Origin of the sequence: Roseibium sp., assembly GCF_051016195.1 — a bacterium.
Lineage (GTDB): Bacteria > Pseudomonadota > Alphaproteobacteria > Rhizobiales > Stappiaceae > Roseibium.
Genome location: NZ_CP134616.1, coordinates 344365 through 459707, shown reverse-complemented (window position 1 = coordinate 459707; position 115343 = coordinate 344365). Strand labels below are relative to the sequence as shown.

Annotated in this window: 95 protein-coding genes and 1 pseudogene (2 of these 96 only partly in view); 57 read left to right on the top strand and 39 right to left on the bottom strand. The window is 56.8% G+C overall.

Annotated features, from left to right (window positions below):
• The 10 genes from RDA78_RS02085 to RDA78_RS02040 all read right to left on the bottom strand — a co-directional run.
• Positions 1-1695, bottom strand: partial view of a molybdopterin oxidoreductase family protein gene (locus RDA78_RS02085; RefSeq protein WP_434053718.1) — the 5' portion only. The gene continues 1122 nt to the left of window position 1, outside the view; the window shows 1695 of its 2817 coding nt (coding positions 1-1695); its start codon is at positions 1693-1695; the stop codon falls past the left edge of the window.
• Complete coding sequence (pta, locus tag RDA78_RS02080; protein WP_434053717.1) at positions 1692-2720, bottom strand: phosphate acetyltransferase; 1029 nt, start codon at positions 2718-2720, stop codon at positions 1692-1694. Before pta ends, RDA78_RS02085 begins: the two co-directional genes overlap by 4 nt.
• Positions 2721-2924: 204 nt before the next feature.
• Positions 2925-4703 carry a sulfoacetaldehyde acetyltransferase gene (gene xsc, locus RDA78_RS02075; protein ID WP_434053716.1) on the bottom strand — a complete coding sequence of 593 codons (1779 nt, stop codon included), beginning with the start codon at positions 4701-4703 and terminating at the stop codon, positions 2925-2927.
• 270 nt (positions 4704-4973) lie between these two features.
• A complete protein-coding gene (locus tag RDA78_RS02070) occupies positions 4974-7415 on the bottom strand; it encodes a GcvT family protein (RefSeq protein WP_434053715.1) in 2442 nt (813 codons plus the stop codon).
• Positions 7416-7454: 39 nt separating this feature from the next.
• Entirely contained in the window at positions 7455-9005 is a 1551-nt protein-coding gene (locus tag RDA78_RS02065; protein ID WP_434053714.1) for a trimethylamine methyltransferase family protein, read from the bottom strand.
• A gap of 52 nt (positions 9006-9057) precedes the next feature.
• Positions 9058-11499: a GcvT family protein gene (locus RDA78_RS02060; RefSeq protein WP_434053713.1), complete on the bottom strand. Its 2442-nt coding sequence runs from the start codon at positions 11497-11499 to the stop codon at positions 9058-9060.
• Positions 11500-11524: 25 nt separating this feature from the next.
• A complete protein-coding gene (locus RDA78_RS02055; protein WP_434053712.1) occupies positions 11525-12079 on the bottom strand; it encodes a helix-turn-helix domain-containing protein in 555 nt (184 codons plus the stop codon).
• Positions 12080-12224: 145 nt separating this feature from the next.
• Positions 12225-13694, bottom strand: coding sequence for a PLP-dependent aminotransferase family protein (locus tag RDA78_RS02050; RefSeq protein ID WP_434053711.1), 1470 nt, complete (start codon positions 13692-13694; stop codon positions 12225-12227).
• 494 nt (positions 13695-14188) lie between these two features.
• Positions 14189-15151, bottom strand: coding sequence for an IS5 family transposase (locus RDA78_RS02045; RefSeq protein WP_434052359.1), 963 nt, complete (start codon positions 15149-15151; stop codon positions 14189-14191).
• Between the two features lie 373 nt (positions 15152-15524).
• Entirely contained in the window at positions 15525-16904 is a 1380-nt protein-coding gene (locus RDA78_RS02040; protein ID WP_434053710.1) for an aspartate aminotransferase family protein, read from the bottom strand.
• A 319-nt stretch (positions 16905-17223) separates the two neighbouring features.
• On the opposite strand from RDA78_RS02040, the gene RDA78_RS02035 reads away from it, so the two are divergent.
• From RDA78_RS02035 to RDA78_RS02020, 4 genes are all read left to right on the top strand, one after another.
• The gene (locus tag RDA78_RS02035; protein ID WP_434053709.1) at positions 17224-18225 is read left to right on the top strand and encodes a taurine ABC transporter substrate-binding protein; all 1002 of its coding nucleotides are present in this window, start codon (positions 17224-17226) and stop codon (positions 18223-18225) included.
• An 82-nt stretch (positions 18226-18307) separates the two neighbouring features.
• Positions 18308-19114 (top strand): taurine ABC transporter ATP-binding protein, encoded by an 807-nt coding sequence (locus tag RDA78_RS02030; protein ID WP_306141326.1) that lies wholly within the window; start codon positions 18308-18310, stop codon positions 19112-19114.
• Positions 19111-20373, top strand: a complete 1263-nt coding sequence (locus RDA78_RS02025; RefSeq protein ID WP_434053708.1) for an ABC transporter permease subunit — start codon at positions 19111-19113, stop codon at positions 20371-20373. Before RDA78_RS02030 ends, RDA78_RS02025 begins: the two co-directional genes overlap by 4 nt.
• A gap of 439 nt (positions 20374-20812) precedes the next feature.
• Complete coding sequence (locus RDA78_RS02020; RefSeq protein ID WP_434053707.1) at positions 20813-21034, top strand: hypothetical protein; 222 nt, start codon at positions 20813-20815, stop codon at positions 21032-21034.
• Between the two features lie 115 nt (positions 21035-21149).
• Here RDA78_RS02020 and RDA78_RS02015 read toward each other — a convergent pair whose 3' ends face one another.
• The 3 genes from RDA78_RS02015 to RDA78_RS02005 all read right to left on the bottom strand — a co-directional run bounded on the left by RDA78_RS02015 (position 21150) and on the right by RDA78_RS02005 (position 23767).
• Positions 21150-21842: a glycosyltransferase gene (locus RDA78_RS02015; protein WP_434053706.1), complete on the bottom strand. Its 693-nt coding sequence runs from the start codon at positions 21840-21842 to the stop codon at positions 21150-21152.
• 183 nt (positions 21843-22025) lie between these two features.
• A complete protein-coding gene (locus RDA78_RS02010; protein WP_434053705.1) occupies positions 22026-22796 on the bottom strand; it encodes a class I SAM-dependent methyltransferase in 771 nt (256 codons plus the stop codon).
• A 272-nt stretch (positions 22797-23068) separates the two neighbouring features.
• On the bottom strand, positions 23069-23767 hold the full coding sequence (locus RDA78_RS02005; protein ID WP_434053704.1) for a hypothetical protein: 699 nt from the start codon (positions 23765-23767) through the stop codon (positions 23069-23071).
• A gap of 266 nt (positions 23768-24033) precedes the next feature.
• Between RDA78_RS02005 and RDA78_RS02000 the strand changes: the two genes are divergently transcribed.
• From RDA78_RS02000 to RDA78_RS01955, 10 genes are all read left to right on the top strand, one after another.
• Positions 24034-25689 carry a B12-binding domain-containing radical SAM protein gene (locus tag RDA78_RS02000; protein WP_434053703.1) on the top strand — a complete coding sequence of 552 codons (1656 nt, stop codon included), beginning with the start codon at positions 24034-24036 and terminating at the stop codon, positions 25687-25689.
• Positions 25690-26183: 494 nt separating this feature from the next.
• Entirely contained in the window at positions 26184-26918 is a 735-nt protein-coding gene (gene nanR / locus RDA78_RS01995; RefSeq protein ID WP_434053702.1) for a transcriptional regulator NanR, read from the top strand.
• A 143-nt stretch (positions 26919-27061) separates the two neighbouring features.
• Entirely contained in the window at positions 27062-28987 is a 1926-nt protein-coding gene (locus tag RDA78_RS01990; protein WP_434053701.1) for a hypothetical protein, read from the top strand.
• Positions 28984-30258, top strand: coding sequence for a ribulose-bisphosphate carboxylase large subunit family protein (locus tag RDA78_RS01985; RefSeq protein WP_434053700.1), 1275 nt, complete (start codon positions 28984-28986; stop codon positions 30256-30258). Before RDA78_RS01990 ends, RDA78_RS01985 begins: the two co-directional genes overlap by 4 nt.
• Positions 30255-31631 (top strand): four-carbon acid sugar kinase family protein, encoded by a 1377-nt coding sequence (locus RDA78_RS01980; RefSeq protein ID WP_434053699.1) that lies wholly within the window; start codon positions 30255-30257, stop codon positions 31629-31631. The genes RDA78_RS01985 and RDA78_RS01980 overlap by 4 nt, the downstream gene beginning before the upstream one ends.
• A gap of 9 nt (positions 31632-31640) precedes the next feature.
• Positions 31641-32492 (top strand): phosphogluconate dehydrogenase C-terminal domain-containing protein, encoded by an 852-nt coding sequence (locus RDA78_RS01975; protein ID WP_434053698.1) that lies wholly within the window; start codon positions 31641-31643, stop codon positions 32490-32492.
• A gap of 26 nt (positions 32493-32518) precedes the next feature.
• A complete protein-coding gene (locus tag RDA78_RS01970; RefSeq protein WP_434053697.1) occupies positions 32519-33973 on the top strand; it encodes an ABC transporter substrate-binding protein in 1455 nt (484 codons plus the stop codon).
• A gap of 55 nt (positions 33974-34028) precedes the next feature.
• Positions 34029-34925, top strand: a complete 897-nt coding sequence (locus tag RDA78_RS01965) for a carbohydrate ABC transporter permease (protein ID WP_434053696.1) — start codon at positions 34029-34031, stop codon at positions 34923-34925.
• A gap of 29 nt (positions 34926-34954) precedes the next feature.
• Positions 34955-35749 (top strand): carbohydrate ABC transporter permease, encoded by a 795-nt coding sequence (locus tag RDA78_RS01960; protein WP_434053695.1) that lies wholly within the window; start codon positions 34955-34957, stop codon positions 35747-35749.
• 4 nt (positions 35750-35753) lie between these two features.
• Complete coding sequence (locus tag RDA78_RS01955) at positions 35754-36833, top strand: ABC transporter ATP-binding protein (RefSeq protein ID WP_434053694.1); 1080 nt, start codon at positions 35754-35756, stop codon at positions 36831-36833.
• Between the two features lie 130 nt (positions 36834-36963).
• Here the strand turns inward: RDA78_RS01955 and RDA78_RS01950 are convergent, their stop codons facing one another.
• The 9 genes from RDA78_RS01950 to RDA78_RS01910 all read right to left on the bottom strand — a co-directional run bounded on the left by RDA78_RS01950 (position 36964) and on the right by RDA78_RS01910 (position 46562).
• Positions 36964-38079, bottom strand: coding sequence for a Gfo/Idh/MocA family protein (locus tag RDA78_RS01950; protein WP_434053693.1), 1116 nt, complete (start codon positions 38077-38079; stop codon positions 36964-36966).
• Positions 38076-39152, bottom strand: a complete 1077-nt coding sequence (locus RDA78_RS01945; RefSeq protein WP_434053692.1) for a Gfo/Idh/MocA family protein — start codon at positions 39150-39152, stop codon at positions 38076-38078. The genes RDA78_RS01950 and RDA78_RS01945 overlap by 4 nt, the downstream gene beginning before the upstream one ends.
• Before the next feature lie 12 nt (positions 39153-39164).
• Positions 39165-40172: an ABC transporter permease gene (locus RDA78_RS01940; protein WP_434053691.1), complete on the bottom strand. Its 1008-nt coding sequence runs from the start codon at positions 40170-40172 to the stop codon at positions 39165-39167.
• The gene (locus RDA78_RS01935) at positions 40169-41107 is read right to left on the bottom strand and encodes an ABC transporter permease (protein ID WP_434053690.1); all 939 of its coding nucleotides are present in this window, start codon (positions 41105-41107) and stop codon (positions 40169-40171) included. Before RDA78_RS01935 ends, RDA78_RS01940 begins: the two co-directional genes overlap by 4 nt.
• Complete coding sequence (locus RDA78_RS01930; RefSeq protein WP_434053689.1) at positions 41104-42588, bottom strand: sugar ABC transporter ATP-binding protein; 1485 nt, start codon at positions 42586-42588, stop codon at positions 41104-41106. The genes RDA78_RS01935 and RDA78_RS01930 overlap by 4 nt, the downstream gene beginning before the upstream one ends.
• A 70-nt stretch (positions 42589-42658) precedes the next feature.
• The gene (locus RDA78_RS01925) at positions 42659-43687 is read right to left on the bottom strand and encodes an ABC transporter substrate-binding protein (protein ID WP_434053688.1); all 1029 of its coding nucleotides are present in this window, start codon (positions 43685-43687) and stop codon (positions 42659-42661) included.
• Between the two features lie 55 nt (positions 43688-43742).
• Positions 43743-44657 carry a sugar phosphate isomerase/epimerase family protein gene (locus RDA78_RS01920; protein ID WP_434053687.1) on the bottom strand — a complete coding sequence of 305 codons (915 nt, stop codon included), beginning with the start codon at positions 44655-44657 and terminating at the stop codon, positions 43743-43745.
• A gap of 10 nt (positions 44658-44667) precedes the next feature.
• Positions 44668-45822, bottom strand: a complete 1155-nt coding sequence (locus RDA78_RS01915; RefSeq protein WP_434053686.1) for a Gfo/Idh/MocA family protein — start codon at positions 45820-45822, stop codon at positions 44668-44670.
• A gap of 11 nt (positions 45823-45833) precedes the next feature.
• Positions 45834-46562: an SDR family NAD(P)-dependent oxidoreductase gene (locus RDA78_RS01910; protein ID WP_434053685.1), complete on the bottom strand. Its 729-nt coding sequence runs from the start codon at positions 46560-46562 to the stop codon at positions 45834-45836.
• Between the two features lie 197 nt (positions 46563-46759).
• Here RDA78_RS01910 and RDA78_RS01905 point away from each other — a divergent pair, with 197 nt between their 5' ends.
• Entirely contained in the window at positions 46760-47788 is a 1029-nt protein-coding gene (locus RDA78_RS01905) for a LacI family DNA-binding transcriptional regulator (protein ID WP_434053684.1), read from the top strand.
• A gap of 6 nt (positions 47789-47794) precedes the next feature.
• Here RDA78_RS01905 and RDA78_RS01900 read toward each other — a convergent pair whose 3' ends face one another.
• Positions 47795-48574 carry an oxidoreductase gene (locus RDA78_RS01900; RefSeq protein ID WP_434053683.1) on the bottom strand — a complete coding sequence of 260 codons (780 nt, stop codon included), beginning with the start codon at positions 48572-48574 and terminating at the stop codon, positions 47795-47797.
• Positions 48571-49608: a LacI family DNA-binding transcriptional regulator gene (locus RDA78_RS01895; RefSeq protein WP_434053682.1), complete on the bottom strand. Its 1038-nt coding sequence runs from the start codon at positions 49606-49608 to the stop codon at positions 48571-48573. The genes RDA78_RS01900 and RDA78_RS01895 overlap by 4 nt, the downstream gene beginning before the upstream one ends.
• A gap of 369 nt (positions 49609-49977) precedes the next feature.
• Between RDA78_RS01895 and RDA78_RS01890 the strand changes: the two genes are divergently transcribed.
• From RDA78_RS01890 to RDA78_RS01870, 5 genes are all read left to right on the top strand, one after another.
• Positions 49978-51114 (top strand): fatty acid desaturase family protein, encoded by a 1137-nt coding sequence (locus RDA78_RS01890; RefSeq protein WP_434056088.1) that lies wholly within the window; start codon positions 49978-49980, stop codon positions 51112-51114.
• Positions 51115-51426, top strand: a complete 312-nt coding sequence (locus tag RDA78_RS01885) for a Rieske 2Fe-2S domain-containing protein (protein ID WP_434053681.1) — start codon at positions 51115-51117, stop codon at positions 51424-51426. It abuts the gene before it with no gap.
• Positions 51427-51650: 224 nt separating this feature from the next.
• On the top strand, positions 51651-52703 hold the full coding sequence (locus RDA78_RS01880) for a hypothetical protein (RefSeq protein WP_434053680.1): 1053 nt from the start codon (positions 51651-51653) through the stop codon (positions 52701-52703).
• Between the two features lie 56 nt (positions 52704-52759).
• Positions 52760-53161 carry a hypothetical protein gene (locus RDA78_RS01875; protein ID WP_434053679.1) on the top strand — a complete coding sequence of 134 codons (402 nt, stop codon included), beginning with the start codon at positions 52760-52762 and terminating at the stop codon, positions 53159-53161.
• A gap of 513 nt (positions 53162-53674) precedes the next feature.
• Positions 53675-54760 carry a sugar transferase gene (locus tag RDA78_RS01870; protein WP_434053678.1) on the top strand — a complete coding sequence of 362 codons (1086 nt, stop codon included), beginning with the start codon at positions 53675-53677 and terminating at the stop codon, positions 54758-54760.
• A 305-nt stretch (positions 54761-55065) separates the two neighbouring features.
• Here RDA78_RS01870 and RDA78_RS01865 read toward each other — a convergent pair whose 3' ends face one another.
• Both RDA78_RS01865 and RDA78_RS01860 read right to left on the bottom strand, forming a co-directional pair.
• Positions 55066-55746 carry a metallophosphoesterase family protein gene (locus RDA78_RS01865; RefSeq protein WP_434053677.1) on the bottom strand — a complete coding sequence of 227 codons (681 nt, stop codon included), beginning with the start codon at positions 55744-55746 and terminating at the stop codon, positions 55066-55068.
• A 447-nt stretch (positions 55747-56193) separates the two neighbouring features.
• Positions 56194-56640 (bottom strand): hypothetical protein, encoded by a 447-nt coding sequence (locus RDA78_RS01860; RefSeq protein ID WP_434053676.1) that lies wholly within the window; start codon positions 56638-56640, stop codon positions 56194-56196.
• 237 nt (positions 56641-56877) lie between these two features.
• On the opposite strand from RDA78_RS01860, the gene RDA78_RS01855 reads away from it, so the two are divergent.
• Entirely contained in the window at positions 56878-58263 is a 1386-nt protein-coding gene (locus tag RDA78_RS01855) for a polysaccharide biosynthesis/export family protein (RefSeq protein WP_434053675.1), read from the top strand.
• Between the two features lie 475 nt (positions 58264-58738).
• Positions 58739-61036, top strand: a complete 2298-nt coding sequence (locus RDA78_RS01850; RefSeq protein WP_434053674.1) for a polysaccharide biosynthesis tyrosine autokinase — start codon at positions 58739-58741, stop codon at positions 61034-61036.
• 121 nt (positions 61037-61157) lie between these two features.
• On the opposite strand, the gene RDA78_RS01845 is transcribed toward RDA78_RS01850, so the two are convergent.
• Entirely contained in the window at positions 61158-61337 is a 180-nt protein-coding gene (locus tag RDA78_RS01845) for a hypothetical protein (RefSeq protein WP_434053673.1), read from the bottom strand.
• 1367 nt (positions 61338-62704) lie between these two features.
• Between RDA78_RS01845 and RDA78_RS01840 the strand changes: the two genes are divergently transcribed.
• The 11 genes from RDA78_RS01840 to RDA78_RS01790 all read left to right on the top strand — a co-directional run bounded on the left by RDA78_RS01840 (position 62705) and on the right by RDA78_RS01790 (position 74507).
• A complete protein-coding gene (locus RDA78_RS01840; protein WP_434053672.1) occupies positions 62705-63787 on the top strand; it encodes a glycosyltransferase family 2 protein in 1083 nt (360 codons plus the stop codon).
• The gene (locus RDA78_RS01835) at positions 63784-64932 is read left to right on the top strand and encodes a glycosyltransferase family 4 protein (protein WP_434053671.1); all 1149 of its coding nucleotides are present in this window, start codon (positions 63784-63786) and stop codon (positions 64930-64932) included. The genes RDA78_RS01840 and RDA78_RS01835 overlap by 4 nt, the downstream gene beginning before the upstream one ends.
• Positions 64933-64945: 13 nt before the next feature.
• Positions 64946-66205 carry a hypothetical protein gene (locus RDA78_RS01830; RefSeq protein ID WP_434053670.1) on the top strand — a complete coding sequence of 420 codons (1260 nt, stop codon included), beginning with the start codon at positions 64946-64948 and terminating at the stop codon, positions 66203-66205.
• Positions 66198-67223 carry a glycosyltransferase family 2 protein gene (locus RDA78_RS01825; RefSeq protein WP_434053669.1) on the top strand — a complete coding sequence of 342 codons (1026 nt, stop codon included), beginning with the start codon at positions 66198-66200 and terminating at the stop codon, positions 67221-67223. The genes RDA78_RS01830 and RDA78_RS01825 overlap by 8 nt, the downstream gene beginning before the upstream one ends.
• Before the next feature lie 65 nt (positions 67224-67288).
• A complete protein-coding gene (locus RDA78_RS01820) occupies positions 67289-68743 on the top strand; it encodes an oligosaccharide flippase family protein (protein ID WP_434053668.1) in 1455 nt (484 codons plus the stop codon).
• On the top strand, positions 68740-69771 hold the full coding sequence (locus RDA78_RS01815; RefSeq protein WP_434053667.1) for a glycosyltransferase family 2 protein: 1032 nt from the start codon (positions 68740-68742) through the stop codon (positions 69769-69771). The genes RDA78_RS01820 and RDA78_RS01815 overlap by 4 nt, the downstream gene beginning before the upstream one ends.
• A gap of 21 nt (positions 69772-69792) precedes the next feature.
• On the top strand, positions 69793-70653 hold the full coding sequence (locus RDA78_RS01810) for a hypothetical protein (protein ID WP_434053666.1): 861 nt from the start codon (positions 69793-69795) through the stop codon (positions 70651-70653).
• Between the two features lie 97 nt (positions 70654-70750).
• Positions 70751-71446, top strand: a complete 696-nt coding sequence (locus tag RDA78_RS01805; protein WP_434053665.1) for a class I SAM-dependent methyltransferase — start codon at positions 70751-70753, stop codon at positions 71444-71446.
• Between the two features lie 233 nt (positions 71447-71679).
• Positions 71680-72474, top strand: a complete 795-nt coding sequence (locus RDA78_RS01800; protein WP_434053664.1) for a hypothetical protein — start codon at positions 71680-71682, stop codon at positions 72472-72474.
• Between the two features lie 246 nt (positions 72475-72720).
• Positions 72721-73395 (top strand): hypothetical protein, encoded by a 675-nt coding sequence (locus RDA78_RS01795; protein WP_434053663.1) that lies wholly within the window; start codon positions 72721-72723, stop codon positions 73393-73395.
• 722 nt (positions 73396-74117) lie between these two features.
• The gene (locus RDA78_RS01790; protein ID WP_434053662.1) at positions 74118-74507 is read left to right on the top strand and encodes a hypothetical protein; all 390 of its coding nucleotides are present in this window, start codon (positions 74118-74120) and stop codon (positions 74505-74507) included.
• A 63-nt stretch (positions 74508-74570) separates the two neighbouring features.
• Here the strand turns inward: RDA78_RS01790 and RDA78_RS01785 are convergent, their stop codons facing one another.
• The gene (locus tag RDA78_RS01785; RefSeq protein ID WP_434053661.1) at positions 74571-79679 is read right to left on the bottom strand and encodes a RecQ family ATP-dependent DNA helicase; all 5109 of its coding nucleotides are present in this window, start codon (positions 79677-79679) and stop codon (positions 74571-74573) included.
• Positions 79680-80747: 1068 nt separating this feature from the next.
• On the opposite strand from RDA78_RS01785, the gene RDA78_RS01780 reads away from it, so the two are divergent.
• The 5 genes and pseudogenes from RDA78_RS01780 (at position 80748) to RDA78_RS01760 (ending at position 85278) form a co-directional block, all read left to right on the top strand.
• Positions 80748-81626: a helix-turn-helix transcriptional regulator gene (locus RDA78_RS01780; protein WP_434053660.1), complete on the top strand. Its 879-nt coding sequence runs from the start codon at positions 80748-80750 to the stop codon at positions 81624-81626.
• Between the two features lie 88 nt (positions 81627-81714).
• Positions 81715-83922: pseudogene (locus tag RDA78_RS01775) on the top strand (xanthine dehydrogenase family protein molybdopterin-binding subunit); the annotation flags it as partial.
• A gap of 55 nt (positions 83923-83977) precedes the next feature.
• Complete coding sequence (locus RDA78_RS01770) at positions 83978-84223, top strand: hypothetical protein (protein WP_434056087.1); 246 nt, start codon at positions 83978-83980, stop codon at positions 84221-84223.
• 3 nt (positions 84224-84226) lie between these two features.
• Positions 84227-84925 (top strand): ABC transporter ATP-binding protein, encoded by a 699-nt coding sequence (locus RDA78_RS01765; protein WP_434053659.1) that lies wholly within the window; start codon positions 84227-84229, stop codon positions 84923-84925.
• Positions 84926-84996: 71 nt separating this feature from the next.
• A complete protein-coding gene (locus RDA78_RS01760) occupies positions 84997-85278 on the top strand; it encodes a helix-turn-helix domain-containing protein (RefSeq protein ID WP_434053658.1) in 282 nt (93 codons plus the stop codon).
• 344 nt (positions 85279-85622) lie between these two features.
• On the opposite strand, the gene RDA78_RS01755 is transcribed toward RDA78_RS01760, so the two are convergent.
• The 7 genes from RDA78_RS01755 to RDA78_RS01725 form a co-directional block, all read right to left on the bottom strand.
• Positions 85623-86273 carry a GntR family transcriptional regulator gene (locus tag RDA78_RS01755; RefSeq protein WP_434053657.1) on the bottom strand — a complete coding sequence of 217 codons (651 nt, stop codon included), beginning with the start codon at positions 86271-86273 and terminating at the stop codon, positions 85623-85625.
• Between the two features lie 190 nt (positions 86274-86463).
• Positions 86464-87279 (bottom strand): NAD-dependent epimerase/dehydratase family protein, encoded by an 816-nt coding sequence (locus RDA78_RS01750; RefSeq protein ID WP_434053656.1) that lies wholly within the window; start codon positions 87277-87279, stop codon positions 86464-86466.
• Entirely contained in the window at positions 87276-88139 is an 864-nt protein-coding gene (locus tag RDA78_RS01745) for a hypothetical protein (protein WP_434053655.1), read from the bottom strand. The genes RDA78_RS01750 and RDA78_RS01745 overlap by 4 nt, the downstream gene beginning before the upstream one ends.
• Positions 88140-88207: 68 nt before the next feature.
• Entirely contained in the window at positions 88208-89203 is a 996-nt protein-coding gene (locus RDA78_RS01740) for a substrate-binding domain-containing protein (RefSeq protein ID WP_434053654.1), read from the bottom strand.
• Between the two features lie 39 nt (positions 89204-89242).
• Positions 89243-90232: an ABC transporter permease gene (locus RDA78_RS01735; RefSeq protein ID WP_434053653.1), complete on the bottom strand. Its 990-nt coding sequence runs from the start codon at positions 90230-90232 to the stop codon at positions 89243-89245.
• Complete coding sequence (locus tag RDA78_RS01730; RefSeq protein WP_434053652.1) at positions 90229-91770, bottom strand: sugar ABC transporter ATP-binding protein; 1542 nt, start codon at positions 91768-91770, stop codon at positions 90229-90231. Before RDA78_RS01730 ends, RDA78_RS01735 begins: the two co-directional genes overlap by 4 nt.
• The gene (locus tag RDA78_RS01725; protein WP_434053651.1) at positions 91767-92465 is read right to left on the bottom strand and encodes a GntR family transcriptional regulator; all 699 of its coding nucleotides are present in this window, start codon (positions 92463-92465) and stop codon (positions 91767-91769) included. The genes RDA78_RS01730 and RDA78_RS01725 overlap by 4 nt, the downstream gene beginning before the upstream one ends.
• A 124-nt stretch (positions 92466-92589) precedes the next feature.
• Between RDA78_RS01725 and RDA78_RS01720 the strand changes: the two genes are divergently transcribed.
• The 12 genes from RDA78_RS01720 (at position 92590) to RDA78_RS01665 (ending at position 102918) form a co-directional block, all read left to right on the top strand.
• Positions 92590-93459, top strand: coding sequence for an SMP-30/gluconolactonase/LRE family protein (locus tag RDA78_RS01720; protein WP_434053650.1), 870 nt, complete (start codon positions 92590-92592; stop codon positions 93457-93459).
• A 29-nt stretch (positions 93460-93488) separates the two neighbouring features.
• The gene (locus RDA78_RS01715; protein WP_434053649.1) at positions 93489-94526 is read left to right on the top strand and encodes a sugar ABC transporter substrate-binding protein; all 1038 of its coding nucleotides are present in this window, start codon (positions 93489-93491) and stop codon (positions 94524-94526) included.
• Between the two features lie 85 nt (positions 94527-94611).
• Positions 94612-96147: a sugar ABC transporter ATP-binding protein gene (locus RDA78_RS01710; RefSeq protein WP_434053648.1), complete on the top strand. Its 1536-nt coding sequence runs from the start codon at positions 94612-94614 to the stop codon at positions 96145-96147.
• The gene (locus RDA78_RS01705) at positions 96144-97130 is read left to right on the top strand and encodes an ABC transporter permease (protein ID WP_434053647.1); all 987 of its coding nucleotides are present in this window, start codon (positions 96144-96146) and stop codon (positions 97128-97130) included. Before RDA78_RS01710 ends, RDA78_RS01705 begins: the two co-directional genes overlap by 4 nt.
• 3 nt (positions 97131-97133) lie before the next feature.
• Positions 97134-97922 carry an SDR family NAD(P)-dependent oxidoreductase gene (locus RDA78_RS01700; protein WP_434053646.1) on the top strand — a complete coding sequence of 263 codons (789 nt, stop codon included), beginning with the start codon at positions 97134-97136 and terminating at the stop codon, positions 97920-97922.
• Positions 97923-97947: 25 nt separating this feature from the next.
• A complete protein-coding gene (locus RDA78_RS01695) occupies positions 97948-98442 on the top strand; it encodes a lactoylglutathione lyase family protein (protein WP_434053645.1) in 495 nt (164 codons plus the stop codon).
• Positions 98435-99463, top strand: coding sequence for a C-terminal binding protein (locus RDA78_RS01690; protein WP_434053644.1), 1029 nt, complete (start codon positions 98435-98437; stop codon positions 99461-99463). The genes RDA78_RS01695 and RDA78_RS01690 overlap by 8 nt, the downstream gene beginning before the upstream one ends.
• Positions 99464-99479: 16 nt before the next feature.
• Positions 99480-100151: an RraA family protein gene (locus tag RDA78_RS01685; RefSeq protein ID WP_434053643.1), complete on the top strand. Its 672-nt coding sequence runs from the start codon at positions 99480-99482 to the stop codon at positions 100149-100151.
• Positions 100132-101052 carry a 2-dehydro-3-deoxygalactonokinase gene (locus tag RDA78_RS01680; protein ID WP_434053642.1) on the top strand — a complete coding sequence of 307 codons (921 nt, stop codon included), beginning with the start codon at positions 100132-100134 and terminating at the stop codon, positions 101050-101052. The genes RDA78_RS01685 and RDA78_RS01680 overlap by 20 nt, the downstream gene beginning before the upstream one ends.
• Positions 101049-101681 (top strand): 2-dehydro-3-deoxy-6-phosphogalactonate aldolase, encoded by a 633-nt coding sequence (locus RDA78_RS01675; protein ID WP_434053641.1) that lies wholly within the window; start codon positions 101049-101051, stop codon positions 101679-101681. The genes RDA78_RS01680 and RDA78_RS01675 overlap by 4 nt, the downstream gene beginning before the upstream one ends.
• The gene (locus tag RDA78_RS01670) at positions 101678-102382 is read left to right on the top strand and encodes an SDR family NAD(P)-dependent oxidoreductase (RefSeq protein ID WP_434053640.1); all 705 of its coding nucleotides are present in this window, start codon (positions 101678-101680) and stop codon (positions 102380-102382) included. The genes RDA78_RS01675 and RDA78_RS01670 overlap by 4 nt, the downstream gene beginning before the upstream one ends.
• Positions 102383-102393: 11 nt before the next feature.
• Positions 102394-102918: a 2,4'-dihydroxyacetophenone dioxygenase family protein gene (locus RDA78_RS01665; RefSeq protein ID WP_434053639.1), complete on the top strand. Its 525-nt coding sequence runs from the start codon at positions 102394-102396 to the stop codon at positions 102916-102918.
• 33 nt (positions 102919-102951) lie between these two features.
• Here RDA78_RS01665 and RDA78_RS01660 read toward each other — a convergent pair whose 3' ends face one another.
• Together RDA78_RS01660 and RDA78_RS01655 are read right to left on the bottom strand one after the other, a co-directional pair.
• On the bottom strand, positions 102952-104139 hold the full coding sequence (locus RDA78_RS01660; RefSeq protein ID WP_434053638.1) for an alpha-hydroxy acid oxidase: 1188 nt from the start codon (positions 104137-104139) through the stop codon (positions 102952-102954).
• 235 nt (positions 104140-104374) lie between these two features.
• Entirely contained in the window at positions 104375-105052 is a 678-nt protein-coding gene (locus RDA78_RS01655) for a GntR family transcriptional regulator (protein WP_434053637.1), read from the bottom strand.
• A 133-nt stretch (positions 105053-105185) separates the two neighbouring features.
• Between RDA78_RS01655 and RDA78_RS01650 the strand changes: the two genes are divergently transcribed.
• The 4 genes from RDA78_RS01650 (at position 105186) to RDA78_RS01635 (ending at position 109154) form a co-directional block, all read left to right on the top strand.
• Positions 105186-106178, top strand: coding sequence for a TRAP transporter substrate-binding protein (locus tag RDA78_RS01650; RefSeq protein ID WP_434053636.1), 993 nt, complete (start codon positions 105186-105188; stop codon positions 106176-106178).
• 77 nt (positions 106179-106255) lie between these two features.
• Positions 106256-106750 carry a TRAP transporter small permease gene (locus tag RDA78_RS01645; RefSeq protein ID WP_434053635.1) on the top strand — a complete coding sequence of 165 codons (495 nt, stop codon included), beginning with the start codon at positions 106256-106258 and terminating at the stop codon, positions 106748-106750.
• 2 nt (positions 106751-106752) lie between these two features.
• Complete coding sequence (locus RDA78_RS01640; RefSeq protein WP_434053634.1) at positions 106753-108036, top strand: TRAP transporter large permease; 1284 nt, start codon at positions 106753-106755, stop codon at positions 108034-108036.
• Between the two features lie 950 nt (positions 108037-108986).
• The gene (locus RDA78_RS01635; protein ID WP_434053633.1) at positions 108987-109154 is read left to right on the top strand and encodes a hypothetical protein; all 168 of its coding nucleotides are present in this window, start codon (positions 108987-108989) and stop codon (positions 109152-109154) included.
• Between the two features lie 145 nt (positions 109155-109299).
• Here the strand turns inward: RDA78_RS01635 and RDA78_RS01630 are convergent, their stop codons facing one another.
• Entirely contained in the window at positions 109300-110355 is a 1056-nt protein-coding gene (locus RDA78_RS01630) for an MORN repeat-containing protein (protein ID WP_434053632.1), read from the bottom strand.
• Positions 110356-110750: 395 nt separating this feature from the next.
• Between RDA78_RS01630 and RDA78_RS01625 the strand changes: the two genes are divergently transcribed.
• The 3 genes from RDA78_RS01625 (at position 110751) to RDA78_RS01615 (ending at position 114472) form a co-directional block, all read left to right on the top strand.
• The gene (locus RDA78_RS01625; RefSeq protein ID WP_434053631.1) at positions 110751-111554 is read left to right on the top strand and encodes a hypothetical protein; all 804 of its coding nucleotides are present in this window, start codon (positions 110751-110753) and stop codon (positions 111552-111554) included.
• A 282-nt stretch (positions 111555-111836) separates the two neighbouring features.
• Entirely contained in the window at positions 111837-113225 is a 1389-nt protein-coding gene (locus RDA78_RS01620; RefSeq protein ID WP_434053630.1) for a hypothetical protein, read from the top strand.
• A 257-nt stretch (positions 113226-113482) separates the two neighbouring features.
• Positions 113483-114472 carry a hypothetical protein gene (locus tag RDA78_RS01615; protein WP_434053629.1) on the top strand — a complete coding sequence of 330 codons (990 nt, stop codon included), beginning with the start codon at positions 113483-113485 and terminating at the stop codon, positions 114470-114472.
• An 846-nt stretch (positions 114473-115318) separates the two neighbouring features.
• On the opposite strand, the gene RDA78_RS01610 is transcribed toward RDA78_RS01615, so the two are convergent.
• Positions 115319-115343, bottom strand: partial view of an IS91 family transposase gene (locus RDA78_RS01610; protein WP_434053115.1) — the end only. It continues 1166 nt past the right edge of the window; 25 of the gene's 1191 nt are visible here — the last part of the coding sequence; its start codon lies beyond the right edge, outside the window; its stop codon occupies positions 115319-115321.

The following is a 115343-nucleotide window of genomic DNA, read 5'->3' as shown; positions in this document are numbered from 1 at the left end:
ATAGGTCGTGTCGGGCAGGATCAGGTCGGCATAGGCCACCATTTCCGATGAGTAGGCGTCGGAATAAATGATCCTCGGGATGACATAGTCGCCGTTTTCGTCCTTGTCCGTCAGCATGTCCATGACGCCGCGTGTGTTCATGGATGAGTTCCAGGCCATGTTGGCCATGTAGAGGAACAGGGTGTCGATCTTGTAGGGATCGCCTGCATGGGCGTTGGAGATCACCATGTGCATCAGCCCGTGGGCCGAAAGCGGGTTCTCCCAGGTGAACGCCTTGTCGATCCGCGCCGGTGTTCCGTCCTCCTTCAGTGCCAGGTCGGCGGGACTGCGGACGAAGCCGAGATGCGGTCCGTCCAGGGGGCAGTCAGGCTTTGAATGGCAATGCGGTGTCGGGTGGGCTTCGACGGGTTTCGGATAGGGGGGCTTGAAACGGAAACCGCCGGGAACCTCCACCGTTCCGAGCAGGATCTGCAGAACATGCAGCGCGCGGCAGGTCTGAAACCCGTTGGAATGCGCGGAGATACCGCGCATGGCGTGGAAACTGACCGGGCGGCCGAGCATCTTCTCGTGGCGCGTGCCGCGGAAATCGGTCCAGGGCTGGTCCAGTTCGAAAGCCTCGTCGAAGGCGACACGGGCAAGCTCAGCGGCAATCGCCCGAATGCGGCCCGGGCGCACACCGCATTGTTCTGAAACGGCTTCCGGGCTGTGCTCATCGGAAAGAAAGCGATCGGCAAGGTGCTGAAAGACGGTCTTGTGCGTGACGCCATCCATGTCGACCTGGGCTGCCAGATCCGGTTTGACGCCCTGCTTGTCGAAAGGCTGCAATGTCCCGCTTGTCCGGTCGATGACCAGCGGTTTGCCGTCATCGTTGCGGATCAGCAATCCTTCGTCGGACGAGCCGGGGGTCGCGTTGACCAGGCACGATGCGTTCGTGAACTGGGCAAGGTACGAAAGATCGACCTTCCCGGCCTTCAGCAGGACGTGGATCAGGGAGGCGATGAACAGACCGTCCGTGCCCGGAGTTATGCCGACCCATTCATCGGCGATCGCGTTGTAGCCGGAGCGGATCGGGTTGACGCCGATCACCTTGCCGCCGCGTGCCTTGAGCTTGCCGAGGCCCATCTTGATGGGATTGGAATCATGATCTTCCGCGACGCCGAAGATCATGAACAGCTTGGTGTGATCCCAGTCCGGCTGACCGAATTCCCAGAACGCACCGCCCATCGTGTAGATGCCCGCGGTCGCCATGTTGACCGAACAGAAGCCGCCATGGGCCGCGTAGTTGGGAGTGCCGAAATTCTGCGCCCAGAAACTGGTGAAACTCTGCGACTGGTCGCGCCCGGTGAAGAAGGCGAGCTTTTCCGGGGCCGATTTACGCACGGGCTCGAGCCAGGACGTTGCCAGCTCCAGCGCCTCGTCCCACGAGATCTCCTCGAATTCTCCCGAACCGCGGGGACCGGTTCTTTTGAGCGGTGCGCGCAGGCGAGACGGCGCATTGACCTGCATGATGCCGGAGGACCCCTTGGCGCACAGGACGCCCTTGTTCACCGGATGATCCCGGTTGCCCTCGATATAGGCGACTTTCCCGTCCTTGAGATGCACATTGATGCCGCAGCGGCAGGCGCACATGTAACAGGTTGTCTTGCGGATCTCGTCGGATACTTTTGGCGATGTATCGACAACGGGAGCCGTCATGCCGGCTTCCCCCCGGCCTTGGCGACGGTATCCTTGTGAACTGACTGTGCGGTCGTGACTGCGATCATGTGAAGAATGTCCTCCGAACTGCACCCGCGCGACAAATCGTTTGCCGGATGCGAGAGACCTTGCAGAATCGGCCCGATAGCTTTCGCTCCCCCGATTCTCTGTGCGATCTTGTACCCGATATTTCCTGCGTCAAGATTTGGAAAGATAAAAACGTTCGCGTTACCTTCAATTGGTGAATCCGCTGCTTTCGATTGAGCAACTTCAGGTACGAACGCTGCGTCGAATTGCAATTCGCCGTCAATGAGAAGGCCCGGGTCTGCCTCACGCGCGAGCATCGTTGCCTGTTGAACCTTCGAAACCGCGTGATGTTTCGCGCTTCCCCGCGTCGAAAACGACAGCATGGCAATTCTGGCCGTCTCGTTGGTCAACTCCTGGAAAGACTGCGCGGACGCACGCGCGATTTCGCACAGTTCCTCCGCGGTTGGATCGACGACCAGTCCGGCATCGGAAAAAATACATGCGCCTTTTCGCGCATGGTGGTCTTCGCAAAAGAGGAACAGGAAGAAACTTGAAACCAGCTTTGCGCCGTCCGCAACGCCAATCACCTGGATCGCGGTCTTGATGATCTCCGCGGACGAAAGCACTGCCCCGCCAATGCAGCCGTCCGCATGTCCGGCCTTCACCAGCAGCGCTGCATAGACATGCGGCGTGAGCGCCTGCTGCATTGCCTTGTCCGGGTCCACGCCCTTGTGCTTGCGCATCGAGTGGTAAAGCCCGGCGAGTTCTTCCGTCAAGGGCGACGTCGCAGGGCGATGGATGTCCAGGCCCTCAATCGAGTCGAACAGCGCGGATTGGTCGTCTTCCGGTTCAGTTTCGCAAACCAGAATAATCCGGGCGATACCCTGCTTGCGCGCATCAACCGCTGCCTGGATGACCCGGGGGTCCGCGCCTTCGCTCAGAACGATCGTCTTGTCTGACCGGGCGGCGTTCCGCAGGATTTCTTCCAAAGGTTTCATCGGACCTTGCTTTCCTGGCACTGGCTGATCGGCCTGACCGCCGAAAGTGCCGTCCAGCAAGGACAGCCGGCGAGGTCCTGGACCGATGGGCTGGTGCCGCCGCCAATCCGGCGGATCGGGCGGCGGCACCGGTTCAAACGATTTGCGTGCGGTCCTGCCGGACGGGACGTCCTGCGGAAACCAGCGGCAAACCGGTACGGACGCTTAAACGCCCGTCTGAGGACGCATGTCCGATGCGGAGATCCCGGCGACGGCGACAGGTTTTTTCATTGCGTCGCGACGGAACGGATCGCCGAGTTCCTGGTTGATCAGAACCTCGAGCAGCGTGGTCTTGCCATGGTTCATCTGGTCGTCGATGGCCTTGTCGAGCATCTGCGTCAACTCGTCCATCGTTCGGGCCTGGACACCCTGGAGACCACAGGCTTTGGCGATTTCGGCATAACTGACCTGTTCGTCGAGCTCGGTGCCGACAAAGTTGTCGTCGTACCAGAGGGTCGAATTGCGCTTTTCCGCACCCCACTGATAGTTGCGGAACACCACCATGGTGATCGGCGGCCATTCCTTGCGCCCGATTGCCGTCAGTTCCGTAACCGCGATGCCGAAGGCACCATCACCGGCAAATCCGACAACGGGTGTGTCCGGGCAACCGATCTTGGCACCGACGATTGCCGGCAGACCGTAGCCGCAAGGACCGAACAGGCCCGGCGCTAGGTACTTGCGGCCGGTTTCGAAGCTCGGATAGGCATTGCCGATCGCGCAGTTGTTGCCGATGTCTGAGCTGATAATCGCTTCCTTCGGCAGGGCTGCCTGGATGGCACGCCACGCCTTGCGCGGGCTCAGCCACTCCGGCTTGGCCGCACGTGCGCGCTCGTTCCAGTTGGTGCCCGGATCATCGTCTTCGTGATCCATGGACGAGAGCTGCTGCGCCCAACGGGATTTCGTCTGCGCAATCGTGTGAACGCGGTCGTCACGGCCGCTGTTGCCGGCGCTCGGCGACAGCCTCTCAAGCAGAGTTTCTGCAACTTTCTTGGCGTCTCCGACCACCCCGACGCTGACGGGCTTGGTCAGTCCGATCCGGTCCGGATTGATATCGACCTGGATGATCTTGGCGTCCTTCGGCCAATAATCGATGCCATAGCCCGGCAGGGTCGAGAACGGATTGAGCCGTGTGCCGAGCGCCAGAACCACGTCCGCCTTGGAAATCAGTTCCATGCCGGCCTTGGAGCCATTGTAACCGAGCGGACCGGCAAACAGCCGGTGCGAGCCCGGGAAGGCATCATTGTGCTGGTAGCCGCAGCATACAGGTGCATCGAGACGTTCGGCGAGGTCCATGGAGGCCTCGATCGCGCCGCCGATGACGACGCCGGCACCGTTGAGGATCACCGGGAATTTGGCGCTGCTCAGAAGATCCGCAGCTTCCTGGATCGCGCTGTCGCCGCCGGAGGGGCGCTCGAACTCGACAATCGCAGGCAGGTTGATATCGATGACCTGCGTCCAGAAATCGCGCGGCATGTTGATCTGTGCCGGAGCGCTGGCGCGCTTGGCCTGCAGGATCACCCGGTTCAGGACTTCGGCGACGCGCGTCGGGTCGCGGACTTCTTCCTGGTAGGCGACCATGTCCTTGAACAGGGCCATCTGTTCGACTTCCTGGAAACCGCCTTGTCCAAGCGTCTTGTTGGCAGCCTGTGGCGTGACCAGAAGCAGCGGCGTGTGGTTCCAGTAGGCGGTCTTGACGGCAGTGACGAAGTTCGTGATCCCGGGTCCGTTCTGCGCGATCATCATGCTGACTTTGCCGGTGGAACGCGTGTAGCCATCGGCCATCATGCCGCCGGATCCCTCGTGGGCACAGTCCCAGAACTTGATGCCGGCATCCGGAAACAGATCGGAGATTGGCATGAATGCGGAGCCGATAATGCCAAACGCGTGCTCAATTCCGTGCGTCTGAAGCACTTTGACGAATGCTTCTTCAGTCGTCATTTTCATGTCGAATACTCCCGTAAATTCAAGAAAACCGTGTCTCGCAGATGATGCGTTGAGACCAGATTTAACTCGACTTGTTACTGCACACTTAGGGCCAGTTTGTAAGACGCAATAAGACCAGATTACGCCAAAGCCGTTCCCGGACGATGCAGTTTTATTGTTAACGGATTTAAAAAATTGAGACAATAGGTCTCAAAAAATTAAATTATGGTCGATCTATTCTCTTTTCCAGGGTCTGGAAGCCGGGCAAAAAGAGCTTCGGGACACGGAAATCTAGACCTTCACCCGCTCCGATTTCGGGTCATAGAGCGGTTTCAGCGACGCCTCCGCCTTCACACGTGTCCCGGCAACCTCGATTTCGTAAGTGGAGCTGAGCGCCTGCTCGGCGGTTTCGCCGGGGCAGGGCACGTAACCCAGGCCGACGGCGCCACCGAGCGTGTGTCCGTAGTTGCCGCTGCTCAGGAAGCCGACGACGTCGCCGTTCCTCAAGATCGGCTCGGCGTGATAGAGCAGCGGATCCGGGTCGCTCAGGCGGAACTGGATGAGCCGTTTGTCGAGCCCGGCCTCGCGTTTGCGCAGAACCGCATCCCGGCCGATGAAGTCCGGCTTGTCCCGCTTGACCGCGAAACCGAGCCCGGCTTCCAGGACGTGATCCTCACAGGTGATGTCGTGGCCGAAATGCCGGAAGCCCTTTTCGATCCGGCACGAATCCATCATGTGCATGCCGCACAGTTTCGCATCGAGACCCTGTCCTGCTTCGTGCAGAACCTCGAAGACGTGGCCGGCCATGTCCGATGAGATGTAGAGTTCCCAGCCGAGTTCTCCGACATAGGTGACCCTGTGCGCACGCGCCAGCCCCATGCCGATTTCGATTTCCTGGGCCGTGCCGAACGGGTTTGTCGCGTTGCTGAAGTCGTTGGGTGAGACCTGCTGCAGCAGCGCACGGGAATTCGGCCCCATCACCGCAAGCACGGCTTCGCCTGCCGTGACATCGGTGATCACGACCCGGCGGTCGCCGACATGGCGCCTGAGCCAGGTTTCGTCCGCCAGCCGCGTCGCGGCGGGCGTCACCATCAGGTAGGCCGTTTCCGACACCCGCGTGATGGTCACGTCGGCTTCTATGCCGCCGCGATCATTGAGCAACTGCGTGTAGACGATCTTGCCGACCGGAACGCAATAGTCGCCGCCGCCGACATGGTTCAGGAAGGCCTCGGCGTCCGGACCTTCAATCCGGATCTTGCCGAAGGACGACATGTCGTAGATGCCGACATTCTCGCGAACCGCCTTGTGTTCGCGCGCCGCGTTTTCGAACCAGTTCTGGCGCTTCCAGGTGTACTGGTATTCGCGTTCCTGGCCCTCATCGGCAAACCAGTTGGCGCGCTCCCAGCCGGCAAGCTCGCCGAAAACCGCTCCGTTCGCCTTCAGGTGTTCGTGGAACGGCGTTCTGCGCACGCCTCTTGCCGTCGCCTTCTGGCGGTAAGGAAAATGGTCAGCGTACAAAAGACCGAGAGTTTCCTTCGAGCGCTCGAACAGATAGTGCCGGTTGCCCTGGAACGGCTGCATCCGCGAGATGTCGACGTCACCCAGGTCAAAAGGTTTCTCGCCTGTATCCATCCATTCGGCGAGCGCCATTCCTGCGCCTCCGGCGGACTGGATACCGATGGAGTTGAAACCTGCGGCGACCCAGAAATTGTCGAGTTCGGGCGCAAGGCCGAGATGGTAGGCATCGTCAGGCGTGAAGCTTTCCGGGCCGTTGAAGAAGGTGTGAATCCCGGTTTCGGCCAGAAGCGGCAGCCGATTCACGGCGGCCTCGAGGATCGGTTCGAAATGATCGAAGTCTTCCGGCAGCTGATCGAACTCGAAATCGTCCGGGATGCCGTTCATCCCCCAGGGTTTGGCATTGGGCTCGAACGCGCCGAGCAGGATCTTGCCGGCGTCTTCCTTGTAATAGGCGCACTCATCGGGCACCCGCAGCACCGGCAGCTGGGTCAGGCCGGGGACATTTTCGGTGACGATGTAGAAGTGCTCGCATGCATGAAGCGGCACGTTGACGCCGGCCATGCGGCCGAGTTCGTGGCCCCACATTCCGGCGCAATTGACCACATGATCGCATTCGATGGTGCCGGTACCCTCCGCGGTCTGCCACTCCACGCCGGTGATCCGTTGTCCGGACTTCACAAGCCCGGTGACCTTCACCCGTTCCATGACCTTGGCACCGCCCATGCGTGCGCCTTTTGCCAGCGCGAGGGCGATGTTTGCCGGATCGCCCTGGCCGTCCAGCGGCAGGTAGACACCGGCGACCACATCCTCGGTGTTCAGGTGCTCGTAGCGTGCCTTGACCTCGTCCGGCGAGATTTCCTCGACCTCGACACCGAACGCGCGCGCCATCGAGGCCTGCCGGAAAATTTCTTCCTTGCGCTCTTCTGTCAGGGCCACGGTGATCGATCCGCACCGCCGGAAACCGGTGGCAACCTCCGTCTCCGCTTCGAGGCTGCCGTAAAGCTCCTGGCTGTACTTGGCCAGACGCGTCATGTTCTCCGTCGCCCGCAGCTGCGCGATCAGCCCGGCGGCATGCCAGGTTGTTCCCGAAGTCAGCTGCTTCCGCTCAAGCAGGACAACGTCGGTCCAGCCTTTCTTGGTCAGGTGATAGGCGACGGAACATCCGACCACGCCTCCACCGATGACAACGACGCGGGCTTTTGATGGAGGTGTCACTTTTAACTCTTTCCGTTTGGTTCGCGTAAATGTTGGTTTTCAGGGTCTGGCAAGTTCTGCCAGCGACTGCGCGGCACGCAGCGCTGCGTCGGTGGCGTCATCGAAGGTGTGCCCGTCCGCCGACAGGATCTGGCGAATTTTTTCCTGGGCACTGTCGAGCAGCATCGGCCGGCCGCGCTCTTCCCATTCCTTCGGGCTCGTTCGATCGGCAAGATCGGGATAGATGTATTCGCTCTGCATCAACTCAAGCGTCTGGTCGTGGCCGAGATAGTGCCCCGGGCCATCAAGGACGACGGAGCGGATGACATCGATGTCGACGAATTCGTCCTTGACCTCGATCCCGCGCACGCAGCGAAGGACCTGACCGAGCATGTCATTGCCGAGCACCAGCGATTCCTTGCAGAAGCCCAGCAGCGAGGCATGCATGCCGACAGCTTCATAGACCATGTTCAGGCCGGAAAGCCCCGCCATGACATTGCTGATGCCCTGTTCCCACCCGGCCTGCATGTCGGGAAGCTTGCTGTCGGCAATGCCCGCCGCGGCACCTCCCGGAAGACCGTAGTAGTGATGCATCTGGGCGCAGGCGGAACTCAGCAGAGCCTGTTCACCGCTGCCGCCGGACATGGCCCCGGTGCGCAGGTCGCTGACGAAGGGCCAGGTCCCGAACATTGCCGTATGACCGGGTTTGATCGCGTTGACGTAGACCACCCCGGCAAGGCACTCGGCGACTGCCTGAACCACTGCCGTTGCGATCGGCGCGGGCGCGGTTGCCCCGGCCTGGCCGGCAGACAGAAGCAGGACAGGCATACCGGCGTGGATGCAGGCTTCCATCACTTCGCAGCTCTCTTCCGCGAATGTGAGCGGCGGGACCACGAAACAGTTGCTGTTTGAGACGAAGGGGCGTTCGCGCCAGGCGTCCTCACCTCCCGCCATCAGGTGCAAAAGCTCCAGTGCCGGAGCCACGTTGGCAGCTTCCGTGAACGATGTGCCGATGTGTTTCGTTGTTCCGGCGCAGGCGGCATAAACCGTGTTCACATCGAGATCGCGCGGGGTCTCGAACTCGCGGCAGACAACGGGCCGCTGGAAGAAGTGAACATTGTCCAGCTGCTGCACCAGGCGGGCGATGTCGTACATGTCCTGTACATTCGGATTGCGGTAGTCCCCCGATTTGGGGTCAACGATATGAACGGCGGCGCCTGCAGTGCCGAAGTGCACGTTCTTGCCCGACAGGTGCAGATCGAATTTCGGATCCCGCGCTTTCAGGGTGATGTCACGGGCAGCTTTGGCCAGCATGTCCTCGACCAGCGCGCGCGGAAAGCGGATCCGTCCGTCATCACCCTCGATTGCCCCGGCACCCGTCAGGATGGCTCTTCCTGAGGGGGGCGCGGACGCGAAGCCGATGACTTCAAGCGCCTGCAGTGCGGCCTCATGAATGCGCAGGACGTCAGTTTCCTTCAGTACCTGGTAGAAACCGCCGGGCATGCCCGGCCGTACCGGCCGGACCGCCTCGTCCAGGGGCCGCGAACGGGCCGCTGTGCGGGCCGAACGGCCCCCGGCGCGACGGCGTTGTTTCACTTCAGCTCCGCTCATGCAATCTCCTCCCATCTATGTCGGCAGGTTTCGCTTTGTATTCATCAATTTGTCAGGCTCGAAGGCGCGCGTTTTCGGGGTCCCACAGCGGCTGATCCGCCTGCACGACCGCTTTGTGCTTCTGGCCGTAGATTTCGAGTTCGAGCTCGGTTCCGGGCGCATCCAGTCCCGCTCGGACCACCCCGAGCGCAATGCTGGCGTTGACCCGGTAGCCCCAGTCGCAGGACGTGATTTCCCCGACGATTTCGCCGTCCTTCAACAAGCTGGACATGTATGGCGCATCATGGTCACCCGCGTTCACGACAAGGGTGACGAAACCCTTTGAAGACCCTTGCTGCTTCTCGATCATGAGCGGTTGCTTGCCCGGGAAGTCCTGCGGCTTGTCGAGTTTGACAAAGCGTCCCAGCCCGCTTTCGAACATGGAATAGTCGCTCGAAAGATCACCCTTCCAGGTTCGGTAACCCTTTTCGATCCGCATGGCATTGAGCGCGAACATGCCGAACGGTTTCGCGCCTGCTTCCAATATGGCGGCATAGATCGCGGGCATGTCGTCCATCGATGCATGCACCTCCCAGCCGAGTTCGCCGGTGAAGGAGACACGCACCAGCATGGCGGGCTTGCCTGCGACGGTCGTCTGCTGATGGGTCAGCCAGCCAAGCGACAGATCCGCGTCCGTCAGCCCCTGGAACAGATCGCGGGATTTCGGCCCGGCCACGATCAGCGTCGTCATCTCGGCTGTGCGGTCCGTGAGCGTCAGTCCCTCAGGCAGGTCCGACATCAGGAGATCGCGATCGTGCCATTGTGCGACGGCGGCCGTGATCAGCGTAAAGTCATCTTCGTCGTGGCGGATCAGGGACATTTCGGTCAGGACGCGCCCGCGATGGTCCGGGAAATAGCCCAGATTCAGGCGGCCGGCCTTGGGCAGCCCGCCCGCAATCTTGCCGCGCAGCCATTCGGCGGCGCCTTCTCCGGTCAGGCTGAAACGGGAAAAGCCGCACAGGTCGAGCACACCGACGCCATCGCGAACGGCTTCGCATTCTTCCTTGATGCGTGGCTGCCACGGACCTGACCGCGACCAGGTCTGTGTCGCTTCCTCGGAAGTATCGTCGCCTTCCTTGGCGAACCAGTTGGCGCGTTCCCAGCCGTTGAATGCTCCCATCTGCCCGCCAAGCTCGACGATTTTCGCATGATTGGGAGACAGTTTGCGGTCCCGGCCGGCAGGCCAGCTGTGATGCGGGAAGTGCATTGCGTATTCGTGGCCATAGACTTCCATGGCCTTGTCAATGCAGTACTGCTGGTCCGTGTAGTCGGTGTAGCGCCGGGGGTCGACAGCCCACATGTCCCATTCGGTGCAGCCGTGCATGATCCATTCGGCTGCGACCTTGCCGGCCCCGCCGCCCTGGGCGATGCCGAAGGTGAAGGTATGCGCCTCGAAGGCGTTCGGAACGCCTGGCATCGGGCCGATCATCGGAAGGCCGTCCGGCGCATAGGGAATTGGGCCGTTGATGTTGCGGCTGACGCCCTGGGTGCCGAGCAGCGGCACGCGCGCCATTGCGTCTTCGATGTACCATTCCAGCCGGTCCAGATCGTCGGGATAGAGCTGGAAGCTGAAATCGTCGGGCATCGGGTCGTCGGCGCGGGTCCAGGCGGACTGGCAGTTGCGTTCATAGGGACCAAGGTTGAAGCCGGTTGTTTCCTGGCGCAGGTAATAGGATGTGTCGACATCCCTGAGCAGGGGCAGCTTGCGTCCGTGCTTTTCGCTCCACGCAGCGACTTCGGGAACCGGTTCCGTCAGGAAGTACTGGTGGCTCATGACGGCAAGCGGCACCTTCCGCCCGCCGAAGGGCAGGAACCACTCGCCGACCCGTTCGGCATAGTAGCCGGCAGCGTTGACCACGTATTCGCAGCGGATGTCGCCTTTTTCGGTGTGCACGATCCATTCGCCGTTTTCGCGGCTGACACCGGTTGCGGGGGTGAAGCGCAGGATCTTGCCGCCGTGCGACCGCGCCCCCTTGGCAAGGGCCTGGGTCACCTGTGCCGGATCGATATCCCCGTCGAGCGGATCCCAGAGACCGCCTTCGAGATCGTGGATTTCCAGGAACGGATACCGTTCCTGCATCTGCTGGGGTGTGCACATTTCCATGTCCACACCCATGTGCCGGCCCATGCCGGCCACATATTCAAATTCCCTCATCCGCTCTTGCGTGTGTGCAAGGCGGAGCGAGCCGCTGACATGATAGTTGAGCGGATAGTCGACTTCTTCGGCCAGACCCCGGTAAAGCTCCAGCGAATAGCGCTGGATGTTCATAATGCCGAAACTGGCGGAAAAGGTCGGGCAGTTGCCCGCCGCGTGCCAGGTGGAACCGGCGGTGAGTTCGTTCTTCTCCAGAAGCACGCAGTCGGACCAGCCGCCTTTTGCCAGATGATAAAGGGTGGACACTCCGACGACGCCGCCACCGATAATGACAACACGGGCTGTAGTGGGAACTGACATTCTTCAGCTTTCCTCTTGAAAAGGTTCAGTAGACCGGTGGGGAAATCACCCAGACGGCGACTGCGGGTTCCGAGTAGGGGTTGGCCCAACGATAGGATGCGTTGCGGATCCGGAAACTGTCTCCGGTGGTCACGGTGAAAGAATCGTCATCCAGCCAGATGTCCAGCTTGCCCGAGATCATGTAGGCAAGCTCCTGCGTGGGGCGTGAAATGGGGCTCTTCCGGCTTGAGCCGGGTTGAAACGTCGAATGGATCATTTCGAAATCGTCGGTGAGATCCGGAGACACCAGCGCCTCGACAAGGCCCGCATCCCGTTCCCCGATGATGCGCCGGGCGGACGACCGCACGATCCGTCCCTTTTCGGCATCGGGTGCATCGGCGCTGCCGAAAAAGATGGACAGCGGCACCTCGAAAATGTCGGCGATCCGGCGGAGATCGGACAGGCGCGGTGTCGAGATGTCGCGCTCGATCTGGGACAGCCAGCCGACGGACCGCCCAAGCCTCTGGGCCAGGTCCTCCAGTGTCATTTTCCGTGTTGTGCGAAGGGCTCTGAGATCCTCGCCCAGGCTGCTCATTTCCATTCCGGCAATCCGCTTGTGAAAATTTCAGGGATAATTTCATTCCGGATTATGAAAAAATCAACAAAATTTTCACGCGCCGATGAACTTTTTCATTCGCGGCGAAACGGGTGTGCGTTTTCTGGCGTTCTGGCGGGTGCAAAATGTCTCAGGCGGTGGCTTCGTTCATTCTATTGGCGATGTGCGAAATACCGTCGGGAATCCGGGCCGAAGCGATCGAGGAATAAGCCAGCCGGTAGTGCCCCTGCTGTTCTTCGCCTTGCGCGAAGAAGGCGCGTCCGGCCTCGATCAGGACACCGTCCTCGCGAAGCTGCATGGCCAGTTTGGAACTGTCCACGCCTTCCCCTGCCTTCATCCAGAAGGAAGACCCTCCGAACGTGCCCTGACCGATCTGGGCAAGGCCGTTCTCCTGCAGGCTCTGCTCCATGATCGATCGGCGTTTGCGGTAGATGCGGCCCATGCGCGCGATCTGTGCATCATAGTGCCCGAGAGAGAGGAAATAGGCGGCCGTGCGCTGGATGAGCCCGGGCGGGTGCCGCAGGACAAGCGAGCGCAAGGCACGCGCTTCGCGGATGAACGGCTCGGACGCGACCAGGTAGCCGAGCCTCAGTCCCGGAAACAGGGATTTCGAGAAAGAACCGACATAGATGACCGACCCCGTCGGATCGAGCGATTTCAGTGCAGGCGAAGGCGACTTCAGGAACGAGATCTCGAACTCGTAATCGTCCTCCACGATTATGAAGCCACGGCGCGCGGCGAGATCCAGAAGCCGCTCGCGCCGCGACACCGGCATCGTCGCATTGGTCGGGCAATGGTGGCTTGGCGTGGTGAAAACGACGTCGGCGTCCTCGGGCAGGTCTTCCGGCGGCATGCCTGCGGCATCGACATCCACCGCCACCGTGTTGCAGCGGGTCTGGCTCAAAATCTGGCGGAGCCCGGGATAGCAGGGGTTCTCGATGGCGGCGGTGCGCCTTTGGGTCAAAAGGATCTGTGCGGTGATCCAGAGCGCATGCTGCGCGCCCATCGTGATCAGGATTTCCTCCGGCCGCGCGGTGATCGCGCGCCTGGGCAGGATCTGACGCAGGATGAACTCGACCAGCATGGGATCATCACGCTCGTAATAGTCGGTCGCCAGTGTGTCGAAGTCTTTCCGCCCGACGGCCTTGAGCGCACAGTTTCGCCAGTTGTGATGATCGAACAGTCTCGAATCCGACTGTCCGTAGATGAACGGGTACTTGTAGTCTCGCCAGTTGTCGGGCCGCACGAGCGGCACGTGTTCGGAAAACCTTTGGCCGATGGTTTTCGACCAGTCCACCTGCGCCTTGTCTGACTGGTCCGGCAGCGAAAATTTCGGCCGGCTCGGAGCTGTCTGCGCAACGAAATAGCCGGACCGGCCCCTGGAAACGAGATACTCGTTCGATACCAACTCAGTGTAGGCGATTGTCACCGTAATCCTGGCAACGCCCAGATGCTCTGCCAGCTTGCGCGAGGACGGCATCTTCTCCCCCGGCAGGCAGCGTCCCGACAGGATCGCCTCCACGACCAGCCGCTGAATCTGCTGTTGAAGGGACGTTTCATTGTCTGGCCGGAGAAAGAACGTCTCTGCCGGAATCGCCATATCTGGCCCTAATTTTCGTTGTGCTTGGACCTATAGCATAGCCGTCAGGAGGTTTTTGGCAATTCCCGTTGAGAAGGCCAAAGCGGCAAGCGAAGGCGTCGCCCAGGACGCAGCGAAGATCCGGGGGCTGCTCGTTCGCAGAGACTGTCTGGTGAATTCTGGCATTTGACCAGCCGCGAACCCGGTCACCTCTCCCCGCGGGATAAGGCGGCCAGCAAGACATCTGCGCCGTCCCGGACTTGATCCGGGACCTGCCGGGCACCTGTCATGTGGCCCCGGCTCAGGGCCGGGGCGGCAATACGCGCGCCCTGTCCTTCCTCGGTGCTGAGAGATTTGCTTCACGCCCTGAACCACCGGCAAACTCAATCACCTCTCCCGACGGAGACCTTTGCATAACGTCTTTGAGGCGTTGGACTTGATCTGTTTTGGTTGATTTTGCGGGTTTTGTTGATGATCGTCTGAAGGACGAGGTGTTTTTCATGTTGTTGTGAGCGTTAGGCGCTCAGCTTAGCCGCTTTTTTGAGGTTGAAGGCGATACAGAGCAGGCGGAACTGAGTTGCGTTGCGCTTCAATCCGACATAGCCCACACGCTCGTATCCATAACTTCGTTTGAGCGTTCCAAATACGCGCTCCACGGCAGCGCGAATGGGAGCTATCAGAGCATTGCGCCGCTGCTGCCAGTATGGCAGAGCCGCTTGATATCGATGGTTCCGGTGCATCACACGGTCCTTGATGCCAGCTGCCTTGAGCCTGGCGCGGCGCTCTTTGTGCTCATAAGCCTTGTCCGCATACACAGCCTGTTCGTCGCCACAGACAAGATCGTCAGCCACCTCGCTTTCGGAGGTTTTCGCCGGGGTCAGAATGGCCTGGCGAATGACGCCTGATCCTTGATCGACGGCAACATGAGCCTTGTAGCCAAAATGGGAACGCCCGTTCTTGCGCGTCCAGTCCGCGTCCGGATCGTGAGAGGATTTGCCTCCCATGCCTGCCTCTCGACCCGGGCGGCGTGCCTGAGCCGAAACCAGTGTGGCATCCAGCAATGTTCCTTCTTTCAGAACCATGCCCTTGGCTTCCAGTTGACCCAAAACCTCCTCAAATAAAGCTGTATCAAGCTCGTGACGACACAGTGCCGTGCGGAAGCGGCTGATGGTCGAGTGATCCGGCGTGCCATCTTCCAACGACAGACCCACAAATCGACGATAAGACAGCGTGTCAGACAAGACCTCTTCCAAACGCACATCAGACAAACCGTACCATTGCTGCAGCAACAGCGCCTTGACCATCGTCAGAGGACGATAGCTCGGACGCCCTTCACCAGCGCTGTAAAGCACGCGCACAAGACGATCCAAAGGCTCCCAATCAATCGCCGCGTCGATTGCATCCAGACGCTGATTGCGACCTAGGCCCGGATCCAAAAAACCGTCGCCAAACCCAAGCTGACCACTCGATCGATGCATCAACGCCTCCCGACTCAAATTCAACTCAGTGAATCACAAAATCAGCAGGTTATGCAAAGGTCTCCCAAGGGAGAGGTCGGCCTGAAAGGCCGGGTGAGGGGTCAGAGCTGTCAATTTTGCCCGGAGGTTTGCTCCCTCTCCCTGACCCTCTCCCAGGGGGAGAGGGAACCCGGTGAAGCGCCGAACCCGTCTCCAGACCTCCGGACGCTCTCAAAACGGGAATGAGACATCTACGCCGTCCCGGACCTGATCCGGGACCTGCCGGGCACCTGTCATGTGACCCCGGCTCAGGGCCGGGGGAGGCGCGGGCATTCATCGCCTGCTGCAGTCCGCCCCGGCCGCATTGATGCAAGAGCGGGGCGGAATTCTGCCGTCAGCCGAAGACGCGCGTCAGCGCACCGTCGATCGCATCGCTGATGTGGTCGATGTCGTTTTCGCTGGCGATCAGTGCGGGCGACAGGCAGATAACGTTGTTGAGGCCGGGTACGGCGCGGTTGCTGATGCCGATGATGACGCCTTGCGCCATGCAGTCTGCCGCGACGGCCTGCATCTGCTTTTCGGCAACAGGTTCGCACGTCGCGCGGTCTGCAACCAGTTCCGCCCCGCAGAAGAGACCCTTGCCGCGCACATCGCCGACGACCCGGTGCTTCTCCATCAGGCCGTTGAGGTTCGACATCAGCCGGTCGCCCATCCGCGTGGTGTTGTCCAGAAGGCCCTCGTCTTCGATGATGCGCATGTTTTCAAGCGCTGCAGCCGGTCCTGCGGTGCAGCCGCCGAAGGTGGAGATGTCGCGGAAGAAACTCATCGGATCGGAAGCATCGTCCTTGAACATGTCAAACACCTCTTCCGTGGTGACCATGCAGGCGATCGCCGCGTAGCCCGATGCGACGCCCTTGGCCATCGTCACGAAATCCGGCTTGATGCCGTAGTGCTGATAACCGAACCAGGTGCCCGTGCGCCCGACACCACAGACCACTTCGTCGATATGCAGCAGGATGTCGTACTTCTTGCAGATCTCCTGCACCCGGTCCCAGTAGCCTTCCGGCGGCGTGATGACGCCGCCGCCCGCCGTTACCGGCTCCAGGCAGAGCGCACCGACAGTGTCGGGTCCTTCGCGCAGGATGACTTCCTCGATGGCGTCCGCAGCGCGTTCGCCGTAGTTGTCGACATCCCACTGGGCGCGGTATTCGCAGCAATGGGGAACCTCAACGAAACCAGGCGTGTAGGGACCGTACTGCGCGTTCCGCTCCTGCTGCCCACCGGCCGAAATCGCCGTGATCGATGACCCGTGATAGTCACGCTCGCGATAGAGGATCTTGTGTTTCTTGCCGCCGTAGCGCTTGTGCGCGATCTGGCGGACCATCTTGAAGGCCTTTTCGTTGGCCTCGGTACCCGAATTGGTGAAATAGACCCGGCTCATGCCCGGCATCTTTGAAATCAGACGTTCGGAAAACAGCGCACCGGGAATCGAGCCTGCGGAGTTCGCGAAATAGTTCAGCTTCACCAGCTGATCGCGAATGGCATCGGCAATGCTTTCACGCCCGTAACCGACATTGACGGTCCACACCCCGCCGGACACCGCGTCGAGATGTTCCTTGCCGGTCGCGTCCCACAGCTTCATGCCCTTGCCTTCGACCATGATCTTGGGATCGATCGTCTCCAGCGCCTTGTGCTGGAGCAGATGATGCCAGACGTGATTGCGGTCGGCCTCGATGATTTCGCTCAGATCATTCGGTGAAGCAGCGACGTTCATGGCGATGTCCTTTCAAAGCTGCGGGTCATGGACGCGGAGTGGGTGAATTCGTTTCGGACTGCGCAAGCGATTTTTTGTGCGCCTGCTCACAATTCAAGCAGTCCGTTGCATCAATTGTTTTCAGTCAACACGGCCCGGCGGGGACATATAGGGCCAGATAAAGATATACAATAGATCCAGATAAGTGTTTCTATTGTAACCGGGCCGTTCTGTCGTAACCATTTTCGCCATGCAGGCAAGCCGATATTCGAGGAGAGCGGCACGAGACAGGAAAATCTGCGCGTCTGTAATGTATCGAGGGAACAGTGAGAAAAAATCAATGACCTACAGATCAAAACTTTTAGGCACATTCGCAGCTCTGGCGTTCATGAGCGGATTGCCGGCAAATTCATCCGCCGAGGAGCTGACCGTGGCTTACTTCCTGGAGTGGCCGATGCCGTTCCAGTATGCCAAGGAAAAGGGCCTTTACGAAAAAGAACTCGGGGTTCCGATCAACTGGGTGTCGTTTGACACCGGTACGGCGATGTCCGCCGCGATGGCGTCCGGCGACGTGCAGATCGCCGTTAGCCAGGGTGTACCGCCCTTCGTGGTTGCAGCTTCGGCCGGCCAGGACATCATCCTGACGGATATCGCGGTGAGCTACTCCGAAAACGACAATTGCGTCGTGGCCGAAGCGCTGGAGATCGACAAGAACAATGCCAAGGAGCTGGAAGGCAAGCAGGTCGGCGTTCCGATTGGAACCGCGGCCCACTACGGCTTCCTGTCCCAGATGAAGCATTTCGGCGTCGACATCACGACGATGGAAATCGTCGACATGGCACCTGCAGACGGTGCGGCCGCATTTGCACAGGGCAGCCTCGACATGGTGTGCGGCTGGGGTGGTGCGCTTCGCCGGATGGTGGAACACGGTAACGTGCTTCTGACCGGGGCGGAAAAGGAAGAACTCGGGATTCTCGTGTTCGACGGCATCAGTGTGCCGTCCGATTTCGCGGCAGAAGACAGCGAAATGCTGACCAAGTTCCTGAAAGTGACCGCTGAAGCGAACGCCATGTGGAACAAGGGCGAGAACAAGGACGAGATGATCGAAGTCATCGCCAAGGACGCGGGCATGGACGTGGATGCAACTGCTGCGACGCTGGCCACCTTCACGTTCCCGAACGTTGAAGATAAGCTGAGCGACAAGTGGATGGGCGGAAACGTCCAGACCTTCATGCTCGGCGTGGCGGATGTCTTCCAGGAAGCCGGCTCGATCCCGCAGGCGCTCGACAGCTATGTCGACACCGTGGATTCCAGCTATCTGGCAGCCACCAACACCGAGTAAGATCACATCCCTGCAAGACGCGGGGCGGCCGATTCTGGCCGTCCCGCATTCCCTCCTTTCAAGCTGCAGGAGATGACAGGCAATGGACGGCCTCCATATCGAAAATCTCTCCATGCGTTTCGACCTTCCCAACGGAACACATGTACAAGCGCTCAAGGATGTTTCCATTGAGCTGAAGACCGGCGAAATCATGTCGGTCCTGGGGCCGTCGGGTTGCGGCAAGACCACTCTCTTGAACATCGTTGCGGGTTTTCTGGCGCCGACCGGCGGGCAGGTGCGCATGAACGGCCACGTCGTGACCGGACCGAATGCCGAACGCGGCATGGTGTTTCAGAAGGGTGCTCTGTTCGAGTGGATGAACGTGCGCAAGAATGTCGAGTTCGGGCCGCGCATGAAATCCACACCCAAGCGCGAGCGCGACCAGATCGTCGACCATCTGCTCGAAACCGTCGGTTTGCAGGACTTCAAGGAAAAGGCGGTCTACGAGTTGTCTGGCGGCATGCAGCAGCGTGTGGCCCTGGCGCGTTGCCTCGCCAACGACCCCGATGTCATCCTGATGGACGAACCGCTCGGTGCACTCGACGCCCTGACACGTGAGAAGATGCAGGGGCTTGTTCTGAAGCTCTGGAAGGAAACCGGCAAGACCGTCATTCTCATCACGCATTCCGTGGAAGAAGCGCTGCTTCTGGGCGAGCGGTTGCTCGTCATGGCGCCGCGGCCCGGGCGCATTCATAAGGAATACCGCCTGCCATTTGCGGATCGCGGTGTCGAGGCAGACCTCCGCGAAGTCAAGAAAAGCGATGGTTTCGGGGAGACGCGCGAAGAGATCCTCTCGATGATCTGGGAAATGGAAGAGGAAATCATGGGCCGATCGGAGACAGCAGCATGACCGGATCAGTTGTCTTCCTCGCATATGCCGGCCTGTTTCTCGCCAGCTACTTTCTGGTGAGCTACCTCAGCAGCATCATGCAACGCGGTCAGGATTTCACCAGTCTGAAAACCGTTACCTTCGGTGACGAAAGCGCAATCCGCCCGAACCGGGCCGCGTCCGTCATTTCGGTCCTCGTGATCTTTTTCATCTGGGGCGCATTCACCGGATCGAAACTCGTGCCGTTTCATGTTCCAGGGCCATTTACCGGGGAAACAAGCTTCACCTATTCCGTGACGAATGATGCGGGTGAGACCGGCGAGGCCACGGTGGACGTCATCGTTCATGAGCCGGGTGCGAAAATTGACGACCCGGAAGTCGCAACGAGCGATGGTCTTGCCCAGAACGATTCCGGGACTGTCGGCGCCTGGCGGTCCGTTCTGTTGCGCGTCACACGCAACGACGGCGAAGGCGCTCGTGTCACGGCGGTCGACGGGCAGGCGATCGAACCCGGACAGACGGTCTCCGTCTCAAACGGGACGGTCAGCATGACGCCGAAGGGATCGTTGAATTTCGAACCCGACAAGGGCCTTCAGATGGAGCCGATCTGGATGCCGTCTCCGGAGGCCGTTGTCAGCCGCTTCAGCGAAATCGCTTCCGAGGGCTACCAGAACTTCACGCTCTGGGAACACCTTGGCTGGTCGCTGCTCCGCGTGGTTGGAGGCTTCATCGCCGGGGCCATAATCGGCATTCCCCTCGGATATGCCATGGGGCTTTCCAGCTGGGTGCGCGGGTGGTTCGACCCGATCGTCGAATTCATGCGTCCCGTTCCGCCGCTGGCGCTGATCCCGCTTGTCATCATCTGGTTCGGCATCTGGGAAACCGGCAAGATCGTGCTTCTGTTCCTGGCCGCGCTCTGGATCATGACCATTGCGGCACGGGCAGGCGTGTCGGGCGTAAACATCAGCAAGGTGCATGCTGCCTTCTCGCTTGGTGCCAACAAGCGTCAGATCCTGCGCTACGTCATCGTCCCCAACTCGCTGCCCGAGATCTTCACCGGTGCGCGTGTTGCCATGGGCGTCTGCTGGGGAACGGTGGTTGCGGCCGAACTCGTTGCGGCTCAAAAGGGCGCGGGAATGATGATCATTGCGGCGTCGAAATTCCAGCTGACCGACATCGTCATCATGGGGATCATCCTCATCGGCATCGTCGGCTACAGCATCGACATCCTGATGCGCATGGCCGAGCGGGTGCTCGTGCCCTGGAAGGGCCGGGCCTGACGTCACTCTGACGTGTTACCGGGGCGCGGCATGGGCCGCGCCTCGACTGCTTTTCACCGTCTTCCCGATGATACAGCGAGCGAGACTTGCTTTCGTTTACTGTTGAATTTGACATGGTTAAAAAGACGTAGCGGAGCTTGGTGAAGTGTATCAATTTGAAATTTTTAGTGTATTTAAGTATATTGTGAATGTAGGCATTGGCGAGTTTTGATGTCTACTTGAAAAATTTTGCGTCGATTCTGATCGGCGCCCACAAAATTAAATCGTGCTTAGTATTTGTAGGCAGGCGTGGATCTGTTCAATTGCCTGATCCGTCGAGCGGTTTCACCTGATCGCAACATTGGGTTTGCCGAATTGGCTTGGAATCTCGACAGTCGGCCGTTTTATTTTGTTTGGAGGCGAGATCGTGAAACATGCTGCTCCGGGAGATAAACATTTCATGCTGCGACAGGACCTGGTGAACGTTCTTCGCAGACATCAGGAAGTTCTTTGCCCGGCCGAACTGCTGGCCGTCTCAAGCCAACTTGTGGGCAACCTGATCGCCCTTCAGGACGAAACACGGATGTCGCCTGATCTTGCGATGGAAATCGTTCTGCAAAACATCGAAGAGGGCAACCGCACCGCCGTCGCCGATCTTCAGGCGCGAACGACCGCCGCGTGATGCGCCGGCCAATCATCCCCTCGCAGGCGTACCGGCTTCACACTTGGGGCGGTTCAGCCACCGCTTGTCTGTGGCCGGACAAACAACAGGGTATCCTTGAAAGGCAGAAAGGCCGTCAGTCGAACGGACCATCTATGACTTGCTGCAGGGAATAGTTTGCAAGAAGTTTCTCCCTGTGCCACTCCGCTGCCATCGGCGTGTTGGCATATTCGTGAAAACAGGGTGTTCCCAGGGTGAAATGCAAGAGTTTTGCGTCCGGGTTCGGGCCGAATTCGTCCGGCAGCCAGTTCCACTCGATCGGCAATTCGCCAATCAGGTCGTCCGACAGCCATGTGAACCGATGCAACTGGGCGCCTGTCGCTTCCATGACATAATCCGGTGTGACCATCCGGTTGGCGGGATGAGCGCAGTTCCACAGAACCACGCTGGACCAGTTCTTCCTCGGGTAATCCTCGTTCTTGGAACCGAGATATTTGGTGTGCTGCCTGGTCTTGTAATCGTGATGCACGCACATCACGGCCTTGGTCTCATCGCGCATGGCGAAAAGCTTGGCAATGTCGTCCCGCACGATCATGTCGCCGTCCAGGAACAGCGCCCAGCCATTGTAGTTCATGAGGTGTGGAATCAGGAAACGCGTATAGATGAAGTGATTGGATCCGTCGGTGTGGGTTTCCTGGTAGGTTTTCAGATTGTTGAGGGAAATCGGTGAAATCGCCAGCATGTCGCTGGAAAGACGCGTGAGGCTGTTCGCGCATACGTGAAATGCCACTGCTTCCCTTGGATCATAACCGACAAATATATTTAGCATCTTGCGCAACCCTCGAATCTGAATTTCGTCGCAAATTATTTTCAAAAACCTGAATAAGCAATACCAGATAGACCGTCCATCGCAGTATCGCGCGAATATCGAAACCAAGGGACGCTGTGCTCTTTCCGGCAACGGTATGGCCGGCTTGAGAGGGTGGTCGACCATGCCCCGAGTGCCGGATGCTCAAACGCCCTTCGAGCTGTGGGGTGCGGGACGCCAGTTTCTGAAAAACCTTAGCAGACGTTTAAGGGAAGGTCTGGAGTCGGCTTCGACGAGCAACCTGGTCTTTTCTGCTCCCCTGGCGTAGCACTCGGCGGTGATATTCCGGTCCGGCTCTCCGTCGACACGGAACAAGAACCCGTCTGCATTGTTGTGTGTCACCAGCCGGCAGCCAAGGCTCGCCATGAGGCCAATGAGCGAGTCATGGGTGAAGTAGTATTTGTGGGATATGTGAAAGTGCTGCAGCCATTGTCTTGCGCGCTGCCGGTCGATGATAGGCGTTGCGACAAAAAGCAGTCCGTTTTCCGCACAGCAGTCCCGAATGAGGTCCGCCATTTGAGCGCCCGGATCGATCATGTGCTCGATCACATGCGACACAACAACGAGATCGTACTTCCGTGTCTCGTCGTACGGCAGGATGCCCTGGGTAAAGGCAAACCGGCTGTATTCATCCTCGACTTCATGCAGAAACACGGTTTTGCCCTGTGCAAGAAGATCGATTGTCTTGCCGCCGGCACCACCGCCGAAATCGAGCACCGTGTCGAAATCCTCGCCAAGGCCGCCAAGATAAGGCGCAAGCGACTTCGCTTTCTGATTGGCAAAAAGTGTCTCCGGTGTCCTGGCCTCGCGCTTCACCTTGCCATAGACGGCGCTGTAGTAATGGGCGGCGGTTTCATCCGTAAAGTATGGATTGGCCCTGAGCGTGCCACAATCGGAACACGCAACGATCGGCATGAAATTCTTGTGCCGGGAGACCGTGGAAACAACAAATGACTTTGTGCTTCCGCAGGAGCATTTTGTGAAGCGGAAATCAAAGTTTTCAATTTCAGGAAACTCATCGAATACTTCTCTATATTTGTGACGACTGTCGTTGAAATCGAAAAGCACGAAAATGACCCGGGACTTAATGTATAGTTTAAATTGGCTTAAAGTCGGCAGGATAGCCTGTCAAGAGATCCTCGGCATTGATCACCGGCAAGCCCGGCTCGAACATGGTGTGGAGAAAATCAGCCGCGGGCGTCGACGCCAAAAATTCTGCGCTTGGTCGCTTTGCCGGAGTGCAGCAGCCTGTTGAAGACGTAATGTTTCACCCGCTTTTCCGCGAAGCGTGCGCAATAGGCGGCGGACCCTGTCAGACTGCGGCGCGCCGGCGGGCCATTCGAAGAATGGGAGACAAGGGCACCGTTCGCGATCAGATCGGCGAACCACCTCTTTTCCGCGTCCCAGTCGTGTGTGTGCTGTTTGCCCTGATGCGTGAAGCCGAACAGGTGCAGCTCAGTCCCCGTGAGGCTGTCCAGGAATTCCGCGACGATGGCCGCGCCGGTGGTCGGATTGCTTTTCAGAAACGGATCGTACTTCTCCAGCTGCTTGCGGGCCTTCTCGTTCGGCTCGAGTCCCAGGTAGTACGCTTTGCATTCCCGGTCGAAGAGCCAGTCGACCTGCCCGTTTGTTTCCGTGTCGTTGACCCAGACCTCCTTGGCCCGATGCAGGGCGACCGGATTGATTCGCTTGCTCATGTAGACCCGGGCACGATTAAGCAGGAGGATGTCGACCCTTTGCCCGGCAGCGCCGCAGGCACGTGCGCCGTTGAACCGCAAGACAAGATCGGCTTCGTCGATCTTGGGTGCGTCGAGGGCCGTGACCGGTCCGTTACCGACAATCGCAAGGGTCTTTGGTCTTGTTGCCAGGAGGCTGCTGCTGATCATTGCTGTCCCGAACCGCTGCGGCGCGGCGTGTGTTGCCGTCAAGTGAGCGTGCCTTATCGGGCAGAAACTCGGAGAGCACAAGTTCTGCCGGTCACGTTCCTGAAAGGGCCGGTTCAACCGGAGTCCCGTTTTGCGGCCTCGTGAAAATGGTGCTAATGAGTATGTGCAGGTGACCTGAGATATCGCGCCATTTAATCCTGCGCCGCGTTGGACTTGTTGCAGGTATCCACTGAGAGGCTTCAAGGCGCTGGAGGTTGAGGGCAATAATGAAAAAACCTGTAAATGCGCTGTTGGTGCACCCCAAGTTCAATGCGAATTCGTTCTGGAACTACAGCGTAGCCTGCGAAATAGTTGACGCCAAATACCCCGCATCTCCGCTTGGATTGATCACTGTCGCCGCCATGTTGCCGGCTCACTGGACCCCGCGCCTGGTTGATCGTAACTGCGAAACGCTCACCGACGAAGACATCGATTGGGCCGACATTGTCATGATCGGATCGATGTTGCCGCAGCAACTGGACGCCCTGCAGACTGTGAAATTGGCGCAATCGCGCGGCAAGAAGGTCGTCATGGGTGGTCCGGACCCAACGTCAAGCCCGGATTGCTATGACATCGCCGACTTCCTGGTGATGGGTGAAGTCGAGGAAATCATGGACGATTTCATCGAGGCGTTTGAACGCGGTGATGAAAGCGGCCGGTTCAAAGCGGAACTGTTCAAGATAGACGTCACCAAGACGCCGATGCCACGCTTCGATCTCCTGAAAATGGAAAACTATCTCCACATAGGCGTTCAGTATTCGCGTGGCTGTCCGTTCACTTGTGAGTTTTGCGATATCATTGAACTTTATGGTCGGCGTCCGCGGATGAAGACCAATGAGCAAATGCTGAGCGAACTTCAGGCGCTCTATGACTCCGGCTATCGCGGTCATGTCGACTTCGTCGACGACAACCTGATTGGAAACAAGAAGGCGGTGAAGCTGTTCCTGCCGGAGCTGATCAGATGGCAAAAGGAGCGGAATTTTCCGTTTGAGTTTTCTACGGAAGCTTCGATCAATCTCTCCGACGATCGAAAGTTGCTGGACCTCATGTCCGAGGCCGCCTTCTTTGTCGTCTTCGTCGGCATTGAAAGCTCTGATGAGGAGACGCTCGCGGCGGCGCGCAAGAAGCAAAACACCCGGCGCTCCATTCCGGACAGTATCGACGACATTTACAGAGCCGGCATATCGGTCGTCGCGGGTTTCATTATCGGATTTGATACCGAAAAGGGCAGCGTTTACGGACCAACGACGCAACTGATCCATGACACCAAGATCGCCGTCAGCATGGCGGGTCTCCTGTATGCTCTCAACAATACCCAGTTGTCACGTCGGCTGAGTGAGGAACAGCGCCTCTATTCCGAAAGCCACGTCATGCTGGAAGACGCTACCGAGGCTGGTGTTGGCGATCAGTGTACCGCTGGCCTCAACTTCGATACGCTTCGGCCAAGACGCGACATCCTGCAAGACTACCGCGATATCATCGAAACCATATATGCGCAGGATGCGTTTGTTGATCGCGTCAAGCGCATGGCCGAGACACTCGAATACAATCACCCCCACAGAATGAATTGGGGCGTAATGAAAAAAGATGCGGTCCAGTTCTCCAAACTTGCCTGGCGGGTGACCACACAGCACCCCGAAATGCGCGGCAGCTTCTGGTCCATGATCTGGTACTTCCTGCGCAAGCAACCGCGCAGCCTCAAAATGGTTGTGCTGTTCATGACGCTTTACGTTCACCTTGGAACATTCTCCCGGTATGTGGTGAAGGAAATCGATCGCCAGATTGCCGTGCTCGACCGCAACGCAGCGCTTGGTGATGATGCGCTGAGCGACCGTGAACTCATGCACGGTCACTTTGACGGTGCGCTGGACGCAGCGCAGTAGGAACCCCGGCAAACATGCGCGGTCTGATCCGAAAGCCTGAGAAACGTCTTTAGCGGGTCCCGTTCCTCCACGCTGCTACACCAAGGCCATGCAGTTGCGTCTTGAGACGTTTCATTGCTGGTCGCGCCGGTTGCCCATGGGGTGGTCGTTCCGGGCAGGACCGGTGGCGCACGACCGCAAAGCGCGGCATTCTCGTCAAGATCACCCTCTTGCCTTTGCCTGCGTGTTTCCTCAGACAGTTTCACACTCCGCTTGTGAACGAAGCCGCCGCGCTTTGAACGACACGTTCTGACCAGAGGTGTTTTGACTGCGAATACCGCCTGGCGCACATAAGAAAGAAGTCTTTCAGTGTCTCCATAGTCTTCAGGGCGCTCCGGCCGGTCTGTCTGTGAACCCCGTTATGGGTTTTGGCGGCATGGTTTTCCTTGAATTTGGGTCCATCTATTGCGAGCGCTCTCTTGCAAAATCTGGCCAATTCGGCAAAAAGAGATGTAATGAGTACACCAACTACACCCATCAAGCGGCGGAAGCTTTCCGATGACGTTCAGGACCGGTTGCTGGAGATCATCCGCGGTCCTGACTATGCACCAGGTGATCTGCTGCCTTCCGAAAGGGAGTTGATGCGCGCCTATTCCGTCGGCCGTCCCGCCATCAGGGAGGCGATGCAAAATCTTGCGCGCATGGGGCTCATCGAAATCCGGCACGGCGAGCGGCCCAAGGTCGCAGAACCTTCACTGAACAAGACGGTCGACCAGTTGGGCGACACGATGCGGCACTTGTTGCGGCACTCGCCAGCGGATCTTGCGCATCTGAAAGAGGCGCGTATCGTTTTCGAGATACAAATGGCCCGGATTGCTGCGGAGAAAAGGCATCCGGATGACATTTCGAAGCTGGTGCAAATAGTTGATAAACAGGAGCAATCAAGCAGTGAATCTGACTTGTTCCTGGAGTGTGACGGTGCCTTTCACCGGGCTATCGCCGAGATATCCGGCAATCCGATTTTTTCGTCGCTGAGTGAAGCAATGTTTGGATGGCTTGCGCATTTCCACATTGATCTGGTTCGCAAGCCCGGGCTGGAAAAACTGACGATCAAGGAGCATCGGGACATCATAGAGGCGATTGCGGATCGCGATGAAGTGCGGGCGGCCAAGGCAATGACCGATCATCTCAATCGCGCCAATGCTCTATACCATCGCAGCCACGACGATTTCTCCGATCAATCCGAATAACGGTGCCGGGGCGTTCTGGCAAGTCTCTTCCTCACAGTCAATCGTAGTCAACGCCAGCGCCCTGCAAGGTTGCTGCCGCGATATTGACGCTTTTCTCAAACTGGTATAATCATTAACCCATAAGAAGAAATTGGGAGGGTGGCATGCAAGGCGATACAGCCCGCATAGCCTTGTTCGGAACGGTCGACCGTGCGGACACCGCACGGAGGGTTGCCGTGGGGGACCTCTCGTTTCTCATCGATGGTGACGCCATTCGGTGCATGTCCTGGAAGGGCGTGGAAGTCATACGTGCCTTGAGCTGGCCCGCGCGGGACGAAAACTGGATCACGCTGCCGCAGATCGTCAGGTCTTCCAGTCTTGATGCAAATGAACACGAAGCGCTCCTGCGCCTGGAATTCGAGGTCGCCGAGGGCGCATTGAGTTGCCTGTTGACTGTGGCCTTTTCAGCGGCAGGTTCCGTCGAGGCGGATCTGACGATGAACGCCAAGCGGGACTTCGACACCAATCGCACAGGCTTCACGCTGCTTCACCCGATTGAGGGCGTTGCCGGTGAAAGCCTTGCCATCGTTCACTCCGACGGCAGTCGGCAGCAAACGAAGTTCCCGCGTTTCATTTCGCCGTCCCAGCCGGCGTTCGACATTTCGGGCCTCAGTTATGCGTTGAATGGGACTGCCGTCGACATCGCCTTCGATGGTGAAATCTTCGAAATGGAGGACCAGCGCAACTGGACGGATGCATCCTTCAAGACCTACTGCCGCCCGCTCGTCTTTCCATTCACCTATCGGATCGGCGGGGGCGAGACCGTTCGCCAGTCGATCCGGATATCGTTTTCGGGGGATGGCCCCGGCGCTGCGTCGTCGGATACCGCGCGCGTCACCTTTGAACCGGACGGAACCATGCCCAAGATAGCGCTTGCGGCGGAACCTGGCTGGCTCCCTGTGATTGATCGCCGTCGGGCACTGGAAAAAACCGGCATAGGCGCAATTCAGGTGAGGGTCGGCCCGTCAATCGACACTGCCTTTCTCGAACAGGCCGCACGGACAAGCCGGCACCTCGAGACAGAATTCGATCTTGAAGTCGTCGTTCCGGAAGGCACGGATCCGCAAGTTCATTTCAGTCAGATCAGGGCCCTGCTGGACGGCTTGGGAATTGAGCCGGTCCGGGTGTTGTCCGTGGCCGAACCATATCTGAAAAGTCATCAGCCAACCGGCCCGTGGCCGGACGGACCCCGCCCGGACGATTGCGTCAAGGCTGCGCGGAAGGTCTTCGGTTCGGCACTGATCGGCGGTGGAGCGCTCACGAACTTCACGGAATTCAACCGCTGTCCGCCCCGGCCGGAATTGTGCGATTTCATCGGTCACGGAATGACCGCAATTGTGCATGCCGCAGACGATCGCTCGGTCTGCGAGACGATCGAGGCGCTTTCGCACGTGTTTGAAAGCGCAATCAACATGGCTGCGGGGAGACCATACCGGCTCAGTCTTGCAACGATTGGCATGCGCTCCAATCCATACGGTGCTGATGTTGCCGAAAACCCAGGTCAGGTGCGCCAGACCATGGCCCGGTTTGATCCGCGCCAACAGGGAATTTTTGCAGCCGCGTTTGCGGTCGGCGTACTGAACGCAACACAAGGATATCCCGTGGAGAGCTTGGCGCTTGCAGCGCCTGCGGGCCCGTTCGGCATCATTGCGCAAAAGCTTCCGGTGGAGAGCGCCTATTTTGATGCGCACACGGATGCTCTCGTTTACCCGATCTTCCACGTTGTCCGCATGGCGGCGCGCATGGGCAGTCGTCAGAGGCAGGGCGTCCACGGTTTGCCGCGGGGACTTCGTGCGGTTGCGGCCGGCACGCGCAGTGACTGGGACATGATGATTGCCAATCTCGGTGATCGGTCCGCGTCTGTGCGGTTGCCCTCCAGCGCCGGTGTGCGAAGACTTGACCCGTCATCCTTCGATGAAGCCGTACGCGACCCCGATTGGCTGACCAATGCCAAACCCGTCCATACCGATGAATGCGAGGTCGAGCCCTATACCGTTCTGTTTGCCTCCGCAGCGGGAGCAAGAGCGTGACCGGCAATCCGGAAATCGCGTCCGTCGAACGCATAGAAGCGGACTATCGGATTGAAACCGCCGTTGACCCGGAGGCCGCAGTAGACGTGATGGCAGGGGAGCAGTCTTCCGGGACCTTTCTCTCCGTGCCCGGTGAAACCGCGGAGTTGAAAGAGCGGTCTGCCGCGAGGGTCGAAAAGCTTGAATTGATCGAATGCGACGGTCAGCCTTCCTTGCCGGGTTCCGCAAGAGGCGATGGAGTGGTCCGGCGTGCCCTCGTTACCTTGTCCTGGCCGCTCGACAACATCGGTCCATCGCTTCCGAACCTGATGGCAACCGTAGCCGGCAACCTATTCGAGCTCAAGCAGTTTTCAGGATTGCGGATAACCGACCTCCGCCTGCCCTGGGCCTTTGCCGATAGGTACTCCGGACCGAAATTCGGCATCGAAGGAACGCGCCGCCTTAGCGGGGTCCACGACCGGCCGTTGATCGGCACGATCATCAAACCGAGTATTGGCCTTGATGTCGCGGCGACGGCTGATCTGACGCGCACCCTGTGTGATGCGGGTATCGACTTTATCAAGGACGATGAGTTGCAGTCCGACGGCCGCGTGTGTCCTTTCGATGCGCGCGCCGAAGCGGTGCTCCGGCATGTTAACGAGACCGCTGAGCGGACCGCACGGAAACCGATGTTCGCCCTGAACGTCACCGGCGAGCTTGACGAAATGCGCCGGCGGCATGACAGAACCCTTGCGTTGGGCGGCACCTGCATAATGGTCAGCCTCAACGCCATCGGTCTGGTCGGGCTGATTGAGTTGGCAAAACACAGTCAGTTGCCGATTCATGCGCACCGCAATGGCTGGGGCTACCTTTCCCGGCATCCCATGCTCGGCTGGTCCTATGTGGCCTGGCAGAAAATCTGGCGGCTCGCCGGTGCCGACCATATGCATGTCAACGGTCTGGACAACAAGTTCTGCGAGGAAAACGAGAGCGTGATCCGGTCGGCGAAGACCTGCCTCACGCCGATTTTCCACGAAAAACCGTGTGTGGCGATGCCGGTTTTTTCCTCGGGCCAATCCGCGAAGCAGGCGCCTGCTACGTTCGCCGCGCTGAACTCGCCGGATCTAATCTACGCAGCGGGTGGTGGCATCATGGGCCACCCGGACGGACCGGCAGCAGGTGTCGCAAGCCTCAGACAGGCCTGGCAGGCCGCGATGGAAGGCACGTCCTTAACGGACTTTGCGCCTGGTCGCCCGGAACTCGCAAAGGCCCTGGGGACCTATTCGGCATGACCGCTCAAGCGAAAGCGCAATTGCCCGAAGGCACGCTCGTCTCCTGGTACGGTGACGACTTTACCGGTGCAGCGGCTGTCATGGAGGTGCTGACATTCTCCGGTCTTCCAGCGGTTCTGTTTCTCGACATTCCGACTGCACCCCTGTTGCAACGGTTCAAGGGGTATCGCGGTGTCGGCATCGCGGGCGCGGCCCGTTCCTATCCGCCGGACTGGATGGAGACCAATCTGCCGGCTGCCTTTGCAGCAATGGCGACCACCAATGCGCCGATCAACCACTACAAAATCTGTTCCACCCTTGATTCCTCGCCGTTCGTCGGTTCCGTCGGGCGCGCGGTTGAACTCGCCGGACCCGTGCTTGGTGGTACCTGGCATCCGCTCGTCGTGGCTGCGCCGCAGATCGGACGCTACCAGGCATTTGGCAACCTGTTCGCGCGCGCAGGGAAGAGCACGTTCAGGCTCGACCGGCATCCGACAATGAGCAAGCACCCTGTCACACCGATGCACGAGGCGGATGTTCGCCTGCATCTGCGGCAGCAAACCCAGATTCCGATCGGTCTTGTCGACATCGAGGCAGTCAGTTCCCGAACCGGACAATCCACCTTTGAGGAAGAGCGCGCCAAGGGAAAAGTGCTACTCGCCATAGACGTGCTGGACGAGAGATCCCTGATCGAAGCAGGACGCCTAATCTGGAAAAACCGCGGCGAAAAATTGCTCGCGGTCGGCTCCCAGGGGGTCGAATATGCGCTCACCGCCTATTGGCAGGACCGCGGCCTCCTCGCTGCCGGCGAGTTGAGAGAAAGGCTGGAGCCGGTGGACAGGCTCGTGGCGGTTTCCGGTTCCTGTTCTCCGGTGACAGCCGATCAGATTTCAAACGCGACTGAAAATGGCTTTACCGGATTGCGCATGGACCCGGCCTGCGCTGTTGAAACGCTCGCCTGGGAAAATGAGCTTGCAAGAGTGTCTGATGAAGCGCTTGGCGCAATCTGCGCGGGCAAGGATCCACTCATTTATACGGCTCTGGGTCCTGAAGATCCCGCAACGGTCTCATTTTTTGAGGCTGTTACGGCTTCCGGCCGGTCTTTGCAGGACATCAATGCTGCGGTCGGTTCCGGCCTCGGAACGCTCCTGCGCAGGCTGATGGAACGGACAGGCACACGACGCGCTGTGATTGCCGGAGGCGATACTTCCAGCCATGCAACGAAAGAACTTGGGGTGTGCGCGCTGACTGCGCTTTCCCTCATTACACCCGGTGCATCGATCTGCGCGGCCCACCCGGCAGATCCTTCGAACGCGACATTCGAAATTGCGCTGAAGGGCGGGCAGATGGGTGAGCGCGATTATTTCAGCCAGGTGAAAAATGGCGGGATATAGGAGGAAAAGATGACACGTATTGCGTTGCTGGGCGCTGGCGGAAAAATGGGCGTCAGACTGGCGAAAAACCTGCGTAGCTCGGATTACTTGGTCGACCATGTGGAAATATCCCCCGAGGGCAGGGACCGGCTCCGGCAGGAGGTCGGTGTCGATTGCGTCGAACTGGAATCGGCGATCGCCAGCGCCGGAATTGTCATCCTTGCTGTGCCTGACCGGCTCATCGGGAGCGTGGCTGGCCAGATCATCGACAAGGTCGCGCCGGGGACCGCGCTGATGGTCCTGGACGCGGCTGCACCGCATGCCGGCGAGATGCCTGACCGTGATGACGTGACCATTTTCATATCGCATCCCTGTCACCCCTCATTGTTCGGTTTCGAGACGGATCCGAATGCGCAACGGGATTTTTTTGGCGGCGTCCACGCCGTCCAGCACATCGTCTGCGCGCTTATGCGGGGCCCGGAGGCGCATTATCAAATGTGCGAGGCGGTCGCACGGACGATCTATGCGCCGGTAGACCGCTCACACCGGTGCTCGGTCGAGCATCTGGCGACACTGGAACCGGCGCTTTCCGAAACGATCGGCGCGACGCTGGCACTCGCCCTGCGCGATGCCGTCGACGAGGCGGTGCGGCGCGGCATCCCTGAGCAGGCGGCCATGGATTTCATGCTGGGCCACCTCAACATCGAACTCGCAATCGCTTTCGGCGTTTTTCCCGAAGGTAAGTTTTCCGATGGCGCGTTGCTTGCCATCGAGAAGGCCAAACCACTCATTTTCAAGGAGGGTTGGCTGGACCGCATTTTCGACCCGGACGCGGTGAAAGCGTCTGTGAAGGAGATTTGCGATCCGCAAGAGGCGGCCTGAAACGCCGTAAGCAAATGGAGGAGACAATGAAAAGCATCTTGATAGCGCGAAGGGCGTTTCTGGCCAGCGCAGCCGGAGCGGTTGCGATACTCGCAGGCAGTGTACCGGCAGCCGCGCAAAGCGCGGCGGACAGGGCCGTTGAGGCGGCCAAGCAGTATTCGGGAACGACGATCAACGTTCTCTACGAGGCCGGGCTTCAGCCCCTGGACCCAAAAACGTTCACCGGACCTCTTTGGGAGGAACTGACCGGCATCAAGGTCAATGTCATCGAGTCGCCGCTGCCGGAGATATTCACCAAGACAATGCAGGCGCATCGGGCTGGTTCCGGCGCCTATGATGTCCTGAACGTCGTGCCGAACCAGATGCCGGATCTTGCCCTTGCCGGTGTGCTCGAACCGCTTGACGATTTTGTCGAGAAATACGGATTTGCAGACGAATTGCAAATGATTGCACCCGTTTACCGGGACAATCAGATGAAGGTTGAAGGCAAGATCTACGGCTTCCCTGATGATGGTGATACGCTGATCCTCTACTATCGCAAGGACCTGTTCGAAGACCCTGAGACTATGGCGGAATTCAAAGCCAGATACGGCTATGATCTCGGCCCGCCGCAGACCTGGGAACAGTTTGGCGAGATCGGTCAGTTCATGACGGACAAATATGCGCCCGAAGTCTACGGTGCCGGGTTGCTGCGCCAGCCGGGCAACGCCCAGTACATGTTCCAGGAGCGCTTCCGCACGGAAGGCGGCAAGTTCTTCGATGAAGAGACGATGAAAGCCACCGTCAACAGCGAAGCAGGGCTCAAGGTCTTCAACCAGATGCTGGAGGAAAACAAATGGATGCCTGCCGGTGTTGAGCAGTGGGGCTTTATCGAGGCGTTCAACGCGTTTCTCGCCGGTGACATCGCGATGACAGTCTCCTGGCCGCCCGTCGGCCGCTGGGCTGCCGGCTATGGCAAGGGAACGGAAGCACTCTCGTGGATCCCGGAAACAAAAGTCGCGGACAAGATCGGCTATGCACTGCCGCCGGGCAACAATCCGGAACTGGCTGTCGGGTTTTCGCTCAGCGTGGCCTCCGGCAGCAAGAACAAGGAAGCCGCCTACCTCTTCATCCAGTGGATGAACAGCGAGGACATCAGCATCCAGCGCGTACAGCTGCCCTTTGCCCTGCGCGATCCCTTCCGGGACAGCCACTTTACAAGCGAAGAATACCGCTCCCGGTGGTCGAACGCGGACGAGTATCTCGATACGCTGAAAGCCGGCGCTGAATCCGGTTTGCTTGATCTTTCGCTGCTCCAGACGGATCGTTACGAGGAAGGCATTCGTCAGGCGATCTCCCGTCTGTGGGGTGGAGACGATCCGCAGACAATCCTCGATGATCTCGTAGGTCAGTGGGATGAACTGACGGAGCGCATTGGCGCTGAAAAGCAGCGCCGGGTGTATGTCGACTGGGCAAGCAAGCCGAATGCATACCCCAACTGAGACAAAAAACCGGGCCGCTCCTCAGCGGCCCGGGCATTTGGGAGGAAAAGCGTTCATGGACAAGGTGCCTGCGGCTATCAGCGTCGGCCAGGGCCAGCGGACCTTCAAGTACCTGTTGATTGCACCGGCGATCCTGCTGCTGCTGCTGATCGGTTTGTATCCGTTTATAAAACTCCTAGTCGTCAGCTTTCAGAACATCACCATGTTCGACGACATCCGGACCTTTCAGGGGTTCATTCACTATCAGCGGCTGTTCGAGGATGCGCGCCTTTGGGAATCGCTGTTGCACACGGTCCTGTTCACGATTGTGGCGCTGCCGATCGAACTTGTTCTGGGATACTTGCTGGCGCTGCTTTTCCTTCAGAAACTTCCTTTCAAGCAGTTTCTCGTCGCGACCATCTTGCTGCCAACGGTGATCGCGCCGATCGTCGCCGGTTCGACCTGGCGGCTGATGCTGGATCAGCGGTTCGGGCCGATCAACCAGATCATCAGCTGGCTCGCGGGCGGCGAGGTCAAACTCTTGTGGACGGTCGATCCGCTTCTCGTCTGGCCCGCAATCCTGATTGCCGAGATATGGCAATGGACACCGTTCATGTTCCTGATCCTGCTGGCGGCACTTTCCAATGTCGACCAGGAGCAACTCGAAGCCGCCGAGATAGATGGAGCGTCGCGTTGGATGACCTTCAGGAAGATCATCCTGCCGGCCATCGCGCCTGTCATGTTCATCGCGGTTCTTATCCGCGCTCTCGATCTGTTCCGCGTCTTCGACGTGATCTGGACGATGACACAGGGCGGACCGGGCACGCGGACGGAGACAATCTCCATTTATGCCTACCAGACGGCATTCCGTGAATTCGAAATCAGCTATTCGGCGGCCATTGCGTTTCTGGTCATCTTCCTGCTGACAATTGTCGTCGTGGCAGCGTTGCGCCGCGTGGAGGTGGCACGATGAGGCGTTGGGACAGGGGGTGGCGGCTTTTTTTGCGTACAGCCATCGCTGTAGTCGCAGCCATCATTTTCATTTTTCCGATCTATTGGCTGGCTGCAATCTCGATAAAGTCGCCGGAAGAGATTTTTGCATACCCGCCGGTCTGGATTCCGGAGGGCTTCGATCTCTCCAGTTATGTGACATTGTTCCGCGACGGGGACGCCTGGGCGGTCTGGCACAGTCTCGTGACGGCCGGCGTTTCGACCCTGCTTGCGATGCTGTTCGGCACACTCGCGGCCTATTCGATCGTTCGTTACAGAACCGGTGGTGACAATCTGGCAATCTGGATCATATCGCAGCGAATGATCCCTCCGATCTGCATCGCTTTTCCTGTCTTTCTTCTGTTCGTCAGCTGGCAGATCGTCGACACCTATACCGGGCTGATCCTGCTCTACACGGCCTTCAACATCCCATATGTCACCTGGATGATGCGCGGGTACCTACAGGAAATTCCGCTGGAACTCGAACAGAGCGCAATGGTCGACGGCCTGTCGCGCTGGGCCGTACTGTGGAAGGTCGTCATGCCCATGGCGCGCGGGGGATTGTTCGCGACCGCCGTCTTCACGTTCATTTTCGCCTGGAACGAGTTTCTGTTTGCGCTCGTTCTAACGGGATCGGAAGTCGTCACCTATACCGTGAAGGTGACCGGCTATTTCGGTTCGCAATCGACCTTCTGGTCGAAAATAGGGGCCATGAGCATGTTGGGCGTTTTGCCGATGATTTTCGTTGTTGGGACCATGCAGCGCTTCATCGTCCGGGGCATCTCCATGGGCGCAGTCAAAGGATAGCGGAATGTCGGATCTCACCATCAGCCAGATCAACAAGTTCTACGGTACGGTCCATGCCGTCAGAGACATTACCCTGCACGTTCCCGAGGGCGAGTTCGTTGTGCTCGTCGGACCATCCGGCTGCGGCAAGAGCACGTTGCTCAGAAGCATCGCGGGTCTTGAGGAAATCTCATCCGGCGAAATGGTTTTGCGCAACAGGTCCATCGCCGGTCTTGCGCCGCGCGAGCGCAACATCGCCATGGTTTTCCAGAGCTATGCTCTTTACCCCTATCTCAATGTATTCGAGAACATCGCCTTCGGACTTCGGGCCCGAAAGGCTGCGCAGTCCGAGATAGACCGACAGGTCAACTGGGCTGCCGAGCTGCTTGATATCGGGGACTATCTCTCACGGTTTCCGCGCGAGCTGTCCGGCGGTCAGCGCCAGCGGGTGGCCATTGGGCGGGCCATCGTGCGTGATGCGGATCTTTATCTTTTCGACGAACCGCTTTCCAACCTCGATGCCAAGCTGCGCGACGGAATGCGCGAGGAAATCAAGCGTCTGCACACACAACTTGGAAAGACGTTCATCTATGTCACGCATGACCAGATCGAAGCGATGACCCTTGCTGACAGGATTGTTCTCCTGCGCGGCGGAACCATCGAGCAGCAGGGTTCCCCTCTTGAACTGTTCGAAAAGCCCGCCAACACCTTTGTCGCCGGTTTCCTCGGCTCGCCAACCATGAATTTCCTGCCGGTTTCAGTGGCTGGTGGCCGCCTGCATCTCCCGGACGGGCAGACCATGAATTTCGACTTGGCGCAGCAGGGGCATCCCGCTCTGAAAGAGGGAAAGTATCTCTGGGGTGTGCGGCCCGAGCACTTCTCGCGCAGCAACGATCCTGCGCAATCGTTCCAGGCAGCGATCGAGGTTGTTCAGCCGACCGGGTCGCGGACCTATGGCAGTTTTTCACAAGGCGGCTCGCACGTGGTCGCCGAACTGGACGCCCACGCGGTGGATCTGGCGAACAAGACCGTCGGTCTTTCCGTTGCTATGGAACGCACGGCGTTTTTCGACACCGGTTCAAGCAGGACGATCAGTCCGGTATGACTTGAGGGCGCCGCAAAAACCGGGACACATAGGCCCGGTTCCAATGACCCGTCAACCAATCCCGGCCACCCTGCAAACGTGGGCGTTGCATTCGAGCCGGCCGGCACCCGCTCAAGCAGCGGGCAGGCCGTCAGCCGTCCAGGCTCCGTACGGCACCGACGCGGATTTCCCGCCCGGTCTTTCTTGATTGGATTGCCGCAAAGACGAGCGCGAGGGAGTGCAGGTTCCTGCGTGCGGAAACCGAGGGTTCGCCGCCATCTTCGATCGCACGGAGCAGGTCGCCCATGGCACCCCGGAAACCATCGTTGAACCAGGTACCTTCCAGAACCGGGCGCGCGACACCCTGTTCCGTTGTCAGCGTAACCGTCTGCCGGCCAAGGTCGGCGCCGGTCGAGACAAGACTGCCGATCCGCCCGCCGACATAGGTGGTGTCCCGAGGTCCGTGAGGGATGCCGCCGTCGAATATCAGACTGGCCTGCCCGCCCTCCAGCCGCACTTGCGCCTGGGCCATCAGCGGCACCTCGTTTGCCTGTCCGCGTGCATGTGCAGCACCCGCAAAAACGCTTTCGGCGCGGTCGCCGACGAGAGACGACAGGAAGTCGAACCAGTGAATTCCGAAATCAAAGAGGATCAGGTCTTCGATCCTGTCGAACGGCGTGCCTGCGGTCCAGCCATGGTTCCAGTGGATCGCGCTGTGAACCGACAGGATCTCCCCGATCAGCCCGAGAGCGCAGGCATTGCGCACCCAGGCCATATGCGGCGACCAGCGTCCATTCTGGTTCACGGCGAGCTGAAGTCCGCGTTCATCTGCAAGATCGACCAGGCGTTCTCCGGTATCGAGATCGGTGACGAAGGGTTTCTGGGAGAGAACGTGTTTTCCCGACTTCAGCGCCGCTTCGATCACGGGCGCGCGTATTTCGGTTGGCAGGGTGATGTCGACAATGTCTATGTCATCCGCTTCCAGCAGTGACTGCCAGTCGTCCTCGATGCGCGCGCCGCCGTAAAATTCCGCCGCTTTCGCTTCGGCCTTTTCGCGGCTTCGGTTCCAGAACGCCGCCACTTCCCAACCGGCTGTCCGATAGGCCTGGAGATGGGTTCCTGAAATGCCCCCGGTTCCGATCATGCCAATACGCGGCCGGTAGGTTTTTGGCATCGGCGGGCGATAAGGCACCTCCGGCGCGGCCATGTCGGGCAGCGCATCCGATTTCAGGGCATAGGTGTCGCTGTCGGCCGCATCCTTGCTCATGGCAGCAGCGCCAATGTGCGCTTTTGGGACGCCGACGCCACTGCCGTGTCCACGATCCGCTGAGCAGTGAGGCAAAGGGCAGGGGCCAGCGGTCCGGCAACCGGCTCGCCGCGCCGAATGCAGCCGATCACGTACTGGATTGCGTTTTGCTGTCCTTCAGGTAACGGATCGACGGCGACCTCATGACACTCAGGCTGTGCCCGTGTCTGGACGCTGACGTGAGCGGCATAGTCCGGAGAGGAAATCGTGCCGTCAGTTCCCACAAACACAAACCCGCAGGTGGGTTGAGGCTGCGTCGTCCACGGGTCGGTGAACGTTCCCCAGCGCGTTTCCATCTTTGACAGCCCGCGGGCATAGCGGCAAATGGCGATGGCATGCTGGTCGACCTCGATGCCGGGTGTCTCGTCCACCGTGCACGTTACCTCCAAGGGGGCCTCGCCGCCCATGTACCAGGTGCCGAGCGTCGCGCCATAGCCAAGATAGTCCAACAGTGCCCCGCCTCCGGAGGCCTTTTTGTACCACCACGACCCCGGTTTCTGCCGCTCGACCTCCTCAGGGCTGACCTCGACCTTGTCGGCCAGATGATACAGCGGACCGCGATTGCCGTCATAAAAATGGACTTCGCGCAGCTCTCCTATCAGGCCCTCGTCGATCAGTCTTTTCGCCGTGACGTGGCTTTCCACCCAGCGCAGCGGCCAGTTGATTATGAGCTGCCGGCCCGTCGGCTCCATGGCCGCGATCATGCGCCGCGCGTCGTCAGTCGACGCAGCGAACGGCTTTTCGACAAACACGTGAAGGTCATGCGGCGCGAGTTTCTCGGTCATTTCAGCGTGGCGTGCCGTTTCCGCGCACAGCAGGGCCATGTCGTAAGGACCGGCGGCCATACAGTCATCAAAGTCTGCGAACACGCAGGCGTCGGAAATGCCGAATGTGTCGATCGCGGTCTGCATCTTTTCGCAATCGGGATCGAAGATGGCGGCAATCTCCGCTTCAGGATGCTCATGCACCATCCGCAGAAGATCGCCCATGTGCATGTGGTCGAAACTGATTCCCGCAACACGAAAACGCGACATGTAACTGTCCTCCTATCGGCTGCCGGTAATCCTGACATAGATTGCGGTCACGGCAAGAATGATCGCTCCGAACAATACGGTCCGTGCGCCTTCGGGCATCTGCATGAGGGTCAGCATCGTATCGAGCACGCGAATGATGAGCGCCCCGACGATGGCTCCGGCAAAGCTCCCTCGCCCGCCGAAAATGGAAGTGCCTCCGATCACGGCGGCAGCCACGGACGGCAGCAGAAGCGGGTTCGCGAGGCTGAGCGAGGTCTGGCGTATCATGCCGAGATAGAGCAGTCCCGCCATTGCCGCGATCAGGCCCGAAAGCACGTAAAGCGCGACATAGACCTGCCACGCTCGCACCCCAGACAACTTGGCGGCATTCTCGTTGGAGCCAAGCGCGAACAGCAACCTGCCGAACCCGGTGAAGCGCAAAACCCAGAAGATGAACAGCGCAAACGGGACGAACAGGAATAGCCCGTTCGGCATTGACAGCGTGCGCCCGGTTCCCAGCCACGAAAGGAAGGCGGGTATCTCGGAGCCGGCGTTGATCACGAGACGCTGATAGACCTGCAGGCACCCGGTGGCGATCAGTCCTGTTCCAAGCGTCATGATCAGCGGGTGCACGCGGACCAGGCCAACACCGATGCCGTTGACGAGCCCGACGACAAGTCCGGTGGACAGGGCGACCAGGACCGCGGGCGTGACACCCCAGATCGAGCTCAGTGTCGCGCAAACAAACGCCGCGACAGTCGCTATTATGCCTGCCGACAGGTCAATCCCCGCAGTCAGCATTGTCAGCACCTGGCAGGCGGCGAGCATCGCGAGCGGTATCGCGAACTTGATCAGATTGCCCACCCAGAAGGCAGAGATCAGACCGTCTCGGCCGGCGCGGAAGGGGGTCACGATGCCCGGCCGCATGAATTCCAGCGTCGCGATCAGAAGAAACAGGAATGCCAGCAGCGGTATGACGGGATTGTCTCGCAGGTAACGCCCGAGGCGGACCAGGGGCGGATCGGTTGTCGCCATGCTCATTTTCTGCCCCTCCGCAAGGTCACGGCCGTGCCCAGCATCACGACACAGACCATGATCGTGCCTTCAATGATGGTCGTGACGTTCGGATCGACAGCCAGAAGTGTCAGGATCGTGCGAACGATCCGCAAGATGAGGACAGCGATGATCGGGCCCAGCAGTCCGCCGCGCCCTCCGCCAAGAACAACACCGCCAAGGACGACGGCAGCGACCGACGCCATCAGGTAAGGTCCGGGGACGGGTTCGCCTATCCCGGTGAGAGATGCCAAGCTGAGGCCGCCGAAAGCGCAAAACACACCACAGACACCATAAGCGGCGATCCTGGTGCGGCCAACGTCGACCCCGGAACGGAAAGCCGCCAGTTCATTCGACCCGGTTGCGTAAATCGAAATCCCCAACCGTGAGCGCCGGAGCGGCATCCACACGAGGGCGACGCAGGCAGCAATGATCACGAGCGCATTTGGCAACCCGGGGACGACGCTGCCGCGAATGCTTGCTTGCAGCCAGGCGGAAGTTGATCCCCCCGGCGTTTCGAGGATCAGCAGCGCGACCCCTTCCCAGACAAAGAGCATTGCGAGTGTCACGACGATGTCCGGGACACGCGTTACCACGATCAGGCCGCCGTTGATCAGTCCCATCGCCAGCCCAAGCGCGAGCACGATCATGATGGCCGGCACGCCGGACATCTTTTCCATCAGGACGGCGGCAGTGACTGCGCAGACGGCCATCATCGAAGCAACCGACAGATCTATGCCGCCGACGATGACCACGACGGCCATGCCCGCTGTGGCGAAGGCGAAAGGCAATGCCGCGCGCGCGATGCTTTCAAGCCCCGACGCACCGAAGGACGGCTGGATCAGCTTTGTGATCACCAGCAGGACCACGAGCAGGGCGACCAGCCCGGCGACCCATGCATGCCTTCTTAAGAGTTCGTTCACGCCGCCCCCTCTTGAGCGCTAAGTCCGTAGGCGGCATGCAGGAGCGTCTGATCATCGGCATCTGCCGCGTCGATCACATCGACGACTCGTCCGTTGAAGATGACCACGGCGCGGTCGCATGCCAGCGCAATTTCCTCAAGCTCGGAAGTGTAGAAAAGGACCGAGGCACCCTGTTGGGCAAGTTCCCGGACCAGGGGGTAGATCTGGCGTTTTGTGCGCACGTCGATGCCGCGGGTCGGGTCGAACAGCAGCAGCGTTTCGACACCGGTGGCCAGCCATCGCCCGATGGTCACTTTCTGCTGATTTCCTCCCGACAGCCTCTGAACCTCTCCCTGGGCGCGCGTATCGATCTGCAGTCTTTCGATCGCATGAGCGACGCGATCCCTTTCACGCCGGAGCTTGAGATTGCCCCAGTTGCCGATCCGGGCGGAGAAGGGCAGGGCGATGTTTTCGCGAACCGACCTTTGGGCGAGCAGGGCTTCTGCGCGGTCGCCCGGAACGAACTTCACACCAGCGGCGATGGCATCGGCAGGGTGGCGAAAGCCGGCGGATTTTCCATTCACCTCGATTGCGCCCGAGGACGGCGGCACGAAGCCGGCGAGGCACTCGAAAAGTTCGTCCTGCCCCTGACCTTCGAGCGCCACCACACCCAGCACTTCTCCGGGAAACAGGTCGAACGTGATGTTGCTTACCTTGGGTGCTATCGCGAGTTCGCGGACCCTGATGCGCGGCGTCTCCCCCTTGCCGGCGTGCGTCTCAATGACTTCGCGGGCGCCAAGATCCAGTTTTTGCCCCAGCATCAGTTCCACGGCGCGTTGTTCGACTCCGCTTTCGATCTTGAGGTCGCCGACTGTTTTCCCGTCGCGCAACACCGAGGCCCGGTCGCACAATTCCGAAATTTCACTGAAGCGATGGGACACGTAAATCACGCCCATGCCCTTGTCGGCCTGCTCCCGGGTCACTTTCAGCACCCTTTCGACCAGATCGGTCGGCAAGGCTGCCGTCATCTCGTCCAGGAGAAGCACGTCGGGTTCGCTCGCGAGCGCGCGCGCCAAATCCAGGATGCGAAGAGTTGCGAGCGGCAGGTCGCCGATCATGTCCGACAATGCGAGGTCTGCGACACCAAGTTCGCCAACCCATCGCATGAATGGATCGACAGGCGTATCCGTCAGGCGCAGGTTGTCGGCAACATGCAGATCGGGGATCAGCGAGGGTTCCTGATAGACCGGGACGAGACCCGAGCGCCGGGCTTCGGCAGGACTTCCAACCCGTGCTTCCTTTCCGCGTATCAGCACCATGCCCGTGTCGGGTCGAAGCGCCCCGGTGATGATTTTGACAAAGGTTGACTTGCCTGCTCCATTCGCTCCCATCAACGCGACGATCTCGCCTTCGGAAACGCACAGGCTGGCATCGGTCAGCGCCCTGACGGCGCCGAAGTTTTTCGCGATGCCGGTCGCATCAAGTAACTGGGTTCCGCTCATGCGCGCTCAAGAATCGGTGTTGGGGAAGGCCCCGCCCAGGGAATTGGGCGGGGTGTTCGGAACGCGGGTATCAGCTGTCGCCGGGTCCTTTGCAGGCGATGATCTGATCCATCGTGTAGTCGGTCCAGCCCGGTACGGAGACCGAAACCGGCCACTCGGGGTCAAGGTTCGGGTTTTGCGCCGCAGTGATCGTGGCACGGCCTTCATCGGACGCGTTTTCCCAAAGGACCGGATTCACCAGCACCGTCTTTTCAGCCGGGGGGTTGCCGTTCAGAATGTCGACTGCAAGCGCTATGCCCGCGCCTCCAACGGAGCCGGGGTTTGTCACAGCAGCACCCGTCAAACCATCCACTTCGGTCAGATACTGGACGAAGCCGGCATTGTCCGCGCCGACGATCGGCACCAGCGGCGCGCCGGACTCGACAAAGGCGTCCACAATCACGTTGTCAATGCCGGAGGTCCAGACACCGTCGAACGGAATGCCGGTGGCCAGGAAGTCGAACATCTGCTGCTTGCCCTGGTCCTGTTGCCAGCCGGTGAAAACCTCGTGCACCACATTGATGTCGGGATGTTCGGCGACGGCACGCTTGAAACCGTTGTCGCGGTCCGTATCGGCCGAGACACCGGCTATTCCGCGCATGTAGACGACGTCACCCTTGCCGCCCAGTTGCTCGAACAGCCACTTCGCGCCGAGATAGGCGTATTCCTCCTGGTTGTTGGACAGGATATACGCACCGTCGGCGGTAACACCGGCGTCAACGGCAACCACCACGATACCCTTTTCCATGGCCGCATTCAGTGCCGAGTTCAGGGCGTCGGGGTTTGAAGGGTTCAGAACGATCGCGTCGACGCCTGCCTCGATCAGGTTGTTGATGTCCTCAAGCTGACCGGCGGAGTCTGTATTGCGATGCGCCACGATCAGGTTGGAGACATCCTCTTCCACAAGCGCTTGTGCGCGCATGGCGCAAATCATTTCCTCGCGCCAGCCGTTGCCCTGAACGGTGTTTGATACGCCGATGGTGTAGTCGGCCGCGAATGCGGCCGGAGCCATCGTCGCTGCGATGGCCAGGGCCGCCGCACCTGCGAGCAGTTTCTTCATTTCCAGTTCCTCCCATGTGAACGGTCGTGTGAATTTGACGGGGCGCTTCGCCCTTCTATTTGATGAACGGTTGCAGAACGTCTCGCGCCAGAAGAAACCCGCGCTTGACCTTGTCATCCGTACCTTCGAACAGCCGGTCCTCATGTTCAATGATTACCGGACCATCATATCCGGCCCGATAGAGGCCGGAAAAGAAGTTCGACCAGTCGACATCGCCGAGCCCGCACAGGCGCGGCACCTGCCAGCCCATCCCGGCCGACATGATACCGTTTTCGTAAAGTCCGTCATGATCCACCATCAGGTCCTTGGCATGGACGTGGGCAATATGCGGACCGAACTCCTTGATAAACCGCGTCTGGTCGATGAATTGCCAGATCAGGTGCGAGGGGTCGAAATTCATTCCGACCGCGTCGCCCCATTGCTCGAAGATCCGGCGCCAGATCCTCGGTGAATATGCGATGTTGTGGCCGCCCGGCCACTCGTCATAGCTGAAGATCATGGGGCAGTTTTCGAAACAGAGCCGCACGCCTGCATTCCGGGCGTGCTCCACAATCGGCGTGAAGATCCCGATTGCCCGCTCCCAGTTGTCATCGATGGTCAGGGTTCTGTCACCGCCGACAAACGTGTTGACGACCGGCACGCCCATGAGGCCCGCTGCGGTGATGACTTTCTTCAGATGCCCGATCACCTCATCGCGGTGCTCGGCGTCGGCGTGGAGCGGATTTGGGTAATAGCCAAGGCCCGAAATTGCCAGCCCATGTCCATCCAGACTGTCGCGGATCTCCTTCGCCTGATTGACATCCAGTCCATCCACGTTGATGTGGCTGGTTCCGGCATAACGCCGCTGTTCGCCGCCGGATGACGGCCAGCAGGCGATTTCAAGGGCGGAGAAGCCGTTCGCGCCGGACCAGGCCGCGACGTCCATCAGGTCAACGGATTCGAATGGTGCAGTCAGCAGTCCGAGTTTCATTGCAGTTCCCTCAAATCTCGTCCAGATCCACCCAGCGCCCCTGCCGTGCCGATTTCACAACAGCGTCGCAAAAGCGCATTTCGTAGTGACCGTCGTCGAACGTGGCCCAGGTGCTGTCCGCTTTCCGGCTTCCCGTCGCAACATCGGAATAAACAGCGCGGAAAAACGCGAAGAAACTGTCGGCAAACCCCTCGACATGGCCGGGCGGCAGCGACGCGGCGCGTGTCCCCGCCTCGTTCATCAAGGTGAAGTCGCGCATCAGGGTCTGGTTGGGCGCATCCCGGTGGCCGACAAACAGGTGGTCGGGCGTCTCGCTGTCCCAGGCCGCGCTGGCGGTACTTCCGGCAATGTCCCAGTGCAGGGAGTTCTTGCGGCCGATATTGATCTGCGAAGTGGTGACCACACCTCTGGCACCGTTTTCGTAGCGGATAATGATCGCGGATGCGTCGTCGGTATCAATCGGCACCGTTTCTGTTGCGCCTTCTGCGCTTGAAAACGTCTCCACCGGGCCGCTCGGGCGCTGACGCTCAGGCAGGAACGTCACAAGATCGGCGAACACGGCGCTCGCCTTCATCCCGGTGATGAAGCTCGTCAGGTCCACCCAGTGTGTTCCGATGTCGCCGACGGACCTGAGAGCACCGCCGATCTCGGATTGCAGGCGCCAGTTCCAGTCGGTCGCCTTGGCCAGCCAGTCCTGGTGATAGTGCCCGGTCACGAAACGAATATCGCCGAGATCGCCCGCTCCCACCATTGCGTGCGCCTGCTGGTTCAGCGGATAGAACCTGATGTTGTAACAGACCGCGCAGACCTTTCCCGATGCCTTGGCCAGTTCGGCCATTTTTGCCGATTGTTCGCTTGTCATGGCCAGCGGCTTTTCGCAGATCACATGTTTGCCTGCAGCGATCACGGCCTTGACCTGGGGGTAGTGCAACTGGTTCGGCGAGGTCACGTGAACGACATCAACGCTCTCGTCCGACAGCAGCTCGTCGAGGGAACCATAGGCCTTTTCAACGCCGATTTCGCCTGCACGCGCAGCGCCGCGCGCGGGTGTAGACCCCAGCACGCCGGCAACCCGGACCCCCAGGCGGCGCAATGTCTGCACGTGGACCGTGCCGATGAACCCGGTGCCAATGACCGCCGCCGCGATTTGGGAAAACTCAGTCATCTCGCGTCTCCTCAGACAACGGAATAGCCTCCGTCCACCGGAATGCACGTGCCGGTCATGAATGCCGCCTCGTCCGACGCCAGGAACAGGGTCAGTCCGGCAATGTCATCCGGTTGTCCCCAACGTCCCATCGGCGTGCGTGCTTCAATCGCCTTGGTAAAGGCCGGATCCTGCCGGGCACGTGCGGATTGCTCGGTCACGATGAAACCGGGCGCGATTGCGTTCACGCGAATACCGTCAGGGGCCCAGGCAATGGCCAGCGATTTGGTCAGTTGCTCGACGCCCGCTTTTGAAGACCCGTAAGCCGGGTTTCGCGGCGATCCGAACCTTGCATACATGGAGGCAATGTTGATGACGCGGCTCCGGCGCTTTGACAGCGCGTCGTGCAGTGCCTTTGCGCAACGCATCGAGCCCACAAGGTTCACGTTGAGCACGTGCTGGAAAAATTCTGCGTCCATCTCTTCGCCGCGTCTGGTGATCGCGGCGCAATTTACCAGAACGTCGACCTCGGACCTGTCGATGGCGAACCCGTCGACAGCCGCGGTATCGGTCACGTCGAGCCGCGAATAGGTGAAACGCGCGGCATCTTCGGGCAGGCAGGCCGGCTCCGCGCCGGTGATCTCGACAATGGCGCCGGCGTCCTGAAAGGCGCGGGCAATGGACGCGCCAATTCCTCCGCGGCTCGCCCCGATCACGATGACACGGGCTCCGGAGAAGTCGAAATTTGCCGACGTGTTCACTGGTCCCTCATGCTTTTCGTTCCGCCGCGAGTTGTGAGCATCGCATCCTCCATAAGCGCAAAAAGCGCCTTGAAATCGATTTCATATGGGTGAAAAAACCTCCATTGAGCCCTTTTCTAATCATGAAATCGATTTCATAATCGACAAAACAAAAGAATAGTGTCAACCAAAAAATTGACGGATGGCGAATAGAGAGCATGATTCAGAAGCCTGCGACGATACAGGACATTGCCCGGGTTGCCGGCGTTTCCCCAACGACGGTGAGCCGGGTTCTGACAAACCCCGCCCTGGTCAGTGAACGCACCCGGGAAGCGGTTCGCAATGCCATTCAGAGCACCGGTTATCGCGTGAACCAGGCCGCCAGAAACCTGCGTCTTCAGCGGGCGAATGCCGTCCTGGTCCTGGTGCCGAACCTGGGCAAGCCGTTCTATTCGGGCATCCTGGCGGGCATCAGTGAGGGGTTTGCCGAAACGGACTTTTCCGTTTTGATCACCGACACGGAAACCAATCCGCTGCAGGACACGACGCTTGCGGAGAATTTCCTCGATGGCAGGATCGACGGGGCTGTGGTGCTCGACGGACGCCTTTCTGCATCGGCACTGAAGGCGTGCACGGATGCGGGGGCGGGCGAGCGGATCGTGTTCTTGTGCGAGTGGATCGCCGGTCAGCATTTTCCTGTTATCACGAGCGACAATGCCGAGGGTGCACGGCTGGCGATCCGGCATCTGCATGCACTCGGCCACCGGAAGATCGCGCATGTAACCGGTCCCGATGGCAACGTTCTGACGATCGCACGCCGCGAAGCAATGCTGGCGGAACGCGACCGGCTCGACCTTCCCGCGCCGGCGGACTGGATCATCAGGGGCGACTTCTCGGTGGAATCCGGCTACGCAGCCGCGGCCCGCATCGTCGAGATGAACAATCGTCCGACCGCCGTATTCTGTTCGGCCGACATGGTTGCTTTCGGCCTGATCGCGGGCCTGACGGAGAAGGGCTTGCGCATCCCGGAGGACATCTCGGTTGTCGGGTTCGACGATATCGAGATGTCCGGATACTCCGTGCCGGCCTTGACCACCATCCGGCAGGACCGTCAGCGCATGGGGCTGCGTGCCGCGAAGGTGTTGCTGGACCGGCTCGGTCAGAAAGACAGGGATGATGCGGCCGAAACACCGGTTCCGGTGGAACTGATCGTGCGCGCAAGCACCGCGCTGCCTCCCAGGGCGTGACCGGCCTTACGCTGGCGCGCCCACGACGGATTGCTCGAAATCGAGATTGACACCCGTCATCGGCGCCGATTCCGGAGACAGCAGGTAAACCGCGAGCCTGGCGGTTTCCTCGGCGTCTAGCAGCCGGCCCAGCGGACGCGTGGATGCCGCCTTCGCCGCCCAATTTTCACCGCCGCCGAGAATGTTCGCCTGCATGTTGTGTTCCGCCTCGGTCAACACCCAGCCCAGATTGATGCCGTTGACACGGATACCGTCGGCAAGGTGGGCATTGGCCGCGTTCTTGGTCAGGGTTTGCAACGCACCCTTGGACGCGGAATAGATCGCAAGATCCTGCGCCCCGCAGTGGGCGTTCATCGACTGGATGTTCACGATGACGCCCTCACTCGCGCGCGAGCGCATGTCCCTGATTGCCTGTTGCAGCAGCAGGAATGGGGCCCGTGTATTGACGGCGAAGACTTTGTCGAAGGTTTCTGAGGTGCCATCCATGAAACTGGCTCGGGTCGTGACACCGGCGGCATTGACCAGTCCGTCAATCCGCCCGAAAGCGGCCCGCGCCTCGGCAGCGATCTCGACCGCAGCTTTCGGCTCGGCAAGATTCGCCGTGATGCAGGCAACCTCCGCCTGCCCAGCCAAGGATCCCGACAAAGAGGTCAGGCCATCATCGTCGATATCGGTGGCGACGATCCGGCATGCTCCACGTGCCGCAGCCTCCAGAACAATCGCACGGCCGATGCCGCTCGCTGCCCCGGTAACGACAAGTGTCATGTCCTTGAGTGTCTGTGTCATGTCTTGGTACGCCCGGCTGGTATGTTTTCCCTGAGGATGATTCTGGGTTCGATATGCTGACGGGGATGCGAGGGCGCGTCTGTCGCGATCGCCCCGAGCAGACGCAGCACCGCCTGTTCCCCGATGAGGTGCGCATTCTGGTCGATGACCGCGTCGATGCGGCTCGCCTTGAGCCAACGCCGCGTCCGGTCGGTGAGGTCGTGCATGACGACAAAGGGACGTTTGCGGGGCGAGGCCGTGTCCAACGCTTCCACCAGTCCCGTGCGTCCGGCGCCAACACAGTATACACCGGTCAGATCCGGGTGCGTGCGCAGCATGCGCACCATGTCTCGGCGAAGGCGGTTCCGGTCCTCGCCGGTTTCCATGGTCGGCAGCGCGCTGAGTTCCCGGTAGTGTTCCGCAAGACAGGAGCGGAACCCGGCTTCACGTTCGCTGTGTCCGTGAAAGGCGTGGCTGCCGAAACAGATGGCCACCTTTCCGGAACGTCCGCCGGCCAGCATGCCCAGGATCTGTGCCGCCGTGCGACCCGCAACGCGGTTGTCGACACCAACGAAGTCCGATCTCGGCGTGGCCGGCACATCGGAGGCCAGCGTGACGACCCGGAGGCCGGCCTCGCACACACGGCGAATGGCATCCCGCGTTTTTGGGTGGTCCGTGGTGATGATGCCGATGCCGTCTGTCTCCACGGCAATCCGGTCCAGGCCGTCCGCAAGCGCCTCCGGGCCGATGCCGCGGAGGGGCAGGATCTCGCATCGGTCGACCAAGGGTTGTTGCGCGGCAAAACCGAGTATGCTGTCGGCGACGTCCTGCAGGAACGCGTTTTCGCCGAATGGTATCAGGAACTGCAATCGGGCAGGCCGCGAGGGGAGCGCCACCATCCCTTCCGACGGCAGGTAGCCAAGGTGCCGCGCTGCCCGAAACACGCGCTGGCGATTGGCGGCGCTGACACCCTTGCGGCCGTGCAGCACACGGTCCACGGTTGCCGTCGAAACGCCCGCGCTCTGTGCAATATCGAAGATCGTCGCACGCGCCACGATGCCGTTTCCTCCCCGCGCGCTCAACGCCTTTGAGCCGGTGCGACATGACCCTGCCAACCCCGTCACGCAAGAACATCAGATCGCATTGCATCATCGCAGCTCGGCGGCGAGCCGCTTGAAACTTGCAGGAAATCAGCCCGGAAAATCAAGCCTCGGCCCGAGATCTGATGTGATCTGATGTGTTTCGGCCTTGCGTAGGGACGCGGTTCACAACACCCTGAAACCAGCGACCGCCTCATTCACGGGGGTGTTTGCTGGCACGGTTTTGTGCCGGGTGCGCATGTGCCCGGGACGGATCTGGCATTGAAGGACGTGGTTCAGGGATCGCAAGGAGAGGCGATGAGCGACATCGCGAATTCCGGGCAGATGGCCGGCGCAACACGCGATTATTCGCTGACGGGTGTGTCCGGCCGGCGCGCGGAGGAAATCGGACTGGCCGCTGCGGAGTGGTATCACAGCGATGTGCCGCGCAAGACGCTGAAGGCGCTGATGCAACGCCGTGACGCGCCTGCAATCCGAGACACCGTTATCTGGATCGGGCTGCATGTTCTGCTTGGCGGCGCGGCTGTGCTCTTCTGGGGCTCGTGGTATTCGCTGCCATTCTGGCTGGCCTATGGTGTCGTCTACGGATCGGCATGCGACAGCCGCTGGCACGAATGCGGCCACGGAACAGCGTTCCGGACCCGCTGGATGAACGATGTCGTGTATCATATCGCCTCGTTTCAGATCATGCGCAATCCGGTGAACTGGCGCTGGAGCCACGCGCGCCACCACAGCGACACGCTGATCGTCGGGCGCGATCCGGAAATTGCCTGGATGCATCCGATCAACCTGACGCTCAAGGCGCTCGCCTTCGTCGGGTTCGTGGACACCTTTCAGTCCCTGAAGGTGCTGGTACGCAATGCCTTGGGCATCCTGTCCGAGGACGAACAGGACTACATTCCAAGCTCCCAGAGACCGAAGGCTTTTTTCTGGGCGCGGGTTCATGTGGCGATTTACGGGTTGGTTCTGGGCACCAGCATCGTCATGTTCGCTGCCGGTATGGGTTGGAAATCGGTCATCCCGGTTCTTCTGATCGGCGGTCCCCGTGTTTACGGTTGCTGGCATTTTGTGATGACCGGACTGCTGCAACACGGCGGCCTGCCCGAGGATGTGATCGACCATCGGTTGAATTCGCGCACGCTCTACATGAACCCGGTCAGCCGCTGGCTCTACTGGAACATGAACTACCACATCGAGCACCACATGTTTCCGATGGTGCCTTATTACGCACTGCCGGCCTTGCATGAAGAGATAAAGAACGACCTGCCGGCCCCGAACACGTCGATCCTGGACGGCTACAGGGAAATGATGGCTGCGGTCATGAAACAGCGGCATGACCCGGGCTACGCGCTGCGAAAGGCGCTGCCGGCGACAGCGAGGCCCTACAAACCTATTTTGCATACTCACGTTCCGGACCGGAACGACAGTGGTGATGGCCAGGATCGGCAGTCGGAGACCTGAATGCCCTGGATAGATGCGATTGCGACAGACGATGTTGACGAAGGCGATGTTGTCCGGTGGGATTTCCAGGATGAGACCTTTGTCATTATCCACGGTGAGGATGGCCGGTTCTACTGCACGGCAGGGCGATGCACGCATCAACAGGTGCACTTAAGCGGCGGGTTCGTGATCGACAACGCAATTGAGTGTCCGCGTCACAACGGTGTTTTCGACTATCGGAGCGGCAAGGCGCTGCGCGCTCCGGCCTGCATTGATCTGGCCACCTTTGAAACGAAAGTGGAGGGCGCGCGTGTGTTCGTGCTCATATCGTGAAGCAAGGGTTTGCGGCAGCTTCGTATCCGCGCAATCCGTCGTGCTTTGTGCCGCGGGTGATGCCGGAACCTTTGTGCGCACTTGATGACGGCCTGGATCACTGCCATGAACGCGTGTAGAGGGCGAAGGATAAGCTGTTTCAAACGCTGGATACGCTGCGGGTGCCCTTCCTGACGGGTTGAAAACCCCGCCATCAGGCCCGATCGCAGGCTGAAGGGGAACGGATGATCACGCTGAAGACCGACGGAATCCGGCTTGATTTCGATCCCGGTACCGGTCTCATCGACGGGTTTACCGTCAAGGACGGGGGCATCGAGATCACGCCTCTGCACCGTGCACCGTGGGTCGGCACCGGCGAGAGGCTGCCCGGCGGCCTTGCCGCGCACATGTATACGCTGGGCGGAGATTTCTTCTGCGCACCATTCGGACAGCAGACGGACGAGGTGCCCTTGCACGGTTGGCCGCCCAATTCCCCCTGGACTGTTGACCGCGTGTCGTCGGCCGGTTTGGCCGCAAGGCTGAAGAAACCTGTCAGCGGTGCGGAACTGACAAAGGAGCTTTGGCTCCTTGAGGATCATCCCTTTGTTTATCAGCGTCACACGTTTTCAGGTGGCCAGGGGCGCTTGCCGGTCGCCAATCACGCCAACCTTTCCTTGCGCAACGGCGGACTGATCCGCACATCCGCCAAACAGGTCTGGATGACACCCCCGGCCCCGCTGGAGACCGACCCGAACAGAGGACGGTCCGGGCTTTCCTATCCAGCGCGCAGTTTCGACCCGGCTCGATTTCCAGCCACGACGGGCCACGCGGACATGACGCGCTACCCCTGGTTCCCGCAACACGAGGATTTTGTCATCGGCGTTGAGGCGCGGGGTTCAATTCTGGGCTGGACCGCCGTGACGCGTCCGGTGGAAGGGGATGTTTTCCTGTCGCTGCGCCGGGCGGATTGTCTGCCGATGACGATGCTGTGGCATTCCAACGGCGGGCGCGACTATGCGCCGTGGAACGGCAGACACTTTGGCTGTCTCGGTATCGAGGAAGGAGCGGCCGATCATCTGCTTGGCGAAGACCACGGACTCTCGCTGACCGGCCCCGGAGCGATCGATCTTTCAGCTGCCGGAGAGGTCTGCGTAACGCATGTCATCGGGGCAATTGCATGGCCCGACGGATGCGCCGTGCGAAATGTCGAACTCGCGGACGGGCAGCTTCTCGTTTATGGCGACAACGGAGCCCATCGTTCGGTCCCGCTCGACGGTTCTGCCCTGAACTCGACTTGAAAAGTGACATATGGACCTTGCCCGCCCGGCGTATAAAGGCAGGCGTCATCGACCGCGTGCCTTTTCTCCTCATTTGGTCGATTTCATTGAGGACCTTCGAAAACGCAGATCTCGAAGCGGTGACCCTTGCTGACAAGATGGTTCTCGTGCGCGGCGGAACCATCGGGCTGAAGGGTTCGCCGCTTGAACTGTTCAAAAGGCTCGCCAATACCTTTGTCACCGGTTTCCTCGGCTCGCCATCCATGAATTTCCATCCGGAAAATCACAAAGGCATTTTTTCCGAAGACCTTGATGACGGACAACCCTCCCAGAAGCACGCCAGACACAAAATGGATTGGCGATGCGGGAGGTGCCGAGGGACACCGTCGCAGCTGAATTCGGCATTTAAGAAAGGTACAATTCAGGCACCTTCGCACGATGCTGCAGTGCAAAAACGCCGTTTCCATTCAGAGAATTGAAATTAATCGAATATTCACAATAATTTAGCTCAAAAAATAAAAATTACATTTAAATTAGAAATAAATTTGTATTAAAAATGCTGTATTCTTATAAGATATTCAGTTTTGTTTACTTGGAAATCGACGAAATTCTGCTCGATGCTATTAACTCGATAATTTCAGTAGTTCTAAGATTAAACGTTTGATATTTTTTCACAAGAAGATAAAATTTTGGCAGAAATCAGTAAAAGAGCGAAAATTACACAATGCACATAATTTTTTGCTGAAATTATGAATGACCTGCCCTTAGAATATGCACATTTTAAGAAAATAGCCCAATTTTCAATCAATAGTATTGATGAGCGGCGCAAGTCGTTGCTTGATTTCAAAATTCGATCGCGAATTTTGCGTTGCAGCACAGCTTGATGATTGATAGGGTTACCCCACGGTTAATTTTATAACTCAAATCAACAACAGCCGAAGCATAGGCAATGGACAACCCTCAAGTGTGTATTCTTAGGGAAGGGCGTCGCATTGAAACATTCGAGACTTAACGGGACTTATCCTCTCCCGAGTTCGAAGATCGAAGAAATTACCGCTGACGGAGGTCACTATTCCGGCAGGGTCGGCGGACATTATGAGATTTTGCCAAAAGGGTTTCAGCGTGTCCTGAATTGCACGCTGTCGCTCTTGGGGATCATTGTCACTTTTCCCTTGATGGTCATGATTTTCGTCGCACTCCGTGTTGAGTGTCGGGAATCCGCGCTCGTGGCGCGCGTGGTGAGGCCGCATATGAAGCCGCCAGTCACCGTGTTGAGGTTCCGCACCCGCAGGGCGGGAAGTGCGCGCGAACTAACGAAGGTCGGGCAGTTTCTTGCAGACACTGGCCTGGACCGTTTGCCATATCTTTTCTCCGTCTTTAACGGGGACTTGTCCTTCTTCGGAAACGCGTCATCGTTGCCAGGGTCATTCGGGCATTTCAGGACCTCAAAGTCGGAAGTGCCATTCAGTATATATGCGAATGTCCTCAAACGACCCATCGACGTGGTTCTCGTCGTTCTGGCCTCGCCGATGATATTGATCGTGGTTGGGACACTATACCTTGTGGTTCGCGCTGACGGGGGCTCGGGATTCTTCGGGCAACGTCGGGTGGGCCGTCACGGAAAAGAGTTCTTCTGCTGGAAAATCAGGTCAATGCAGGTCAATGCAGCTCAAATGCTTGAAGAACATTTGCAGAGCAATCCCGACGCCGCAAAGGAATGGGAGGAAACCCGGAAGCTCGCTGACGATCCTCGAATAACGAAAATCGGGAAGATACTGAGGAAAACCAGCCTCGACGAGTTCCCTCAATTCTGGAATGTCCTGAGGGGAGATATGAGCATTGTGGGCCCGCGTCCCGTGCCGTCCGACGAATTGCAAAAATATGACGAGAAGGACGTGTTCTACAAGGCCGTCCGCCCAGGAATAACCGGTCTTTGGCAGGTGTCCGGCCGCAACGAAATCAGCTACGAAGAGCGGGTTAGTCTCGACCAGACCTATACAACTTCCATCAGCTTTTTGGGCGACATGAAGATCATTCTCAAAACGATTGATTCAATGCTGAAGCGGACAGGAGGATGATTTCGGGGGCTCGTTTCAGTGGAGTTTCCGGGGTCTTCGGGAATATTGCGTGTTGCGACGTTTAATTCCATAACCCCAAGGATGCTGAAATTTGGCTGTAGCACGCAAGTGGAGTGTTTTGGTCGATTGAGCCCCGCCACTGTTGCAAGATGGTGTTGCGAGAGCGCCGGGATTTGAAATTTTGTATATCCGCACTGATTTGACAGAATTTGGAAGTAATATTGAAAGTGGAATTAGCAAAACCGCACACGCTTCTGCTGATAAACTGACTAAGTAGGCGCAGACTGATTATATATCTGTTTTTTTTACATGATTAACTTTTCTGTTCCAAATAGTTTTAGGACAGTCAGATTTCCGGTGATATAGGCCCCGGTGTCTATTCCCAGTCTGTTGTGTTGAAAGTCAGGTTTTTCGGTTGGTGTGTGGCCATGCACGACAAACAGCCCATGCCATCGTTTCGATTGCAGGAAAGATTCCCGTATCCACATCAAGTCTCGGGGATCTTGGCGCTCGAGCGCGATGCCCGGGCGGATGCCCGCATGGGCGAAAAAATAATCACCTACCGAGACTGAGTAAACGAGCCCTTTGAGAAACTCTTTATGTGCTTTCGGCACAGCCTCCAACCATTTCGCATGGAGTTGAAGGGTGCTGGATCCACCTTTCGCCAATTCATACGATAACCCGTAGGACATCATGGTTTCGAGTCCCCCCATGAAGCGCCAACGCTCTAAGAGTTCAGGTTGCGCAAAGGTTCCCCCCATGACGTGCTCATGATTGCCGCGAAGGGTCACGACCTCGGGAATGGCAGTTCTCGCGATCAGGAGATCGAGGACTCTTGGTGAACTTGGTCCCCTATCGACATAGTCTCCAAGATAGATTTCCTGGTAGGTGTCAAATCTCCGCAGATTCCTGTCATTCTCTATTATTTCGATTTTCTGTTCCAGAAGATCCTCGCGACCGTGAATGTCGCCAATCACGTAAATCACACGACCATCTGGTACCCTTGGAACCGGGACATCCGAAAAGTATCTTAGAAGCGATCGGATCACGGTTGCGTGCCTCGGAACAGACTAGTGCGGTTTACGAATTTGAAGTTCGCTTCGAAGACTGCAGACGCGATGACGCGAACTTCAAATTCACAGCACCAGAGAACATGCTCGTTACTGAAGCCGGATTGGCGGTAGAAACGGCTAAGTATAGAGAGGAAACATGTGCAGGCTAGGTGTGGAACCCAAAAAGGTTTTTCACTCGCATTGAAGATCTGAGACTGGTTGGTGACCTGCAAGTTCCTCTCGAAGGCAATGTGCGTGCGTTTTATCCGGCCGGTTTCGGCAGGCAGTTTTCTTTGGGAACAAATCTCATGGCACCGCCTCGGCTCGGGTTAGCCGGAGTACAAACCTCCGAGACATGCTTGGCGGGCGCTAAATCAGCCGTCAGCGGATAATGTCAAAAGTTCCACATACCTTTTCTGCGGTGACATCGTCGTTTGCCCGAGCGCTTATGGTTTTGACGCCAAGCACAAACACAAGCCGGCATTCGTTGGCGGTCAAAGTGGCGTTATATGGAACTCCGTCTCCAAAAATTGCGACCGAACCTTCGTTGGAGTCTTTGCGGCACACCAGCGCCAGCTGCGGCATGGTCGTTGTTGGGTTTCGGGTGGACAAGGCCATCGGGGTGAGATCGAACGGTTCAGACGTCTCGCCCCTGGCAACCTCCCAGTAGCTCTCGACCTGCAGACGAAGGTTTGTACATTCTTCGGATAGAGCAGCGGTTGCGGTGAATGTCGCAGCCAGGAAAATGAAAACGGATCGATGAAACAACATATCCAACTCCGGGTTTCGCGCACAGCCTTTGGTGCTGGAAAAAACCAGCACTGGCATCCTTAATGCCTCAGGGAACGTATGGTCTGATTAGGGGAGTGTCCATCAGGAAATGACCGGCGATATCATCAGGTGTGCTTAGGTGTCGAGGCCAAGAGCCAATAGTGCTGCGCAAGCCTGAACGGTTGTTGGCGCTCCCGGGATCGGCCAATCGTTTCGCCAGCTATATAGTTTGATTTTACAGGCAATTTGCATCTAATTCCTGCCTATTATCTGTGCAGGCAATGTTGAAATTTGATGCGTTTACAGATTGCCGTTATGCGTTTGTTGCGGATATACAACGGCACCGCACAAATGCGTTTCCATCTCTATGCGGCGGTTTTGGTAAGAGGCGAAACTGTGGTAGCACTCTTACCAAGCGTCACCCAGACCATCCAGGGTTTTATGTGTTCCGAGTATTTTAGAGTTCTGGTTCTGTGCATATTGCTTGTCCTAGCAGGTTGCGACACGCTTCCGCGCTCAGGTCCGGATGATAGCGCTATCGTGCAACAGGCAGCTGCGCGGATAGTGGACGAACCTGGCGCCGCTCAGCGAGTGGCCCTCAATTACGCCTTCCTTGATCTCTCCAGCAACATGTTGCCGTACATCACGGATCCGGGGGTAGGCAGCCTGGCAAGCTTTGGTGGCGGAAGGGGTACTGCTCCCGAAATACTGGTGGGCGTCGGCGATGTGCTGCGGGTCACGATATTTGAGTCCTCCGCAGGCGGGTTGTTCATCCCGGCGGATGCCGGCAGCCGGCCGGGCAATTTCGTTAACCTGCCCGATCAGACGGTCGAGAAAAACGGTCTCATTACCGTTCCTTACGCAGGTCCCATCCAATCAAGTGGTCGGTCCCTGCAGCAGATTGGTGGTGAGATCGAGAAAAAGCTGGAGATGCGCGCGATTGAACCGCAGGTCGTCGTCAGTTTCGTGCAACGTGTTGCAACAACGGCGTCTGTTACGGGTGAGGTCAACGGTCCTGGCCGGTTCGAAATCAACGAAAACGGCGATCGAATTCTCGATATGATTGCTCGGGCCGGGGGCAACTCGAATCCGGGTTACGAATCCTACATAACGCTGCAGCGGAGAGGGCGGACTGCCCGGATCTATTTCAATTCGATTGCCGAAAACCCGTCAGAAAACATATATGTTGCGCCGGGCGACTCGATCATCGTTGAGCAGGAACAGCGAGCGTTTCAGGCATTTGGCGCTTCCGGCATCAGCGGTGAGTTCAAATTCGACCAGGAACAGTTGACCCTGTCTCAGGGCGTCGGCAAGGCGGGTGGTCTTCTGGATAACCAGGCTGATCCTGGTCAGGTATTTATCTACCGCATGGAATCGCGCAGCACTCTGGAAAATATAGGCCTGGAAATGGCCAACTTTGACAGCGGTGATCAGATGATACCGACGATCTATCGAACCAGTTTTCGTGATCCCTCAGGTTTCTTCGTCTCGCAGCGGTTCAATCTGCGCGACAAGGACGTAATTTATGTCTCGAACGCGGACTCTGTCGAACTAATCAAGTTTCTTGAGGTTCTGAACTCCGTGACTTCGACAGTCTCGGGTGTGTCGGGCGATGCGCGCCTTACCAGGAACAATGCGGTTTCCCTGGCCAAGGGGGTGAACGTCGACTTGGACAATTAGGCGCGTTTCGGTGCCTGCGGCCAACCGCTTTGTCCAACGTAGTTTGACGGATTTGTGCGACTTTTTGTGCGACGCTGCGGCGCAACATAAAATAATGTAACAACATTGTGCGTGAAGCCCGGTATGACAAAACTCAATTTGCCAAACAAAGAACTTCAGCCTATCATTTTTTTTTGGTTCGAATTAAGTTCAGGGCGCTCAAGAGCACCCGCGTACGTGCGTTGTGCACGCGGTGAAAGCGTTTTCGTTTTGCCGAATGAGCATTCCGGCACAATCTGGAAACGGCAAAGACAAGTCATGGGACGGAATGTCGTCGCGGGTGCGGAGCCTGCTATTGCGCGTGCCGTTGATGAAAAGGAAACTTGACCCAGCGTGATGAAACCGGGTCGTTAACAGCAACCCCAGCGATCTGAGCCTCTTCGAAAGCTGAGGCATTTGGAACTCGATTTAGGGCATTGGTTCAGAGGCAAGCTAATTGAATAGGCCTATTCAAGGCGGTATTGATCCGGTTCTTCAGGAACAGTCACCGCTTGGTGATCAAGTCGAAGAATCCCCGATAGACATTGCACGTCTGCTCGGAGCAGTTCGCCGTCAAATTATTCTGATCGCAATTTGCTGCTTCATTGGTCTTGTGTGCGGTGTTGCTTACTTCTTGTCCGCGCAACCCCTTTACACAGCATCTGTTCAGCTCTTGATAGAAGATCCTCAGGCGAATGCGGATGAAGAGCAAAGCAGCCTGTCAGTTCGTTTCGACGCTGCCAAAATCGACAGCCAGGTTGTGTTGATGAAGTCCGAAAGGATTGCAGCCTTTGTCGTCAGGGAGCTCGATCTGACAAACGATCCGGCTTTCATGGCAAGAAAGGGATCGTTTTTCGGAGGCATCAATGCAACGTTCACGTCGTTGGCAGGCTTTGGTAGCCAGCTTTCCGTGGTGGAAGAACTCACCGCACAGGAATTGTCCGCGCTCGAGAGAAGCGCTGTATCGAAACTGAGGCAAAACATGTCGGTTAGCCGCGTGGGGCTGACATATGTTTTGCAGATCTCCTACAGATCTTCAGATCCGGTTCTCGCAGCCAAAATAAGCAATGGATTCGCGGACGCGTATCTGGTCGATCAACTCGAGGCCAAATATGACGCGACAAGAAGAGCAAGTGCCTGGCTGCAAACCCGCATACAGGAATTGCGTGAGCAGTCCCTGGCATCGGACCTTGCTGTTCAGAGGTTTCGCGCCGAAAACGATTTGATCGCTGCAGATGGGATGCTGCTGGGCGAACAGCAATTGGCCGATGTGAATAGCCAATTGATTGTGGCGCGCGCGGAAACAGCTCAGGCTGAGGCGAAATACCGCCGAATTCGCGACATCATTGACACGGGGCAGATGGATGCCGCGGTAACGGAAGCGCTCAACAATCCAGTGATCGCGAGATTGCGGTCCGATTTTCTCGAGGCCTCCAAAAGGTACGCCGAAATCAGTTCGAAACTGGGAGACAACCACGTTCAAGCACTGAAGTTCCAAAGTGAGATGTCAGAGTACCAGAAGGTAATCTTCGATGAACTCTCCCGCATTGCACAAAGTTACCAGAGTGACTATGCCATCGCTCAGACGCGTGAGGCGTCCCTGGAACGGAGCCTGGCTGTTCTGACTGGCGAAACGAAAGGCACAAACGAAACACTGGTCACTTTGCGTGACCTGGAGCGCGAGGCGGAGACCTATAAGAATCTTTACCAGAATTTTTTGGAGCGCTACAAGGAAACGGTGCAGCAGCAGTCGTTCCCGGTGAACCAGGCACGTGTCATTTCCGCGGCAAACCCTCCACGCGGTCCCAGCCATCCAAATAAAGCTTTGACGCTTGCGGTTTCACTGGTTCTGGGTGGCATTGTTGGTGTTGGATTTGGTGCCCTTAGAGAATTTCAGGATCGAGGGTTTCGTACCGGGGAACAAGTTCGCCAGCGCCTCGGCCTGGAATTTCTTGGTCTGCTTCCCGAAGTCTCCCACAGCCAAATTGGCAGAGACGTGACGCATGGCAACACCGAAACAACCCCAAATCAGATGGAACTGACGGACACGATCCTGAGACAGACATTGGACTCACCGTTGTCAGCCTTCGCTGAAACCCTGCGCTCGTCCAAGATCGCGGCGGATCTTATGCTTGGGGACAAAAAGCCGAAAATCATTGGCATAGTCTCGGCTTATTCAGGAGAGGGCAAGTCGACGGTCTCGAAGAATTTCGCATCGCTTCTTGCGAGTCTTGGAACCAAGACTCTTTTGATGGATTGTGATCTGCGCAATCCCGGTCTGAGCCAAGGCGTCGCGCCAAGGGCCGAAGCAGGACTGCTGGAAGTTTTCCTGGACGGCAGGTCGATGTCCTCGGTTCTGGTGAGAGAACCGGATTCCGGACTGGTTATGGTTCCGACTGTGCTGCGTCAGGGAATTTCGCACACGAGTGAAATATTGGCATCACCGTCAATGAAGAAGTTGTTGTCAGCTGCTTCTGATCATTTTGAATATATAATCATCGACCTTCCCCCTCTTGCTCCGGTGGTCGACGTGCGCGCGTTTGCGAACCAGGTAGATGCATTTCTGATGGTCGTCGAATGGGGCAAGACCCCGCGTCAGACCGTGCGTGCTGCAATAGCGAATGACCGGCGTTTGGCGGACAAGTGTCTCGGCATCTTGATCAACAAGGTCGATCCCAAAAAACAGAAGACGTATGAAGACAACTACCAAAAAGAATTTCAGAATTCGAAATATCATTATCAATTCGATGAATAAACGGCTTGGAACATAATTTTTGCGGTGTAAGTCTTACATCGCCATTGTTATGCGATCGAAGTAGTTTCACCGCCGAGCTTCTTGGACAGCTTCGATAGCATTTTCACGCAGGTGAGCACGATCAAACGTCTTTTCTGAGGAAGAGGTATTTGAAGATTGGCCTGAGAAAGGTCATCGCGAACCCGAGATTGAATGCCATGCAAGCAACGAATACCGCTTTTGCGGTCAACGCCCAACCAATTTCGAAGAAATACATTCCAAGGCCGAAGTCACCCAAGAATAACAGCATGGCAAGCACCATTTGAAAGCTTCCTCGAAGTAAGCTTACCGTTAATCCGTATGATATGGATATCACAATGACGCCCATCGGCTTACCCTGTCGTCGCACGCTTCCAGAATACAGGTATCCTGCCTTTCTTAAGATCTAGTATCCACTTTAAATTGGCCAATATAATAGCGCCAGGAATTTAACTGTCACTGAGAAATATGGTTCGATTGTCTTCTTATTTTATCGGAATTTTTACTTCTTGGACCTGACGTAGTGTTTTCTTCGCCAGTTTACTTTTTCAGCCAATCTTTTATACGGTGAGCTGTATTCCATAACTTGGAATCTGAAGTAAATCACGAATTGTTGTCTGCCGGTTCTCATGAAGAAGGAGGTCAGAGATGCCGAACGCAATCAGCGATCGCCGGAAATGAAGGCGAAGTTGCTTCTGGAAGTCTTGTGAGGACGTGAAGCGTGGCGCCGCTTGGTCGAGCCGGGTCATCCGGAGCCGTCGGTTGGCGAGCAGTGTTAGCTGCAATCGATCTGCCGATCGTCTTTTTGCCAGACGCCAAAAGGCGAAAGCGAGATTGACCTCGCCCTGAAAAACCGGATCGATGCACCGGCGGCTTCTTTGGCAAATCCTCGTCGAGCGGGTGGAGCGCAATTAGGTTACTTTACGTCGAGACTTGTGCAACGAACGGGAATTAGCTCAAACTGGCTAAATTCGGCCATGCCGATGTTACGTAAATCTCGACTTGTGCAATGCAGCATAGTTGGCTAGGTTACCCGCAGACCTGAACGTCCTTAAGGTCGGTTATGCGCCTTGCACTAAAGGGGGATCGATGAAACACGCGATTGGATTTGGTGGACTTGGCTCTACCGATTCATACTCATCGACCGGAACTCAATGGTTTCGCCGACATGTTGTGTCACCCTCCTGCAATGAGACGGGGCCGCCTTTCCCGATAGACAATGCTGAGCGAAATGCAAACCAGTATCGCGTGCCACTGCTGACGGTTTTGTCTCATGACATGAACGGGATTCGCAGTGCGCCGGCGGTCCATCGAAAGACCCGGCACGCGTTGTACGGATTTTGTGAGATCGAAAGAACGGGTACGTTGCCGGACCGCACACACTGACACGGCGCGGAGAAGCTACTTTGCAGCCTTCGAATATTATCGCCTTGGCCGTCTGGCGCGCCGCGAAAGGACTGAAAATAAACCACATTTCCCAACCTTTCACTCCTTCCAGCAGGCTAACGCGCTCCAATCGGGATGGACGCCGCACATAGGCCTTGACGCAAGATCAAATGAGATATCGGTAAATGTGAAACAGGTTGGATACTAGGCTCCGTTTGTTTGGAAAAACGCTAATGGCGGTGTCTTGCAATGATTGAATGAATAATGACGCAAACTGGTGATGCGATGTCTCGTTTACTTGGTGAACATGAAGCTGACTCAATCAGAAAACTCAGTTCTGATCTCGTCCGCGTAGTGGTTGCTGTGCCGACACTAAATGAAGCGGGGTCGTTGAGAGAGGTGATCTCCGCGCTTCTTCGTGAACAGGTCGAACTCGCCAATCTGAACATTGTTATCGCCGATGGCGGTAGCACTGATGGCACAATTGAAATTGCAAAAGAGCTCGCAAACACCAATTCCTGCGTCCATTACATCCACAATCCAAAACGGATACAGGCTGCCGCCGTCAATCTGGTCGCACGCGAATGGGCAGGGCGGGCGGATGTTCTTGTACGGTGTGACGCGCACGCGGGTTATCCACGCCGCTTTGTATCAAGCCTGATTGAAGCAATCGAGCAACACGCAGCGCAGTCCGTTGTTGTACCGATGGATTCGCACGGTCAAGGTTGCGTTGGCAAGTCGGTTGCATGGGTATCAGATACGGTTCTCGGGTCAGGAGGATCATCGCACCGTGGCGGTAGGCGGAGTGGTTTCGTGGATCACGGTCATCATGCCGCGTTCGTGTTGAAAGACTTTCTCGGCAACGGCGGCTACGATGAGACTTTCAGCCACAATGAAGATGCAGAACTCGATTGCCGCTTGATTGCTGGCGGGTCTAGGATTTTCTTGGAGTCGAGCATTCGGGTCCAATATTATCCCCGTGAAAGTCTGTCTTCTCTTTGGAAGCAGTACTTCAACTACGGGCGCGGCCGAAGCAGAACAATTCGTAAGCATCCAAAGAGCATAGGTCTAAGGCAATTTTTAGTGCCAGCGCATGCACTTCTATTTTTCAGTTCGATACTGTTGTTTTTGTTTATTGGAAATTTGTTCTTTCTCGCTTGGCCATTGTTTTATCTGTCCATACTGACGGCGTTTTCGATCTATATCGCACGAAGCAAGCGTGACTGGTGTGGGCTGCTGTCTGGCGTGTCTGCAGCGACAATGCATACAGCTTGGGCATTTGGGTTCACATGGGGACTGTTAACACAGCCCGAAGTCCGATGGGTACCCGCCGGGAGATCGACATGAAAGTCATTCTGGTAGATCCTTCGCGATTTACAGCACCCTATGACGCAGAGCTGGGCGAGGGACTGGCTTCGGCTGGCGTGAAGGCCATTTGGGCAACACGTCCGGTAAGAGCGCAGGAGGCAGAACTTTTACCGCCGACCGCAACTCGTGAGATTTTCTATCGCAACTCAGATAATCTGGAAAAATACGGCAGTCGTGTCCGCAGTGTAATGAAGGGAATGTCACATCTCGCTGGACTGCTAAGTCTGGCGCGTCTAGCAGCCTCTGAGGATGCCAAAGTAATTCACTTTCAATGGTCGGTGCTGCCGATTTTCGACGCAATAGCAATGTCCGTATTGCGTCTCCGGTACAGAGTAATTCTTACCGCTCATGATACAGTCCCCTACAATGGAGAGAAAATTTCATTCCTTCAAAACTTGGGATTTGACCTGCCGATTAGGATTGTTGACGGTGTTATTGTTCACACCGAAGCGGCAGCTGCCAGACTGGTAGAACGCGGACACAAGCCAAAGAAAATCGCTGTGGTTCCTCATGGTCCGCTGCCACTTGGCGTCGACATTCCTGCCCCGAAAACCTCAAGCGAAGGCGACCCTTGGACATTTACTCTGTTTGGTCAGATAAAGCCGTACAAAGGTCTGGACGTTCTGATAAAAGCACTTTCGCTCATTCGGGATGAAATCCGGGGCAAGGCGAAAATCATCATCGCCGGTGCGGCGCATATGGACATGGCGCCCATTCTTGATGACATTGCTGCTTATGGACTAAGCGACCTTGTAGACCTGAGGCTCGGGCGGTTGAGTGAAGAAGAAGTAGCCGAGCTGTTCGTGAATACAGACTGTTTCTTGTTTCCTTACAGGCAAATCGATGCGAGCGGCGTGTTTTTCCTTGTGAGCCCGTTCAAGAAATGGGTCATCGCAAGCGATGTCGGCGTCTTTCAGGAGCAATTGAAGAATGGCTGCAATGGCACAAGAGTGCAGCCTGAAAATCCGTCGCAGTTGGCCGACGCAATTTTGAAGGCTGCCAGGGAACGCCCCAGTGTTTCGGCCGAGTCGGAAATTGTCCCTTGGAAAGACATTGGTATCCTGACAAAAGAAGTATACTCAGGAAAAGCACAACAAAATAAAGATCATAATTATGGTCTTTAAATACAAACATAGTATGTCTGCGCCCTATGCAAGTTATTCTGGCGACTCGGTCCCGGGAAAGCAGGATAAAGCAATTGAAAAGCACTATTATTTAAGACTTACTATCAGAGCGTTGATTTATTCATTTCTGTTCCTGCCTATGTTCGGTCTGCAGGTAACCGGCACGTTTTCTTTGAGCTTCAGTTTGATTTTTATTTACGTTCTGATAGCGATATTAATACTGAACAATTTTATAAAATTCAACTACCCGAACATATTCTTTCTCGTATTACTGTATTTGTCAGGCGTTTTTGCAATACTGTCGTCAAATCATTGGGCCGTTTCACTACCCTCCTATTTCTTGTTGTTGGTTTTGTACTTTCCGTTCTTTTTCCGGATGCGGCAAACTCAAGTCGCGGCGGAGGCCTACAGTCTTGCCATCGGCTGTTTCCTCAACGCCAGCAAGGTGTTGGCGGTGATAGCAATATTGCAATTTGCGGCACAGTTTATAATCAGGTCACCCTTGATCTTTGATATATCACCTATGTTCCCACAATTTCTGCTTTCTACTGGGAACTTTAACACAGTCATCGATGCTGGCGGGTTTTACAAAGCAAACGGACTGTTTCAGCGGGAGCCTTCGGGTCTGTCCGGTTGGATGGCGATTGCGATCATTGTGGAATATGCAAACAGACGAAGGATCGGGAATCTCGCTCTGTATTCCGCGGCGATTTTGTGCAGTTTCTCAGGAACCGGCATGTTGATTTTGTTGTTTGCGTATCTGATTCCCACGAATTTAAAAGATTTACTGAGGGGACTCCTGTTTTTATTGGTCGGGTCTCTCTTGTTCGTGATTGTCGACACATATCTGGTTGATGGATATTTTTCCGGCAGAGCGACTGAATTCGGCCGAGTAGGTACCAGTGCTTACGCTAGGTTCGTTGCGCCAATGCAGGTCGTTTTGAGTAGCATGCAATCGGCCGATACCCTGATCTTCGGAAACGGCCCCGGCACCTATCGCCCTTCGGTTTCCGTGTTGTCCGCGACCTGGGAAATCCATGACCCAACTTGGGCAAAGCTTATTTTTGAGTACGGTCTCGTCGGCGCATTTTCGGCATTGGGTTTCATGATTGCCGCGCTTTCAAGCGCCAGGGGACCTGTGGAGTTGAAAGTCGGATATTTTTACGCCTGGCTTGCCTCAGGAGGCCAGCTATTGGCTCAGAATTTTTTGGCGTCGATTTTTATTCTGTTAGCTCTGTGGTCGATGGGTAAGCGAGGTCGTGTTCATGACTAGTGAAAAACTTAAATTTACGATTGTTATAACCTCGTACAATTATGAGAATTACATAGGTGCGGCGATCGAAAGCGCGTTGGGGCAAACACGCGCAATCGACCAAATTTTGGTCATCGACGACGGTTCCACCGATGGATCGAGAGAAATCATATCCGGTTACAAAGACCGGATTACTGCAATCTTTCAAGAGAACGCGGGCATGGTCGGGGCGTGGAATCGCGCCTATGACTTTGTTGAAGGCGATATTGTCATTTACTTGGATGCGGATGACTTGCTTCATTCAAACGCAGCGGAAGAAATAGAAAATCGCTGGACACCTCAATTGTCAAAAATCCAGTATGATCTGGAAGTCATAGATGAACATGGGGAACTCCTTGGTCGAAGATTCTGCGATTTTCGCTCGGAACAATCCGCGGAATATACCCATGATCTGTTCTTGCGCACCGGAACGTATATCTGGCCCGTCACTTCAGGAAATGCTTATGCGAGAAAGTTTCTGGACCAGTTGATGCCACTAACTCCGCCGGGTGGCTGCGATGGGGTTCTCAACACCTTGGCGCCATTGTACGGGGATGTTGCCACGATTACGGCACCGTTGGGTCAATATCGACTTCATGGAAAGAACAAAAGCTTGGGCGGTGGAAGTAACCGCGTTCGTGATTTTTCAAAAGCAATTCGGCTGCGGCACGAAGAGTTTGAAGTGCTGCGGCAACACGCGGAAATCCTGGGCGTAAAACTGAGTGGCGAAAATATGATGGATAACGAACTCACGTTCGTATCTTACCGAATGATGGCAAAAAAATTGCATCAGGAATATTGGAAAAGTGAGATGGACACAGTCGTGCGGCTCTGGAGGTTGGGAGTTGATTGTGCCTATCGAGAAAACCGAAAAATCAGGAAAAAGATCATGCACGTGGTGTGGTTATCTGTGTTTGCTCTGACAAACAAGAGCCTTGCGCAGCAACTCGTAAATATACGCTACAGGCGAGCGGAAATAATCAAAAAATTTACAAGATAAATTCAGGGGTTCAATCGATTGGAAACAATGTGAGTTTTCAAAACATAAGCAGTAAGACCATTAGCATGTCCTTGTTTTGGAGCGTGCTCGAAAATGGAGGGCTATCGATATTATCGCTCTTCGCCCTCGTAATTTATGCAAGATTTTTGTCTCCCGCTGAATTTGGTTTGGTAGCGACGGCTTTGGCTTTCATTGAGCTGCTTTCCGTGATTACCGGCATGATGTTCCACGATGCGCTGATCAGGCATCCGAAACCGACAAGCAGGCATTATGATACCGCGCTTTATACAACCATTCTTCTGAGCGTAGTGTTCTGCTTGGCGATCATTGCTTCTTCCTCAAAGTTTGAAGATCTGATGAAGGAGCCGGGATCAGCAGAAATAGTTGCAGCATTGAGTTTTGGATTAGCGCTGACGGGCTTCAGCGCCACTGTGTCGGCACGACTAAAGAAGGATTTTCTTTTCAAGAAACTCGCGCTTCGTAGCCTGATAAGCCGCGCCCTCGGTCTGCTGTTGGGAGTTGCAGCGGCGATTTGGGGGGCGGGCGCCTGGAGCCTCGTCATCCAGTACATATCGATGAGCGCATTTAGCACGATAATACTTTGGGTTTACGCACCAAGATCTTATACGCCCAAGTTTCAATTTGGCTTCAGCGAGCTGACAGAACTCTTGAAGTTTGGCAGTGTTTCCGTAACAGCAATTCTCGTTCAGCATTCCATAAAAAGAGTGTTTGTCATTTCGTGCGGGATTTATTTGGGAGCCTATGCGACCGGCCTCATAAACATGGCGTTCAGATTAGTCGATACGCTGTGGGCGATTTCGGCATCCTCAATCAACCAAGTAATGCTGCCGGTCTTGTCGCGAATATCTCACGACCCGAAATTGCTTCGCAGGGCATATCAAACTGGGGTAAAGCTGTCTTGTACCGTCCTTTTTCCCATATTTTTTGGACTTGCAGCTACGGCACCTGTTCTCACAAGCCTGTTGTTCGGAGACAAATGGATCGATAGCACTCTCTTTATCCTGGTGTTTTCGTTCATGATAATTCTTCAAGCGCCCAGAATATTCGCTTTCCCTTTGTTGACTGCACTTGGAATGCCGTCGCGCGTTTTATTTGTGAATGTCGTAACTTTCACATACATGACATTGATAGTCGTAACACTAGGCATCGGCAGCTACGAAGCTGCAGCCGGCATCTGGGTCGGGGCGGAGGTGATTTCGACAGTCTTTATGGCAGGCCAACTCAGGAAGGTCACTTCCATGTCCGTTGGCTTGCAATTCAAAAACGCGCTGGTTCCTCTTTTTTCAGGCATAACCATGTTCGTTTTGGTATATTTTACGAAGAACTCTATTCAGGATTTGAATTCAAAATATTTGGAATTGTTCATTCTTGTCTTTGTTGGCGTCGTAACTTATTTGGCCGTCTACTGTATTGTTGATTTGAGAAGCCTGCGAGAGCTTTTTTCCTACTTACGGAATTTGCGTGAAAAAGGCACTCTTGGAGAAGGGGCAAGTTCGTGAAACTGTCAGTTGTCATCCCAAACTACAATTACGAGATGTTTGTCGCGGAAGCTATTGAAAGTGCGCTTTCGATCGAATGGGCTGATTTGGAGGTGATTGTAGTCGACGACGGCTCAACAGACAGTTCGCGGGAGATCATAAGCCGTTTTGAGAAGAGAGGGGTCAAGGCGATTTTCCAGGAAAATGCGGGCCCAAGCAACGCCGCGAACACCGGATACCTGAAATCAAGCGGTGACCTGGTTTTGTTTCTTGATTCTGACGACATAGTCTCAAGCCAGCTGATGACCTACATTTCGAAAAATGCACGCGATGGGGTCAGCAAATACCAGTTTCAAATGTATACGATTGACTCGAACGGGGAGCCGCTTGGAAGTTTCATCCCCAAATACAATGGCATTCCGTCGAGCGAGCAGATCAGGAAATGGTATGAGGGGTCTTCGGCTTATCCAACTCCTCCCGGTTCCGGTAACGTCTATACAAGAGAGTTCCTGGAGAAGATTTTTCCACTTGAGCCGAACATGGACCGGGCAAGCGACAGCTACACGCTGTCTACGGCCCCGATCCTAGGTGATGTGATCACGATTTCTGAACCGCTTTTTGGTTATCGGATTCATGAAAACAACCTGGCCGCCATGAAGAAGTTGAAGCCGGAAAAGTTCGGTTTCGATTTGAGCCGTGCTGTCAACAGGTCGGACTACGCGAGACGAATTGCTGAGAAATTCGACGCGCAGACCAAACCGGGACCCTGGTCCAGAAGCCTGAAAAATCTCCAGTTGAGAGTTGCATCTTACATCTTGGCGCGAAAACAACACCCGATCCCCGGAGACGGACGTCTGCGAATAATTCGCAGCGCCATCGTGGCGTCTACCGTACCTCAGGGAAATTCGCTCAAGACACAGGCAATCATTGTGGCTTGGGTGGTCTTGATGGCCTTGGTACCAACATCGATTTGTCGTCACTTGGCCTCTTGGAGATATGCATCGTCAACCAGGCCGAGATGGATGAAAAGATTGTTGAGCACGATTTAGCGACGCTGTGTGGAGAATTCGATGACTGCTACAAGGGAGTCTTTTCTGAGCCCGTTGATGAGGCGCTTGCGCACGGTGGGTGCCGAGGTTCTGGTAAGAATTAGCTGGTTTTGGTTTGTGTCTTTTGGCGGCCAGACAAGCAAGCGGCACACGCTTCCGTTCGAACTGATCATTTCGTTGACTTCGTATCCACCGAGATTCCCGACGCTGGCGTTGACGCTAAAGAGTTTGCTGCTCCAAAGGATGCGCCCGGACAAAATAGTATTGTGGATCGCAGAGGAGGACAGGGGCAAGGTCCCGGACGAAGTCTTGCAGCTGGAAAAATATGGAATTGAAATCAGACATTGCCACGATATCAAATCTTACAAGAAATTGATTCCTTCCCTTACTGCTTTCCCGGACGCAGGCTTCTTGATCGTCGATGATGATGCTTATTATGATCCTGCATTTGTGGCTTGTTTTGCCGAGAATTACAGGGTCAAGGACAAGGAAATACTGTGTGGACGCGCCTATGACATCATTCTCGATGATCATGGTTTGCCGCTGCCCTACAGCAAGTGGACCTTGGCAGGCGTTTCTGACGAACCTTCGTCATTCGTCTTCCCGACAGGCGTCGGCGGTGTTCTCTATCCACCCAATTCACTACATTCGGAAGTTGTCTCTGATCGCTTTATGGATTTGTGCCCAACGAGCGACGATATATGGTTCTTCTGGATGGCAGCGTTGACAGGATACAAGTTCAGGAGGATCAACCGTCCAAATTCGACTGTTACATGGCGATCATCGCAGCGAAACACGCTGTGGCAAGAAAACAGCTTAGGAAAAAATGATGAGGCTATTCAACGTCTCACGGAAGCATACGGCTTTGGCAATTCACCTTGAGTAAATTTCGTAACCGTCAGTCGCTGTCCCAAGTACCATAGCTGAGTTTACCAGTTGGACACAGGGGCAGTGCTTATACCAGGCGAAGGGTAAGACCATGCTAAAACCTACAGTTAAGGCCCTCATAGTCGGAACACCGCTGGAACCAATTGCCAAGAGAGTTTTGGATTTAATCAGAAGAGAAAAGGTTGTGGAGTTCACGACCTCTGGTGAGTACTGGGAAAAAAGGTATGCCCAAAGCGGGAACTCCGGTGCGGGAAGCTACGGTCAGCTGGCAACGTACAAAGCCGAAGTGTTGAACGATTTTGTCAAGCAGAATGCTGTACGGACTGTGATCGAGTTTGGCTCTGGCGATGGGCACCAGCTAACCCTGGCGCATTACCCGAATTATGTCGGCGTGGATGTGTCTCAGACGGCAGTGGCCGCTTGTCGAAAGCTGTTTGCAGGCGATGCGGGCAAAACCTTCATTACCCTTTCGGACTACGAAGGACAAACGGCCGATCTGGCACTCTCACTCGACGTCATTTATCATTTGGTAGAGGACAAGACTTTTGCTGATTACATGGAAAGGCTCTTTGATTCAGCTACCCGCTTTGTGATCGTATATTCATCCAACAAGAGCGATCAGCACGAAGCAAAACATGTAAGGCATAGGAAATTCACTGACTGGGTTGACGCCAACCGTGAAGATTTTGTGCTGAAATCTCACATACCAAACAAGTTTCCCTACGACGCATCCGATCCTCGCAACACGTCCTTCGCTGACTTCTTTATCTACGAAAGGTCAACCTAGATCTGTAAGTTTTTGTTGCGGAAGTGCTGTTTCGGTTCAGTCCTCTCCTGGATTTCGTTCCAAAAAGAGGCCTGTTCCGGGATGGCAGGCTTTTGCTTGGCTGTCCGGAAATCCAAGGTGGGTAAGCCTTTCCCCGATGCTGTCGTCCAGGAGAACCGGGCGCCGCAATTCACCATCGATCACAGACGTGATCCTCGATCCTTGGATGACCTCTTGGATGGATTGTATTATACTTGAAACAGATCTGCTGGCTTTCCAGCAGCCAACCATTTCTCGCGTGTGCACCTTCCTTGTCCATGGAGTCTCAAGAAAAAAGCAACCGTCCCCTAATAAGTCGCCGTTCGGCCTTGTACTATGCCGTGCTGATTGGTCTTGTGGTCGGGTTGAACCTGGTTTTTCTCCTTTACCGGGATGAAGTGGCAGCACTCGTAGCGCGCGCGACCGGTGGCCTCGACGCTGCGGAAGGCAATGCGCTAGAGTCGCAGTTTGTACCGTTGGGAACGCAGTTGCTTGCGCAGCCTGACATTGGTTCAACGGTTGCAACATTCGAGCCCGCGCAAAGATTGCAGCCGCCTTACCGGGTCGTCGACTCTGTTTCCTTATCGGGGGAGGCGAAGGGAGAACTCAAGCTCGCATATGTGCGCGGAATTGGGGCGACAGATCTGTGTTTGAACGCAAAACAGCGGAAATTCGCTTGTGGACTGATGGGACGCGCAGCCCTGCAAAATCGCATCTCTGATGAACCGATGACCTGTGTTCCGGTGTTCTACGGGGGCGGTGTGCGGCGTTTTTCATGCCGCTTGGACGACGGTACGGATTTATCAGCGTACCAGGTTGGCACGGGGTTCGCGCGCCCTGATGTACTTGGCAGATTATTACTTGAGCAACCATTGCAGCACGCGCGGTCCGTTGGCACGGGAGCCTGGCAAGGCGATTGGCTTGTTATGCGGCTGGAAGACTTGGAGCGAACGGAAACAGACCTGGAAACACCACGTTTTCAAGCGGATAAAGCTGAAGGCCACGACTGAATGGGGCTTGCCAATTGGCGCTCTCGGAAAAATTTTGCCGAAATGGAAGATAACGGCTTTGGCCGTTGCAAGATTGAGGATCCGATCAGCCTTTGGTTCGGCCGCTTTTCAAAAAACGCGGAGATAGTCACGTCAACTCCGGTGATGTAGCATTGCGCAGCGGATTTGACACGGATTTTGGCACCATGCCGTCCGTTCGTGACGTACTGCCGCTTAAGGGCAATCAGTGTTGTTTGACAAGTTGATGTGTATATCGTCGTGGTAGACAAAGAAACGGGGGAAGCTTCGGCGATGTCGAGAGGTCCGCTTGCCGTGGCTCTTGTGTCTCTGGTTCTGGTGGCATTTTCGCAGGTTTCCCCTTCGATTGCGCAACAATCCGGGTCGCCTGAGGAACAAGGCGGCGCTGTCCTTTGGACTACGGTACCGCTGCGCGTAAAGCCAAGTGAGCAGGCATTGCCCAGACTGCCCGGGAGGGCGGCCAATGAAGCATATCCGGAAAAAATCTATGTGCCGCAAGGTGTCAGGGTCACCGATAGCATTACGTTTGTATTGCGGGGGGCGACATTCCGATTGACCGGCGTCAAGCCGATACCACCAAACTATATCTGCGAGGAGGCGAATGGAAAGCGATGGTCATGTGGCTTAAGGGCCAGGACCAGTCTCAGAGCGTTGATTGCGGGAAAGGCGATCGAATGCAAAACGGTCGAGAAATCTGGCGATGAAATGATTTCGGTCGATTGCGAGACATCACCCGGCATGACCTTGGCCCGCGCGCTCTTGCTCTCCGGTTTTGCCGTTCCTACTTCAAATCGTAGTGCAGATTTCTCTGAGGCGGTTTTGCACGCGATTACAACCCGGGCGGGAATTTGGAGCGATGAAACTTATTTCACGAAAAACAGTAAAGTTGCAGAAGCGCGGTAGTTACAGCCGTTCGATAGGCGTTTTTTTTGTACTTGCATCGGGACTTGCGCTAGTGCCGGGTATGTCTGGTGCGCAAGTGGATAATCGTCGGCAAGCGGGCGACTCTTACATAAGGGGAGCGCCCTCTGGATCCGTGTATGGAGACCACCGGGATGCGCGGCCAGGCTATCGCCCCGGAGAACGTGTCCGGTCTGACCGCAATGTCGATGAGGTGCGTCCTGGTTATCGGCCGGGTGCATATGGCACCGACGGGTCGGACTGCCAGCCCGATGCCGGCGATTGTGAGCGTGGTGTCTATCGCTGAAGGTATTGCGAGGGACTGGATAAGCTCGAACCGACCGTGACGCCCAAATGCGCGGCGAGGGTGAGACCGATTGCAAAAAAGGGCAGCATGAGGTCAAAAATCATGATGTGCTTCCACGGACTGCCTGGTACGAGATTTTCCGGTTTCAGCCTGATATCCCGCGCGTAGCGCGGAGCTTCTCAAGATCTGCCTTGAGACGTTCGTCCGCTTCCTCCGGGGCTTGCGGAGGAAAGAATGGTCCTTGTTTGAATTTCGGTTTACTGCCGTATGTCCGCCGATACCGGACACCCAGCGACCGGCAGAACTTCAGTACTGAAAGGGCTTCCCAGGGTGTGCCGGAAAACTCGTGCGTCGCCTGGTTCCCAAGTCTGTTTTCTAGACGCGTATAATCTTGCCGCTGCCTCGGGGGATACACTGGATGGGAAACCCGGTCGCTCTGCTCCTGAAGGGACCCGAAGTCCCGCTGCCGCGCGGATACAGCTTCAAGGATTTCAAGGGGCATGAACGCTCGGAGGTCCGCCTGAAATGGTGGAGCTCCGCAGAGGGGTCGCTGAGAGACGTGGTCCTGTCCGTCCCCGACGTCGAGGACATTCCCGAAGTCAGCATTCCCGCCGAGATCCGTGACATTCTTTATCCCGAACACGAACCGCCCGTCTTTTGCGGACATTACAAGATGAGGGGAACTCCGGAAATTTCTTCGTCCAACGCGGTGTGCCTGGAACTTCCCGGCGGTTCCATGCGCCTACCGCTTGGAAGACGGGGCCACGTCAATTTCGCGAGACAATCTGGTGATCGTGTAGGACCTTGATTTAAGGTTTCCGCGCGAGCGGTCATGTGCTTCGACGACAGTTTAGGAAAGAGTCGCTTGAAGTCAGATTGCTTCAAAAACGATTTCCGGAACGACAACTTCCCATTTGTCTTGCCGGAGCGTGTGATGGAAGGCCTCATCTGAGTCGTCTTGGCGTCTTTCGAGGATCGCGGCGACTTCCGCCCGCGCGAACCTGGTATTTGCGGGAAACGCAAAACTCCTTGCCATGCGGCCCAGGCTGTCGCCATTCGCGTCTTTCAGGTGCCAACGGTCCTTTTCGAAAACCAGCGTGACCGGATCGCCGGTGGATGCAGAGGCAATGGCAGCATTCACTGGATGGTTTTCGCGGTACCTCCCCGCAAACGAGAGGTCGACTGTGCTTAGATCGGCCGACTGGAAAAACCGCCTCGGTCCGGGGAGCGCCGACAGATCGGGAACAACCGACCGGCAGATGATCGCGTCTGACCGCGTGGGCAGGTATTCATGATTGTCATTGCTCATGACAATCAGATTGCGGCGTGCACGGGTCATGGCCACGTAGAAGAGCCGTCTCGGCGCATCGGCATCTTCTGCGCGCGAGGGGCGTTCCCAGCCACCGTCCAGAATGACGACATCGTCGAATTCCAGCCCTTTGGCGCTGTGAGCTGTCAGTAGCTTAAGCCCGCGCTGCTCCCCACGGGATTCCCGCGACCATTCCGCAAGCCATTCAACGACATCGTCAGACGGCAGGCGCCGGTCTCCAATTTCCCGCGCGAACAGATCCAACCCGGCATCGATCCGGTCAGTCCACTGCGACCTTGGAATGGAGCTTAAAATCTCGCGGAGGTGAGGCACTGTGAAAAGCCGGCTCCGCTCTTCCTTTATCGTGTTCAGAAACGCTTGCATTTCCCGGATCCGCCAGAAACCGGGACCGCGTTCATTCGCGAACTCGACAGGTATGTCGAGAGCATCCGCGAAGTCCCGGACGGGAGCCAGTTTGCTCCAGTCCCGCGAGACAATCGCGGCGCGGGACCAGGTCCAGTCCGGGATAAGTTGAGACAGACGCTGCAGCTCATTGAGCGCCGCAAGCGCCTGGGCATCGTTGCCGCTCGGGCATTCGAGTATCTGAACGCGGCCTTGCACGACAGGATCGAGTGCCGACATCGGGCCTCCCATCGGTTCCTTGCGGCGCGCGTTGTCGACAACAATGTCGTGCCCGGTTTTCATCCTGTCCGCGGCGCCCTCGATCACGGCGTTCGCGGCGGATATGATGTTGCCGGTGGACCTGTAGTTATCGGTCAGAAAAACGGGTTTGGCCGAATAGTCTTCCTCGAACTGCCGTATGTGCTTCACGGACGCACCGGCAAAGGAATAGATGTTCTGGTCGTCATCCCCTACGGCAAACAGGCTGATGCGAAGATCCGGGTCATCAAGGCTCCGCCCGGCCACCGCTGCAATGAGCGCGTATTCTTCCGGTCCGACGTCCTGATATTCATCGACCAGAAGCCAGCGATAGCCTTGAACCAGGGTGTCTCTCAGCGCCTCGGCGGAGGCCTTGTCCAGCCCGTCGCCCTGCAACAGATGAACAGCATCCATCAGAAGAGTGTCGAAGTCCGGGGTCTCGGCATTCGCGCGGCCGGTGAAACTTGCACCCACAAGGCGCATTGCCAGCGCGTGAATGGTTGAAACGGTCACAAAGCGCGCCTCGTCACCGATCAGGCTGCGGAGCCGTTCCCGGATTTCGGCAGCGGCGTGGCGATTGTAGGCAAGAACGAGGATCCCCTCAGGGTCTTCCCGCTTGACTTTGACGAGATAGGCGATCCGGTGCACCAGGACACGCGTTTTGCCGGAACCGGGTCCGGCGAGCACGAGGACGTTCGTCTGCTCACGATCATCGCGAACGATTTTCTCCTGCGTGGTGTTCCCCAGCGCGTCGACGATTTCGGACCATGCCTGGGTGGTTGCCTGCCTTCTGAACTCTACGCCCCGCCCCGGCATCCACCGTTTCATGAACCTATCTTGTGCAAGCTCGAAATAGTCGTCCGCAAGTCGTCTGGCCTCGTCCATGCGTTCAAGACCTTTTTCGGCATAGGCGGCCATGACATGCGTCTGGATGGTCTGCTCGGTATAGTGCTCCTCAAGGGGCGAAAAATCCTGAACGGTAAAGTTGCCCCCGTCTTTGTTGAGATGGATCGTGATTGCAGGGCGGAAGACGGAAAGACCCTTGCCGAGCGTGATCACCTGCTGTTCGTGAAGCCAGAGCAGGCCACGATCCATGAGCTTGCTCGGATCCTTCACCGAGCTTCGAAGCAACGCGTCGCTGGTGATCGAAGCAAGCAAGGCTCCCAGCGTTGTCTCCACCGGAACGTCTTTTCCGCGAACGTGAAGCGGTACTTTTCCGATCAGATGGGAAAGCAGTCTTTCTGCGCCGAGCCTTCGGATTTCAGCGGTCTGTTCCACGATGGACCATGAACGCTGCAGACGAACGAACAGACTGCCCCGCGAGGCCTTGCGAACGTGGATGTTTCCGCGTCCCCCCTCCATGTCCCGGCCATCTTGCGCAATGCCTCTGAGAAGCGTCTCGATAATATCCGGACGCACCCAGGTGTGACCCGCTTCACGCAAGGTTTGACTGGTGATCGCGAGATTGAAGGGAGTTGCCTCGCCATCGTCCGCATCAGGTGCCTCTTCCCTCAACATGGAGATCAGGTCCGTTTCAAGTTCCGAAGCCGCCTTGAACCGGGCGCGTGCAGCATTTTCAATCCCCACAGGGACAAAGATCGTGATGTTCGTGTCGTCTTTGGCGATACCCAGAGCTTCAAGGTCGGCAAGCGCTCTGCGGAGTGCTGGGGGTGTCAATCCGCTCACGCCCGCGAGCACGTCGGTCGAGATCCCTTCTTCGGAAGGAGCGTTGATCAGATGTTCGACAATGCTCAAGAGCTGCCTTCGACGCTCATTTGTCATGTCGGCGCGGAAGAGAATTCTCTTTGCTTCCTTGAGATCGGTTACAAGGAGGGACGCCGGAAAAACCTGAACGCGGTTTTCCTCGCGCATCAGGAGCTTCGCCTCTTCGAGCCAGGCGACCGCTGTTTTCACGCGGGTGTCGTCTGTCGCACTATCGCGCTCGAATTCCTGCTCTTTCTCTTCCTTTACGATCTCTCCCGGGGTGGCGACAACTTCACCGGTCTTCCGGGTGCGGACGTCGAGCCGTCGAAGCGCCTTGAGGATTGCTCCTATTTCATGGCGCGCCAGTCGCGAGCGCGCACTCAGACGGAACTGCCGGTCAACGTCTTCCGTGTTGAAGAGGAGGACACACTGAGCCGGGTCGCGATCCCGCCCGGCGCGCCCTGCTTCCTGCAGATAGTTCTCAAGGGAGCCAGGCACATCCCCATGAACGACCAGACGGATGTCCGGCTTGTCGATGCCCATTCCAAAAGCGTTTGTCGCAGCAATGACACGCAGTTCGCCGACCCTGAACGCTTCTTGAATATCGCGCTTTTCTTCAGGGCTCAGACCGGCATGGTATCGTTCCGCGGCGAGCCCCTGCTGTTTCAGAAATTCGGCCACCCGTTCCGTCGAGCTTCGCGTGGCGCAGTAGACGACAGCGCCGGATGCCCCGGTCGATGGCAGATGATCTTCCAGCGTATCAAGGATATCGGCCATCTTTGTGGATTGCTGTGTCGGCAGCACCTCGAAGCTTAAGTTGGTTCGCGATGCGCCGCCATCGTGCACTGTGAGCTCCAGACCGAGACGCTCCTTGAAGTGCCCGCTGATATCTTGAACGACGTCCGGCTTCGCCGTCGCAGTCAGGCAGAGGACGTGCGTGTCTTCTCCGCCAGCCCGTTCCTTGATGAAGCGGCCGATGTAACGATAGTCCGGTCGAAAGTCGTGGCCCCATTTCGAAACGCAATGGGCTTCGTCGAGGACCCACAGACCAACCTCGCGCTGATCAAGGACAGACCGGACCGAAACGCTCCGCAGCTGTTCTGGAGAGATCAACAACATGGACGCGTCGCCCATGCGCACCTTGTCCAGGGCATCCTGCCGCTCCGGCAGGGAGAGCAGTCCATTGACCGTCACGGCGGAAGATATGCCGGCGCGTGCCAGGCCCTGTACCTGGTCCGCCATGAGCGCGACAAGGGGTGAGATGACCACGGTGAGCGCGCCGGTCTTGTCAAACCGGGAGAGCGCCGGGATCTGATAGCAGACGGACTTGCCGGTGCCCGTTGGAAGGATGCCAAGCAGGCTTTCACCTTGCATGGCGCTTTCGACGATGCGCTCTTGAAGTGGACGGCCGAATTCATCCATCGGCTCCGGCCGGAAGGCTTCGAACCCGAACCACCGCTTCAGGGCGAGTTTGGGATCGTGATGGGTGCGGCAATAGTCACATTTCGGGTTGCCGCAATTGTTGTCTCTCAAGGTCTGGACGATACGCGAAGCATCGCGAAACTGGGCGCGCACCCAGGGAGGCATGACTGAGTCGCCTCCTGCAACCGATATCCAGGAAAGAGCGTATGCCATCGGCCAGCCGAGGCTGGTGTCCTCAAGCCGAATGAGAGTGCGTTCGACCATCTCCGAGCACGCAACAGAATTGAGTAGCCGGCGAATTGCTTTCTCGGCATCGTCCCCGCTTGGGGCCGGAGCCTTGCGGATATTGGTGAAGACGTGATCAAAACCACCGCAGAGCGGCTCGCGGCAGCACAAATAGTGATACGCGGTCAGAGCGTCAGGCGACTTTTCGTTGAGCCTTGCAAACTCTGCGAGTTGGTTCTCAAGCACCTCAAAGACAAGCTGCGCATCAAACTCCGGATTGTTCACGTGACCCGTCTGAAGCCGTCCATCCTGATAGTGTTTGACGAGGTGATGATAAGGATTTCGCGGAAAGGCCAGCGGGTTGAGCCAAAGCGTATCGATTGGGGCTTCCGCCAGTCCCGCAAAGGCGGGCGAGGCCGCGGCGAGATGTGGCAGGTCATGTTGGAGAATGTTGTGCCCGATGACATGTTCGAAGCCCCGGCAAAAGGGTTCCAGCTTTTTCAGAGCCTCTGCCACCGACCCCTCGGCAACAAGGTTCGGCACCTCAGGGTCCTGCACAACAGCTGCAAACGCGAATATTCTGGCCGCCGTAGGATCGACCTCCAGGTCGATTGAAACAGCGCGCGCAAGGAGGTCGGACTGGATTTGTTTAGCGTCCATTTTCATACAACGATTGACAGACAGCTCTATTCAAGTCTCTGAATGCAAAGTATTTTCAACTTAAAGCTTGACAGATAACAAACAAGTTAGTCCAGAGTAATTAACCGATCGTCTCCCGGCGATTCAGCAGTTTTTACAAGGTGATCACTGCAAAAGTCTTGTCCGACGCCTCGAGACCAAGCCGCGGCTCTGCAACAAAAACGGCTGTTCCTATGCATCTGAGCATGGGAGCCAGAAAGTTTTTGCAGCAAACTGCAAGCAAAAGAACAACCCCGTTCCTATGTTGGAAATACGTGCAGATGAAGGAACGAGATGCTTAGCGCGATACTATATGCTGCCTTGTTAGCAGCGCCGGAAACAATGCCGGCAGAAATCCATCAGGCGCCGGCTCTGGTTCATCGGATCAAGAAACGCAAGCGCCGCGACAGGAGTACCACCGATCAACAAAAGCGCAGGTCAAACGCACCGTACTATGCCGGTTTGCTCCTGATCATTGGGGACACGGAATATTCGTGCGACAACGGCACCCGTCCCGTCCTTCTCAATAACGGCCAGGTTGTTTGCTACGTCAGATAGGGTAATGGGGATGAGGCGCCAAAAGAGAGCTCCAGTAGACCCTGCATCATGGTCTTCTCTCTCGCTCTTGTTCGTTCCGGTCTCCGAGTTCCAGAAACACAGGAATGGACCACCGCCGTTCGCGCGTGATTGACCGTGCAAAAAACCCGCTCTGCACACGCGCCTTACGAGATCTTGCCATTTCTGCCGCCAAATCGGCTGCATTTAAGGGTCCGTATCCTGAACCGCTGGAGTCATACAATCTCACTCGGCATTATGCGCTACGACCTTTTTGTCTACCGGCCTCGCTGTCTTCCGGAAAGTTTCCCTGCTGACCCACCGCGCTGCTCGGCGTGATGACGCAAACTTGGAATTGGCGCAAAGGACGGGTATCGATTGCAGCAACTGCCGGCATCACTGACGGCCTTTTCAAGGTTGCGCTGGAGGGGGAAGGCGTCAAATACTTGGCGACATCGCCTTTTAACTCGGCTGCCTTCGGACTAAGGTGCAGGAATGTCTGACGCGTTGAGAATCCGTTCTGGTGAATTCGGACGAGTTGCGTTGCTCGATATGGATCGAAGCCAGGTCCGCCACGCCCATCCACACTGCCACGTCCTGCTTAAGGTCGATGGCGGCGACACGGCCTTTTTGGTCGGCGACAAGGTGTGCCCACTGACCGATGAAACGGCCGTCCTGGTGAATGCCTGGACGCCGCACGCATTCGTTCACGACCCATCGAAACCGCGCACCCTGATTTTGGCCCTATATATCGAGCCCGCCTGGCTGGCCGAATTTCGCGCCAATTGGGCGGCCAGTGGCGATATCCGGTTTTTCGAAAATGCCGTCGGTTCGATTACCCCGACAATTCGCAAATACACCATGGAGCTCGCCTCATCCATGGTACACGCGCCAACAGCACTAAGCGACCACGAGGAAATGCTGAGCGGTTTGATGGTTGCCGTGATTGAGCAATTCACGGAGTGGCGAAGCGTTGGTGAGGGCCTGCGTGAGGCGGCCCGGCTGAACTCTGTCGATTGGCGAATTCGAAAGGCAGTCAAGCTTATTCGGAATGATCCGGGAGATGTTGACAATATCGACAGGATTGCCGAGGCAGCCGGAATGAGCCGGGCAAACTTTTTTCGGGTTTTCGAGGCATCGCTTGGGGTAACGCCACGTGTCTTTCTGAATGTTATCAGACTTGAACAGGCGGTGCATTGCGCAGTCCATTCGGACACGTCCTTTGGCGAGTTGTCAGATCGACTGGGCTTTTCCAGCCAAGGCCATTTCACGCGGTTTTTCCGCGACCATGCCGGTGTCGCACCCAGCCAGTTCCGCAGCACTGCACGGCTTGGAGAGGCTCCCGGCTTCTCGCATTTTGAGACTCTAGGGTAAACTTCTAGACACTCCTCCATCGTTTTCAGGGCTCTGAGCCTGCCAGTGTCTGCCCAGTGCGCTAGCCGCGCATTGGGAGGAAAGACGCTTGGATGATGTCACGACCATTTTTGAGAAGGGGAAGCTGCATCAAGATCAGCTAAGGGTTGAAGATCCCGCATTGCTGACCGGGCGTGCCGCCTTTTTTGACGATGCGACCTCGGGCCTGTCGTGTTGCCATGCGTCGGTCCTTCGTTCGCCTCATGCCCACGCGGATATTGTTGCGATTCGAACCGAGATCGCGGCGGCGCTACCGGGTGTGCGGGCTGTCCTTACCGGTTCAGATTTCTCGCGGGTCTGCGTACCGTTGATGGTCGGTGTCAAACTTCCGATTGAATGCTGGCCGATCGCCATGGACCGGGTTCGTTATGTCGGTGAACCCGTTGCCGTTGTCCTTGCCGAAGATCGCTATGTTGCGGAAGACGCGCTGGAGTTGATCGAGGTTCGCTACAAGTCTCGTGCGCCGGTCCTGGACCCGGAAGCGGCGATTAAGGACAATTCGCCAATTCACCCGGATTTGAACAGCAACCTCGGTGCCGAGCGTCGGTTCGACTATGGCGATTGCGACGCGGCCTTTGCGGCGGCGGACCATGAAATCTCCATCACCGTTCGTTATCCTCGAAACGCCTGCACCCCGATCGAAACCTTTGGGGTCCTGGCCGAGTACGATCCGTTCGAGGATGCATTCGACGTTACGGCCAACTTCCAGGGACCGTTTTCGATTCATCCCGTAATCGCCCGCGCGCTCAAAGTGCCCGGCAACCGTTTGCGGTTGCGGACACCTGAACATTCCGGGGGCAGCTTCGGCATCAAACAAGGGGTTTTTCCCTACATCGTCTTGATGGCTGCGGCATCGCGTCTCTCAGGCGTGCCCGTTAAATGGGTCGAAGACCGGCTTGAACATCTGACAGCTTCAGTTTCTGCCACGAACAGGGTTGTGACGTTGCGCGCCGCCGTCTCGAATGACGGGCGCATCAGCGCACTCGACTGGGACCAGATCGAAGATGTCGGGGCTTATCTGCGTGCACCAGAACCGGCCACCTTGTACCGGATGCACGGCAATCTCTGCGGCGCATATGACATCGCCAACCTGGCCGTTCGCAACCGGATCGTGATGACCAACAAGACGCCGACCGGTCTCAATCGCGGTTTCGGCGGGCCACAGGTCTATTTCGCCCTGGAGCGCCTGATGCACCGGATTGCCGAGACACTCGAACTCGACCCGGTGGACGTCATCCGGCGCAATCTCATCCGCACCGAGGCGTTTCCCTACAAGACGGCAAGCGGAACAACCTATGACAGCGGCAACTATACCAAGGCACTTGAGTGCGCACTAAGGGATGGAAGCTATCAGGCACTGGTTGACCGGCGTAGCCAGGCCCGTGCCGAGGGGCGCATCTACGGGATCGGAATCGCTGCGGCCGTTGAGCCTTCCGTGTCCAACATGGGCTACCTGTCCACTGCGCTGACACCGGAAGAACGAAAGAAAGCGGGGCCGAAGAACGGGGCCCAATCAGCAGCCACAATTTCCGTCGATCCGAGCGGCACGCTTACTGTCCAGATCGACAGTGTGCCGCAGGGCCAGGGTCACAGAACCGTCGCAAGTGTTGCTGTTGCCGAGATCTTCGGACTTGAACCTGACGACATTCGTGTGGTCAGCGGCCTGGATACCGCCAAGGATGCCTGGTCAATCGCCGCCGGGAACTATTCCAGCAGGTTCGCCGCAGCATCGATGGGTGCGGTCAAGCTCGCGGCCGAACGCTTGCGCGATCGGCTCGCAACGATAGCGGCCGACCTACTTGGTGAAACTATAGACCAGATCGTCTTTGAGCGCGGGCAAGTGTTTTGCCGAAATGCACCAGAAAAGAAGATCTCCTTCCTGCGGCTGGCCTCAACCGGTCACTGGGCTCCGGGCACTTTGGAACCCGGGACCACGCCCGCCCTGCGTGAAACTGCGTTCTGGAGCCCGCCCGAATTGACGGCACCAACCCCGGAGGACGGAATCAACTCGTCGCTCTGCCACGCCTTCATTTTCGACTTTTGCGGGGTCGAAATTGACCCGGCGACCGCAAAAGTCAGGATTGACCGGTACGTGACCATGCATGATTGCGGCACGATCCTGCATAACGGCATGGTCGAGGGACAGATCCGCGGTGCCTTTGCCCAGGCGGTCGGCGCAGCGCTGTTCGAGGAATACGCCTATGGCCCCGACGGGGCGTTTCTGGCGGGAACGCTGGCGGATTATCTTGTGCCCACGGTATGGGGAGCAGCGGCGGCTGGAGATCGCCATGTGCCTGGCGTCGGAACCTCGGATGCTCATGCTGGATGAACCGACACAGGGCATGAGCCACGGCGACACGGAAGATACGGCAGAAATGATCCGCGGTCTTGCCGACGAGGTCTCGATCCTGCTCATAGAGCACGATATCGGACTTGTGATGGAGCTGTCGGATCACGTGGTGGTCATGCACCAGGGGCGCAAGCTCTCCGAGGGGTCTCCCCCGGAGGTGCGCGCCGATCAGGCCGTGCAGGCTGCCTATTTCGGACACGGAGGCTGAGACATGCTCGAGATCGAAGGACTTCATTCCCATTACGGGCTGAGCCATGTCATTCAGGGGATCGATCTGAAAGCCGGGCCGGGAGAAGTGCTCGGTATTTTCGGGCGCAACGGTGTCGGCAAGACAACCCTGCTGAAATCGATCGCAGGCTGGCTGAAACCAAGCCAGGGTTCCATCCGTTTCAACGGCATTGAACTTGCGGGCCTTGAGCCTGATGCGGTCAACCGAGCCGGGCTTGGTGTTGTTCCAGAGGATCGCCGGATTTTCCCCGGCCTGAGCGTACAGGAAAACCTGGAAATCGGCCTGAATGGCCGAAAGGGACACAAGGGAGCCGATTTGCTCGATCCGATATTTGAACGGTTCCCACGCTTGGCCGAGCGCCGGCGGCAGGCCGGAACCACTTTATCAGGCGGTGAACAGCAGATGCTTGCCATGGCGCGCGTGCTGGCGGCAGATCCCCGTCTCGTTCTGATCGATGAGCCGTCCGAAGGGCTCGCCCCGATGATCGTTGCGGAAATCTTCGCCATCATTCGAGAATTGCGTGCAAACGGAACAATCGTTCTGCTTGTTGAGCAGAACATCCACGAGGCGTTGTCGGTCTGCGATCACTTTGTCGCCATAGAGCGCGGGGCAATTGTTTTGAAAGGCGAGGCGGAAGATGAGGATGATCGCGAAGAGCTCTTCAAGGTGCTGGCAGTCTGACTTTCCATGCGACAACCCACTACCGCTAACCCACCTAGAGCATTTTCCGATCACTCCGGGTATGACCCGGAGTGATCGGAAAATGCTCTAGTAGTGTCGGATTGTCCCGGTCCCAGTTTTACGCACGGTTTCGCCAGTGCACCGGCCTGTCCCCGCGAACCTATCTCGACACTTTGTGCTGTGAGCGGGCTTCACAACTGCTCAGTGACCCTGGAATTACCATTGCAGAAATATCCGAACTTCTAGGGTTTTCCGCCCAAGGGCATTTCACAAGGTTTTTCAAATCCAAGACAGGCGTGTCCCCGAACAGCTTTCGGATGGGACACATAGAAGTGGGGCGCATGCTGATCTAGGGTACGGACTCATAAAAGAAGTCAATTTGGTTTTGATCGTTTTGACCAACTGCGAGAAGCGAAAGCGCAGGAAATGTGGTTCATTTTCAAGCCTTTCGCGACGTGGCAGATGGTCAAAACGGCCAAATCCGAAGGACGGCAAAATGGCTGTACCTCGCAGCGTCACCGCGCTTGACCGGCCATAAGCCCGCTCTGCACACGCTTCCTCCCGAGATCCTGCCATTTCTGCCGCCAAATCGGCTTCTTTTATGGGGCCGTACCCTAGAGCCCATCTGTTAGAGCTCAATACCCGCCCGTCTTGATTTTCGGTAGAACACGATTGGCATGACGATCGACGCCGTTCTTCATTCCGAAATGGCTTGAACGTAAGAATCCCTGGTGCGCGCGACGTGTTCCTCGAGGATTGATTTCAGCGCTTTGAGGTTCTTTTTTTCACATGCCTTTTGAAGGTCGATATGTTCCTTGAACGACAGTTTTGTGTGCTCCGGTAAAGCTGCCATGTGCGTTCTGAGGGCCGCGATCTTGCCCTCGTATCTTTCATAGCTGGCTGACAGATACTCATTTCCGCAGTGCCTGAAGGCGATCCGGTGAAAGGCTGTGTCCAGATCGAGATAGGCGTGTACCTCACCCGCTTTCATGGCTTTGGTCATCTCATTGACGACGTTCGCCATGTCCGACGCCAGGGCATCGGGGTTTAAGGCCAGGGCAAGTTGAAATGCCGCGAATTCGATTGTCATCCTGAAGTCGCAGATCTGCTCCACCTCTTCCTCGGTGAGGGTGAAAACCTTCGCGCCCTTCTGAGGTTCAATCTGCACCAACCCCTCTTCCCGGAGCTGGGCAAGCGCTTCTCTGACCGGCGTTTTCGAAACCTCCAGTTCGTCCGAAATGCTCCGTTCAGAGAGTGATTGGCCCATAGCGAGGCGTCCACTGACGATCCGATCCCTGAGATTTTCCAGAACCAGATCGCGAAGCGACTTGGGACGTTCGATCACCATTCCAATAACCTTGTTGCGCACAGTTTGTTCAGATCGTTATCTGGTATTCCAGTTCGCGCAATTTGGAAAGGTCAAAGGTGCATTGTCCCGGTCTGTGGGCGCTGGGGTTGGAGCTTGAGCTTTTACGCACAGGGTCCAAAAAAGTCCTGACAAGATCGTCGGGAGAGTTTGGTCGCTATCGGCGTTCCAGTCACCAGTTTGAGCCAATGGACTTGAACCGGTCCGGAATTGTTTCCGTGACTGTCTTGAGGTTCAATGAACGCAATTTCATGGCCATACTTATGTCAGCCGGCCAACCATCTTCCGGCCTGAACCCGATCAGGTCTCTGGTCGGTTCCAGGTCCCAGCGCATTCCCGGATTGTCCGACATCAGGTTCAGGACGGCGTAGTCGACATCCCGGGCTTCGATCGCACATTTCATACCCTGGAGATAATCTCGATCGCTGAGCCACATTTCCTGTCCCCAGCGCCCCATCGCCATGTGCCTGCCGGGGCGATTGTCATGCGTCCATTGGGTCCAGCCTATTCTGAGGCAAATGACGGACAGACCGTGCTCGGAGGCGAAATATTCCCCCATGCGTTCTCCGAACAACTTCGAAACGCCATATGCATTGACCGGTTTCGGGTCCAGGACAGGTGTCAGTTTTTCTGAAGAAAACCGGTATCCGCCCTGAACCCAGTTTGAGCTGGCGAAAACGACCCGCCGGACGTTGTGTTGCGATGCTGCGTGGTAAAGGTTCAGGGTCGCATTCATGTTGTTTGCGACAGATGATCCCCAGCTGGCATCAGGACTCCGGTCGGCAGCCAGGTGCACGACGGTATCCGCGCCTGCGAGGTGCCGCGTCCAGTCTCCGAGTTTCGAGAAATCGGCGATGTGGCAGTCGGGCCTGTCCGTTTCCAGGAGATCAAGACCGATCGGATGCCAGTCTGTGTGAGCCCTTATGTCGTCGTAAAGCTTGCCTCCCAGATGTCCCGAGGCCCCTGTGATCACCACGCGTCTGCTCATTGTCCTGTCTCCGCTATTTTGTACCTTACCGAGAAGGTCGAGGTTTCTCCGGGAGAAAGTCTTTCTGCAGGCGCGTGCCACTCCAGTTCCGCGTAGTCATAGTCAGCAGAATTGTAGACTTCCAGCGCATGGCCATGAGCATACTCTTGCGCTGTTGAGAGTGACGATGCTTCTGCGGTCAGTGTGATAGCACCGGTCTCTCCTCCAAAATGGACCTTGGCGACACGGGCGGCCGGGTGGGTGCCGATTTTGAACTCGTCCGTTGAAACGCAGTTGACGGAGATCTCCTCTCCTGTATTCGAAACGGCGGCCGACGGGTTTCCCATCAGCACTGCATGGCGATCCTGCGGGGAGGTTTGGCAGACGATCCGGACGGGGCGGTTGACCATCATCACCGACCAGATCCCGCAGTCGCGATCCGTGCCGGAACGATTGGTCAATCCGTGTTCGACCAGCCAGCCCGCTCCGCCCGCTTCCAGAGTGACGGTGCGAACGATCTGCAAACCGCTGATCGGGCAGATCCGGCTTGTCATGCGAACCTTGAATTCAGAAACCTGCTGGTATTCGTAGGGACCGGAATCGAGGACCGGATGCGGTCCGCCACCTGGCCAGGAACTTTCGGGCGCAACCCAGGTCTTTTCCCCACCCCAGAGCGGGAACGGCAGGTGTTTTGCCCTTGTCGGAACATTGCGGAGACCCGAATGGTCAGGTTGAAACCCCTGGGAGTCAGGGTTTTCGAACAAGAGCGGGGTGCCTTGGTAATGAACGTTCATCAAACGCCCGCCAATTCCAGGAAGCAGCGAGAGCTTCACGTTGGCATTGGACACAAGGATGCGCTGCCAGAGCTTTGATTTTGTCATGGTGCTTCCAAGACGGCGGCGGAGGCTGAGTGCGCGGGCCAGGTCATACCCTCCCGCGCACCCGGGAATCAGACGTGCTTGAACTGGTTGACGTTGTCCTTCGTAATCGTCATGACACCGGTGACGACCTGTTCCGGCAATGGATTGATTTCGGCCGATTGCCAATCGGGCACCACCTTTAGTCCTTCCGTGTTCTGCCAGTGCATCATGTGGATGGCGAGGTAGGCTTCCAGGTAGGATTTCTGGGCAACTGCGCCGTGGATCGTGCCGTCCTCGATATAGGGCAGCATGTCGTCGTTCCGGTCCATCGCAACGATCTTGATGTCGCCCGCGCGTCCGGCTTCGTGAACGGCAATCGCGGCTCCCTTGCCACTGTCGCCGTCGGTGCCGCCGATGCCGACGATATCTGGATGGGCCTGGATACCTTGCAGATAGGCGGTCGGGGCATAGGAGGGATCGGCGCGGTCATTGACGACATCCACCACTTCGATATCAGGGTATTTTTCCTTAAAGAGCGCCTTGTATCCTTCGACGCGCTCAAGGGTGGACGGGGCAGGAAATGTTCCAAGAAGCACCTTGCCCTTGCCGCCGATCGCCTGGGCGAGGAGTTCACCGCCGACCTTGCCCGCTTCGAAGCCGTTGATGCCAAGGAAAGTGGAGCGGGGGCTTTGCGCCACGTCCCCGATGCATGTCGTGACAGGAATGCCCGTCTCGACGGCCCGCTCGATGCCAGGTGCAAGTGTCGCGGGATCTCCGGGAAAAATCAGGATGCCGGCTGGACGACGGGCAATCAGCTCGTCGAGCTGGCGCGCTTGTCCGGCCGTGTCGAAATCAAGTGGGCCGGTGAACGTGGTCTTGATATCGAGGATCTCCTCCAGATCCTTCAGGGCAGCCCGGTGATCGACCCAGAAGGGAACCTGCGTCACGATGGACAGGAAAACGTATTCCTTGCCGGCTCCCTGGGCCAGCGCCTCGCTGGAGAATTTCGGCAGGCTCAGTCCGGCAAGGGTAAGCCCGCCAGCCCCGGCCAATAGGTTTCTGCGGTTAACGTTGATGTTGGTCATAGGATCCTCCCGGTTGATGTGACCTAAGTGAAAAGTGAGTTAGGCGGACTGGCGCCGAACGAGCATGTCGAGCGCGACTGCACAGACCAGCACGGCTCCGATGACGATCATTTGCCAGTAGATGGAAACCGCCAGCATGGTCATGGCGTTGTTGATCAGGGCGACAAACACCACTCCGAGGAACGCGCCCAGAATGGTGCCTTCACCGCCGCGCAAAGACGCACCGCCGATCACGGCTGCGGCAAGAACCTGGAGTTCAAGCGCGTTCCCGGCCGTTGGCGTGCCGCTCATCAGGCGCGATGCCAAAAGGACACCTGCCAGGGCGGCCAGCACGCCCGTCAGGATATAGGCAATGATGCGGACGCGATTGACGGCGATGCCGGACAGCATGGCCGCCTTTTCATTGGCGCCGATGAAATAGATCTGGCGGAAGAAACGCGTATGCCGCACGGCAAGATCAAACAGGATGATGAGCGACAATGTCAGGATGACCAGCAGCGGAATGCCGAGCAGGCTCGTCTTGCCGATGAAACCGAATGCAGGCGGCAGGCTGCTCACCGAAAAACCTTCCGTGAGAACGAGCGCAATACCGCGGGCAATCGACATCGTCCCCAACGTCGCAACGAGCGGATTTATGCCGATCATGGTTATGAGAATTCCGTTCACAAGACCGGCGGCGGCACCGAGAAGCAAGCCAAGAATGACGGCGGCTGGTATCGGCATTCCGGCCAGAAGCAACAGAGCAACGACAGTGCTGGAAAGTGCCATTACCGATCCGACGGACAAATCGAAGCCACCTGAGGCGAGCAGAATGGCCATGCCGATCACAATGATCGCGGTTGGTGTCATGCCAACGGCGACTGCCCTGAAATTGCTTGCACTGAGGAAATAGGGCGTGACGAATGACATCACCACGACGATACCCAGGATCATCAGAAGCAACGTGATTTCACGCGTGTGCAGGCAGGCCGAGATCACTCTGCTGACAAGCGAAGGCGCGTCTTGTTTGTCCAGGGTTTGCAGGCTCATTGAATGGCACTCCGCTCGATTTCGTGAAGGGTGGTTTGGGGTGGGGCCTCAACACCGGCCGCCAGGTTGAGAATGGACTCGTCGGTGGCCATTTCCGCACCGATTTCCCCAACCAGCTTGCCTTCTCGGACGACGACGATGCGATCCGTGAGCGTTGCAAGTTCCGGAAAATCCGAGGACACAACCAGAATGGCCATTCCCTCAGCGGCCTTCTTGCGCAGTTCATCGTGAATCTGAAACTTGGCTCCAACATCGACACCCTTTGTCGGCTCGTCGACGATCAGGATCTCCGGCTCGGTCTCGAGCCATTTCGCAAGCATGATTTTCTGTTGGTTGCCCCCGGACAGATACCGGATGTTGGTGTCCTGGCTTGCCGCCTTCACCGAAAACCGTTCAATTGCATTCCGGGTTGCGTGCCGGGCGGACGCGGTGCTGAACAGACCGTTGGCCGTGTGCTTTTTCAAACTTGCGGCAACCAGGTTGTCACGCACCGAATGGTCAAGAAACAGTCCGTCTGTCTTCCGTTCCTCCGGGACATAGCCGATGCCGGCCTTCATCGCGTCTGGCAGGGACCGCAATGCGGCTTCCGTGCCCCTGAGTTTCAGAGTGCCCGAACGTGGCGTGATCAATCCGGCCAGCGCCTTTGCAATGATGCCGCGTCTGGACCCCATCAGCCCCGCCAGTCCGACGATCTCTCCACTGCGAAGTGTGAGTGAAATGTCTTCGAAGACACCGGGATAGGACAGGGCGTCCGCTTCAAGGAGCACATCTCCGATCGTATTCGCGGAGCGCTTGCTGCCAGTCGGCACATGACCACCGATCATTTCCGAAACGATCTCGTTCTCGCTGGTCTCCGGGGGCTCGCGCGTACTGATTTTCCGACCGTCCCGCAACACGGTTATGCGGTCCGCAATACTGAAAATCTCTGACATGTGATGGCTGACATAGATTATGCCTATGCCGCGCTTTGTGAGGCCGCGCAGGATCGAGAACAGCGCGTCGACTTCGTCAGGTGTCAATGCCGATGTCGGTTCATCCAGAAGGATGACGCGCGAGTTCAAGGACAACGCCTTGGCAATCTCGACAACCTGGCGCGTGCTTATCGGCAGCTTGTCGACCGATGCTGTCACGTCGATCGAAAGATTGAAGTCACGAAGCAGGTCTTCCGCGCGCTGGCGAAGCTTCTTCCAGTCGACGATGCCGAACGTTGCAGGCGCATGGCCCGCAAAGATGTTTTCGGCAACAGACAACCCTCCCGCCAGGCTGAGTTCCTGAAAAACGCAGCCGATCCCGAGATGCTGGGCGTGGGCCGGGTTGTCGATGACAGTCTTTTCTCTGGACAGCCATACCGATCCCGAATCCGGCTGATGCAGGCCGTACATCATGCCAAGGCATGTGGATTTTCCGGCACCGTTTTCGCCGACAAGCGCGTGAATTTCACCTGGAAACAATTCGAAATCGACGTGATTGATAACTTTGTTCGACCCGAAACTCTTGCCGACTGCCCGAAGCTCGATAAGGGGTGTGGCCGTGTTCATGTTGCCTCCGCTTTGCCGATCTGGCGCGAGTCTGCCGCCGCGATATCGGTGATTTCGGCGGTGTAGGTGGTCCGGGTCCGGTCGATGTGCTGATTCAGGATCTGAACGGTTTCCTCAAGCGATCCATTGCGGATCGCGTCAAGTATGGCTTCGTGTTCCTGCATCGAGAGCCGGGTGTGGGAGGGCTTGACCGCCAGATGCGTGCGGAGCGCTGCAATCTTTCCCGAATATCTTCGATAGGTTTCGACGAAATAGGAATTGCCGCAGAACTTGAAGAAGGTCATGTGGAACCTTGAATCGAGGTCCAGGTAACGTTTGACATCACCTTCATCGAGGCGTTGGCGCATTTCGCCAACAATCTGCGAAACCTCGAACAGGACGTCATTCGGATGACGTGCGATCGCCAGTCTGACGGCGGCGGTCTCGATCGGTTGCCGGAAATCACAGATATCCGCGACCTCATCGCCTCCAAGCGTGAAGACGAAGGCTCCCCGTTGCGGGAAAATCTGCACAAGACCTTCAGAACGCAGCTGTGCCAGTGCCTCCCGGACAGGTGTTTTCGATACGCTCAGGCGTTCGGCCAACTGTCTCTCTGAAATCGCTTCTCCCAGTTTGAGATCACCACGCACGATCAGATCGCGCAGGTGATCACGCACGGTTTCCGTCAGCAATTTCGGGCGTTCGAAATCAGTCATTTTCCTCCCTCCCCAAATTTGAGGCTTGCTACAATATGAAATCTGGTATATCAGATGTCAATAACGATTGTCGCGGTTCTGAAAGCGGACCGGGACGGGCGCGAAAGTTGGGAGGTTCGCCGAAATGCAGGCAGCGTTGTTGCTCGATTGCAAAAACGAACATGGTGAGGGCGTCATCTGGGACGCCTCCTCGAGCCTGCTCTGGTGGACGGATATCCATGGCCGGAAACTCTGGCGCTACGATCCGGAAACCGGCAAAACGGCAAGCTACGATATGCCCCGACGCGTCGCGTGTTTCGCCCCGCGCAAGGGCGGTGGTCTCATTGTTGCCTTCGACCAGACGATCGCTCTATTTGACCTGGAAACCGGCGCAATTGACACGATCCATGAGTTTGAGCCTGGAAATGCAGACACCCGTTTGAATGACGGAAGAACTGACCGTCAGGGTCGTTTGGTCGTTGGCGGCATGAACGAGGGTACCGGTGTTGCAGATTCAACGGTTCTGCGCGTTGACGCGGATCTCTCGGTTACGCAGCTGATCGAAGGGGTGGCGTGCGCGAATTCGACCTGTTTCAGCGTGGCCGGAGACACGATGTATTTCGCAGACACGCCCGAGAAAACGATCCGGGCATATCCTTATGACGTGGCAACCGGCGAAATTGGAAAGTCTGAAATCCTTTGCGACATGCGGGATGAGCCGGGACTGCCGGACGGCTCGTGCGTCGATGCTGACGGAGGGGTCTGGAACGCGGAATGGGAAGGCCGCCGCGTCGTCAGAATTGCGCCGGACGGAGAGATCGATCGGGTCATCGAGGTTCCTGTCTGGAAACCGACTTGCTGCACATTCGGCGGCTCCAGCCTCGATACGCTTTTCATCACCACATCGCGATTGGCGAGCTCGCAGGAGGTTCTCGATGCAGAGCCTGCTTCGGGGGGATTGTTCGCCGTCAAACCAGGCGTCAGGGGCGTGAAAGACGCGCCCTTCGCCGGATGATTTTTCACCAACACCTCGGGAGGAGACACATGAAAAATCTCATGAAATCAATCTTTTTGAGCGCCGGCGTCGCCATGATGGGTGCGGGCGCGTCCATTGCAGGCGATTATCCTGCGTCCGTGCCGCTCCAGGACGGAGCGCAGGCGGCGATGGATACAATCAAGCCGGTGAATGACACGTTCCGGATCGCCTACATGCCTCCGGCAACCGAGTTCAACTACTACATCGCGATCGGCGAAGGCATAAAGAAGGTCGCCGCTGAAAAGGGGGTTGAAGTCTTCATGCTGGCACCCCAGAGCGGCGCCGATATCAACGGTCAGATGGGCATGATACAGGACGTTCTGACCCAGGATGTGGATGCTATCATCTTTGGCACACACGACGAGTTTGCAGCCGCACCTTTGCTGAAAAGGGCGGTCGACAAGGGTGTCGCGGTTGTCATGATCAACTCCGACATTCCGAATTTTCCGACCCCGATCCACGGCGTTGTCGGTTACGCGCAGCGCAAGGGTACCCAAAAAATCGCAGACTGGGCGATCGCCAAATCCGAGGGTCAACCGGTTAAGGTGGGGATCATCGAGGGCCAGCCCGGCTACCACTCGACCGAACGTGTCGGCGGTTTTCTCGATGGCATCAAGGATGCGGAAAATTTCGAGGTGGTTGTATCCATCGATGGCAAATGGAATGTCGAGGGCGGCAACACCGCAGGCATGGATATTCTTCAGTCTCATCCTGACATCGATATGCTCTTCGCCGCCAACGATTACATGGCGATCGGCGCCTCATATGCGGCCAAGGCCATGGGCCGGCGTGACCTGACCATTCTCGGCAATGACGGTGACACATCGGGTCTTGAGGAAATCGCGGCGGGCAATTTCACCGCGACGGTCAACACGGTTCCTTTCCTGATGGGACAGGCGGCCATGAATGCCACGATGGATGCCCTCAATGGAACGTTCGAGGGTGGCTGGATCGAGATCCCGACCACAATCGTTGACGAAGGCAACGTGGTTCAGGTGCTGCAGGAGCCGGAAAAGCTCTATCCCCAACCCTCCAAGTCCTATTGACCCTTCTGCAAAGCAGCCGTGTGGCGTCTTCGGATGCCACCGGCCCCTGATTGCGTGCAAGGTCGAACCTATCCGGGTCAAAACGATGACGTCGATATCTGAAATCAAAGAACCGCTTTGGGAAGTGATTGATCTTGTGAAGCGCTATCCGGGTGTTCTTGCAAACGATCACGTCTCATTGAAGCTGTTCGAAGGGTCCATCCACGGATTGCTGGGCGAAAATGGCTGCGGCAAGTCAACCCTGATCAAGATGCTGTCCGGGGTCCAGTCGCCTGACGCCGGCCGCATCAGGTGCGCGGGAGAAGACGTCCGGCTGCACAGTCCAACGGATGCGCGTGCCAAGGGAATTGCAACCGTCTTCCAGGAATTCTCGATTGTTCCGTCTCTGACAGTCGCCGAAAACATCTTTCTGGGCCGGTTGCTGACGGGACGTTTCGGAAGTGTCGACTGGACCGCCATGAACCGGGAGGCAAAAGCCGTTCTTTCGGAAATGGAAGTCGATCTCGACCCGGAGGAAACCACGGGCAATCTGTCCGTTGCCGAGCAGCAACTGGTCGAAATCGCCAAGGCATTGGCCTCTGATGCCCGCACGATCATTCTCGACGAACCGACGGCAGCGCTCGGACTTTCGGAAATCGAGCATTTGCACAAGCTCTTGCGGCGGATGCGTGAAAAAGGATGCGCCATTCTTTATGTTTCGCACCGGCTGGATGAAGTGGAGCGGATCGTTGACGAAGTCACGATCCTGCGTGGCGGACAGGTGGTCCGGGCCAGCGGTGAGACGGAGATTTCGGTCGACAATATTGTCGCTGCGATGATCGGCGAGGATGTCGGCGAGCACTATCCCAAGACCAACAACTCCCGCGAGGAGATCGTCCTGGAAGCCCGCGGTCTGACGACTGCCAAGGGCGTTTCGGGTGCTTCCTTTTCCGTGCGGGCCGGCGAGGTCTTGGGTCTGGGTGGTGTTCTTGGCTCCGGCCGGACGGAAATCGCGCTTGGCCTCTTCGGAGCCGATCCGCTGCTGGCTGGCGAGGTCAGGATCCACGGCAAGCCGGTCAGGATCAAGAGCCCCATGGATGCCATTCGCGCAGGGTTGGCGCTCGTTTCCGAGAACAGGAAATTCGACGGGCTGTTTCCCAATTTCGCAGCCGGTGGCAACATAACGGCGGCCGGGCTTTCAAGCATAGCCCGGGCCGGTTTCCTCGATCTTTCGACCGAAGACAGGGTGACGGCAGACTATATCCGGAAACTGGAGATCTCTCCCCAGGCCGATTCCAAGACGATCAATCTCCTGTCGGGCGGCAATCAGCAGAAGGTGATCCTGGCCCGCTGGCTGTTCTGCAATGCCGATATTCTGATTTTCGACGAACCGACACAGGGTATCGATGTTGGCGCCAAACTCGCTGTTTACCGGCTGATCAACGAACTGACCGCCCAGGGCAAGTCGATCATTCTCATCAGTTCAGACCACGATGAGCTTTTGGCCATGAGCGACCGGATTGCAACCGTCCAGCACGGTGCCGTGACCGGCATCGCAAGGGCATCCGAGCTTTCGCATGTCGATCTCGTGAAAGCATCTTCAGACGAGGCAACCCCCAAAATACAGGAGTCGGCGGCATGAAACGCATATTCGACGCGCAACTGCTCGGCCCGGCGATCGCGCTGATCGTCATTGCAACACTCGTCGCCTTGACGACGGACCGGTTTCTCAATCCGGGCAACCTGTCGAACCTGTCGCTTCAGGTCAGTATCGTCGCCCTGATCGCGATCGGTTCGACGATCGTCATCATCACGGCAGGAATTGACCTGAGTGCCGGTTCCATGGTCGCGCTCCTGACCATGCTGCTGGCCGAGATGCTCAAATTCATGGGCCTGCCGCTACCACTTGCGATCCTCTTCGTCCTGGGGTGCGGTCTGGTACTCGGCCTGACCAATGGTGTGCTGACCGCCTATCTGCGCATCCCGTCGTTCATCACGACGCTGGCCGGTCTGATCGCCTTCCGTGGTCTGGCACTGCTCTTCAACAACGGCTCGCCGATCTTCTCGCTGGACCCCAACCTGGAGCCGCTGTTCTACGGATCGCTCATGGGTATTCCGCTGCCGTTCTATTATCTGGTCTTCTTCTACGGTCTTGCCGCCGTGGTGATGAACTACTCCAAGCTGGGCCGCGAAATCTATGCCATTGGTGGCAATCCCTCTGCGGCGGCGTTGTCCGGGATCAATGTGCGGCGCGTACAGACCTACGCGTTCGCCATTGCCGGCTTCATGACGGCCGTCGCGGCCGTGCTGATGGCGGCGCGGTTGAACTCCGGATCACCGAATTACGGACAGACACTGGAGCTGCAGGCCATCGCGGCGGCGGTGGTCGGCGGCGCAAGCCTGGCAGGCGGGCGCGGCAATGTGCTCGCCACCCTGATTGGCTCGCTGACCATTGTCGTCGTTCAAAACGCACTCAACCTGAACGCGGTGCCGACGTCGGTTCAGAACATCGTTCTCGGCATTATCATTCTTGCCGCCGTCGGCGTTGACATGTGGCGGAACGAAATCTCGGGCAAGATCGGGGCGCTTTTCTCGGTTTCGCCTACCAAGCAACGGGGAACATAGGCAATGGATCTCGAACTCCGGGGAAAACGCGTCCTCGTAACCGGCTCCGGTGCAGGCATAGGCAAAGCCACGGCAAAGGCCTTTCTGGAAGAAGGCGCCAGCGTCATTGTCAACGGGTTGTCAAAGCAGGAGGTCGATGACTGTGTCAGTGATCTCGGTCGCGACGGAGAGGTCAGCGGTCTGGCAGCAGATTTGACCAAAACCGAAGATGCCGAAAAACTGTTCAAGTTCTCGACCGCGACGGGTCCGGTGGACATCCTGGTGAACAATGTCGGGATCTTTTCCGTCAAGGCGTTTGAGGAACTAACCGATGACGAATGGCTTTCCTATTTCAATATCAACGTCCTGAGTGCGGTTCGCATGAGCCGGCTCGTTCTTCCGGTCATGCTGCAAAGGAATGCGGGCGCCATCGTCAACCTCGCCAGCGAGGCGGCGGTCAAGCCGTTGCCGCAGATGGTCCATTACTCGGTTACCAAGACCGCGATGCTTGGACTGACCCGCGGCATGGCCGAACTGACCAAAGGCACAAAAGTTCGGGTGAACTCTGTGCTCCCCGGACCGACCTGGACAGAGGGTGTCCAGAATTATTTTGAAGGCCTCGCCGTTCAAAAAGGCGAACCCATCGACGGGATCGTCTCGAACTACTTCCAGCACGACGAACCGACATCTCTCATCCAGAGGTTCGTCGAACCTGACGAAGTTGCGCGGATGATCGCGTTCGTCGCCGCATCCGGTGCCGCCAACGGTGCGGGCTACCGCATCGAAGGCGGCATCATTCGAAGCATTCTCTGAACACCGAAAGACAACGGAGCAAATCATGCCAGCACTCACCTTTTCTCACATCGGCATCACCGTCCCGGACCTTGAGAAAGCCGTTGAGTTCTACACGAAAGCGTTTGGCTTTTATCAGATCATGGGCCCGACCGAGATCAATCACGACGACAGCGCGATCGGCCAGATGTGCGACGACGTCTTCGGGGAAGGCTGGGGATCGTTCCGCATTGCCCACCTGAGCACGGGAGACGGCATCGGCATCGAACTTTTCGAGTTCCCGAACACCAGGCAGGAGGAGAACCCCTTCGAATACTGGCGCCCCGGGCTGTTTCATTTCTGCCTGCAGGACGAGGATCTTGAGGCCCGGGTAAAGGTCATCGAAAGCCTCGGCGGAAGGCAACGCATGAAAGAGGTGCGCAGGTACTATCCGGGCGAAAAGCCGTATCGCATGGTCTATTGCGAAGATCCGTTCGGCAACATCATCGAGCTCTACAGCCATTCGTACGAACTGACCTATTCGGCGGGTGCTTATGTCTGATGTTCCGGACAAACCATGGCGCGATGACCGGCCCAAGGTGGTGATCACCGATTTCGATTTCGGTGACATCGACGTGGAGCGGAAAATTCTCGAAGCCGTGGGTGCCGAGGTCGTCGGACTGCAGAGCAAACAGGAAGAGGACCTCTTCGAGGATGCGCGCGACTGTGCAGCCATGATCAATCAGTATGCGCGCATCGGACGGGCGACGATCTCGCGGATGCAGAAATGCGAGGTGATCGCGCGCTACGGTGTCGGCGTTGACATCGTTGATGTCGACGCTGCAACCGAACGCGGCATCCTGGTCACCAATGTACAGGACTACTGTACGGAGGAAGTCGCCGACCATGCCATTGCGCTTTGGCTGACGCTCGCCCGCAAGTTGCCCGACTACGACCGGGCCACCCACAACGGAATATGGCGTTGGCAAAGCGGACAGCCGGTCAACCGTATACGCGGGCGGACGATGGGAATCGTCTCTCTTGGCAAGATTGGCCAGGCGATCGCTGCGAGGGCACGTGCTTTCGGAACCAGGATGACCGCCTACGATCCCTTTTTGCCCGAGGCAGTGGCAAGAAAGCACGATGTCGAACTGGTCTCAAAAGACGAACTGCTGAGGCGCAGCGATTATGTCCTTATGCAGGCGCCGATGACCCCGCAGACGCGTCACTTTCTCTCCGATGGGGAGTTCGCCCAGATGAAGCCCGGGGCGATCCTGGTCAATACCGGCCGGGGTCCGACTGTCGACAACGCCGCACTCTACAGGGCGCTCACCGAGGGACGGTTGGCAGCGGCGGGCCTCGATGATCCGGAGGAAGAGCCGGCGAAACGGGCTGCATGGAACCCGGCAGACAACCCGCTGTTCAGCCTGCCGAATGTCTTGGTTACGCCGCACGCAGCCTACTATTCGGAAGAGTCGATCACGGCAGCACGCACAATCGCCGCGACCCAGGTCGCCAAGGTTCTCACAAAGCGCGAACCGGATTTTCCGGTGAATTCATCAGCGCTGAGTCTTTCCGCATAACACAGGACAAACAGGAATGCTTAAAGAGTTCAATGATTTCAAACGCCGCCCGGATCTTCTGGAGAAGTTTGACGACGTCGTGCAGTGCTATTCCGCCGCAGCTGTTTTTGCTGACGTGCAATACCGCACAGGCGTGATGGACAGCGGTATCAAACCGGCTTTCAGGGCGAAGGTCACGGGGCAGGCGATCACCGTGCAATTGTCCAAGGGCGATCTCGTCGATCCGCTGAAGGCCCTGGAGATGGGGCAACCGGGCGACATTATCGTGGTGGATGCCGGTGGCGATCCGAACACGTCCGTTTGTGGCGGCCTGATGGGTGGACTGGCTCAGAACCGCGGCATTCGCGGAATGATCGTTGACGGGGCCGGCCGGGATACCGACGAACTGGAAGACATCGGCTGGCCAATCTGGACCCGTGCCATTACGCCACGCGGGACGCACACGATGTTTTCCGGCCGCAAGGAAGAGCTCTCGATCAATGTGCCGATCCAGTGCGGGGGTATCGTCGTCAACCCCGGTGATTTCGTGGTCGCCGATCTGATGGGCGTCACCGTCATTCCGCTGGAGCGCGCCGAAGAAGCCGTCAGGCAGGCAAAGGAACAGGCGGACAGGGAAGAGGAAACCCGGAAGTGGGTGGCGAAGGGTAAGACCGTCGAGGATTTGCTAAATGAATTCGGCCGTATCTGATGCCGCACTGATCGGAATGGACTGGGGGACATCCTCTCTGCGGGCCTTTCTGATCGGAATGGACGGCGAAGTGTTGGACATGATTTCCACCTCCCTGGGAATCATGCACGTGGAAGACCGGGACTTTGACTCGGTCTTCCATGACCTTCTCAAGGTCTGGCTTGCGGAAAAGACGTTGCCAGTGATCGCCTCGGGCATGATCACGAGCCGCAACGGCTGGGTGGAAACGCCCTACGTTCAGGTGCCTTCAGGTATCGACGAACTGGCGTCTGCGCTCGTGACGCATGAAACCTCGAAAGGCGTCCGGCTGCAATTTGTGACCGGGATGAGCACTGAACACGATGGCGCACCGGACGTCATGCGCGGGGAGGAAACCCAGATCGTCGGGGCGTCGGCCGCCGGACTGGGAGACGGCACCTACGTCATGCCGGGAACGCACAGCAAATGGATCACCGTTTCTGACGGCGCGATCGGCGACTACATGACTTACATGACCGGCGAGTTGTTCGGGACCCTGAAGTCGCACACGATCTTGGGAACCTTGATGGAAGACGGGCCGTTCAACGAAGACGGCTTCCGGTTGGGTGTCAAGTCGGGACTGTCGTCCAAGGGCAATCTCCTTCATGAACTTTTCCATGTCCGGACCCTGCCGCTTTTTGGCAAGATTTCGGGAGAAATGTCCGCCGACTATCTGTCTGGCATGTTGATCGGCGCAGAGGTGAAGTTTGCTGCTACATCCCTGAAAGCTGATCACACCGTGACGATTGTCGGTCGGGGAGATCTGGCGGATCGCTACGAAATCGCCCTGACGGTGGCTGAACTCGCCAGTCGAAGAGCTCCCGACAACATTGTCGCCCTGGGCCACTTCCTGATTGCCAAGTCCGCCGGGTTGATTTCATGACGGCATGGAACGAAGCGCTGGCGGACAATCCGCTGATAGCCATCTTGCGCGGCTTGACGCCGGAGACCGCGCTCGACGTTGCCGGAGTGCTCGTTGAAGCCGGGTTCCGGATCATCGAGGTGCCGTTGAATTCGCCAAAGCCGCTGATCTCGATTTCGAAGATTGCGGAGAGGTTTGGAGACCGGATCGTTGTCGGAGCAGGAACTGTCCTGTCGGCGGACAGGGTCGAAGCAGTTGTAGGCGCGGGCGGGACGCTGATCGTGGCGCCAAACATGAAACCGGACGTTGGAGAAAGAACGGTCGAGCTGGGGGCCAAATGGTGTCCGGGCGTCTTCTCGCCGACCGAGGCATTTGACGCACTGGAAAACGGCGCAGCGGTCCTGAAGTTCTTCCCTGCCGAGATGGTGCCGCCAAAGGCGATTGCCGCGATGAGGGCGGTTTTGCCCGGAGACGCAACCATCGCCGCTGTCGGAGGTATCACGCCGGAGACGATGGCTGTCTATCACAAGGCCGGTTCAGATAGTTTCGGTCTTGGATCGGCGCTTTACAAACCAGGTTACCCGCTCGAGGAAATATCGTGCCGCGCAAAAACCTTCGTCGAAACCTTCAGGGAAATGGTCGAGCAATGAATCGGAACGTCGTCATCACGGGTGGAACGCGCGGAATTGGCGCCGGTGTTGCCGAAGTTTTGTCCAGGTCCGGCTGGCATGTGATTTCGGCAGGCGTGTCCGAAGAGGAGATCGCCCGGTTCTCTGGCAGCAAGGACATTGAGTTACGCTTGTTGGACGTGACGGATGAGGCCTCAGTCGACAGTCTCTTTTCCGGTCTTGAAAGACTGGATGCATTGGTGAATTGCGCTGGCATTCTGGTTCGCGAAAGGGAATATGAGCTTGACGTCTTTCAGAAGGTGATTGACGTCAATCTGACGGGAACGATGCGCTGCTGTCTGGCGTCATACCCGCTCTTGCGGGCGTCCGGCGGTGCGATCGTGAACACGGCTTCCATGCTCAGTTATTTCGGAGGGCCTCTTGTGCCGGCCTATTCGGCATCCAAGGGCGGAGTTGCGCAACTGACCAAGGCCCTTGCCGCCAGGTGGGCGCAAGACGGAATTCGCGTCAACGCCGTGGCGCCGGGTTGGATCGAGACGGAAATGACGGAAGGATTGCGGCGCGATGCCAGGCGGAATGACACGATCATGGGCCGGACGCCGCTTGACCGCTGGGGCCAGGTCGAGGAAGTCGGCGCGCTTGTTAAATGGCTTATTTCGGCAGAAGCAGGTTTTGTCACCGGCGCGGTCTATCCGGTCGATGGCGGTTATTCGGCGGTATGAGGAGACAGGAAATGCCTTTGAAGACTGACACAGATCCGCGGATGCCGTACCAGTTGCCGTTTCCCAGGGATGCCCAGGAAGAGATCGTTGTTCCATCCGCCATACCGGAGGACGAGCGTATCTGGGTGCCTCAGGCTGAAAACGTCTGGTTTCGCCCGCTATGCCTCAACAGAAGTCAGGGTTACTGGGTGAACCTGTTAAGGGTCAGAAAGTCCGGCGTCCTGTCCCGCCACCGGCATCCGAATCCCGTTCATGGATACGTTCTCAAGGGGCGCTGGCATTACCTGGAACATGACTGGGTCGCCGAAGCAGGTGGGTATGTCTACGAGCCGCCGGGGGAGACACATACACTTGTTGTTCCTGACGATGTCGAGGAAATGATCACCCTCTTTCAGGTCAACGGCAACATGTATTACGTCGACCCCTATGGGAACCCGCTTGGGTATGAAGACGTCTTCACCAAGATCGACATGTGCCGGAAACACTATGCTGAAGTTGGCCTCGGTGAAGACTTCGTGGATCAGTTTCTGAGGTAGCGCTGGAGCCAGGAGCAGTTTTTTTCTGCACCGTTAGACATGCGTGACGACGGCCCGCGCATCTTCGCAGTGTTGGGCACCTTCAAACAACAGATAATCCGGCAGCGTTCCAAGGTCCTCCTGGCCGAGTTGGCTCATGTTGGCCTGGATGTCCGCTCTCAGGATGTGAACCAGATGATCAATGCCTTCCGCGCAGAATGCTGCGACGGCATAGTGGAACGCCCTGCCGATCATCACGAAATTCGCCCCCATCGCCAAGGCGCGCATGATGTCGAGGCCGCCGGCTACTCCGGAATCGTAGATAAGCGGAAAGTCGGGGCCGACCGCCGAACGGACTTTCGGAAGCTGGTTTATGACCGCCGGGCCTGCCTCGAACTGCCTTCCGGAGTGGTTCGAGACCCAGATGCCATCCACGCCTTCTGATACCAGCCGCATCGCATCCCTGGGGCGTTGCACGCCCTTCACGATCAGGTCGCCCTCCCATTCCTGTCTGAGCTCTCGCAGATAGTCCCAGTCCGGGCACCCGCGTATCAGTCGACCGGCGTGGGTAAAGCTCTCACGACCTCGCGTCGGCACGTAGTCGTCGAAGAACCGCATCCTGGGCATGACACCTTCCCGCAGATGAGACAGGCACCAGGCAGGACATTTTGCCATTGACCAGAGCGTCTGGAGGTCCGCCTTGGGTGGGACTGTCAGATTTGCACGTCTTTGCCGTTCACGTCGGCTTTCTTCCGGCACGTCGACCGTCAGAACCAGCTTGTTGAAACCGGCGTCCCTTATGCGCTCCAGCATCGCTCGCCTTATCTTGGCCGAGCTGACCGGATAGTGCTGATACCAGCCGTTGTTGCCGATATGGCCAGCAACGTCCTCCGGCGAGGCGACGGCAACGCTGGACTGGCAGTAAGGAATATTGTGCCTGACAGAGGCTTTCGCCAGACAGCGTTCCGCACCTGCCCAGACCAGCCCGGACATTCCAACCGGCGCGATCCCGAAAGGAAGGTCGAACATCTGTCCCATGAACCGGGTCTTTTGATTGGCTGCGACGTGCCCCTCCAGAATACTCGGCATGAATCCGATGGCATCGAGCGCGTCGCGGTTGATTTTCAAACCGAGTTCCCGGCCCGTCGCACTGTCCAGGTACTCAAAGACAAACCTCGGAATCCTGCGCCTCGCGCGTTTCCTGAGATCTTCGACCGAAGGATAAGACAGATCCAGTTCCATCTCGTGAACCTCAATTATGTTTCGTTTGCAGACACGCGCCGCGAATTGTTTGAATTCCATCGGCAGGTTTGAAGGCGGTGTGCCGGGAAGTTCTGATCCGAAAGATCTCCCTGGCACAGGGAAGACGGAGTGATCCGGCCATACTCAAGAAATGTCCGTCCGGGTTTGCTCGATGTGACACACGCCGCCCAAACCGATCGAAGCGTGCACGAATTGACCTGCTTGAGGTGAAATTTCAGTCCGGTTTCCTATGTGGTTCCGTGACCAGTTCTTCATAGACTTGCTCACCTCGAAAAATCTGTTTTTTCAACACGGCACGGGCCTTGCGATCCTCTTCCGCCTTGAGTGCGCGCAAAATGTCCACGTGCTCGCTCAGCGACAGATCGGTTCGAAGGTGCCCGCGCGACAGGTGAGTCCGTATCGTCGCGACCTTGCTTGCGGCCATCTGGTAGGAGGCCTTCACGTAAGGGTTTTCCGCCCGGTCGAAAAAGGCTTCGTGGAACGCGGTATCAAGCTCGAGGTAGCGCTCGAAGTCACCATTGTCGTGCGCCGTTTGCATCTCCGCGCAAACTCCCTCCAGATCGGCAATCAGACGTTCCCGGTTTTGACGAAGAGCCATGTCGAGGGCGACGGACTCCATGACGTGCCGGAAGTCGCAGAGCTTGGTGACACTTTCGCGCGTCAGCGTGAATACGAAGAAGCCGCGTTGCGGAAAGCTGGTTACCAGGCCTTCCTTGAAAAGCAGGAGCAGACCTTCGCGGATCGGCGTCTTGCTGATCCCGAGGCGCCTGGTCAACTGCGCCTCCGGCAGGGCCTCACCTAGTCCGAATTCGCCTTGAATGATGGCTTTCCTTATCGCGTCCGCCGCACCTTCGCTCAGTGCCGCGGGCCGTTTGATCGCTGTGCTGTCCATGAGTCTCGCACCGTGCCTTCCCTAGTTTGAAACAGGATAGCAGAAAAAATTTGCAGCGCAATATTAGATCTGGTATATCAGATCGAATATTGCGCATAAGGCGCAGTTTGGAAACCTCGGGGAGGAGACTTTGATGAAGAAACTGGCTTTCACGATTGGCGCGGCTATTGCGCTTCTTTCAGGGACCGCCGCTGCTGAAACCGTGCTCCGGATCGGGCATGGTGCCAACGAGCAGTACCACATGCATCGGGCACTGCTGCATTTTGAGGAGCAGATTGAGGCCGGGTCGAACGGGGAGATCGATGTTCAGATCTTCCCGTCTTCGCAGATGGGTCCGGATCGCGAGATGATTGAAGGCGTGCAGGCCGGCGTTCTGGAAATGGCAGTGTCGCCGTCTTCCTTCTTTGCCGGTTGGGATCCCGCATTCGCCGTCATCGAACTTCCCTACATGTATGCCAGCAAGGACATCGCACTCGGCGTTCTCAACGGCGGTGCGGGCGACCGGATGCTCGACCGTCTGTCAGACCAGGGCCTGGTCGGGCTTGGCTGGCTTGAAAACGGTCTCCGGCACGTAACCAACAACGTTCGTCCGATCGAAGCTCCCGAAGATCTTCAGGGCGTTAAGCTTAGAACAATGAAGGTGCCGGCACATGTCGCGACCTTCAAGGCACTTGGTGCAAATCCGACGCCGATGAATTTCGGAGAGGTCTATTCGGCGCTCCAGCAAGGCGTGATCGACGGGCAGGAAAATCCGGTCGCTCTGATCGACAGCCAGCGATTTTACGAAGTCCAGAAACACGTTTCGCTGACCGGTCACGTCTTTACGGTCTACATCCCGGTTATCAGCGAAGCTTTTTTCTCCGGTCTCTCGGCTGAACATCAGCAATTGCTACGCGATGCCATGGCGTCGGCGGAAAGCTATCAGCAGGACCTGGTCAATTCCGAGGAAGCCGGACAGCTCCAGAAGATTCGGGAAGCAGGTGTGAACGTCGTCGATCTGACTTCGAAGCAGCGGCAGGTTTTTTCCGACCAGACCGAGAGTGTCCGCGCTGCCTACAGAGACGAAGTCGGTGCCGACGTCTTTGATGCCTGGGTGTCCGCGGTCAAGGACAGCACGCCGCAGTAAACCCGCACGAAAAAATGCCGAAACGGATCGGCCGGCATCACCTGCCGGCCGGCCGAAAGAACAACCGGGAGGAGAAAATGGCCGCGATCAGATGGATCGATGCCAATGCGGAGCGCGTTCTTGCTGCGTGCTTGCTGGCCTTTATCGTTCTGCTCATCAGCTTCAATGTCATCATGCGTTACATTTTTAACGCATCGCTCTCCTGGGGTGAGGAACTGACGCTGTGGGTCTTTGTCTGGTTCATCTGGCTGGCGGTCAGCTATGGCTTCAAGAAGCGGGAGCATATCCGGATCATGATCCTGCGCGGCATGTTGCCGGAGCGTCTGCAACTCTATCTCGATCTCGTGGTGGATCTGCTGATCCTGATGTTCATGGCCGTCCTGATTGCCGAGTGCGTTCAACTGATCCAGCTTCCCTTCGTCGCCAAACAGAAATCGGTAGTCCTTCAATTGCCCATACCCATCCTGTACGCCTCCGCCCCCATCGGCGCGACCCTGTCCTCGATCAGGGTTCTTCAGCACATGCTCCAGACAAGTAAGCTACTTCGCACACCTTTGCAGGGAGGCTCATGAAGATGATTGCTGCTGTCCTTTTCCTGTCCCTTGTTCTTCTGCTTTTCATCAGCGTGCCGATCGGCATTTGCCTCGGCCTGGCAACAATGACGGTCATGTTGTTTGTAGATGGGGCGCCACCGCTTGTCCTTTTGGCTCGCTCGGTGGTCACCGGGGCGGACTCCTTTCCCCTGATTGCGGTTCCGCTGTTTGTTCTTGCAGGCGACCTGATGCAAAGCGGAGGAATGTCGCGGCGGCTCGTGGCTTTCGCCAATGCCCTGATAGGTCACATCCGCGCCGGTCTCGCCTACGTGAATGTTTTGGCCTGTCTTTTCTTTGCCGCTATTTCTGGCTCTTCGCCGGCCACAGTCGCCGCAATCGGGTCGAACATGATCCCGGAAATGGAGAAGGTCGGCTACAGCCGCCGGTTCAGCGGTGCGCTTACGGCGTCGTCCGGCATGATCGGTGTGATGATACCACCGAGCATTCCGTTCATCATCTACGGTGTGACGGCCGAGGTATCCATTGGCAAGCTGTTTCTCGCAGGCGTCGTTCCAGGTCTGTTGTTTGCGTTGATGTTCATGTGCGTGGCAAGGATCCTCTTGCGCAAGGAAGAGGCCGCGTTGGCAAGCACCAAGACCTTCTCCCCCGCATCGGTCGCTGTAACGTTTCGCTCCTCATTCTGGGCTCTGCTCGTGCCCCTGATCATCCTCGGAGGCATTTACAGCGGCATTTTCACACCCACCGAGGCCGGCGCGGTGGCCGTTGTCTACGCGGCAATTGTCGGCCTGTTTGTCTACAAGGATATCCGCTGGTCCGACGTCCCTGGCATTCTGGCCCGGAGCGCGCTGACCAGCGGCACGATCCTGATCCTAGTGATCATGGCGGCAGCTTTCGGGCGACTTGCAACCCTGGCCCAGATTCCTGCGCAACTGGCCACGGGCATCACGAGCCTGTCGGACAACCCGATCCTGATCCTGCTACTGATCAACCTGCTGTTGCTGGTTATCGGGATGTTCATGGAAACGATCTCTTCGATTATCATCATGACGCCGATCCTGCTGCCGGTAGCCGCCGCGATCGGCGTTGATCCGCTGGTGTTCGGAGTGATCCTTACCGTCAATCTGGCCATCGGGTTCTGCACGCCGCCGCTCGGTGTCAACCTGTTCGTTGCTAGCGGGATTTCCGGCATTTCGATCGAAAGGCTGAGCGCCGCCATACTTCCGTTCTTTGCAGGCATGCTGGCGCTGCTGGCGCTGGTCACGTATGTACCGGCACTGTCCCTGGCGCTGCCGTCCTTGTGGTAAGGCGAAGCTCCGACTTCCCAAACACAACGGCGATCCACCTCGATTGGGGAATGCCACCAGCGCCAGACCATTGCGACACTCGCGCCGTATCAGGCAGCGACTTCTTAGACTGCGGGATGAGCGATCTTCTGGAGTCGTTTTCGCCTTGGCCGATTTGTCCGCGCAGATGCCGGGGATCGGGTCCTGGTCGCCTCGACGAGCATTTTACGCGTCTGACGGAATGCGTCTACGTCGTGAATTTGGTCTATTGATTCATTGAAACCGCAAGCGATTGGTTCAATCAATTTGCGACGAAGTGTGGAAACCGATCCGATTGATGGGCCAAATGATGGGCTGAAAATCGGATAGTCTGATTTCTTCATTTTTATCAATATAATAGGAAGAAAATTATGGCGGACAGAGAGTCTGTCTAACTGATCACATAAATATCTGATTTTAAACTAATTAAAATGAAAAGAAGAAAAACGTACCACAAAAAATACCACGCTTAAGTGATCTTTCGATGTCATAGTCGTATGTTCGTGTAAAGGATAGCGAGGATCATCGCATAATTCACTACAAGCCTTTCAATTCCCAATCAGGCGTGTTTCACGATGTTCCTGCGTGGGCGGGAAACGGAACTTCGCTCCAAGTGCGAACGCACCTTCGTTAGAACTCGGAAGCGGACAATACCCCGAAGCCTCATCGCGCAATAGCACCATCGATGAATGTCTTGCAAGACTTAGCGTTCTTGCGGGGGCGGAAGCACGGCGGGCTATCATTGCTTCGCGGTACCCCTCCGGTGAAGGCCGTCTTGCTGGCGTAGGCTGAAGCCTATCAGTCCTAGTGATAGCACTAGGAGTAGTAATATGACGAAGCAGCATATTGAGTTGATCACGTCGGTGGAGCGCCGCCGGTGATGGTCGCAGGCGGACAAAGAGCGGCTTGTTGCTGCCTGCCTTGAACCGGGAGTGAACGTATCGGAGGTTGCCCGGGCGGCGGGAAGCCACGTGAGCCAAATTTTCCGCCGGCGCAAGCAGTTGTGCACGATCTCTGACGACCGGACGGCTACGGATCAACAAAGTGCCCTTGGACCTGATGAAATCAGAACATGCAGCCAGCCCGTATTCCTGACTTGATCCGGAAAACGCTAGCCCATCCCAAGGGCACGTTCGGTAGTACTCCACCTCGCGCGCACAGAGCTAACCTATAGGCGAGGACTTTTGGCGACAGGTAAATTTTTTCTCTTTAAATTCTGCGGTTTAGCTGATAAAAACCAATAGACTATTCCGAGTGTTCGATAAGTCTTTCCAACTCGGCGATCTCATTTTCCAAATTGCTAATTTCCCCGTCTAAGGAGGCTGCGTCAGTTGATGGTGTATCATTACGCGCATTTACATTTGACCATACTTTGATGACATTCCCATTTGCGTCATACAACGTCACCCTGCCTCCTATTTTGTTGTCCTCAAATGTGCCGACATATTTGTTGCCGCCGGGAAGTGTCATCGTTCCTAATCCATGACGTTTGCCTGCGACATAACCTCCGTCGTAGGTATTGCCGTTGACCCAGGTATACGTTCCTTGGCCGTGCCACTTTCCGTTTTGCCACTCACCAGTGTAACTATCGCCTTCTGGAAATGTCATGGTTCCTAAACCGTGATGCTCGCCGGCGACGTAACCTCCCTTGTAGGTTTTGCCACTGGCCCAAGTATACGTTCCTTGGCCATGCCACTTTCCACTTCTCCACCCCCCAGTGTACCTATCGCCAACCGACCATGAGTGGGTTCCCTCGCCGTGCATCTTGTCGTTTTCCCACTCCCCGCTGTACTTATTGCCGTCGGGAAAGGTCATCGCTCCTACACCGTGACGCTTACCGGCAACAAAATTACCCCCGTACCTCCTGCCATCGGCATAGGTCAAAGTTCCCTGGCCATGGAACTTTCCGTATTTGTATCCTCCAGTGTATTTGCCGCCGTTGGGAGCCGTCGCCGTTCCAAAACCGTGTCGCCTACCGGCCACATAGCGACCTTTGTACGTACTGCCATCGGACCCGGTGTACGTTGCCAAGCCATGTTTTTCACCTGCGACAAAGCCACCCGTGTAGGTATTGCCGTTGGCCCAAGTGTAAACTCCCTCGCCGTGTCTCTCGCCGTTTTTCCATTCCCCTGCGTACATATCGCCATTTGAATAGAATTTTTCCCTTGAGCAAGAATCCCACACTCGAACATCTGACTTGCATCTTGGCAAATTAGTTTCTGTTGCTCGCGCTGAAAATGCAACGAGTATGAGAGATATATTTAACATTATAACATAATGTAACGAGCCAATCTTACGCATAAAAGCTTCATCTCCTCTGTATTAACACCTCGCTAATTATTATAATTTAGGCATTTCAACTATGTTTTACCGCGACTTTAGATTGCTAAGCACAATCGCAATTGAAGCATTTATTTGCTGACAATACCGTCGATATAATTCAGATGAAGAGTTGCATTGGCATATTCGCCCAGGATGAATGCCTGAGACAAGCGTCGTCAATTCCAAAGAGCACCAACGCAACTGTTTGGTCGAAAAGTCCCGTTTTCGAGGCCTCCTCCCAGCGTTGAAGAGCTATTTTTGCACAGCTTTCCGACAAGATGGAAGTAGCATCGTAAACACAAAAGAACATTGAATTTAGTAAGAGTTTGAATATTATTCCCTTGAGTAATCCTAGTGTTTCATTTTGAGCATATATGATGAGGATCTTTCCACAAAGCTCTGTTCAAAACATTCTATTGATGGCGACATCTTGTTTGATTTTGTTCATGTTTTTCGCGGGCAAACCACATGCACAAGCGTGGGAAGAGGCCTGCACTGTAACAAGCCAGCGTCTAAACGTTAGAGCCGCGCCCGGAACACACAACCCTGTAATTGCTCAGTTGCTGGGTGGTACGAATGTCGTCTGGTGGCGTTCCGAATACGACTTGGATGGTGATGTTTGGCACAGATTCCCACTTAACAATGGGCGACACGGGTTTGCTTCAGCAAAACACTTTAGATGCAATTTTCGACTGACACCTGATCTCGTCGACGCAGCCTCGACGATTGCACTAATTGGCGAAATCAGGAGCGGTTACAGCGAGATGGTTCGCCGGAAACTAGATGCCGTTGGGCCTAATGCCCTGATAATTCTCGAGTCGGGCGGCGGACTGGTAATCGAAGCGATGAAGGCTGGCGATCATATTAGAAGGAACGGTGCAACTATAACTGTGAATGGGAGATGTGCTTCCGCATGCTTGTTTGTTCTAGCAGGGGGAATGGAGCGTTTCACGAATTCTGTCGCATTACTTGGCTTGCATCGAGCCTTCTTGCCTGATCGAGAACTGACTGATTTTGAGCGCCAAGAAAATTTGAATCGACAGCGGAGATACCTCAGTCAAATGGGAGTCGACCCTGTTTTTGCTGATATTGCGGATGCACATCCAGGAGATCTTATTTGGTTTGACCATCATGAACTTTTTAAGTGGGGCTTTCTCACAGAGATTATACGTGATTGACCAGCTAGACTCACTCCTCCTACCATTGACTGTACACGTTTGGTGAAAATCTCACCAAGTCCGATTGAATTTACTTTCAGACAAACTTCAACACCGTGTCAGATATCCGATATATTTCAATATTCGATCTATATAGACAGCAATAGAAACGTGAACTAACGTTAGATCGAATTGCGTGCGCAGCATTGACGACCAATGGAAGTTGTAGCTAGCTGATAGCATGAGTTGATATGGGCGCTATCGAAAATTCAATCGGTCTGCTTGATTAGTTTGGAGCCGATAATGAACTTGCGAATTTTTCTTGCTTGCATCATCTGTTTCCCATCAATTGCCCCTTTTCAATCACCTGCTTGGGGATGGCAGACGAAACTGGCGAATGCAAACTGCGAAGGCCGCTGGGTTTCTGCTCAGGGATCTGGCTACGTTTGTATCTGCCCAGATGGCAGTCAAGCACAGACGAGCGATCTGGTGGTTTTTCGTTGCCCGGCCACTTCTTTGCCCAAGACGCGGGCCGAACCTTCATCGGAGCCAACTCCCTCAAGAGATCAATCTGCTTTAACGATACAGCAAGCAGTTCAGAATGAGGCCAAAGCCAGGGAGGCTCTGGCCTCGGCTGAAAAGGAAGAAAGTAAAGCTCGAGAAATACTCGAAGAAGCCAGGTCAGCGCAAAAATTGGCTAGCAAAACTCTCGCTGACGCAAAAGAAAGTATGGATTCTCTTCAACGACAAGCTGATGCTACCTCCGACCCGGAGAAGAAACTCGAACTTCTCAAGAGAAAGCTAAAGCTAGCCGAAAGCGCTCGTGATGTCGCAAGAGAGCGTGAGCAACTGACGGAAGGTATTCCAAAACTGGAGGAAAGGGTAAACAGAGCTAACCAGGCAACCATCGACGCAAAATCAAATCTTGATCGAGCGACACAGTTAAGAGTGGCGGCGGCCAAACAAAAGCCGGTTTCGTCATCACGGTCAACGAAGCCTCCCGTTAATCCAAAAGCACCTTCTATCACTACGTCAAATGGCAAGAGCCAAAGAACCACGGTTATGGATCTCACCTATGAATCCGAATACCAGAAGATTGATGGAGATAAGAAATCCGCAAAGCTTGTGGAGTACGCAAATTCAGGGATACTGGGCGCACCTATGCGCGGCCACATGGAAGTTTTCTACACGAAGACGCTCAGTGACAAATATGATGAAGATTTTGTAACAACAATACTTGTACGTTTGGCTGAAAGAAACAATATAAGCCTAAATGATCTTAAAGTATTGAATGACACGCGCAATAGAAATCAAATACCTAGATTAACATATGACCAAATATCTAGCGGCTCTAATGGATGGACCAAATCGGAAGAAGCTCAATCTGCCTTTCACACGATCGGAATAGATGACCCGTCAAAAATAGAAAAATGGACTCACGAACACGGGTCAGAAGTTGTGTTTGATGTATCAGATCCGGACAACAAGAAAATTGTCACAGATGCAACAAACAAAGGCACTTACAATTATGATTCTGGCAACGGAGAGAAACACTTGTTGCTCGATATCATACCATGGATAAAATGGGGAACCGGCCCAGATGATACTCAATCAGCGGCGCGTAGGTGGGAGCTGTGGTCGAAAGCGGCTAAGTCTGGCGTTGTGCGATTACCAGCGGAAGCTTTGAAGTAAACTGGTGGGCGCTCCTGTTTGGATAGGTTGATCTGGTGATAACCGCACTGAGGTTGTATTTGTTAGGCCAACTGCTGTCTATTTTCTAGACCAAAAATTGTACATGACATCTGATATCGAGATTGAATTGTCTGCAAAACTGAGTCGAAACCAATTCTAGTTGCAAATTTCTGAACTGGGAGCATACAATCACGATTAAACAATTTTAACAGCGTAAATTGTTTCACTAAGTTCACTGCGAATTGGGGGGATGAACTATGATTAGTAGACTCGTTGTTAGTGCAACCTCCGCTATACTTCTCGCAGCAATCTGTCTGATTTCGGGTTTGAGCCCTGTATTTGCTTTGAGCAAAGATGAGGCAATGACGGTGCTATTAGACGCTGTTACTCGCGACGAGCAGTGCAGAGCCGCAGAGAACCTATTGAACAATTATCCTGAGCAACTGACCCCAATCGACCGAGAGTATACCAAACTCCATGTCGGAAGTCTGAACTGCGAATTCCTGCAAAACGCATCACCAGCACCGCCGAATAGTCAAGCTATATTTATTCCAGAACAATCAGCTACAAAAACAACGCGATTTGGCCCCTTGGAGCCCGCGTTGACTAACTCTAAAGTGACAGGATTGCTGTCACGCAGCCAGGACGGAACTCAACACGAGACCACAAAAAATCAGGACGGATTCTTTGTAGAATTTATTCGGACCCCTGGCGAGATTGCCAGCACGTTGCCGTGGTTAAGTTTGTATAGGTCTATTGGTAGACCCGGTGGAAGGACATTTTCCACAACGGTAAAACACCTCGAAGGCACGGGCGCTGATGGGATTGGACTTGTTTACAATTACAAGAATCAAAACAACTATTATCTTTACACACTAAATATTGGCGGCTACTTGAAATTTGTTAGAGTTTATGGAGAAACATACCCATTCGATCAAGCTCATGTAAAGAAATTTGAAATTATTGCGCACGACAGAAAAGTTAATCAGTCCGTTTGGGCACATGTAATAGTTCAGAGTGCTAAGCTTTCCGACTATCCTAACACTCTGTCTTTTGCGTTACCGGTCGGGCCTGATAAAATTAGACCCTATAAACTATCGATAGTGGAAACAAATGGACGTGTGGAATTGTATGTTGACAACGAGCTATTTCACATTGAACAGATCGACGTAGACCCGAACGCAGCTTTCGGCATTGGAGTTTTGGGTACCGGAAGCCAAGTATTTTTAGACTACTCTGAAAACTGAAATTCGAAGAAAAGCAACACCGAACTTTACTGGCCGATGTTGATGCATCGCTCCGTCTTGGAATAGAGAGGTGGTCGATCGGCGGAAAAACAGATGTGGCCTTTGATTGATCCCGGCGCGCGAAACGGTTGTGTGAACAGGGAGATTCAACGAGCATTGAAATCACATGGCAAGAAGAACACTGGCGAATAAGCCGATCAAGTTGCAGAAGGGATCGTATTCAACTCACCCAATTTCCTTAAAGAAATTATCAACTCTGGGATTGGTCATAACCAAGCAGGGTGAAGGGTCCGCTTCAACGTTGAGAAAGATGAGGATAAGCCACGGCGTAGAACGGCTTTCGACACAGTGCTTCGGCTATTCCGGGTTGTTGTTCCTAAACGACCAAAACGCCTTGCACCGCGTAGGACCTCCTTCCAGCAGAGCGTAGGCGCCTCAATAGTTAGATATGGCAGAAAGACATTGTGAATTCTCCCGTGGCGCGGAGACAGTTGCGCTCAATGACAGCTAACTCATCTCAAACGCTGAAACCTGTCAGTCCGCTTTCGTGAAGAGTTTCGGGTGCCGTCAGGCGTACGAAAGTCCCCGAGGACCGAACCCGCGTGCCGCAGATACTGTGTTATGGGGATTTCTATTTCCGGCTGGTCTTGTTCCCTACGTTGGTCGCTTGAGGGAGCGTATCGTCTGATACGTTTGCACCGCCAACAACCGGTTTCGTGTGTTGCCAGTGATGTGGCCGAGCGGTGCTGATGATCATCGCAACGGTTGGAATGGCGGCTTGGGCACAGCGGAGCCTTCGCCGGAGCGCAAAGGCTCCGGGATGGTGTCCAGTCTGTCGATGCCGGGTCATGGCCCAGTCTCCCGGTTTGAC

What these genes read in the sequence shown, in the direction of transcription:
- pta (WP_434053717.1), bottom strand. Translation starts at nt 2,720, where the DNA reads ATGAAACCTTTGGAAGAAATCCTGCGGAACGCCGCCCGGTCAGACAAG.
- xsc (WP_434053716.1), bottom strand. Translation starts at nt 4,703, where the DNA reads ATGAAAATGACGACTGAAGAAGCATTCGTCAAAGTGCTTCAGACGCAC.
- RDA78_RS02065 (WP_434053714.1), bottom strand. Translation starts at nt 9,005, where the DNA reads ATGAGCGGAGCTGAAGTGAAACAACGCCGTCGCGCCGGGGGCCGTTCG.
- RDA78_RS02060 (WP_434053713.1), bottom strand. Translation starts at nt 11,499, where the DNA reads ATGTCAGTTCCCACTACAGCCCGTGTTGTCATTATCGGTGGCGGCGTC.
- RDA78_RS02055 (WP_434053712.1), bottom strand. Translation starts at nt 12,079, where the DNA reads ATGGAAATGAGCAGCCTGGGCGAGGATCTCAGAGCCCTTCGCACAACA.
- RDA78_RS02050 (WP_434053711.1), bottom strand. Translation starts at nt 13,694, where the DNA reads ATGGCGATTCCGGCAGAGACGTTCTTTCTCCGGCCAGACAATGAAACG.
- RDA78_RS02045 (WP_434052359.1), bottom strand. Translation starts at nt 15,151, where the DNA reads ATGCATCGATCGAGTGGTCAGCTTGGGTTTGGCGACGGTTTTTTGGAT.
- RDA78_RS02040 (WP_434053710.1), bottom strand. Translation starts at nt 16,904, where the DNA reads ATGAACGTCGCTGCTTCACCGAATGATCTGAGCGAAATCATCGAGGCC.
- RDA78_RS02035 (WP_434053709.1), top strand. Translation starts at nt 17,224, where the DNA reads ATGACCTACAGATCAAAACTTTTAGGCACATTCGCAGCTCTGGCGTTC.
- RDA78_RS02030 (WP_306141326.1), top strand. Translation starts at nt 18,308, where the DNA reads ATGGACGGCCTCCATATCGAAAATCTCTCCATGCGTTTCGACCTTCCC.
- RDA78_RS02025 (WP_434053708.1), top strand. Translation starts at nt 19,111, where the DNA reads ATGACCGGATCAGTTGTCTTCCTCGCATATGCCGGCCTGTTTCTCGCC.
- RDA78_RS02020 (WP_434053707.1), top strand. Translation starts at nt 20,813, where the DNA reads ATGCTGCGACAGGACCTGGTGAACGTTCTTCGCAGACATCAGGAAGTT.
- RDA78_RS02015 (WP_434053706.1), bottom strand. Translation starts at nt 21,842, where the DNA reads ATGCTAAATATATTTGTCGGTTATGATCCAAGGGAAGCAGTGGCATTT.
- RDA78_RS02010 (WP_434053705.1), bottom strand. Translation starts at nt 22,796, where the DNA reads ATGCCGATCGTTGCGTGTTCCGATTGTGGCACGCTCAGGGCCAATCCA.
- RDA78_RS02005 (WP_434053704.1), bottom strand. Translation starts at nt 23,767, where the DNA reads ATGATCAGCAGCAGCCTCCTGGCAACAAGACCAAAGACCCTTGCGATT.
- RDA78_RS02000 (WP_434053703.1), top strand. Translation starts at nt 24,034, where the DNA reads ATGAAAAAACCTGTAAATGCGCTGTTGGTGCACCCCAAGTTCAATGCG.
- nanR (WP_434053702.1), top strand. Translation starts at nt 26,184, where the DNA reads ATGAGTACACCAACTACACCCATCAAGCGGCGGAAGCTTTCCGATGAC.
- RDA78_RS01990 (WP_434053701.1), top strand. Translation starts at nt 27,062, where the DNA reads ATGCAAGGCGATACAGCCCGCATAGCCTTGTTCGGAACGGTCGACCGT.
- RDA78_RS01980 (WP_434053699.1), top strand. Translation starts at nt 30,255, where the DNA reads ATGACCGCTCAAGCGAAAGCGCAATTGCCCGAAGGCACGCTCGTCTCC.
- RDA78_RS01975 (WP_434053698.1), top strand. Translation starts at nt 31,641, where the DNA reads ATGACACGTATTGCGTTGCTGGGCGCTGGCGGAAAAATGGGCGTCAGA.
- RDA78_RS01970 (WP_434053697.1), top strand. Translation starts at nt 32,519, where the DNA reads ATGAAAAGCATCTTGATAGCGCGAAGGGCGTTTCTGGCCAGCGCAGCC.
- RDA78_RS01965 (WP_434053696.1), top strand. Translation starts at nt 34,029, where the DNA reads ATGGACAAGGTGCCTGCGGCTATCAGCGTCGGCCAGGGCCAGCGGACC.
- RDA78_RS01955 (WP_434053694.1), top strand. Translation starts at nt 35,754, where the DNA reads ATGTCGGATCTCACCATCAGCCAGATCAACAAGTTCTACGGTACGGTC.
- RDA78_RS01950 (WP_434053693.1), bottom strand. Translation starts at nt 38,079, where the DNA reads ATGAGCAAGGATGCGGCCGACAGCGACACCTATGCCCTGAAATCGGAT.
- RDA78_RS01945 (WP_434053692.1), bottom strand. Translation starts at nt 39,152, where the DNA reads ATGTCGCGTTTTCGTGTTGCGGGAATCAGTTTCGACCACATGCACATG.
- RDA78_RS01940 (WP_434053691.1), bottom strand. Translation starts at nt 40,172, where the DNA reads ATGAGCATGGCGACAACCGATCCGCCCCTGGTCCGCCTCGGGCGTTAC.
- RDA78_RS01930 (WP_434053689.1), bottom strand. Translation starts at nt 42,588, where the DNA reads ATGAGCGGAACCCAGTTACTTGATGCGACCGGCATCGCGAAAAACTTC.
- RDA78_RS01925 (WP_434053688.1), bottom strand. Translation starts at nt 43,687, where the DNA reads ATGAAGAAACTGCTCGCAGGTGCGGCGGCCCTGGCCATCGCAGCGACG.
- RDA78_RS01920 (WP_434053687.1), bottom strand. Translation starts at nt 44,657, where the DNA reads ATGAAACTCGGACTGCTGACTGCACCATTCGAATCCGTTGACCTGATG.
- RDA78_RS01915 (WP_434053686.1), bottom strand. Translation starts at nt 45,822, where the DNA reads ATGACTGAGTTTTCCCAAATCGCGGCGGCGGTCATTGGCACCGGGTTC.
- RDA78_RS01905 (WP_434053684.1), top strand. Translation starts at nt 46,760, where the DNA reads ATGATTCAGAAGCCTGCGACGATACAGGACATTGCCCGGGTTGCCGGC.
- RDA78_RS01900 (WP_434053683.1), bottom strand. Translation starts at nt 48,574, where the DNA reads ATGACACAGACACTCAAGGACATGACACTTGTCGTTACCGGGGCAGCG.
- RDA78_RS01890 (WP_434056088.1), top strand. Translation starts at nt 49,978, where the DNA reads ATGGCCGGCGCAACACGCGATTATTCGCTGACGGGTGTGTCCGGCCGG.
- RDA78_RS01885 (WP_434053681.1), top strand. Translation starts at nt 51,115, where the DNA reads ATGCCCTGGATAGATGCGATTGCGACAGACGATGTTGACGAAGGCGAT.
- RDA78_RS01880 (WP_434053680.1), top strand. Translation starts at nt 51,651, where the DNA reads ATGATCACGCTGAAGACCGACGGAATCCGGCTTGATTTCGATCCCGGT.
- RDA78_RS01860 (WP_434053676.1), bottom strand. Translation starts at nt 56,640, where the DNA reads ATGCCAGTGCTGGTTTTTTCCAGCACCAAAGGCTGTGCGCGAAACCCG.
- RDA78_RS01855 (WP_434053675.1), top strand. Translation starts at nt 56,878, where the DNA reads ATGCGTTTACAGATTGCCGTTATGCGTTTGTTGCGGATATACAACGGC.
- RDA78_RS01845 (WP_434053673.1), bottom strand. Translation starts at nt 61,337, where the DNA reads ATGGTGCTTGCCATGCTGTTATTCTTGGGTGACTTCGGCCTTGGAATG.
- RDA78_RS01840 (WP_434053672.1), top strand. Translation starts at nt 62,705, where the DNA reads ATGACGCAAACTGGTGATGCGATGTCTCGTTTACTTGGTGAACATGAA.
- RDA78_RS01835 (WP_434053671.1), top strand. Translation starts at nt 63,784, where the DNA reads ATGAAAGTCATTCTGGTAGATCCTTCGCGATTTACAGCACCCTATGAC.
- RDA78_RS01830 (WP_434053670.1), top strand. Translation starts at nt 64,946, where the DNA reads ATGTCTGCGCCCTATGCAAGTTATTCTGGCGACTCGGTCCCGGGAAAG.
- RDA78_RS01825 (WP_434053669.1), top strand. Translation starts at nt 66,198, where the DNA reads ATGACTAGTGAAAAACTTAAATTTACGATTGTTATAACCTCGTACAAT.
- RDA78_RS01820 (WP_434053668.1), top strand. Translation starts at nt 67,289, where the DNA reads ATGTCCTTGTTTTGGAGCGTGCTCGAAAATGGAGGGCTATCGATATTA.
- RDA78_RS01810 (WP_434053666.1), top strand. Translation starts at nt 69,793, where the DNA reads ATGACTGCTACAAGGGAGTCTTTTCTGAGCCCGTTGATGAGGCGCTTG.
- RDA78_RS01805 (WP_434053665.1), top strand. Translation starts at nt 70,751, where the DNA reads ATGCTAAAACCTACAGTTAAGGCCCTCATAGTCGGAACACCGCTGGAA.
- RDA78_RS01790 (WP_434053662.1), top strand. Translation starts at nt 74,118, where the DNA reads ATGGGAAACCCGGTCGCTCTGCTCCTGAAGGGACCCGAAGTCCCGCTG.
- RDA78_RS01785 (WP_434053661.1), bottom strand. Translation starts at nt 79,679, where the DNA reads ATGGACGCTAAACAAATCCAGTCCGACCTCCTTGCGCGCGCTGTTTCA.
- RDA78_RS01780 (WP_434053660.1), top strand. Translation starts at nt 80,748, where the DNA reads ATGTCTGACGCGTTGAGAATCCGTTCTGGTGAATTCGGACGAGTTGCG.
- RDA78_RS01770 (WP_434056087.1), top strand. Translation starts at nt 83,978, where the DNA reads ATGCTCATGCTGGATGAACCGACACAGGGCATGAGCCACGGCGACACG.
- RDA78_RS01765 (WP_434053659.1), top strand. Translation starts at nt 84,227, where the DNA reads ATGCTCGAGATCGAAGGACTTCATTCCCATTACGGGCTGAGCCATGTC.
- RDA78_RS01755 (WP_434053657.1), bottom strand. Translation starts at nt 86,273, where the DNA reads ATGGTGATCGAACGTCCCAAGTCGCTTCGCGATCTGGTTCTGGAAAAT.
- RDA78_RS01750 (WP_434053656.1), bottom strand. Translation starts at nt 87,279, where the DNA reads ATGAGCAGACGCGTGGTGATCACAGGGGCCTCGGGACATCTGGGAGGC.
- RDA78_RS01745 (WP_434053655.1), bottom strand. Translation starts at nt 88,139, where the DNA reads ATGACAAAATCAAAGCTCTGGCAGCGCATCCTTGTGTCCAATGCCAAC.
- RDA78_RS01740 (WP_434053654.1), bottom strand. Translation starts at nt 89,203, where the DNA reads ATGACCAACATCAACGTTAACCGCAGAAACCTATTGGCCGGGGCTGGC.
- RDA78_RS01735 (WP_434053653.1), bottom strand. Translation starts at nt 90,232, where the DNA reads ATGAGCCTGCAAACCCTGGACAAACAAGACGCGCCTTCGCTTGTCAGC.
- RDA78_RS01730 (WP_434053652.1), bottom strand. Translation starts at nt 91,770, where the DNA reads ATGAACACGGCCACACCCCTTATCGAGCTTCGGGCAGTCGGCAAGAGT.
- RDA78_RS01725 (WP_434053651.1), bottom strand. Translation starts at nt 92,465, where the DNA reads ATGACTGATTTCGAACGCCCGAAATTGCTGACGGAAACCGTGCGTGAT.
- RDA78_RS01720 (WP_434053650.1), top strand. Translation starts at nt 92,590, where the DNA reads ATGCAGGCAGCGTTGTTGCTCGATTGCAAAAACGAACATGGTGAGGGC.
- RDA78_RS01715 (WP_434053649.1), top strand. Translation starts at nt 93,489, where the DNA reads ATGAAAAATCTCATGAAATCAATCTTTTTGAGCGCCGGCGTCGCCATG.
- RDA78_RS01710 (WP_434053648.1), top strand. Translation starts at nt 94,612, where the DNA reads ATGACGTCGATATCTGAAATCAAAGAACCGCTTTGGGAAGTGATTGAT.
- RDA78_RS01705 (WP_434053647.1), top strand. Translation starts at nt 96,144, where the DNA reads ATGAAACGCATATTCGACGCGCAACTGCTCGGCCCGGCGATCGCGCTG.
- RDA78_RS01700 (WP_434053646.1), top strand. Translation starts at nt 97,134, where the DNA reads ATGGATCTCGAACTCCGGGGAAAACGCGTCCTCGTAACCGGCTCCGGT.
- RDA78_RS01695 (WP_434053645.1), top strand. Translation starts at nt 97,948, where the DNA reads ATGCCAGCACTCACCTTTTCTCACATCGGCATCACCGTCCCGGACCTT.
- RDA78_RS01690 (WP_434053644.1), top strand. Translation starts at nt 98,435, where the DNA reads ATGTCTGATGTTCCGGACAAACCATGGCGCGATGACCGGCCCAAGGTG.
- RDA78_RS01685 (WP_434053643.1), top strand. Translation starts at nt 99,480, where the DNA reads ATGCTTAAAGAGTTCAATGATTTCAAACGCCGCCCGGATCTTCTGGAG.
- RDA78_RS01680 (WP_434053642.1), top strand. Translation starts at nt 100,132, where the DNA reads ATGAATTCGGCCGTATCTGATGCCGCACTGATCGGAATGGACTGGGGG.
- RDA78_RS01675 (WP_434053641.1), top strand. Translation starts at nt 101,049, where the DNA reads ATGACGGCATGGAACGAAGCGCTGGCGGACAATCCGCTGATAGCCATC.
- RDA78_RS01670 (WP_434053640.1), top strand. Translation starts at nt 101,678, where the DNA reads ATGAATCGGAACGTCGTCATCACGGGTGGAACGCGCGGAATTGGCGCC.
- RDA78_RS01665 (WP_434053639.1), top strand. Translation starts at nt 102,394, where the DNA reads ATGCCTTTGAAGACTGACACAGATCCGCGGATGCCGTACCAGTTGCCG.
- RDA78_RS01660 (WP_434053638.1), bottom strand. Translation starts at nt 104,139, where the DNA reads ATGGAACTGGATCTGTCTTATCCTTCGGTCGAAGATCTCAGGAAACGC.
- RDA78_RS01655 (WP_434053637.1), bottom strand. Translation starts at nt 105,052, where the DNA reads ATGGACAGCACAGCGATCAAACGGCCCGCGGCACTGAGCGAAGGTGCG.
- RDA78_RS01650 (WP_434053636.1), top strand. Translation starts at nt 105,186, where the DNA reads ATGAAGAAACTGGCTTTCACGATTGGCGCGGCTATTGCGCTTCTTTCA.
- RDA78_RS01645 (WP_434053635.1), top strand. Translation starts at nt 106,256, where the DNA reads ATGGCCGCGATCAGATGGATCGATGCCAATGCGGAGCGCGTTCTTGCT.
- RDA78_RS01640 (WP_434053634.1), top strand. Translation starts at nt 106,753, where the DNA reads ATGATTGCTGCTGTCCTTTTCCTGTCCCTTGTTCTTCTGCTTTTCATC.
- RDA78_RS01630 (WP_434053632.1), bottom strand. Translation starts at nt 110,355, where the DNA reads ATGCGTAAGATTGGCTCGTTACATTATGTTATAATGTTAAATATATCT.
- RDA78_RS01625 (WP_434053631.1), top strand. Translation starts at nt 110,751, where the DNA reads ATGATGAGGATCTTTCCACAAAGCTCTGTTCAAAACATTCTATTGATG.
- RDA78_RS01620 (WP_434053630.1), top strand. Translation starts at nt 111,837, where the DNA reads ATGAACTTGCGAATTTTTCTTGCTTGCATCATCTGTTTCCCATCAATT.
- RDA78_RS01615 (WP_434053629.1), top strand. Translation starts at nt 113,483, where the DNA reads ATGATTAGTAGACTCGTTGTTAGTGCAACCTCCGCTATACTTCTCGCA.